This window comes from Clostridium sp. LIBA-8841, from assembly GCF_057782475.1.
Genome location: NZ_CM173488.1, coordinates 3,650,172 through 3,765,514 on the forward strand (window position 1 = coordinate 3,650,172; position 115,343 = coordinate 3,765,514).

Below are 115,343 nucleotides of genomic sequence, written 5' to 3' on the forward strand. Positions count from 1 at the left end.
AATCCCCTAGCTTATGTTCTATTCCTGCATATAAATCTTCAGTATTCTCTCTAACTATAACTAAATCGACATCTGAATACCTTGACTTTATTCCTTTAAAGCTTTTTACTGGTCTTAAATTAGCATAAAGATTTAATTCTTGTCTTAAAGTCACATTTACACTTTTAAATCCGTATCCTATAGGCGTTGTTATTGGGCCTTTTATAGCTACCTTATTTCTTTTTATTGATTCTATAACTTCTCTTGGAAGAACTTCTCCAGAGATTTCAATTTGCCCTTCGCCAGCTTGTACTTCTTCCCATTCTATTTCTGCACCACTAGCACTTACAACATTTTTCATAACCTCTACTATTTCTGGTCCTATTCCATCACCTGGTATTAAAGTTACTCTATTCATAAATTCTTCCTCCTTAAATTATCTTCTTCTCTTATGATAATTTATTTTTCCACCGGCTTTTATGATTTCTTTTTCTTCTTTCGATAAATTTATCTGAACAAGTATCTCCGTATTTTTAGTGATATTTTTAACTTGTAAAACACCATTTTCTAAATTATTAAAAATATCCTCAATAATAAACTCATCCATTAACTCTATAGAATCGTAATCTTCTTTACTACTAAACTCCATAGGGATTATTCCACTATTTATTAAGTTCGCCTTATGAATTCTAGAAAAGGATTTAGCAATAACTCCTTTTACTCCAAGATATAGAGGTGCTAATGCCGCATGTTCTCTACTTGACCCTTGTCCATAATTCTCCCCAGCTATTATAAAACCACCATTATTTTCTTTAGCTCTTTTAGGAAAATCTTCATCAATAGTATTAAAACAATACTCAGATAAGTATGGTATATTACTTCTAAAAGGAAGCAACTTAGAGTTTGAAGGCATTATGTGATCTGTAGTTATATTATCTTCAACCTTCAATAAAACTTTTCCACATATTTTCACTTCAAGCTTTGAGTTAACAGGAAAACTCTTTATATTAGGTCCCTTTATAATATTTTCACTCTTATCCATAGAAGGACTTAAAATCATACTATCATCTATCAAGAAATTGTACTCTTCTTTCTCTTCTAAGTTTATATTTAACTTTCTAGGATCTGTTAAAACTCCTTTTAAAGCTGAAACTGCCGCTACTTCTGGACTAACTAAATAAACCTTAGCTGATAAAGTTCCACTTCGTCCATAGAAATTTCTATTAAAAGTTCTAAGTGAAACTTCATTAGTTCCTGGAGATTGTCCCATTCCTATGCAAGGACCACAAGAATTTTCTAATATTCTAGCACCAGAACTTATGATATCTCCTAACGCTCCGTTTCTAGAAATCATCTCCATAACTTGTCTTGATCCTGGAGCAATAACTAAACTTATATCCTTGTTAATTTTTCTTCCTTTTAGTATTTTAGCTACCTTCATTAAATCTTCATAAGAAGAATTTGTGCAACTACCAATAGCAACCTGATCAATCTTTATTTCTCCAACATCTTTAACTTTTTTCACATTATCGGGACTATGTGGAATTGCAACTAAAGGCTCCAATTCACTTAAATTAATTGTCATTTCTTCATCATAAAAAGCATCTTCGTCTGCTTTTAATTCACGGTAGTCCTCTTCTCTTCCTTGTTTTCTTAAAAATTTTAATGTATTTTCATCACTTGGGAATATTGATGCGGTTGCTCCAAGTTCTGCTCCCATATTAGTTATAGTGGCTCTTTGAGGAACAGTAAGAGTATTCACACCATCACCAGCATACTCATATATTTTTCCCACTCCACCCTTAACAGTTTCTATCCTTAAAACTTCTAAGATTATGTCCTTTGCAGAAACCATGTTCTTAAGCTTTCCTGTTAAATTAACTTTACAAACCTTTGGAACAACTATTTTATATGGTTTTCCTGCCATAGCTAAAGCAACATCTAACCCTCCTGCTCCAATAGCTAACATTCCACATCCACCTGCTGTTGGCGTGTGACTATCCGACCCTATTAAGGTTTCTCCTGGACATGAAAATCTCTCTAAAAAAACTTGATGACATATTCCATTACCAGGCTTTGAAAAATGAATCCCATATCTATTAGCAACAGTTTTTATATACTTGTGATCATCTGCATTTTCAAACCCTTGTTGAAGCATATTATGATCAACAAAAGCTACACTTCTCTTCGTCTTTACTCTATCTATATCTAAAGCTTCTAATTGAAGATATGCCATAGTTCCTGTAGAATCCTGAGTTAAAGTTTGGTCTATTTTTATTCCAATAAAATTTCCTGTTTTAAGTTCGCCTTCTACAAGATGAGTTTTTAATATCTTATAAACTAAATTATCCCCCAAATTTATTCCTCCTCTTTATTTATTGCTCATTTTAAAATATTTTTATCTTTAAAAATATAAATATATTTTTTTACTGATGCCCCATTTATTTATCAATAAAAAAATTTTCTATTTAATACAATAATCTTTATAAAGTTGTACTATTTCTTTGTCAAATAAGCTTCTCTTCAGCATTACTGAAAGTTCTCTAACCTTTTCTAAAAGACAACTTGCCTCTCCTTCTTTTAGAATAATTCCATACTCTTTGAACTTATTTACCAAAGCTGCTTTTCCAGAATGTTTACCTATGACTATTTGTCTTTGTAACCCTACTTCATCTGGATTAAAAGCTTCATAAGTTTTAGGATTTTTAAGAGCCCCATCTGCGTGAATACCTGATTCATGTCTAAACATATTATCTCCAACAATAGCTTTCCATGCAGGTAATTGTCTTCCTGAAGCCTTAGATACATATTCTGATACCTCTTTAAACATTTCTGTTTTAACTCCAATATCATATCCATGAACATATTTTAAACCCATAAGCACCTCTTCTAAAGCCGCATTTCCAGCTCTTTCTCCAAGACCATTAACCGTAACTCCTATATGATTTGCTCCCCCTAAAATTCCAGCTATAGCATTTGCTGTGGCCATTCCAAAGTCATTATGAGTATGCATTTCTACATCAATATTAGTATTTTTCTTAATCATTTCGATCTTTTCTCTTATACTAAATGGATCCATAACTCCAACAGTATCACAATACCTAAATCTATCTGCTCCAGCCTTTTTAGCTTCCAATATAAATTGACAAAGGAAATCATCATCTGCCCTTGATGCATCTTCTCCATTTACAGAAACATATAAACCATTTTTCTTTGCAAACTCTACAGAATTAATCATATTTTCTAAAACCCATTCTCTAGAGCTCTTAAGCTTATGCTTTATATGGATATCAGATACAGAAATAGATATAGCAACTGCATCAACTCCACAATCAATAGATTCTTCTATATCCTTTTTATTTGCCCTATTCCAGGCCATTATGCTTGGTTTAAGATTTTTCTTACATATTTCCTTAATAGCCTTTTTTTCATCTCCTCCCATAGTTGGAATACCAACTTCTAATTGATCAACGCCTAGTTCACTTAACATACTTGCAATTGTAATTTTCTCGTGATTAGCAAAAACAACACCTGCAGTTTGTTCTCCATCTCTTAATGTAGTATCAACTATATAAATCTTTTCTCCAGTATTTTTATCTATAACCGCCAAATCAATTTCCCCCTTTCATTTTTAAAGAGTATCTTATCACAGTGATAAAGCTTTTTCTATATACTCTCATAATAAAAATATTTATATGTTTAAACTAAAAAAAGATGACTAAAAGTCATCTTTTTTAATTTCATATAATTATATAGCTAATTTTAATTGTTCTTTTAATTCATTTGTGCAGAAAGAAGCATCTACACTATCTAAATAAATCTTTTTATAGTCTTCAAAATCTATATTAAAAGCTTTATCTACATTTTCAAATTCTTCAGTAAGAGTTATATTAGAAACTGTTCTATTATCTGTACTTAAGTTAACTTTTATATCATCCTTATGATATTTATAGATAGGATGTTCTTCATATTTAGCTACACCCTTTGTATCTATATTACTCTTAGGACACATTTCTAATGTTACTCCCTTATTTTTAACTAAATTATACGCTTCCTCATCATTAAATATAAATAATCCATGACCTATTCTCTCGGCACCTAAAAGTTCAATGGCATCTCTAACATTTTTTCCGTAACCAGTCTCACCTGCATGTATTGTAACTCTAAATCCAGCTTCTCTAGCCACCTTCATTACTTCTTCATAAGGTTTAACGAAGTTTTCTAATTCACAACCAGCTAAGTCTATAGCAACAACACCTTTTCCTATGAATTTCTTACCAGCCTCAATAACTTCATAAACACTATCTACAGAGTGATGTCTTAAGCATGATAATATTACATTACCTCTTATATCATAAAGCTCCTCTGCTTTTCTTATTCCTTTTATTACACTAGATATTACCTCTTCTTGAGTCATGCCTTTTTCTAAGTGGAATAATGGAGCAAATCTTATTTCTATATACTTTACATTTTCTTTGTTTGCATCTTCCATTAACTCAAATGCTACTCTTTCTAGATTTTCTGGTCTTTGTAATATACTTACAGGAAGATCAAATCTCTTTAAGTAATCATCTAATGATTCGCACTCTTCTGGAATAACTAATAATTCTTTTACCTTATCATAATCATAGTTATCTAATTCAATTCCTTCTTTTTTAGCTAATTCAATTGCTGTTTCAACTCTTAATGATCCATCTAAGTGACAATGTAATTCTATCTTTGGTAAATTTAATAAATTCATTTAAATATCCTCCATTAACTTAATTATTTATCTTATTATTCAATCTATAATTTCATAACATAAAAGCTTAGCTTTAATTTTATTTAATATCAAAGAATTTAATATTTGAAACTAATTTAGATAAAAAATTCAAAAAAAAATTCTTGATTACGAAGAAAGCAAATAGGCTTTCTTCGTAATCAAGAATTCTCGGTTCTTGGTAGAAACCCCCAATCCATATCATTAGGGTTATACGAAGTAACGTTTATTTTTATTTATTTTACCACATAAAAATTTATAGTCAATAATATTTTGTTAAATTTAAGACAATTCCATTTTAAACATAAAAAAGAAAAATCTATACATATATTTTAAGATTTTCTTATTTTATAAAATTTATAATCCTATAACGGTTTTTAAACTAAATAATACATCTTCAAAATATAAATTATAGATTTTTCTATTTAAAACTTGCCTATATTCCTATTATAAAAGCATTAAACGCAATGGTAAGCTTTTTTATTACCTTCTAAGTGAGAACATCTATCTTCTCTTTCTTGGTATTTTCCTGGACCAAATCTTTCATCAAGACTTAGGTATCCAGTAACTCTTGATACTCCTTGAATATCTTGACTTCCACAATTAGTACATTTGCACTCATTGTTGTGAAGATATGTTCCACAGTTTTTACAGTATCTTATATGGAAGTTAATACCCATATAACTTATATTAGTTTCCTTATAAGCATAGTTAACTATTTTCATTATAGTTTCTGCATTTGGACAATCATCAACTTCTATATAACTAATATGTCCACCATTACATAATTTATGATATGGTGCTTCTATATCAATCTTATTTTTTATTGATATTGGACAATAAACTGGAACATGATAACTATTAGTGTAGTAATCTTTATCTGTTACCCCTTTAATAATTCCAAAAGCCTTTTGGTCTTGCTTTATAAATTTACCTGATAAACCTTCTGCTGGTGTAGCATAGCAACTCCAGTTAAGTTTAGTTTCCTCAGCTAATCTATCACAATATTCTCTTATTCTTTCAACTATCTTTAATCCTAGCTCTCTAGCTGCCTCATCTTCACCATGATGCTTTCCTGTTAAAGCTATTAAAGTTTCCGCAACTCCTATAAATCCAATTCCCCAAGTTCCTTGCTTTAAGATTGGTTCGATTGAATCATCTGGTCCTAAGTTTTCTGCACCTTTCATTAATCCTTGACCTGCTACGAAAGGTAGATCCTTAACTCTTAAGTTCTTAAGAACTCCATATCTATGCATTAAAGATTCTTTAGCTATTCTTAATCTATCATCTAATAGCTCAAAGAATTTATTAATGTCCTTCTTTGCTAATATTCCAAGTCTAGGAAGGTTTATAGTTGTAGGGGCTATATTCCCTCTTCCTTTACATCCTGGCTCACCATTAACATTTTTCATAAGATAAGTTCTACATCCCATAGTTGCTGGCATATATCCTTTATCATAATATTCCTTATTAAAGTCCGCATCGATATTCATGAAAGTTGGATTCATTCTTTTAGCTGCTACTCTACATGCTAATTCATATAAATAGAAGTATGGATCTTCAGTTTCTCTATTTACACCTTCTTTTACTCTAAAGATTATGTTAGGGAATATTGGTTGTTCTCCTCTTCCTAACCCTTTTTCGTATTCTAATAAGAATATTTCACAAACTAAAGCCGCATCTTCATTATATGGTATTCCTAAGTTTAATGAACTAAATGGAACTTGAGATCCAGCTCTTGAATGCATTGTATTTAAGTTATAAACAACACCTTGCATTGCTTGGTGTACTCTTTCTCTTAATTTCTTCTCTACTAATTCATCTAACTTAGCACCTTCTAAGCCTAAACCTATATACTCTTCTCTTATTTCTTGTCTTGTAGGCTCTACAAACACACTCATATCATTATCAAAGTCTGGGTGTGATTGACCTCCAAACATATCATTTTGAGTTGATTGTAATAAAATACATGATAATTCCGCTGCTGTCTCTATTCTTCTTGGTGCATTAATAGTTCCGTATCCAGTGTTAAATCCACTTTGTAATAACTCACCAGTTGGTATGTGTAAGCAGTTTGTAGTTAAGTTATAACTATCTAAATCATGATAATACACATCTCCATTTTCATGAGCTTTTGCTAATTCTTTAGGCATTGTAGCTAAGTTATACCATTTGTTAGATTCTGAAGCTATTCTTAAAAGTTTTGATGAGAAGTTATTTCCTACGTTAGCATTATCTCTATCTGTCTCTACTCCGATCTTACTTATAGCTTTCATTAAATCTGATTTAATCTCTCTAACTTTTGTTCTTTCAGTTCTATATGCCTTATATGCTGTTGCTACTTTATTAAACCCATTATCTCTTAAAGCTTTTTCTACTAATACTTGAATTTCTTCAACAGTAACATCTGTCTTACCAGACATCTCTATATAATTAATTACCTTCTGTATAGTATCTAAAACTTGACTTTCTCTTATTGTAATACCAACTTCATTGGCCGCTCTCTTTATAGCATTTGCTATTTTATCCGCATTAAATCTTGATTCTCTACCGTCCCTTTTCACAACATGTAGCATTCTTACTTCCTCCACTCCACTATATCTTGTACTCGAATCATTATACTCTACTATTAGTAGTTATGCTAATTTTTAAAAATCCTTATACTTAAAAAATTACTTATTATCTCCCTTTTTTCTTCTTTTTCTTAACCTATATTCAATTTTTCTTTAGTTGACATTAGTAAAAACTTATTCACTACTTCTCCATATGATGAATAATATTCCATATAATGTAACATAATAAATATATGAAATTTAATCCATAGGAGGTATTTAAATGAAAAAAATCACCTTAATTTCTTTTCAATTAATAATAAGTTTATTAATTGGATTATTTCTTGGGAATTTAATAATGCCCTTAAAAACTTCTGAAAAAATAGATACATTAAAAAAGATAGATTCAGTAAAACTTACATTTAACGAGGAAGATATAACTAATTATAATTCTGAAAATATATCTTTAGAAACTTTAAGTCCATATACAGGTAATATATTAGAATCAACCTCAATTGATAATATACCTTTTATATGTATAGTTGAAAATTCTAGAGAAGCTCGTCCACAAAGTGGACTTTCTGAAGCTGATATAGTTTATGAAACTATGGCTGAAGGTGGAATACCTAGATTCCTAGCTGTCTTTTATGAGAATTCTCCTGAAGTTATTGGTCCAGTTAGAAGTGTCCGTCCATACTTCTTAGATATATCTAAAGAATATGATTTACCTTTTGCTCATTGTGGTGGAAGTGCTCAGGCGTTAGCCACTATATCTAGTGATGATTCCTTAAACAGTATAAACGAGATAGCTAATGGAAGTGCTTTCTGGAGAGACAATACAAGAAAGGCACCTCATAACCTTTATACTTCTGCTAAAAATATAAGAAACTTTATTTCACAAAAAGATTATAATTATTCAAAAGATAATAACTTAGAATTCATAGATAATGCTCTTCTAGGTTCTTCAAATTATATATCTGAAATAGATCTTAACCTAAGTAATTATTATAATACATCCTATAACTATGTAGATGGATTTTATGAAAAGTATATGGATAAAGAGCTTTCTACTGATAAAAATACTGGAGAACCTTTAAAATTTAAAAATATAGTGATACAAATAACTGACATGAATGTTCAAGCTGATAATACTCATTTAGACATAGATTTAGTTGGTAGTGGAGAAGGCTATTTATTATCTAATGGTAGAATGGAGAAAATCCACTGGAAAAAAGAAGATTCTGATAGTAAAACTATATTAAAAACTGAAGATAATACTCCCGTATACCTATCAAGAGGTAATACTATTTGGCATATAGTAGACGAAAAATCTTCCATATCTTTTAAGTAATTTTATAATTAAGTTCATAAGTAAACCGTTTTCTCTATTAATAATCTGTTTTAATATATTATTAACAGATTATTTTCTCTTTGTACCATTATCAATATTGATAATGGTATCACTATTGATATATAATGCATTTAAAGAGAAAAATAAACTTAATTCTCACAGATTTAAATATCTGCTGGATTTTAGTAGAAATTATCTAAGGATACTAACTTGATATAAAGCCATTTATAAAATGAATTATTTTTAGGTTAGTAACTATACGATAAAATGATTGGGGGCATATAAAATGCAAAAAATCGCTATAATAACAGACAGTTCTTGTGACTTAACTATAAATGAAATAAAAGAATATAACATCAATATATTACCATTAAAAATAATATATAAAGACAGAGAATATAATGACATTTTTGATATAACACCAGATCAAGTTTATGAAAGTTTACATGTTGAAGTTCCAACAACTTCGCTATGCAGTCCTGATTATATAAACTCAGTATTAGATAAATTAGAAGCAGAAGGATATACTCATATAATAGGTATATTTATCTCTAGTGCATTATCAGGTACATTTAATGCTGCTAGATTAGTTATTGAGGAACGTACTTCTATCAAATCTTATTTATTTGATAGTAAGATAATAGGATATCCTTTAGGAGCTATAGTTTTAAAAGCTGCTGAGCTTGTTAAAGAAGGAAAAAGCTTTGAAGAAATAGTTGCAGCACTTCCAAGCATAAGAGAAGCTACAACAGGTTACTACACTCTTAATACATTAGAATATTTAAGACGTGGTGGAAGAATAGGTAAGGTTTCTGGAACAGTTGGAGACTTGCTTCACTTAAAACCAATAATATCAGTTGATGAACATGGTGCTTATTGTACTATTGCAAAGGCAAGAGGAAGAAAGCAATCATTAAAGAAGCTTACTAGCATAATTTTAGAACATCTTGATGAAAGTAAATGCGATATAGCAGTTCTTCATGGTATGGCAGAAGAAGAAGCTAACCAAATTCTTGCTTCAATAAAAGATCATCCTAATCTATTAAATTCTCAAGTAAGAGAAATAGGTGCTGCTATGGGTGTTCATGCTGGACCAGGAATGGTAGGAGTTTCAATTCAAAAGGAAATTTAATTATGTATAATGATGAATTTATAAAAGCTGAAGAAAAACGCCTTTATGATGAATATAAAAAACAGGTAGCTAATCTGAAAAAAGTACAAAAAGAAAAAGATGCAGTAGGACAAGTCTTTACTAAAGGACTTCTTCCTATATACGCCTTATATATACTTAGTATTAAGCCTACCAATGGAAATGATTTAGCTCAAAAAATTGGTGAACAGACTAATGGTCTTTGGATTCCTAGCACAGGAGGTATTTATCCTCTACTAAAAAAACTAGAAAAACAGGGTTTTGTAGTAGGTATGTGGGACGATCCCAAAAGAAAAATACAAAAAGTATATTCTTTAACACCAGAAGGTTTCAAGGAATTTGAAGAAAAAAAACATCTACTAAAACCTAAAATAAAAGAAGCTTTAGAAGTTTTCAAAATAATATATTCACATCTTTATAATGAAACGGAAAGATTCTAAAAGAGAAATCATCTCTTTTAGAATCTTTTGTTTTTAATAGTATTATTCAGCTTTAATAGCTGCTACTGGACAACTTTCTTCTGCTTCTTGTGCTGCATCTTTACTATTTTCTGGTACTTCATCAACAATTGCATGTGCTTTTCCATCATCATCCATATCAAAAACATCTGGAGCTATTGATGGACATAATCCACATCCAATACATGTATCTTTATCTACTACTGCTTTCATTTTTGTTTCCTCCTTAAAAATTTATTTTAACAATAATAGTATTCTCCAAATCAAATATTCTATTACTATTTACCATAATAGAATCTAAAATCTTTTTAAAAAAATAGAGATATAACTCTAGTGAGTTATATCTCTTATTTTTATTAATATAAACCTTCAAATATTAATGAATATAGTGAATTTTCAGCAACATAATCTTCTGCTTTTCCATTCTCTAAAGCTTCAGTTAAATCTACGTTTATTGGTAATTCTCCTATTAAAGGAAGACCTAAATACTCAGCATGCTCTTCTGAAGATTTTTTGCTAAATACTTTCATCTTCTTACCACAATCACACTCTATGTAAGCCATGTTTTCAACTACACCTCTTACATTGACATTCATTTTATGAGCCATAGTAACTAGTTTCTTAACTATCATTGATACCATGTCTTGAGGCGTTGAAACTATTATTAATTCCTTTATAGGGAATGTTTGCATTACTGTTAATGTTATGTCACTTGTTCCTGGTGGCATATCTATTAATAAATAATCTAACTCTTCCCAATCAGTATCTTTAAACATTTGATTTAATACCCCTGTAACCATTGGGCCTCTCCAAATTACAGGATCATCTTCAACTTCCATAAGCAAGTTCATTGAAATTACTTTTATACCTAAGTCAGTTTTTACAGGAACAAATTTAACTTGTTTTCCTTCACTGTCCATAGCAATTATATCTGCTCTTTTTTCATTTATACCAAAGAATCTTGGCATTGATGGACCAGTTATATCAGCATCTAAAACACCAACTTTATATCCCTTTTTAGCTAATTGAGTTGCTAATATTCCAGTAACAGTCGACTTACCAACTCCACCTTTACCACTTATAACTCCTATAACATTTTTAATGTTTCCATAGTTAGTTCCTAATTTTGCTGGTACTGATGAATTACATCCTCCATCTTTACTAGCTGAACTACATTTATCTTTATTTGCACAACTTGCACAACTTCCCATAAGAAAACTCCTCCATTCTTTTAGCTATCCCATTCCTTTTGAACATCTTGCCATTTGTCATAAACATTAATGTCCCAAGAGTTTTTATACACTCCATCTACATAGAATTTTTTCTCTGAATGAGTTTCTTTATTCTCAATCGTTATTATAGTTCTAAACATAGTAGAAGTGTAACCATAATTTCTTACAGTAACTATTATATCAAAATCATCCCTATTATGGTTCATTATTGAAGCATTTGGTACTATTTGTTTTATTTCTTTTTCAAAATTTTCAATATCTGCTGATAACATATACTTTGTACAATCTCTATCTCCAAGTATATCAATACCGACTTTAGCATTATCTTTATTTAATTCATCCTTATCTTTTTCTAAAACCTTAAGCACTGAATCATAATATATTTCATCAAAAGCTCTAGGCTTTCTTATTACTTGCATATTTTGCATTAAATAGTTATCTAATCTCTTAGATATTCTGTAAAAATGATCATCGTTATAGAAGTTACCTTCTCCATTATTTTTTACCCCTGTTACATAGTAAAAAGTTTTAACTTCATCTCCAACATGGATTTCAAAAATATAATCTGGAGGTAAGTCAGTCTTCTTGTTAACAACCTCAGCTTTAGATAACATACTATATATATTATCTATTACAGATTTTTCTTTAACCAAAAATCTGAATCCAGGGTCTCTTGTACTTTGAATAACTATTTTATCAACTTTATTTTCTTTTATATATTCAAAGTCATTATTTTTACTTCCCCAAAATTTGGTGGTCATTTCTTTAGCTGAACATCCAACAATGCCTAATCCTAGAATTAAACAAAGTACTATTAGAATCAATCTTTTATTTTTCACTTGTTTCTTTTCTCCCTTTTAATTTATTTATATTATATAGTGCTATCCCTCCTATTAATATAAATATTGATATAAATTGAGATGTTGATAATGCTCCTACATTTCCTCTAGGGTCATTACGTAAAAATTCTACAAAAAATCTTCCTATACTGTATATTATCATATACATACCAAGAGTTTTTCCCTTTTCCTTATTTCTATTACCATACCATAGTAAAAATAATGCTAATGCAAAATCAAAAATTGATGAAAAGATTTGTGTCGGATATAATGGCACTCCAGCTGGTGCTAATGAACCGTCTGGGAAAACTATACCTATAGCACTTGAAGTTTCAGCACCATAACAACATCCTGCGAGCAAACATCCTATCCTTCCAAACCCTTGAGCTAAGGCTAATCCAGGCACTATTAAATCTCCAAGTTCTAATATACTCCACTTATTTTTTATACAGTATATTGATATACCTAAAGCCCCTCCAAATATAGCTCCATAAATTACAAAGCCATTTCCAAAATCTTTAAATATCATGCTTGGATCTTTAATAACAAGTTGCCATTCAGTTATTATGTACAGTATCTTTCCTCCTAAAATACCTGAGATCACTGTTAATATGGTTGCATTGAATAATTTATCTTCGTTGTAACCTCTCTTAGTACCCAGCTTTAATAATAATAATACTGCACAGATTATGCCTATTCCTATCATAAATCCATAACTGTAAATCTTCAAGCCAAAGATTTCCCCTAAAACAATCCTCATAAATTCCTCCAATATTTATTTGTAAATTTAAAAGAGAAGCATATTAATATGCTTCTCTTTTAAATTTAATTATAATACTTATACAAAGCCAAATCAAATTTTCTATTGGCTATGCTTTAAACTATCAATTATAGCTTTATATATAATAGAATAATCTTCTTTATGCTTACTTTCACTTGCACTAAATAAGACCTTCACAACTTTATTCTCATCTAACTCTTTATAATAAATTGTATTTACGTAAATTATTCCTTTATCATTTTTTTCTTTAAAAACTACCTTTTTTACAAGCTCATTATCAATCTTTTCATCAGTTATTACATAATCGCTTACATTATCATTGTTTAGTTTTTTCTTATCATCTTCAATCATTTTTCCTAGATCTTCATTAGAATTTAATATTTGCACATATCCCCATAATCCCATACTATCACTTGTAAAATTATTATCATAAATAATATAATTGCCCGGATATTTCTTTTCTTCAACATCCCAACTATCAGGTAACTTATAAGTTAAAATACCATCAAGGGCGGTATATGTATTTAGCCCTTCAATATTGTTATTTATTAATGCAACCTTTTCTAAGTTTCCATTAAACATATTTTCTCCAGTAACTAATATTAACATAAGTAAAATTAGTATTAAGGTTATGCCTAATTGTTTTTTGTTCAAAAAAATCACCTCTTTTCCAATTTGACTAAAGTCTATATTTAAAATATATTCAATCCTTATATAAAAATTACTAAATAAAAGAATAATATTACATAAATAAAAAACTGTTTATATAGCTTTTTATTTCTACATAAACAGTTTCTAATCTAAATTATTTCATAGGAATTACTACAGATGAACTTTCAAAATCATAGAACATCATCCAATAGCCATTTTCTTTATCCTCATGTTCGTCCTCATATTTACCCCAACGTTTATCATCATATTTATCCCATGTAACAAATCCAGTTCTACCTCCATAAGGTTGATCCTCTCTATCCTTACTTCCTGGAATAGCATATAGCATATATTTTATCTTGCCATCTTTATCACACTTTATTCCGAAGAAGAAGTGCCCTGACCTACTTATATAAGGATAGTAATTTATCATAGGATAATACATCATGGTATATTTATTATAGTTTGACATATCGCACATATCATCAAAGCTATTCACATCCACTTTATACCATGCACACCTCTTGATATCCTCTGCAAATCCTGGAACCATTTTGCATCCTTCTAAGGCTCTCATTAATGCTTCTCCTATAGGACTATTGAAATCAACTTTATAGGTATCATCTTCTTTTTTCTTACACTCTCTAAATTTAATATTTTCTATTTCATTTTCATATTTTAAGAATCTTTGTTCCATTTCAGAGAATTTTCGCTCTCTTTCATAAGGTTCACCTTCATAAGATTCACATTCATGCTCTAAATCTACTTCACTTATAAATCCATCACAATCACACTTTTCTTTATCCTCGTGTTCTTTCTCTTTACATCTAAATTCATTATCTTTATCTCTCCACTTTTTCTCTTTATCTCTCCATTCCTTCTCTTTTTCTTGCCATTCTTTTTCTTTTTCTTCCCATTCTTTCTCTCTTTCTTGCCATTCTTTCTCTCTTTCTTCCCATTCCTTCTCTTTATCTCTCCATCCTAGCAATTTCTCTTTTTCCATTTCTTTTTGTTTTTTCATCTTCTTTTCTTTTTCCATTTCTTTCTGTTTTTTCATCTCTTCTTGTTTTTTCATTTCTTCCTGCTTTTTCATTTCTTCTTGCTTTTTCATTTCTTCCTGCTTTTTCATTTCTTCCTGCTTTTTCATTTCTTCCTGCTTTTTCATTTCTTCCTGCTTTTTCATTTCTTCCTGCTTTTTCATTTCTTCCTGCTTTTTCATTTCTTTTTGTTTTTGCATCTCTTTCTCTTTTTCCATTTCTTCACAGGATTTACTCTTATACTTATCTTCTTTCATGCTAGGATATTCTTTTTTAGTTTCTTCTTCCTTCTTATGTTTGTCATAATGGGCACATTCTTTACCTGCAACCATTTTAATCTCGTAATTCTTCCAATTATCCTTTGGCATTTGATTATTTAAAAATCCACACATAAAGAATACTGTTCTACCATTAATATCTTTTCCAATAGCTGCACCAACTATTTTGTCATAAGATATATTTAATCCCCCTATGTTGATAGAATCATATTCTAAACTCATTTCAGCCTTTCCCTGTTGACTTATGTTCATTGGACCAAGATTTATATTCTTTTTAAAATCTTTTTTGTTACAAATAAGCATCATGTAACAATCCTTGTATTCTTTCTTTAAATTCTGAGCATAAAAAGAAACCTTACATTTATCACTCTTAGTTTCTATCTTGGCATATCCAGTTAAAGGCTTGTCTGAAGCCATAGAATGTCCTTTTTCATCTTCTTGTAATATTATAAAACTTCTATATGATTTATTATGTGCCAATTCTCTGGTCCCTCCAATATAATTTTATTCTCTACAGTATATGAATAAATAAAAAAAAAGAGAATAAAAATTTAAAAATTCTTATTCTCTCATACTTACTAGTTATTCATATACTTGTCTATTGCATCTGAAAGAGCTCCAAATTCAGCTAAACTTAAAGTTTCTCCTCTTCTCTTAGAATCTATTCCTGCTTCTTCATATGCCTTTTCCATTAACTCTTTTGGAAGTTTTACATTCTTAGTAGCATTCCATAAAGTTTTTCTTCTCATATTAAACGCATGTCTAACAACTTCAAAGAATAGTTTTTCATTTTTAACCTTAACACTAGGTTCTTCTAATCTCTCTAGTCTTATTACTATTGAGTCAACCTTTGGTCTTGGTATAAAACATGAAGGTGGTACCTTTCTAACTATTTTAGTATTGCAATAATATTGAACTAAAATTGATAAAGCACCATAATCCTTACAATTTGGCTCTGCATTCATTCTTTCTGCAACTTCTTTTTGTATCATTATAGTTAATGATTTAAAGTTGTATCCACCTTTTAATAAATTTACTATTATAGGTGTTGTTACATAATAAGGTAAGTTAGCAACTAACTTAACACTCTTTTCATCACCTATAATTTCATTAAAATCAACCTTTAATGCATCCTTATGTATTAATTGGAACTTTGGATTATCTCCAAGTTCTGCTGTTAATATTGGAATCAGTGAACTGTCTAACTCAATAGCAACAACTCTTTTTGCCTTTTTAAGTAATTGTGCAGTAAGTGTTCCAACTCCCGGTCCAATTTCTATTACTAAATCATCTTCACAAACATCTGCCCCTGCAACTATATCTCTTGGAACAGAATCATCAATTAAGAAGTTTTGTCCTAAACTTTTTGAAAATCTAAAATTATACTTCTGAACAAGCTCTTTTGTCTTTATATCTTTTATATCATTTATATCCATTCACTATTCTCCTATAACATCTTTTCTATCTTTTCTATAGCTTTAACAAATTCCTCTTTTGTTATGCCATAGTTGTTTAGTCTAGAAAGAACTTGGTTTGCATTTCCATAGCCGATTCTTAACTCTTTACCAATTAATTCTCTTCTAACCTTAGCCTTTGGATCAGCTGACAATCCAAAATATATTAAATCTTGTATTGTAAATTCTTCTCTTTTTTCTTCTAAAGTTATTTTTGCACTTTCTAAAGCTCTTATTATAGCTTCTGGCGAAGCGTTTTCCACACCTATATTTCCATCTTTAGCTCTAGTTCCTTCCGCTCTACCTATGTAAGCATGCTTAACGCCTTTAACTCTTTTTGAAATTATTGCTCTTATTTTCTCACCAGCAAAATCAGGATCAGTAAGTACTATGACACCTTTTCTTTTTTGAGCTTCTTTTATTCTCTCTATAACCTTTGCATTTATTCCAAATCCACCCACAGCTATCATTTCAGCATCTACTGCTTTCTTTACTGCTGTTATATCATCTCTACCTTCAACTACGATAACTTCTTTAATCAAGGTCAAAACTCCCTTTCTTATTATATGTACTATATTTAATTTACCTATATCTTATTTAACTGTCAATAAAATACGCTTTAATTCAAGTATAGTTTCTTCTCGTATTAATAGTTTTTTTCCATACTATTACAAATATTATTATTAATAATATGATGTTATATATATCTATTAATTTTTAGATAGAAAAGAGGGAATCTAAAAGATTATTTCTTTTAGATTCCCTCTTTTAAGATTACCATTCACCAGGATAAGCTACTATATAAAGGTTAACATTTCTTCTTCCCCACTGTTTACATTCAGCTGAAGAATTTAAGAATAAATCTATTATGTTATTTTTTATAGCTCCACCTGTGTCTTCTGCTACTGCATAACCATACCCATCTATATAAACCTTAGTTCCTAAAGGTATTACTCTTGGGTCAACGGCTATTGTACTTAATCCATTAGGATCTCTTTTTGGTACTGTGCCTGTTGCTGTTATTCCATCACCAGCATAAGCAGTAGCTTCCACTACCATCATTTTTTTATAATCTATATTATCATTTCCTCTTGAAAGAACTAATTTTTCCATAGTTCCTTTTACCACTACTTCATCCACTGGTTCCTTAACAACTTTAGATTCTACTACTTCTCTAGATACTTCTTTACCATCTTCCATAACTAATTTCATAGTTATTTCTTTTTCTCCAGCAGAACCATCTTGAGTGGTCTTATTAACTCCACTCTCTAAGCTATTATCTTCTTTAACTACAGTTTCAAATTCTATTGGTTCCTTTTCAACTATGGTCTTCTCTTCAACTCTTGTAACCTGTATTTTCATATCCTTTGATAGTTCTGTTTCTAATGAAGGCTCTACTTTATCTAACTCATTTAGATCAATACCTTCTTCAACCAGCATTTTCTCTACTGAATCCTCTGCAGAATCTATCTTTATATTTTTTCCATCAACCATCACTTCCACTGGAACTGCCTTTTTGATTTTTATTACATCATTATGAGAAATCTCACTTGTTAAATCTGGCTCTATTTTATCTTTATCAGATAAATAAATTTCCTTTTGATTTAAAACTTCTTGTACATTTCCTTTAAATGTGGCAACCTCAATTTTTTCACCATCTAAATCAATGGTTATGTTCTTGTGTGCTGTAACTACTATTGCTATAAAACTTACTAAAACTATGCTAAATATACCTAATATAATCTTACCATTCTTCGAGGCAACCTTTTCCTTCAATGCCTTAATTATCTTTTTCATATAATTTCCCCCTTTTAGGCAAGAGTCATTTCGACATTATATATTACCTTTTCAAGTATGTCAAATTTACTGACTCCATAACTTTATACTTTTAATTGTAAATTATAATAAATAATTGACCTCTGCTTATACAGGGATTAGGTAAATAATGGTTAATTTATGTTTGAAAAAGTACACTATATTATATTAGTGCACTTTCCATATTATTACATTTATTTTCTTTAGTACTATCATCCGTTATTTAATTTTAAATAAGTTTCTTTTATTGTTTAATAAGATTTCATTCATCTCTTCTCCTGAAATTCCTCTTATTTCACTCATCTTATCTATTATATATTCTATATAATCTGATTTATTTCTTTTTCCTCTAAAAGGAACTGGAGCCATGAAAGGACAATCTGTTTCAACTAGTATTCTATCAGCTGGTATTTCTCTACAAACATCCACTATTTTTTTTGCATTTTTGAATGTTAAAACTCCCGTAAACCCTATATAATATCCTAGTTTAATACACTCCTTAGCAAATTCAACTGAACCTGAAAAACAGTGCACAACACCTATAACATTAGGAAATTCTTTCATAATTTCTAAAGTGTCTCCATGAGCATCTCTATCATGTATAATAACTGGTAAGTTTAATTCATCAGCTAATTTCATTTGTGCTCTAAAAACTTCCTTTTGAACTTCTTTAGGTGGGTTTTCATCCCAGTAATAGTCTAATCCTATTTCTCCTATAGCTTTAACTTTTTCATATTTAACATATTCTCTTATTTCTTTTACAACTTCTTCATTAAATTCGTCAGCATTTTCTGGATGTATTCCAACTGCTGCGTAAAACATATCAAAATCCTTTGCAAGTTCAACTGATTTTCTTAATCCATAAAGATCAGATCCGCAATTTAAAATTCCAATAACTCCATTTTCCTTTAGTTCTTTTATAACTGACTCTCTATCTTCATCAAAACTGTCTGAATCATAATGTGCATGTGTATCAAATATTTTATATTTCATAATTTTCTCCTTTGAATTTTACATATAAATTGTAGATAAAAGTGGTGAAAGTATGCCTAAAATTCCACCTAATAAAGCTCCAAGCCATGTTATTGCTTTAAGCTCTTTATTGGCTATTCCTATTATAATCTCTTCTGCATAATCCACTTCAAAAGCATTAATTTGCTCTTCTACAATTGAAGAAATATCTACAATTTCTAGTACTTTAGCTGATTTATTATCTACAAAGTCATTATATAAATTATCTAAAATACCCATAATGTTATCTTCTAGTTTTTGTCTATTATAACATATATCATTTAAAGAATTTTGTAAAAATTTATCAAATACCTTTTCAATTATTTCATTTATTTCTTTAGATAATTTTGAATCATTAACAAATTTTAAAATCATTAAATCTATATTATCAATTAAGATATTTTCATAATTATTAAATAACACTTTTATAATTTCTTCATAACTATTAAATGAAGAAATTTTACAATTTAATTTATCTATTAAAGTATTTATATTTTCTTCCTTAACTAACTTTCTTGAAACTTTCTCTCCTATAGACTCTGATATAATTTCAAGCTTTTCTTCTCCAATATTATTTACTATGTCACTAACTTTTTTCTTCATACTTTCATGTACAAAGGCTAAAGCAGCATCACATATGTATTCTTTATTTTCTTCTTCACTTAAAGCAACATCAACTAATGAAACTAGTTTTCCGTATATTATATCTCCACTTAAAAACATTGATACTATAGAAGGTATATTTTCATTTATAGCACCCTTTATTTTATTTGAAACCTCCTCATCTCTAAGAAGATTTTTAATTATATTTACAAGAGTATCCTTTTGAGATTTTACATATTCTTCTATACACGGTTTAATTTTTTCTGGAATAACTTCTTCAATAGTTCTATCCTCATTTTCTAAAGACTTTATTTCTTTAAGAATAATCTTTTCAATTGTCTTACTTGTTTTTTCCTCGGCTAAAGCATTTAATATAAGTTCTCTAAATTTTTCACTATTTATAAACTCAATTATTTTTTCAGGTTTCTTTTCTAATTGCTCTTTAATAGAGTCAACTATATATAATTTAATTTTATTTTTAAAAGATTCCTCCTGTACTGATCTTAAAATAGTTTTACTTATGTTCTTTATGGTTTCTTCCTTTAAGGAGTAATAACTTTCTCCTAAAACACTTTTTAAAGAATACTCTAAAGTAGCATGACTTTCCATAATTTGATTAATCTTTTCTTTAACTATCTCATTAAATTTTGACTTTATTTTTTCGTCTTTTAAAGCCTTATTTAAACTATCAGAATTTAATAAATGAGTACCTACAGTTTCTCCAACTTTATTAGCTATTCTGCTCTTCTCTTTAGGTATTAATCCTGGTGTAAAAGGAAGTTTCATACCCAAAATATATTTTGCTTTTCTAGGTCTAAATAACATCTTTATAGCTAACCAATTTGTTATATATCCTATTATTGCTCCAATTAAAGCTCCTATAAAATAAATCTTCACCTATTTTCACTCCTATCGATTAATTTTTTATTTAAATAGTGTAAAATATTATATATTTATATTAATATAATACTACTTATTTTATAAAGGTGGGCGATTAAATGAACTTAAAAAAACTACACAACATAAAAGATTGTAGCTTATTTTCTCACTTTAGTGATAATGATATCCAAGAACTATTTAATTCAGGTTTTGTTTCAATAAAATCTTATTCAAAAGACGATTTATTATTTTCTGAAGGAGAATATTGCAACTTTTTAAGCGTTATAATGAATGGAAAAATAGAAATTCAAAAATTAGATCCTAATGGGAATCTACTAGTTGTTGCCACATTAAATAAAGGAAATGTTTTTGGAGAGAACCTTCTTTTTGGTGATAGAAACTATTATCCAATGTCTGTTGTCTCTAAGGATAATACTGAAGTTTTTCACATAAAAAAAGAGTATATTTATAAACTCTGCTCCTCAAACGAATCATTTTTAAAAGAACTTCTTAGGATTCTTTCAAACAAAGCACTCAATCTTAGTTCTAAACTTAAACAAGTAACAATGAAATCTATCAGAGAAATGATTTGTCACTATTTATTAGAAAAATATAATGAAGAAAAATCTACTACTATAAAACTAAATTTCTCAAGAAAAGATTGGGCAGACAAACTAGGTGTTCAACGCCCTTCACTATCTAGAGAACTTATGAAAATGAGAGATTCAGGGCTAATAGAGTTCTCAAAAAACATCATAATAATAAAAGATTTAAATGGTTTAAAAGATAACTTATTTTAAATAAAATGTTAATATTTTTGTACACTTTTTGACACATAAATGCCACATAAGAGGCTTAATATAATAATTGTAACGTAGCTAAAACACTAATTTAATTTTACCCCTTAAATGGCCCTTGAATAGTTTGTCCCCCTTACGCAAATATCAAGGGCTATTAAGTTTAATCAATTAAAAAATTTCTATATAATAATTCCTAACCTTAAACCTTAAGATGTAAGATAAGCCTTGTTTCTAACGGATAGAAGCAAGGCTTATTTTATTTAAATCTTTTTATTTTTTAATCTATTTAATTCTTCTATAGCAACTCTTTTATCAATTCTATCAAATAAAAATTCAACTCTATTAACTTTTATATTATTTTTCTCTTCAAAATTCCATTTTGCATTATCTAGTTTTAAAAAGCTTCTTATTTTTTCACAAGTAAAAGGAATTATAGGATTCATTAAATCAGTTAATGCTATTACAATTTGAGCACAAATATATATTATCTCTTCGCATTTTTCTCTATCCTTATTAAGCAAAATCCACGGTTTATTTTTATCAAAGAAATCATTTCCTTGTCTCATAAACTCAAATACTTCCTTTATTCCAGATTTAAACTCTCCATTTTCAAATTTATTTCCTACAGAAGCATAAGTTCTTCTTATTAAATTCTTCCATTGAAGAGGAAGCTTATCACCATTAACATTTCCATTAAAATTTTTTCTTATAAAAACCAAAACTCTATTTACGAAATTACCTAATTCTCCTAGCAGTTCATTATTATTTGCATTTATAAAATCTCTCCAAGTAAAATCAGAATTCTTTTCTTCTGCTCCTCTACTTATTAAGTAATATCTTATAGAATCTATATTATACCTCTCTATAATATAAGGAACCCATACAGCCCAGTTTCTATTAGTAGAAAATGTCTTTCCTTCTAAAGTTAAGTATTGTGAAGACACTATTCTAATATTGCTTTTTTCTAATCCAATGCCAGCTAACATAGCAGGAAACATTGTAGTATGGAAAGGTATATTTTCTTTACCATGAACTAAATATATTCTACTTTCTTCATTATTCCAATAATCCTCTATCTTCTCGCCCCTATCTTCTATAAATTTCTTAGAAGCAGTGACATAGGCTAGTAAAGCATCTATCCAAACATAAACTCTTTTATCTTCGAAGCCCTCTATAGGCACCTCTATTCCCCAATCAATTTCTCTTGTTAATATTTTATCTCTAAGTCCACCCTCTAAATATCTACTGGTTATTTTAATAGCATTTTCTCTCCAACTCTCTTCCTTATTTAATATTTTCTGAATATGGTTTTGAAAATATGATAATTTAAAGAAAAGATTATTGGACTTTCTCACTTCAACCTCTGTTTTACATTCCTTACATGATCCATCTTTAACAGCAAATTCATCTAGAGTATCACAGCACTTTGGACAATAAAATTCCTCTGTCTCCTTCTCATATATAAATCCTTTATCATAAAGATTCTTTATAATCTTTTTAACATGCTCCTCATGATACTCAGTATCCGTTCTTGTAAATATATCAAAAGAAAATCCTAATTTATTAAAACATCTAATAAATTCTCTATGATACTTATTTATAAGATCCTCTGGAGACTCATTAAGCTCTTTTGCCCTATTTAAAATAGGTGATCCATGACAGTCAGATCCTGAAACAAAAACAACTTCATCACCTTTAGCCCTATGATACCTTGCTAAAACATCTCCAGCTAACCAAGAAGAAACTCTTCCTATATGAAGAGATCCATTGGCATAAGGCCATGCGTTACCTATAATTACTCTCAATTTACTAGCCCCCTTAAAATAATTCTATCCATAGCATATGCTATAAAAAAACTCTTATATTCCACAATATAGTATGAATATAAGAGTTTTAAAATTTTTACTATCTTACTTGGCTTCCAGTTAACATTTCACCTGGGTTAACTAATACAAGTTCTGAATCGTCAGCAGGTGCTGCTGCAAGTATCATACCTTGTGATAACTCACCTCTTAATTTAACTGGTTTTAAGTTAGCAACTAATACTACATATTTTCCAACTAATTCTTCTGGCTTATAGTATTGTGCTATTCCTGAAATAACCTGTCTTTCTTCTCCACCTAAATCAACTTTAAGTTTTAATAACTTCTTAGCCTTTTTAACTGGTTCACACTCTAAAACTTTAACTACTCTTAAATCAAGTTTGTCAAAGTCATCTATTGTTATTTCTTCTTTTATTGGGTTTTTAACTAACTCTTCGTTAGCTGGTTTAACTGGAGCTGGTTTTAAAGCTTCAAGCTCTGCTAATTTTTCCTCTACATCTATTCTTGGGAATATAACATCACCTTTAACAACTTTATCTCCTGGAACTGTTCCATTAAACGCTTTTAAACTTTCCCAAGTTGTAACTTTAGTGTTTAATTGAGTATTAATCTTAGCACTTGTTTCTGTTAAGAATGGTGAAATCATAACTGAAACAAATCTTAAAGTTTCTAATAAGTTATATAAAACTGTTCCTAATCTTTCTTTCTTTTCTTTATCCTTAGCAAGTATCCAAGGAGTTGTTTCATCTATATATTTATTAGCTCTGCTTATTAAAGTCCATATGCTTTCTAAAGCTTCTGGTATTTTTAATGCATCTATGCTAGCTTCAACTTTTCCTGGAGTAGCTAAAGCTAAGTTTATTAACTCATCATCAATAGCTTCCTTACATGTTGGTACTTGAATAACTCCATCAAAGTATTTTTCAACCATAGCTATTGTTCTTGATAATAAGTTACCTAAATCATTAGCTAAGTCTGTATTTACTTTCTTTATGAATATTTCATTATTGAATAATCCGTCTGAACCAAATGGTATTTCTCTTAATAAGTAATATCTTACAGCATCTGCTCCAAACATGTTAACTAAAACTACTGGGTCAACAACGTTACCTTTTGATTTTGACATTTTTCCTCCATCAACAAGTAACCATCCATGACCAAATACTTGCTTAGGTAATTCTAATCCTAGAGCCATTAGCATTATTGGCCAGTAAATTGTATGGAATCTTAAAATGTCTTTTCCTATTAAATGAACATCTGCAGGCCAGAACTTATTGTATAACTCTTGATTTTCTTGACCATATCCTAAAGCAGTAATGTAGTTTGATAATGCATCTATCCAAACATAGATAACATGTTTCTCATCAAAGCTTACAGGTATTCCCCAAGTAAAGCTTGTTCTTGAAACACAAAGATCTTGTAATCCTGGTCTTAAGAAGTTATTTAACATTTCATTTTTTCTTGATTCTGGTTGAATGAAATCTGGATGCTCTTCTATATATTGAATTAATCTATCAGCATATTTGCTCATTTTAAAGAAGTAAGCCTCTTCCTTAGCTTTTTCAACTGGTCTTCCACAATCAGGACAGTTTCCATTTACTAATTGAGTTTCTGTCCAGAATGATTCACATGGAGTACAGTAAAGACCTTCATAAGAATCTTTATATATATCTCCTTGATCATATAATTTTTTGAAGATCTCTTGAACAGCTTTTACATGATAATCATCAGTTGTTCTTATGAATTTATCGTAGCTTATGTTCATCATTTTCCAAAGATCTTTAATTCCAGCGACGATTTCGTCAACATGCTCCTTTGGAGTAATTCCCTTTTCGTTAGCTATTCTTTCTATTTTTTGACCATGCTCATCTGTTCCTGTTAAGAATATTACTTCATGACCTGTAAGTCTTTTAAATCTTGCTATAGCATCAGCTGCTACAGTTGTATAAGTATTACCTATATGAAGATTTGTTGATGGGTAATAAATAGGTGTTGTAATGTAATATGGTTTTTTACACATTATTTCTTCCTCCTTGTATTCTTAATTATTATTGTTTCCAATATTTCAAAAATATAAAAAACCCCTATGGGAAATCCCATAGAGGCGTTAATTACGCGATACCACTCTATTTTATATTTATGTCACCATAAATATCTCACTAAGTAACTCCTAAGTAAAAACTTATTTTATCACTTTGCAATATAACGGTTGCCACCGTACTCTTCTAAAATTAAAATTCTCAAAAAGTCTGCTCCAAGTCCATCTTCATAAAGTCTCCTGCATCTGGCTTTCACCTACCCCAGCTCTCTTTCATACATTCTTCTTTATTACTCTTCTCTTCATTGCATTTTCTTACTTAATTTAAATTATATGATTAGTTTTATATCAATGTCAATCGTTTTTATCTTTAATTTCTCTAATATTCTTCAATTATCATTATTTGTAATAATATAAAAATATTATATACTATCTATAATAGTATTTAAATTTATCAGGAGGTCTTGTTAAAATGAAAGGTTTAACCTTACCTAAAATAGGTGCGAGAAATTTAAAAACAGCTCTAGCTGTAACTCTATGTGTAGGCTTTTTTGAACTAATACATAGACAATACCCTTTCTATGCTTGTATAGCCGCAGTAATTTGTATGAAAGATACTGTTGAAAATTCATATAAAATGGGAAAAGACAGAATGATTGGTACAATTACTGGCGGTTTAGTAGGCTTATCATTCACTTTTTTAGCACTAACATTTAATCTAATAAAATTTCCAGGATTAATAACTGGTGCTGGAGTAGTGCTAACTATTTACTTACTTAATATATTTAACAAAAAAGGATCTGTTTCTATAGGATGTATAGTATTAATAGCTATCATGACAAACCTACATGGGAAAGCACCATATGCTTATGCTTTTGATAGAATTATAGATACCTTTATAGGTATAATAATAGCTCTATTAATAAATAAGTATATATATAAGTATGAAAATAAGGTAAAAAAGGATATAGAAAACATAGAAGAAAAAATTAATAGACTTGAGACAGAAATAAAGGATGATGTCAGAAAGTTAGAAAACAAGAAAAAAAGTTAATATGATTTAGGGGTGAAATATTTGTTTAACTTTAACCTGCAAACTATAGGGGCCAGAAATCTTAAAACATCTCTCTCGGTATTTCTATGCATCATAGTATTTGAGCTACTAGGACGTTCTAGTGCCTTCTTTGCTTGTATAGCAGCTATGATGTGTATGCAAGATACTGTTGAGAACTCTTATAAAATGGGAAAAAACAGAATGCTTGGAACTTCTATAGGTGCTGTTGTGGGACTAACTCTCACAGCAATATTTAATCTATTAGACTTACAACATTTTATTATTTATGCACTTTTAACAGCAATAGGTACTACTATAGCTATCTATCTATGTATCTTATTTAATTGTAAAGGTGCAGTAAATAGTGCTTGTATCGTTGTATTTGCTATAATGACCAGCTTAAAGGGAGTTGGCTCATATAATTATGCTTTTAATAGAATTCTAGATACATTTATTGGAGTTATAATTGGTATATTAGTTAATAGACTTGTATATCCTTATTCAAAGACAACAGAAGAGGATACCAATTAAAAATATGCTGCAATATAAAAAAGAGAAGGTTATAGCCTTCTCTTTTTTTATATTTAATTATTACTAGTAGTTTGTTCTACCTTCTTACCAAATATCATTGTTAATACGAATAAAGCTGTTAAAGCTATAGGTAAGACTATCCAGAAGCTTAATCCTAGACCAGCTGGTATATATCCAAATACTACAGTTATTATTCCAACAAAGATTGAATACCATATTTGTGTTCTAACGTGTTCTATATGGTCACAACCCGCTCCTGTTGAAGAAAGGATTGTTGTATCCGATATAGGTGAACAATGATCTCCAAAAATTGCTCCTGTTAATACAGCTGATGTACTAACTATTACAAACTGCCATTCTGGATTTATAGCAAAAGCTAGTGGAATTGCTAATGGCATTAGTATTCCCATGGTTCCATAAGCTGTACCTGTTGCAAAGGCTATTACTGAACCTAAAATAAATATTATAGCAGGTAATAAGAATGCTGGTATCGTATCTGATAAAACTCCAACTAAATAAGATGCTGTTCCTAACTCCTTAATTACAGAGCTTAATGACCAAGCTAATATAAGAATTACTCCTGTTATTAGAAGTCCCTTCATTCCTTCAACCCATATTCCTATACCTTCTGAAATAGTAAATATCTTTCTGCACACACCTAATGCAAGTGCAACTATAGTTGCTAACAATGCTGATTGGAATAAGACTACCGAAGCATCAGCATTTGAGAATGCTGCTTGTATTCCAGCAAAACTTAAAGGTGCGTTATTCATAAGTTCTATTATTGCTAAATCTTCTCCACCCATTACAGTGACCCATCCACTATAATAAAATCCTACTAAAGATGAACCTATTAAAACACCAATCGGTATTATAGCATTCCAAATGCTTAACTTGATTCCTTTTATAGGTTCTAAATCTTCACTATCTGATGAAGTTTCTGTTGTTGATAAAACTTCTCCTCTTCTAGCTCTTCTCTCAGCCTTAAGCATTGGTCCAAACTCTCTTAGAGTTATTGCTGATATTACAACAAAAGCTAAAATTAATATATTATAAAATCTATATGGTATTGTTTCTAAGAATACTCCAAAACCATCTGCTTGTATTCCAACACTTTTTAAAGCATCACCGATTAATCCAACCTCTAACCCTATCCAAGTTGATATTATAGCTAACCCTGCAATTGGAGCAGCTGTAGCATCTATAATGAAAGCTAATTTTTCTCTTGAAACTCCTAACTTATCAGTAACTGGTCTCATTATTGGTCCTACTATTAATGAGTTAGCATAGTCATCAAAGAAAACCGCTAATCCTAAAAGCCAAGTTGTAAGCTGTGCACTTTTAACAGTCTTAGCTTTTCTTGCTAAAGCCTCAGCTATGGCCTTTGCTCCACCCATTTTAGCTACTAAATGAATTACTCCACCAATGACTAAAACCTGAAGAATTATACCTGCATTCCAAGGATCTGCTAAAGAATTTAAAGCTCTATAAGTAAAATCAATAAATCCTTGTGTCAGAGCTGTAAGTATATTAAATCCATTCAATTGAAGCATTATACATCCCGTCATTGTTCCTATAAATAAAGAAACTATAACATTCTTAGTTATGAAAGCTAGAACAATTGAAACTAAAGGTGGCAATACTGTCCATAATCCAAATTTTGTTGAATTTACAGCTGCAACATCTTCTGTAGCGAAAACTAAAGTTGAACATAGCATTGTCATAACAAAAACTGCTAAAAACACTTGAAATCTTGTTCTGTTTCTCATTTTTAAATCCCCCTTAAATACTTAATGAATTAATTTAAAGAGGCATTCTTTTTAATTGCTATTTATCCCTAAATATAAAAAACCTTAGGCTTAATCAACCTAAGGTCTTAATAATTACGAAATTTATTTTATAAACAAATTAACCATTACTAAATGTATTACCCTAAGATGATAGCGCTTCACAATTTTTTTGTGACAGTGTTATATATATTTTATATAACCCCAGCATTTAGCATTAAAGCTTTAGCTAAAAACTTCGGCGATAATCCCTTTTCTAATACTTCTACGCTGCTTAACTCCATATTAGTACTCTTGATTTCTCGCGCCTCTACCTCTTTTAAAATTATTCACTTTTATAATTATTATATTGTATACATTTATACAATATAAATATATTTTTTTCAAGCATTTAAGAAGTTTATTAACTATTTGTTAAAAAAATCCCGATTTTATTATAGAAATCAATAACCATAAACCTAATATTCCTGCTACTACAAATCCTATTAACCCTAAAATAGGGACACCCTGAAAAGTTGGTCCTGTTTTAGCATTAACTATTAATGATGAGCCTATTATCATGCATCCTACAATAAGAGCGAATGCTATTCTATTCACCATTCTATTTAAATCTGTAAGAGGCTTATCTAAGCCTTTCATTTCGATTTGTAATTTAGCTCTTCCTTTAGTTAAACTATCTACAAGTTCTGAAAATTTAGTTGGAACCTCTAAACTTTTTGTGGCTAATTTATAAGCTCCTATGATGATTTTATCTTTATTTAAACTTTCTAATATTTCTTTTTTATTTTTTTCCTTTACATAAGGAAAAATACACTCCATAATTTCTAAATCAGGATCAATATTACTAACAACTCCTTCTAATATGACAGTTGATCTCACAAGAGTGGTCATTTCTTTCGGAAACTGGATATTATTTCTTCTAGATATTTCGAATACTTCTTTGAATAAATCTGATATTTTTATACTTTTCAAAGAAGCATTTATATATTTTAAAACCATATTATTTAAATCTTCATATAAAATTGAATATTCAACTGGTCCTTTTTTTATTCCTATAGCATTTACAAAATCAACTAAAGTATCAATATCTTCTAAAGCCACAGCTGTCATAGCTTTATTAAGCCAATTTTTTAGATTTGTATCCAATTCTCCGACTAATCCAAAATCTATAAAATATATCTTTTCGTCTTTAATAAGTAGATTTCCTGGATGAGGATCTCCATGGAAAAATCCATCTTCAAAAACCTGCTTGAAAAAAGAATTTGCAAGCTTATTAGCAATATCTTTACATTGATATCCCTCACTCTTTAAAACATCAAAATCAGTTATTTTATATCCTTCTATGTATTCCATAGTCAAAATTTTCTTTGAAGTAAGTCTATCTATGACTATTGGAACTCCTACGCAAGCTACGTTCTTATTTAATTCATGAAACTTTTCTGTATTCTTAGCCTCTTTCACAAAATTAAGTTCATTTAATGTATCATATTCAATCTCCTTAAAAGCCTCAAAAGGATTAATTAATGTATTTGATACATGAGAAGATGTAAATCTACTTAATCTTCTTAGTATGCTTAAATCTAACTTCATTTTTTCATCAATTTTATAGTGTTGAACTTTAACAACTACATCTTTCCCATTTATTAACTTAGCTTTATGAACCTGAGCAATTGAAGCTGAAGCTAATGGAGTTTCACTAAATTCTGAAAAATATGTATTTATATCAGTCCCAAAGGACTCGTAAAACATTTCTTTAACCTTACTGAAATCTGTTATTTCATTATTGTCTTGAAGCTTTTCTAATTCCTCAATGTAAGCCTTAGGAAGCAAATCTGGTCTTGTACTTAATATTTGTCCAATCTTAACAAAAGTTGCGCCTAACTCCTCAAGCGCTTCTCTAAAGGCTTGCGGTCTAGGCTCAACCTTTTTGCTATTAGGCAATTTTTTAGAAACTAAAAAGTCAAAACCATAGTAAGTAAAAACTCTCACAATTTCTCTTAGCCTTTGTACACCCTGTCGTTTACTCATGAACTCACCTCCCATATCTAAAACATTAAAATTATCTTTATTTATTAATAATATTAAAAAACTCTATAAAGTATATTAAGAGAATTCAGTATTTTCATTTAAGCTATTTTGCTATAGCTATAAACGTCTTTACTCCTAATCCTCTAAATACTTTATAGAGTTTTATTCTTTTATTTTATAGCCTAAATTTCTTCATCTTTCATTTTAGCTTCTAGCACGGCTACTCTTTCTCTCAATTTATTTATTTCTTCTAAAGTACCTTTATTAGCTTCATCAAACATAGCTTTAAAGTTATCTTTTGTGAAAGGCTTCATTTTTTCTAATTTACATGTTATTTCGTTAGTCGCTTCTGTAGTTTTTTCTTGGAAATTTCTTTTTAACTCTTCAGATAAAACTTTTCCATCTTCAACAGTCATCTTTCCTTTTGAAACCATATCTGCTATAAAACAATCTGCTTTTTCATAAGCAGTAGCAGCTGTTCCAACTCCAGCTAACATAACTTTTTTTAACTCATTAATCATGAAATCATCTCCTAAACCATAGTTTTCTCTATAAAAGTTTTATTTAATTCTACTCTTAATTTCTTCAAAATTAAAGCTTATTATTCTTAAAGTAATATTAATTCTAAATTATCTATTACTCATAAAATTTTCTATATCTTCTACAGATTTAATACAATCTTTTGTTAGAACTTCACAGCCATCTTTAGTTACCAGAACATCATCTTCTATTCTTATGCCTATACCTTCTTCTTCTATGTATAGACCTGGCTCTACAGTATAAACCATACCTTCTTCAAGTATTATATTTCTCTTACCAACATCATGTGTGTCAAGTCCTAAACTATGACCTATTGAATGGAAATAATATTTTCTATAATCTTTTTTATCTTCTATAAGACCTAATCTAACACAAGCCTCTGCTAAAAGATCATTTGCCTTATTGTTTATTTCAAAAAATCCTATTCCAGGTCTAATAGAATTTATTATTTCTTCGTTCACTTTTAAAACTTCTTCATAAACTTCTTTTTGTCTCTTTGTAAACTTACCATTAGCAGGGAATGTTCTAGAAATATCTCCATTATAATAATTTACTTGAGCACCTAAATCAAATAGAATTAAATCTCCATCTTTTATCTCACTATTATTATCTACATAGTGTAAAGTAGCCGCATTTACTCCAGCAGCTGCTATTGTTTTAAAAGCATAGTCCTTAACTCCATGTTGTTTTAAATAGAAATCAAAATATGCTTCTACCTCATATTCTTTCATTCCGGGTTTACATTCTTTCATTAAAAGTTCTACACCTTTTGCTGTTATATCTGCAGCTTTTTTTATTTCTTCTACTTCCTCTTTACATTTAATTTGTCTTAAAGCAGCTATATCACTATAAGCATCCTTTATTATTACTTGAGGATATTTTTCTCTAATATTCTTTGCAAATCTTTGACTTTTACTTATTTCTTCATCAAATGAAGCTCTTTCTAAATCTAAATAAAAAGTTTCTGCAATTCCATTAGTAAAAATCATATTTAAATCATTTTCAAAATCTTCTAAGAATTTTACATTTTCTATACCTGAGATTTCCTTAGCCTCATAGTCTCTTATAGTCTTTCCAGTCCATCTCTCTTGCTCTAAATTAGGCTTTAATATATAAAGAATCTCTTCAAATATTCCGTCTATTTTTTTAATCATTAATATATGCTTCTCTTCATCTACTCCTGTTAAGTAGTAAAAGTTTCTGTTAGGAGTAAATGGGAAATATTCATCTGCTGTTTTTCTTTTTGCTTCTCCTGCAAATAAAACTAATATTGAATTGTCATCTAGTTTTTTCAATAAATTCTCTCTATTTCTAGTAAAGACTAAGTTTTTCATTTTAATCCCTCCAATTCCTATTTATTAAATTTTATCATATATAAGATTTAAAATCTTACAATAAATTATACAGTTTCTTATTTTTTACTTAAACAAATAAAAAAATACTCACTAGATCAACTAGTGAGTACTTATTATTATCTTACTTCAAAGCTATTAAACTCTATCTTTTTTACCTTCGAAAGCATTGATGTACATTTGCTTAATTTCACTGATTAATGGGTATCTTGGGTTAGCACCTGTACATTGATCGTCGAATGCATCTTCGCTCATTTTTTCTAATGTAGCGTAGAATGCTTCTTTTGAAACTCCGCAATCAGCTATTGTTGCAGGGATTCCAACTTTCTTCTTAAGTTCATCTATAGCTTTGATTAAGTTATTAACTTTTTCTTCTTCGTTCTTTCCACCTAATCCTAAGTAGTCAGCTATTACTGCATATCTCCATTTAGCATTTGGATATTTGTATTGTGGGAATGCAGCTTGTTTTCTTGGGTTGTCAACAGCGTTGAATCTTATTACTTGGTCTATTAAGATTCCGTTAGCAACTCCGTGAGCTATATGGTGTTCTGATCCTAATTTGTGTGCCATTGAGTGACATACTCCTAAGAATGCGTTAGCGAATGCCATACCAGCCATTGTTGAAGCATGAGCCATTTTTTCTCTTGCTTTTATGTTTGTAGTTCCCTCATTGTATGCTTGAGGTAAGTATTTGAATATTAATCTTATAGCTTCTAAAGCTAATCCGTTAGTGTATTCTGATGCTAAAACTGAAACGTAAGCTTCTAAAGCATGAGTTAATGCGTCGATACCTGATGCAGCTGTTAAGCCTTTTGGCATGTTCATCATAAGCTCAGCATCTATTATAGCCATATCTGGAGTTAATTCGTAGTCAGCTAATGGATATTTTACTCCTGCTTCCTCGTCAGTTATAACTGCGAATGGAGTTACTTCTGAACCAGTACCAGCTGATGTTGGGATAGCTACCATAGTAGCTTTTTCACCCATAGTTGGGAATGGGTAAACTCTCTTTCTAATATCCATGAATCTCATTGCTAAATCTTCGAAAGCAACTTCTGGATGCTCATATAATACCCACATGATCTTAGCAGCATCCATTGGTGATCCTCCACCAAGAGATATGATTACATCTGGTTGGTAGCTCTTCATTGCTTCAGCACCTTTTCTAGCACAAGCTAAAGTTGGGTCTGGAGTAACTTCTGAGAATACTCTGAAATCTATACCTATTTCTTCTAAAACATTTGTTATTTTATCAACATATCCTAGGCTAGCTAGTACGTTGTCTGTTACGATAAATGCTTTCTTTTTCTTTAAATCTTTTAAGTCTTTAAGAGCAACTCCTAAAGCACCATATTTAAAGTAAACTTTTTCTGGAACTCTGAACCAAAGCATATTTTCTCTCCTTTCAGCTACACTCTTAATGTTTAATAAGTGTTTAGGACCAACGTTTTCTGAAACTGAGTTTCCACCCCATGATCCGCAACCTAAAGTTAATGATGGTGCTAGCTTAAAGTTATATATATCTCCGATGGCTCCTTGAGTTGATGGCATGTTGATTATTGTTCTACCAGTTTTCATAGTTGCACCGAATTTTTCAATTCTATCTTTTGATTTCATTTGATCAGTGTATAAAACTGAAGTATGACCAAATCCACCAAGTTCAACTAATCTTTCAGCTTTAACTAAAGCTTCTTCAAAGTTAGCAACTCTGTACATTCCTAATACTGGTGATAATTTTTCATGTGAGAATGCCTCTTCTAATTCAACTGATTCAACTTCACCTATTAAAACTTTAGTATCTTTTGGAACTTTAACACCAGCCATGTCAGCTATTTTCCATGCTGATTGACCAACTATATTAGCATTTAAGTTACCATTTATTAAAATTGTTTTTCTTACTTTATCTATTTCTTTATCTTTTAAGAAATAAGCTCCTCTATCAGCGAACTCTTTTCTTACTTCATCATAAACTTTATCAACAACTAATACTGTTTGCTCTGATGCACAGATAACTCCGTTATCGAAAGTTTTTGATAATAAGATTGAGTTTACAGCCATTTTTAAGTGAGCTGTTTCATCGATGATTGCTGGTGTATTACCTGCTCCAACTCCGATAGCTGGTTTTCCTGATGAGTAAGCTGCCTTAACCATTCCTGGACCACCAGTAGCTAATATGATGTCAGCTTCTGACATTAATATTTGTGACATCTCAACTGATGGTTCATCTATCCATCCGATTATGTCTTTTGGAGCTCCAGCTTTAACTGCTGCGTCTAAAACAACCTTAGCTGCTGCTATTGTTGAATTTTTAGATCTTGGATGTGGTGAGAAAAATACAGCGTTTCTAGTCTTTAATGATATTAAAGATTTGAATATTGCTGTTGATGTTGGGTTTGTAGTAGGAACGATTGCCGCTACAACCCCTATTGGCTCAGCCACTTTAGTGATACCAAATGATTCATCTTTTGATATAACTCCACAAGTTTTATCATCTTTATATTTGTTATATATGTATTCTGCTGCGAAATGGTTTTTTATAACCTTATCTTCAACGATTCCCATTCCTGATTCTTCAACTGCCATTTTAGCTAATCTTATTCTTTCATTGTTAGCTGCTACAGCTGCTTGTCTAAAGATTTCGTCTACTTGCTCTTGAGAGAATTTTGCGAACTCTTTTTGAGCTGCTCTTACTTTCTCTAATCTAAGCATTAATTCATCTACATTTGTTACTTTCATGATACCCACCTCATTATAGATTAGTTTCTGTTTTTCATAATATATGTAAAAATTAATTAAAAGCGTTTTAGTTAAGTTTTTAACTTTAATAATATTCCATTTAGTGATATTTTTTCATTCAATTTTGTATTTTTTTTCATTTGTAAGCTTTTCATACTTCCTTGTAAAGTTTTTTTCCAACCTTACGAGATTATAATATCACCTTTCAAATCTAAAATCCAGACTTTTTTTTACATTTCTTACATTTTATCGACAAAAATTCGTTATTTTTTTAACTATTTTGTGATTTTTTTATCAACTTTAAACATTTAAATTTTAGTTAAACGATTTCTGTAATATTTTGGATTATTTCTGTAGTATTTTCATATTTAAATTAAATTATCTTTTGTTTTTTTATATTCTAATATTATGTTGCTAAATTTTAATTATTTTATTCAACTAAAATCCAAAAAACATACTTACAATTAATACAGCCATTATTATAGCTGTTATATCAGCCATTAAAGCGGCCCAATAAGTATGTCTTATTTTTTTTATTCCAACAGCTCCAAAATAAACTGTTATAGTATAGAATATAGTTTCAGTTCCTCCCATTATTACAGAGGAAATTAATCCAGCTCTTGTATCTGGTCCCAATGTATTTATTAATTCGGTATATACTCCTAAAGCTCCACTTCCTGATAAGGGTTTAATTAACACTAAAGGAACAACTTCTTTAGGTAATCCGATTAACGAAACAATCGGCTCCATAAGATTATTTAATAAATTAAGTAAATTAGCATCCTTAAATATTCTTATAGCGATCATCATAGCTAATAAAGCCGGAAAAATCTTAAAACAAACCATTAATCCTTCTTTCGCACCTTCTAAAAACCACTCATAAACTTTTCTTCCTTTAAACATTCCATATACTATTATTAAAAGAAATATTATTGGAATTATGTTACTCGTAAACAAAACTATCCCTCCTAAAAATATCGTTGTAGTATTTTACAGCATATAATACCTACACAGCAGGCAGTAAAAGTACATATTATTGCTGGAATTATTATACTTGCAGGCTCACTTGATCCTGCCGCCGCTCTTATAGAAATAACCGTAGAAGGTACTAATTGAATACAGGCTGCATTTATAACTAAAAATAATGCCATATCATTTGATGCCTTGCCATCAGTTTCTTTATTAATCTTGTTTAATTCTGTCATTGCCTTTATACCAAGTGGAGTTGCTGCATTGGATAATCCAAACATATTGGCTGTTAAATTCATAACTATAGCACCCATAGCTTCATCACTATGAGAACTTTCCTTAAACAGTTTTCTTAGTATAGGATTTAGTAACTTTGCCACCTTAGATGTTAATCCACTTTTTTCTGCTATTTTCATAACACCACACCAAAAACACATGATACCAACTAATGAAATTATAAACTTTACAGCACCATCTGAAGATTCTGTTAAGCCTTTTGTAATCAACTCTCCCTGGCCTGTCATTATGCTAAAAATCAATCCTAAGGCTATAATTGCAAACCATATATAATTAATCATCTCTCCTCCTGAATCATAAGTAATTTCTGTATAATATATGCCTTGCATAGTTAGAATAGTAGTGTTACCATAAAACTACAAAGAACGAATTTACTTCAAAGGAGAATTTTTATATGAACGAAAAAAATTTAGAATTAGCTCAACAAGATATAGATGAAGTTTTAAAAACTGTTGAAGAGCTAGAAATCCAACTAGATTCAACTGATTTATCAAAGGATGATATAAAACAAAAATTCGTTACTCTAACAGAAAAAGTAAGAAAACTGGAAGATTTATTAAAAGATGAAGGTATTATATAAATAAAAAAGCTGAGTTTAGAAAATCTAAACTCAGCTTTTTTTAAATCGCTTCTTCGGCGTCTTCTATAACATCTTCTCTTTTGAATTCTTTAACTATAAACATTCCAGTTATTATTGTTGATAAGAAGTCTGATACTGGACCAGCTAACCAAACTCCTATTAATCCTAAACCTGCAATTTTAGGTAATATTAAAGTTAAAGGAATTAAAAGTATAACTTGTCTTAATAAACTTAAGAATGTAGCTAATTTAGCTTTACCTATAGATTGGAAGTAATTAGATCCAATTATAGATATTCCTATTATAGGCATCATGAATAAGTAAATTCTTAAACCTGGAACTCCTATTTCTAATAGTTTAGGATCCGCATTAAACATACTTATTGCAATCTCTGGGAATGTTTGAATGAAGATTCCTCCTAAAACAAGTATTATTGTAGCTGCAATAATTGCTAACTTCACTGTTTTTTGAGCTCTATCATACTTTTTAGCTCCATAATTATATCCAATTATAGGCTGTGAGCCTTGGTTAATACCGAATATAGGCATTAAGAATATCATTGATATTGAAGAAATTGCAGCCATAGCTCCTATAGCTAAATCTCCACCATAAGTCTTTAATGCATTGTTAGCTATTACTTGAACTACACTTGCAGCCATCTGCATTGAAAATGGTGCTACACCTATAGCTAAAATTATCTTAACTAATCTCCAGTCTAATTTAAGAGTTTCAAATTTTAATTTTAAATTTGATCCTCCTAATGTATAGTAGTAAAGCATTATTAATGTAGTAACTATTTGAGAAATTACAGTAGCCCAAGCAGCTCCTTTTATTCCTAAGTTAAATACAAATATAAATACTGCATCTAAAATTACATTTATAACACATCCAAGTACCATTACCGCCGCTGACATTTTAGGATTACCATCAGCTCTAATTGTACTATATAAAGAGAATGACATTAAATTAAATATAGTTCCTAAAAGAATTACATTTATATATTCTTTTGCATAAAAAATTGTAGCATCACTTGCTCCAAATAAATGTAAAATACTATTTGCAAAAGCAATTCCAACAATAGTTAAAACTAAAGATATTATTGTTATTAAAACTACAGAGTTTCCTAATATTTTCTCTGCATCTTTTCTATTATTTTGTCCAAATTTTATAGAGATGTTTGCAGTAGCACCTATCCCTATAAGCATTCCAAAACCAAGTAGTATAGACATAATTGGCATTGTTATTCCAACACCAGTAATAGCCATAGGACCAACACCAGGTATGTGTCCAATAAACATTCTATCAACAATATTATAAAGTGCATTTACAAGCATACCTATAATAGCCGGTACTGAATACTTAATCAAAAGCTTAATTTCTGATTCTTCCCCTAGTAATTTTTGATCTTTCATAAGCCTCTCCTCCTTTAATCCATATTTCTTAAATATATGTTAACCAATCTATTATACATTAATTTAAAATTTTTCGTCAGTAAAATTTTTTAAATAAAAAAAGCTATATATAAAACCTAACTATTTTAATCTACAAACTCTAAATATTTATAGATTTATAAGTCAGATTTTTATATAGCCTTTAAACTTTATATAGCTAATTCTTTGTATATTAAATTTCCTGATATTAAACTAAGAGCTGTAGCTATGTTTAATACTAATGAAAATATAATTATTGATGCTTGGCTTTGATTTAAAAACATTGCAAACATTGTTGTAGCAAGGTTAATTAAAATTACTAATAAAAATTGCTTTAAAAGAATATCTAAAAAATTATTTTTAACTAATGAAAAACTCTTTTTTATACTCTCTATAACATTTATATTTTCAAATATAGAACATTGCATAGCTATTATAAAAAATATTGATAATATTATTCCTGCTGGTGCAAATATACTTGATCCTAAAGAAATCGCAAAGTTTTGTATCATAAACACCCCTAAAGGAAATATAGGATTTTTAAATGATGATTTTATAGTCTCAATCCAAGATATCTTTTTCCCATTAATAAAATTATTAGCTAATTTTATTATAGCTATGGACGAAAATCCTAAGCTAAAAATACTTATTACAGAAAATATGGTATTTCCTCTTCCTATAAGAGCAGGAATTGCAAAAAGTACTGATATCATTGCTATATCTACTAAGTTTTTAATAAATATGTTAAATACAGATTTTAAAAATTGTCCAACTGATGATTTTTTATTCATATTTTGTTCCATAATAATCCTCCAAACAAAAATCTCATTAAATAATTAATATTAATCATATCAAAATTAATATTCTTTTTGTTTGTGTTCATTTTAATTTAACACTTTCTGTATATTTGATTTACATATTCCTTATACCCCTAAGTAGAATAGGTAAAAACCTACCAATATTATTATTACACCTAAAATATTTTTTAATATCTTTCCTGTTTTTTTCCCCTTTTCTGAATAAGCTATTTTTTCAACAAACCCAAAGGATGTTCCTGCAAGTATTATTAAAACGCTATGTCCTAATGAATACATAAGAAGCATTAATATTCCTAAGGCTAAGTTACCACTAGCTGCTATAAAAGCTATTATTGCCGCCATTATAGGTGTTGCACAAGGGGAAGCCAATACTCCACTTAATATTCCTAAGAAAAATGCATCTAAAATTCCCTCTCTTTTTTTAGGTATTTTACAAGAATCTTTTTTATCTCCAAATAAATTTATTACATCAAGAACTTGTAAGCCAGCTGCTATCATAATAAAAGCTAATACTATATACCAAAACTTTCCCGCTCCTAAAAAAGCTTTTCCTATTACAGCTGTAAATACTCCTATTAACGTGAAAGTTAATCCTAAGCCAATTGAAAATATTATGGAATATTTAAATGCCTTCTTATTATCTTTTACTCCACTACCTTGGACATAACCTATTAGAAGTGGAATAGAAGAAAGAGTACATGGGCTAAAGGAAGCCACAATACCTGCAAAAAATGATAGTATTAAGGCTAAAAAAATATTATCTGAAATCACACTATTAAAATATGATAAAAACTCCATAATTCTATTTAACCCCCAAAGAATTTAGAATAGTCTCTATACTACTAGCTCTCATAAGCCCTTGATGAGTGTAGAACTCTTTTCCATCTTTATCTAAAAACACTGTAGTTGGAACTACATTAGCTCCATATTTATAAGCTAAATCCATATTCTTATCTTCCTCTAATCTAGCATAATAAATATTGAAAGCTCCTTTTCTATCTTTTGCTACATTACTTAACTCCTTTTGCATTTCAACACAATAAGGACAAGTATCAGTTTTAAACATTATTATAGTTGGCACTCCGACTTTTGCATCTTCTAGGTTACTAATTACATTAATTTCTGAATCGCTTGTTTGTTTCTTTTTCTCAATATAGTTTTTTCCAAAATATATTCCTACTAACGAGAAAACGATTAGAAATAATATTATCACGTTTCTTTTATTTCTCATATAAATTTCTCCCCTACCAAATTAAATTTTTGTATAAAAAAAGGTAACATAACTTAATCTTATGTTACCTAATGATTATGCATTTTTTATGCATTAATTACTTACAACTATCTCTTTCTATTAAATCATGATCTAATACAAAGTGATCTTGGTCTAATGGTTTATTGTTTATTATTTTTATTAACATTCTCATAGCTATTGATCCCATATCATACATAGGTTGTGATACAGTAGTTAACTTTGGATAGAATACGTGTGCTAAATCTATATCATTAAATCCTATAACACTAACTTCTTCAGGAACTTTTATTCCTTTATCTCTTAAAGCGTTTATAGCACCCATAGCTATTTCATCAGAAGCACAAATTACTCCATCTATATTTTGATTGTTTTCAAGCATTGCTACAATAGCATCATATCCAGTCTTAACTTTTAAGTTTTTAAAGTAAGTTAATTCCTCTTTGAATTCTATTCCAGCATCCTCTATTGCAGCCTTATATCCTTTGAATCTTTTACCCCAAGCATTGTTTAAATCGCCTTCAACACCTATGAAAGCTATATTTTTCATGTCTTTATCAATTAAATGCTTAGTAGCTTCATATGTAGCTTTTTCATTGTCTATAGTTACACTTGGAAACTTACCATTTTGTTCATCGTTCTCAACTAAAACTGTTTTTAAATCTAATTCATTTATTAAATTTAAAGTTTCTTCTCCTAATGATGAACTCATGTAAAGAACACCATCAACCATTTTTTCCTTAAGAACTCTTAAGTATTCCTTTTCTTTTTCTAAATCTAAGTCTGAATTACATAACATAACATTATATTTATATATGTTAGCTACATCCTCAGCACCTCTAACTATTTCAGGATATATTTGATTTGATATATCTGGTACTAATATACCTACTGTTCTTGTTCTATGTGTTTTTAAACTTCTTGCAACTATATTAGGTCTATATCCTAATTTTTTTATAGCTTCTAAAACTTTTTTCTTAGTCTCTTCGTTTACAACGTCTATGTCATTTAATACTCTTGAAACTGTTGCTATTGATACTCCGGCTTCTCTAGCAACGTCTTTAATTGAAGCAGCCATCTAACTCAACTCCTATACTCTAACTTATTCCTATCTATTATCTTAGTACTTCAATATTATAATGATAACTTTACATTTATACAAGGAATTTGTGTATATTTGTGTAATTTGCTTAAATTCCTCTTAACTTTTTTAGTCGAAAAACGTTTTCTTATTAATAATTGTAATAAACTTCAAGTATTAATTCAATGTAAAAATTATTAGATACTATAATTTTTCTACAATAATTAAATTATGTTGTATAATCAAATATATTATTACTTATTGATATGTTAACCATACTTTTTAAAATTTATAATCACTAAAAGATAATTACTAGGAGGAAACTTTAATGTATAAAGACATAGATATAAAAGATTCTATAAAATTAATGAATGAGAATAAAGAATTATTAATTTTAGATGTGAGAACTGAAGAGGAATATAAGGAAGATGGGTTTATAAAAAATGCAAAGCTTATTCCTTTAGGTAGATTATTATTCTCTTTAGACGAACTTGATGGATATGAAGATTCACCAATACTAGTGTACTGTAGAAGAGGTTCTAGAAGTATGCAAGCTTGTGAAATATTAGAAGATAATGGATTTACCGAACTTTATAATATGATGGGTGGTTTTTCAAAATTAGTTAATGAAGGTCCTAAAGAACTTTACACTAAATAATTTAAATAAAAGGCTATGTTTTAAATTAATGTTGATTTTTAGCTAAAACATAGCCAAATAAAAAAGAGAGCAATTTAATTGCTCTCTTTTTTTATTTACTATGCTCTTTTTGCAACAGCCATCTTTAAGATTTCACCATTTATCTTAGCCTCTGAGTAATCAGCTTCTCCATTATAAATAACTTCTTCAGTTAAAGTTTCTTTCTTTATAACATCTTCAAACTTCTTGATTACATCTAAAAGCATATCATTGTCACCAACATAAAGAGTTATTTTATCAGCAACCTCAAATCCACTTTCTTTTCTCATGTTTTGGATTTTTGATATTATTTCTCTTACATGACCTTCTTCTCTTAGTTCATCAGTTATAGTTGTATCTAAAACAACCCCTACTGAACCTTCTCCAGCAAATGCGAATCCCTCTAATCCTTGCATTGTTACAAGTAAGCTTTCTGCATTTAATTCTATTTCATTTCCATCTATATTTATAACTTCTGTTCCGCCATTTTGGATTTTTTGAGCTAATTCCATTTGGTCTCTTGAAGCTATTTCTTTTCTTATAGCTGGTATTAACTTACCATAAGCTCTTCCTAAAACAGGTAGGTTAGGTTTGATTTCGAAGTTAACATACTTAGAAAGGTCAGCTCCTAACTCAACTTCCTTGATGTTTAACTCATCTTTAATTATGTCTCCATAATATTCAGGAAGCTCTGTAGTTGAAAGAAGCATCTTTGAAAGTGGCTGTCTATTCTTGATGTTAGCAGCATTTCTTGCACTTCTTCCAAGCTTAACTATCTTGTAAGCTAAATCCATTTTTTCTTCTAACTTCTTATCTATAGCCTTTTCATCAACTTCTGGCCATGCTCCTAAGTGAATACTTTCTAGAGCATTTTCATCTAAGTTAACTACTAAGTTTTGGTAGATTTCTTCTGTTATGAATGGTACAAATGGAGCAGCAACCTTACATAAAGTTACTAATACTCTGTATAAAGTAGTGTATGCACCAATCTTGTCATCAGTTAATTCTTCTGACCAGTATCTTGCTCTGTTTCTTCTTACATACCAGTTTGATAACTCATCTGTGAACTCTTCTATTTCTAAAGCAGCTTGAGTTATTCTGTAGTTATTTAAGTGATCATCTACATCTTTAACTAAAGTATTAAGTTTTGACATTATCCATTTATCCATCACGTTATCTGATACGAAATCTTTATACTCTAATGGATTGAATTTGTCTAACTCTGCATATAAAACATAGAATGAGTAAACATTCCATAATGTACTTAAGAATTTTCTTTGAGTTTCAGCAACGTCTTCTATTGAGAATCTAGTTGGTAACCATGGAGCACTAGCAGTGTAGAAATGCCATCTTGTAGCATCAGCACCTTGTGAATCAAGTACTTCAAATGGATCAACTACGTTACCCTTAGATTTTGACATTTTTAAGCCCTTCTTATCAAGAACGTGACCTAAAACTATACAGTTTTCAAATGGATTTCTATCAAATATAGCAGTTGATATTGCTAACATTGTGTAGAACCATCCTCTTGTTTGGTCAACAGCTTCTGATATGAATTGAGCTGGGTAGTTTTGATCAAATAACTCTTTGTTCTCAAATGGATAATGAAGTTGTGCAAATGGCATTGATCCTGAATCGAACCAACAGTCAATAACCTCAGCAGTTCTCTTCATCTCCTTATTACAATGAGGACAATTTAAGTGAACTTTATCAATGTATGGCTTATGAAGTTCTATATCTTCTGGAACATTTATTCCTTTAGTTTTTAGTTCTTCTATACTTCCTATACATTCTCTGTGTCCACACTCACATTCCCATATTGGAAGTGGAGTTCCCCAGTATCTATCTCTTGAGATACCCCAGTCTATAACATTCTCTAAGAACTTACCAAATCTTCCGTTCTTGATGTTATCTGGGTACCAGTTTATTTTTTCATTATTAGCTAAAAGTTTATCTCTTAAAGTTGTCATTGCAACAAACCAGCTATCTTTTGGATAGTAAAGAAGTGGAGTGTCACATCTCCAACAATGTGGATATGAGTGAGTATGCTTTTCAGCTTTAAATAATTTATTTTCTTCTTTTAAGTAATCAACGATTTGTTGGTCACATTTCTTAACGAATTTTCCAGCCCAAGGAGTTACTTCTTCTACAAAGTTACCACTTAAGTCAACTAAGTTTAAGAATGCTAATCCATTTTGCTTTCCTATTAAGTTATCATCTTCACCATACGCAGGAGCTATATGAACTATACCGGTACCATCTGATAAAGTTACGTAGTCACCGTGAACAACTACGAAAGCTTTTCCTTCAGTTGGAGTTACGAATGGTAATAATTGCTCATATTCCATTCCTAATAATTCTTCACCTTTGAATTCTCTAACTATTTCAAATCCTTCTCCTAAAACCTTAGGTGCTAAATCTTTAGCTAAGATGAATATTTCATCTCCTTCAACTTGCTTAGCTTCTACATAGTCATAAGCTTTATTTATACATAAAGCAACGTTTGAAGGTAAAGTCCAAGGAGTTGTTGTCCAAGCTAAGAAGTATTTGTTATCTTCTCCTTTAACTTTAAACTTAGCTATAGCAGTTAAGTCTTTAACATCCTTGTATCCTTGTGAAACCTCATGTGATGATAAACTTGTTCCACATCTTGGACAGTAAGGCATTGTTTTATAACCTTTATATAAAAGTTTTTTATCCCACATTTGCTTTAAAGCCCACCATACTGATTCTATGTATGGATTATGGTAAGTAACATATGGATTCTCCATATCTACCCAATAACCTATTTGCTCAGTCATTTTTTCCCACATGCTAACATATGTGAAAACACTATCTTTACATTCAGTTACGAATTTTTCAACACCGTAATCCTCTATTTGAGGTTTACCTGATATTCCTAACTTCTTCTCTATTTCAAGCTCAACTGGAAGCCCATGAGTATCCCAACCTGCTTTTCTTATAACTTTATAACCCTTCATAACTTTGTATCTTGGGATTATATCCTTCATAACTCTTGTTAATACGTGACCTACGTGTGGCTTACCATTAGCTGTTGGAGGACCATCATAGAATGTAAAGTATTCACCATCTTGGTTCATATCGAAGTTTTTTTGTATTACATTTTTTTCTTTCCAAAGGTTTGCAACTTCTTTTTCTACGCCTACAAAACCTTTAGGTAATTCAACTTTTTTGTACATATTGAAACTCCTTTCCTTCTCTTATTTAATATTTAAATTATTTACTTATAATTGCTTATCTAGACAAAACTTAGTGAAAAATAAAAAAACTCCATCCTAAAAGGACGAAGTTATATTCGCTATACCACCTAAAGTTCAAACCTATCTATATAATTCAATTATAAATATTAAAAGTTTACGTGTTTACGATAGGTAATTAAAAGCACTTACAATGCTCGCATCCTGTAACGTGGATATACGGGATAACTTAATCAGAATCTATTCCTTTCAGTCTCCAACTCCCAGGTGATTTTCCTTAGATATCCTTATAGTCTCGCACCAACCAACTACTCTCTGAATAAGGTTTTATATAAGTACTTGCCCTGTTCACAGTCTTTAAAAAAATTATATAATAGCACTTTTAAAAAGTCAACGAAACAAATCCATATATTTGAAAGCTTTGATTATTTATTTAATTTATTTCTTAATAAAAAATCTATTTTGGTACAACCTAATAATTATAAGTATCAACTTATATATTTAATAAATAAAATTAATTAATAATTTTTATTATTTAATGTTGACTTTTCTTATCAACTAACTTATAATTAAATCATCAAATACATTCCATTCCCTTTTGTTAATCGTGCTGTTTTACTTTGATGTATTAGGAGGAAAAATAGTATGACTGATAACAATAATTTAAATCAACAAGTAATTGATAAAATGACTAAAGTTTGTATCTGCAGAGCAATCTCAAGAGCAAAGATAAAAGAAGCTATCAAAAATGGTGCACACACAGTTGAAGCAGTAGCTGAGGTAACTGGTGCAACAAAAGGTTCTTGTAGAGGTTGTAGATGTAGAGACAAAATTGAAGAATTAATTGAAGACAACCAATAATTCTTTTAAGCAAAACTTATTTACTGTTTTAATTTTGTATCTCCCTAAAAAGAGTACCGAAAGGTACTCTTTTTTTTATTTTAACTTGCCCATAACTATTAACTTTTAAATAATATTTTAGCTTTATATAAGAATTAGCTTTAATTAAAAAAGCAAAAAAGTACGAGCAATAGGAGTATCATCACTACTGCTCGTACTTTTTTAAATTTCAAATTCGTTTAATGGTAAGTTTTTTGTCCAACCATTATAATGTCTAGGATATCCTTGATTTGTAAGTGCTCCTACAAAATAAAATTTCTTTACATCAAAGCAATTATTCTTAACCACTTTAAATCCTTTTAAAAGATAATGTAATCTATTTTCATATACTCTTCTAATATCTTTAGACGTTGGCTCTCCCCAAGCAAAGATTATATGAGTACTATTTATTAAACTTTCAAATATGATTAAATCATTTTTTAAGTACTCTCCATTCTCAATAAACCCATCATTTCCGCATAGGAATAGCTCGCCTTTGGTATTATAAACTTCTTCTAAAACATCTTTGCTGTATTCAATAACAGGAAATAGGAATACGAAATTTATTTCTTTTATTATTCCAAGTTCATCCTCATTGTTCATTAAATATTTTATAGCCTTATTTAATTCTTTTTTTAGATCCTCAATGTTATGTGATTTTGGAGCTCTAGTAATAACTAATATATTACTTTCACCCTCTTCATTAATAGGAAAAGTAACTTTAAACCCTCTTCCACTTTCATGATCTACTAAAACATTTATATTATTTGGATTTTTACAATACTTTTGCATAAGCGCTCCCCTTTTTACCAACTCTTGTTCCTCAAACTCAATATATTAGTATTAAGTATATTCTCACTTTAGTTTAGTATATAATCGAATCTTTAGAAATTCTACAAATTTATATAAATTTAATTTATTCACCTAAATAATGAACTATTTATTCTTCTTGTTTTCCTCTATTTGTGCAGCTAACTCATTAAGATATTCCCATCTCTCATACTTCTGAGCTAACTCCTCCTCAGTTTTTGCTTTATCTTCCATTAATTCTTGAAGTTTACCGTATTCTGATGCATGTTTTGCCATTAAAGAATCTAATTCCTCTATTTTTTCTTCAATAGCCATTATATCTTCATCTATAGTTTCAAATTCCCTTTGCTCTTTAAATGAGAATTTTAATACTTTATTTTTGTTTTTATTTTTATCCACAGATGACTCTTTTTTATTTTTATCCACAGCTACTTCTTTTTCTTTACTTTCAACAGCTTCTATCTCTTTACTTAGAAGATAATCCCCATAGTTACCAGTATAGATATCTATTTTTCCATCTCCTTCATAAGAGAATATCTTGTTACAAATTCTATCTAAGAAATATCTATCATGTGATACAGTAATAACAACTCCACCAAAATCATCTAGATAGTCTTCTAGTCTATTTAAAGTTTCAATATCTAAGTCATTTGTAGGCTCATCTAGTAAAAGAACATTTGGAGCTTCCATTAAAACTCTTAAAAGATGAAGTCTTCTTCTCTCCCCACCTGATAACATTCCTATCATTGTCCATTGAAGTGTACCATCAAATAAGAATTTTTCACACATTTGTGATGCTGTTATTCTTTCACCTGTAGCAGTCTGTAAATACTCTCCTGCTTCCTTTATGTAATCTATGGCTCTCATTTCTGGATGCATATGTGTATCCTCTTGTGAGAAACAAGCTATTTTTACAGTTTCACCTTTTATTATTTCACCATTATCTGGTGCTATCTTTCCTTCTATCATACCCATAAGTGTTGATTTTCCAGCTCCATTAGGTCCTACAATACCTATTCTATCACTTCTTAAGACTATGTAGTTAAAATCATCAACAATCTTTTTATCTCCAAAGCTTTTATTTAAATGTTCTATTTCTATTATTTTCTTACCTAATCTAGTTCCCATAACAGAGATTTCTATATTTTCATTTTCAATAAAACCTTCTTGATTTACTAATTCATCAAATCTTTGAAGTCTAGCTTTTTGTTTAGTAGTTCTAGCCTTTGCACCTCTTCTTACCCAAGCTAGTTCTTTTCTCATAAGGTTTTGTCTTTTTTCCTCACTTGCCTTTTCTATAGCTATTCTCTCCATCTTCTTTTCTAAGAAAACAGAATAGTTTCCATCATAGCTAAATAATCTACCTCTATCTAATTCTAATATTCTATTAGTTACTCTATCTAGGAAATATCTATCATGAGTAATCATTAAAAGAGCACCTTTTCTACCATTTAAGTAATCTTCTAACCAACTTATAGTCTCGTTATCTAAGTGGTTAGTAGGCTCATCTAATATTAATAGTTCACTAGGAGTTATTAATGCAGCTGCAAGCATTATTCTCTTCTTCTGTCCTCCAGAAAGATTTCCTACCTTTTCTTCAAAATTAGTTATTCCAAGCTTAGTTAAAACATTTTTTGCTTCACTTTCCATATCCCAAAGATTTAAAGCATCTATTTTTCCTTGAAGTTTTATTATCTTTTCTGAATCTATATCGCTATTTTCGCCTTTATTTATCTTTTCTAAAAGTTCTTCATAATCTCTTAGAATTCTCATTTCTTCTGAGTTACCTTTGAAAACTTGCTCTAAAACAGTAGCATTATCATCATAATCTGGTGTCTGAGAAAGGTATTCTATCCTTACTCTATTACCTTTTGTTATTGTCCCTTCATCAGGCTCTTCTACTCCTGCCACTATCTTTAAGAAAGAAGATTTTCCTGTTCCGTTAACTCCTATAAGCCCAATCTTCTCACCATCATTTATTCCTAATGATATATTATTAGCTAAAATTTTCTCTGAATAGCTCTTACTTATATTTTCAAGAGTTATTAAATTCATCAGTTATCCATCCTTTTCAAAACAAATCTTATTCTCATTATAATATAAAGTTAAAGTTCTTCCAAAAGTAAAATAAGGATTGTATCAAAAATAACTTAAAATAAAACTTATAAACATATTATGAGAATTACTGGATTTCATTAAGAATTCATAGCTATTCTCTTAATACTCTTTATAAATTTTATTTTAAGCTTTGATACAACCCTATACTAATTTAAATTATTCTATATTAATTTTCTAACTTGTTATATTTTAACTTGAAATTTTCCTTATCAAGTCTCCTAAATCCTCACAAAATTAATTCTACTACTCTTTCAAAATCTTTATAAAGCATATTTGCTTTCTAAATTCTATTAGACAAAGGTTTCATTCTCCTAGCTAACAATTGTATTGGCATTAAAGTTAATACTATGGTAGTCAGAAAACTTTCAACTCCTGCACTACTTACATTATAAATTATTGAATAAATCCATAAATTCATACCTGGAGGCGCATATTGGCCAAAGAAAACTACCCCTGAAACGACACTTATAAATGTACTTAAAGCGCCTGCCATAAATGATCCTAAGAATATTTTATACTTTTTATCTATTCCAAATGTTCCTGCTAATCCTAATGCCATATTAGCTAGTATGTAATCAAGAAAAAACTGTACTGGATGAACAATAAATGCTCCATTTAATGTTTTTAGAAGACCAAAGATTAATCCTCCTGTAACACCAACAGTTCTTCCATACACTAAGGAAAGAAGCATTATTGGTAGCATTGAAAAGAAAGTTATTCCTCCACCTTGTGGATATCTAACTAACGGAATAATATAAAGCACGTAGGAAATTGCTACATTTAATCCAATCATAACAATTTCTTTTGTTGTTATTTTATGCTTTCTTAAATCTAAAATATATAAAGCTAATAATACAAATTCTATTAAGGCTACTAAATAAACATCCATTACTCTTCACCTTCTTCATATGCCATATTCCAAAAGTCAAGTTCATATAAACTTGCCCTTTTAAATATCTCTATCAGTCTATTTTGTTTTTCCTCTGATAAATCTGAACAAGTTTTATCCACATATTCTAACCATCTATCAGTAAACTCAGCAAATCCATCTGAAGCATACTCTTCAATCCACGGTTTAAAAAAGTTTTTTTCTAGTTTATCAGCATATTTCTCAGCAATATATCTTCCTATATAGCTATAACTCCAAGTGCATGGTAATGTTGCTATAGCTATCTCATCTAAGTCACCTTTTAAAGCTATAGCTTGCATATAGCTTGTATAACTTATAGTAGTGCCTTTATATTCTCTTTTTTCAGCCTCTATTTCTGATATTCCAAAATCTTTTAAGTATTCTATATGGACTGCTGTTTCATCTTCCATTGTTCCTTTTGTAGAACTATAGAAAAATCTCATTTCTTCCATAGTTCTGGCCTTAACTACACCAATACAAAAAATCTTAGCATATTCTTTTAAATAAAGGTAATCTTGAACTAAATACTCTTTGAATTTATTCTTATCAAGAGTTCCTTCTCCAATTTCTTTTATAAATGGGTGTTCTAAATACTTGTCCCATATCGGCATAGCCTCTTTTAATAATTTTTCTGTAAATCTCATATTTGACATCTCCTTTAATCTTATGATTAAACTTAATAGCCCAAATAAGGATTACCTAAAAGTTTCATAAAAGCATATAAATCTTAAACTTTTTAAATAAAAACTCTACTTTAAACCATTATTAATTTTTAGGTAGAACTGTAAGTCATCTTAATGAGTAATACTTTACTAAATTATTTTAGTTTTGAAAGTCTAGCTAAAAATCAATATTTACTTAAAACATAGCTAAATAAAAAATAAAAGCTGCATCCATTGTAGGATGCAGCTTAATTTATAAAAAGTCATAATACTCTAAATATATAAAATACTATTATAAAACTTTCTACTGGCTTTCCTACGCTGGTATTACCCAGATCAGGTTTAAGGGTTAATAACAAAATGTTATCTCTCAGCCAAATGGCACCCCTAGCTATAAAGTCTATAATAATTATATATATTTTTTTTAATAAATTCTAGTTTTTTCTTTCTCAAGTAAAAATAAAGTCTAAAACCTCATATAAAAATTATTCCAATAATCTTTATTGCTCATCATCATCTTTCTGATTTCCTCATCATTACCATATTCATCATACCATCTTTCTAAAATTTCATAGGCAATACCATGGTATATTAAGCTTCCTATGACAAAAGGTTTAGCCGGCACATCACTTAAAGATATTACTGTTATACCAGTTCCTATAGTCCCATATATCATAGCTCTCTCTGGGGTTGCAAAGGTCTTTGCCTTCTTTTTAAAATCAGACTCTCTTATGTATTTTCTTAATCTTTTAGGTGTTGGAATAACGATAGCTTTTATCAATTTTATTCAATCCTTAAAATTACTCTTATTAAAAATATATATTCAGTATTTAATCTTTATTCTAAAAGTATTGTTTTTTAGCTGAATATATCTTTAAAAAATTTTTTAAAAATAAAACAGAAATAACCATGGTTAAACTTCATATTTATTTCCTACTCTTTAAATATATTTTTAACCTATTGAAAGACTTAATATGTGTTATAATCTTATAAGAATTATTTTGGAAGGAGCTATTTAAATGGCGAGTAAGTTTTATTTACACAAAGGGAAAAATAAAAAAGCTGAACAAGGTAGACCTTGGATTTACATTGATGAAATAAACGAATATGACGGAGATTACGAAAACGGAGATATAGTTGAAGTTTATAATCATAAAGGTTATTTCCTAGGAAAAGGTTACATAAATGATAGAAGTAAAATAACTATAAGATTAATGACTAAGAATATAGATGAAGAAATAGATGAAGACTTCTTCAAAAGAAGATTTAAAACTGCTTGGGAATACAGAAAGAGAGTTATAGACACATCTTCATGTAGATTTATCTTTGGAGAAGCTGATTTCCTTCCTGGTTTAACAGTTGATAAATTTGAAGATTATTACGTAATTCAAATATCAACTCTTGGAATGGATAAATATAGAGATTTAATAGTAAAAATCCTAGTTGATGAATACGGTGCTAAGGGTGTTTATGAAAGAAGTGATATAAAAACTAGGGAAATAGAAGGTTTAGAGCAAAGAAAAGGCTTCTTAACTGAGCCATTTGATACTGATATACAAATAGTTGAAAATGGTGTTAAATACATAGTTGATTTAGAAAATGGTCAAAAGACCGGTTTCTTCCTAGATCAAAAAGAAAATAGAGCTGCAATGCATAGAATATGTAAAGACATGGATGTTTTAGATTGCTTCACTCATACTGGTTCATTTGCTTTAAATGCTGGTATAGCCGGTGCTAAGTCAGTTTTAGGAATAGATGTATCTCAACACGCCGTTGATTGTGCTACAAGAAATGCTGAGCTTAATAATCTTCAAGATGTTGTTAAATTCGAAAAACACAATGCTTTTGATGTTTTAGGTGATTGGTCAAGAGAAGGAAAACAATTTGATGTTGTAATATTAGATCCACCAGCTTTTACAAAGTCAAGAAACACTGTTAAGCAAGCTATTAGAGGATATAAAGAAATAAACCTTAGAGGAATAAAGATGGTTAAAGAAGGTGGCTACTTCGCAACATGCTCTTGCTCTCATTATATGGATGAAGAACAATTAAAGAGAACTGTTGCTGAGGCTGCTCATGATGCTAGAAGAACTTTAAGACAAATAGAAGTTAGAACTCAAAGTTCAGATCATCCTATACTTTGGAACTCAGATGAGTCATACTACTTAAAATTCTTCATATTCCAAGTATTCTAAAAAAATTTTAAATTAAATGCATATTAAAAATAATACTGGTTAATATAATAGTGTAGCAAGAAAAGATTAAAAACTTAACCTTTTACTTATAAAAAAAGAGGTGCTTACAAAATGGCATACACTCAAAAATTTATATTTAAAATTTAAGTAATAATTAAATATTAAAATATATTATTACTATGAGGTGCTTTACAAAAATAGCATACACTCATTAAATAGTTATAAATATCTTTAGTATTTAACTATCTGTTTTAAGCTATGCACTAATTAGGAGTGCATTTTCTATCCTAATAATGTACATATAATATTAGATGTATTAAAAGGGAAAGGTATCTGAAATTCAGATACCTTTCTTCTTTTGTCTCTATATAATTATTTAAAAGGCTATGTTTTAACTAAATATAAAAATTTACCTAAAACATAACCTTATTAAAGCATTTATTTTCTATGAAACTGTTTTTGCAGAAACTATACTAACACCAGTTCCTAAAACATCCTCTATGATAACATCTCCAACTTTAATAGGAAGATTAATAGAAGCCTTATTAATCTCTTTCATAACATCAAATATCATTCCCTTTGGAATAGGTTCCTCTGTTTTAACTGGTATAACCATATTGTCACAGCCATCTATTTTAACAGTTGAGGTTACTATTCTTGTTGGATTTTTAACCTCATTTAATCCATAAATTTCTCCTCTTTTGCATGTATTTCCTGTAACTTTTTCTAAATCTGTATCTACTGTTAAATGACATCCTCTAGGACATACTATACAAATTAATTCTCTTACCATGATTATTCACCATCCTCTAATGAAATTGTTATTGATCCCTTAGCATCTTTAAGTTTATCTTTAAGTATTGTAATTCTCTCCATTTCTGCAGGTACAACATGAGGTTTTTTAAAGCTTTGAAGAACATTTCCTTCTTCATCTCTAACTATAATCTGTTTATTCTTAAATACATTTCTAACTCTCATAAACACATTCAAGTTTCCATCTAAAGATTCAATTTCAAATTTTTGAGGAACTGTATAACTTATATTTTCTCCATTTTTTATTTCAACAAAGTTATTTAATCTCTTTTTACCTTTAATATATTTTGCAGCATTCTTACCTGCATTTTTTGCTTCCTCAGTAACAAAATCAACTAGGTCATGAACATGAACTACATTACCACAAGCAAATATTCCCTCTCTATTTGTTTCCATACTTTCTGAAACCACAAGTCCATTAGTTCTAAAATCTAATTGAACTCCTGCATTTTTTGAAAGCTCATTTTCTGGAATTAACCCAACAGATAATAATAATGTATCAACATCAAACTCTATTTCTGTTCCTTTTATAGGTTCTCTATTTTCATTAACCTTAGCTATAATTACTTTTTCTAATCTTCCATTTCCTTTAACATCAACAACTGTATGAGATAGATATAATGGAATATCATAGTCCTCTAAACATTGAACAATATTTCTAGTTAAACCATTTGAATAAGGCATAAGTTCAACAACAGCCTTAACTTCAGCGCCTTCAAGAGTCATTCTTCTAGCCATTATAAGACCAATGTCTCCTGACCCTAAAATAACAACCTTCTTACCAACCATATATCCTTCCATGTTTATGAATCTTTGAGCCGCTCCTGCAGTAAATATTCCTGATGGTCTGTCTCCTGGGATACTTATTGCGCCTCTTGTTCTTTCACGACATCCCATAGCAAGTACTATAGCTTCCGCTTCTATTGTTAAATATCCTTTTTCAGTATTTATAGCATGTATTACTTTATCTTCAATTTCTAAAACCATTGTATCTAACATAACCTCTATGTTAGTTCCTTCTACCATATCAATAAATCTTCCAGCATATTCAGGTCCTGTAAGTTCTTCTTTAAAGGTATGAAGACCAAATCCGTTATGAATACATTGATTTAAGATTCCACCTAGTTCTTTATCTCTTTCTATAATTAATATTTTTTCTATTCCATTTTCATAAGCTTCATAAGCTGCTGCTAATCCTGCTGGACCTCCACCTACAACTACTAAATCATATTTCATAACCTTAATCCTCCTACTTTGTTTTTCCACTTATTATGTATGAACCATTTTTATCTAAAGTTACTTCATTTATCTTCATACCAGTTTCACGAGATATTATTTCTTGAACTCTAGGTCCACAGAAACCACCTTGACATCTACCACAACCTGGACGACATCTTCTCTTAACTCCATCAATAGTCCTTGCTCCTAAAGTTCTATTTATACTATCAACAATTTCTCCTTCTGTTATGTTTTCACATCTACAAATTATTCTTCCGTATCTACTATCTTCTTTAATTAAATTTGCTTTTTCTTCTGGAGAAAGTTCTATAAAATGTACTTGCTCTCTCTTCTCATTAAAGTTATCCTTCTTTTCTAAAGCTAGTCCACATTCTCCTAGCATTCTAACAACATCAACTGCAATAGCTGGTGCAGAACTTAATCCTGGTGATTTTATTCCTGCTACATCAAAGAATCCCTTTACGTCTTTAGCTTCTCCAATTATAAAATCAGGCTTATCAGCTATAGCACGAAGTCCTGCAAAGTTTCTTATATTTTCTCTAAAATTAATTGATCTAGTTGTTTTTAAAGAAACCTCCCTAACTTTAGCCAATCCTTCATACTCTGTGGAAACTGAATCTTTGTCATCAGTATCAATGGCATCTGGTCCTACTAATAAGTTTCCATGAACTGTAGGAGTAACTAAAACTCCTTTTCCAAGCTTAGTTGGACATTGGAAAATTGTCTTTTCAAATAGACTTCCTTGACTCTTATCTAAAACATAATATTCTCCTTTTCTAGGAGTTATTTTAAAGGCTTCTTCACAAACCATATTATGAATCTTATCAGCATAAATACCTGCTGCATTTACTATAAATCTAGCTTCTACTACATCTCCATTTTCAAGCTTTATTTTAAAATTTTCATCTTTTTCAATACTAACAACTTTAGAATTTAATCTTAATTCTCCTCCATTATCAATAGCATTTTCTGAAAGAGCTATTGTAAATTCATATGCTCCAACAATTCCTCCTGTTTGACAGAATAAAGCACTTTTTACCTCTTTATTTAAGTTTGGCTCCATTTCTAAAACTTCTTTTGAAGTTAAAAGTCTTATACCTTCTACTCCATTTTTAATTCCTCTATTATATAAAACCTCTAATTCTTTTTGGTCATCATCATCAAATCCTATAATTAGTGAACCATTTCTTTTAAAAGGAACGGATAAGTCCTCGCAAAGCTTATCAAACATCTTATTTCCTTCAACATTGTATTTTGCCATTAATGTTCCTGGCTCTGGATCATATCCTGAGTGAACAATTGCTGAATTTGCTTTAGATGCTCCCATAGCAACGTCATTTTCTTTTTCTAATTCTACAACTTTTAAATTATACTTTGTTAGTTCTCTAAATATTGCTCCACCTATTACTCCGGATCCTATAATTGCTACATCATAAATCATTAAATATCGCTCCCTCTTATAAAAATAAAAAAGAGCTGAACTCAAAAAAGACATACGAATATCCTTTTTGTGTTTAGCTCTATTCTCTCTTCTACACAAAATTAAAAATTTTCTATTAACTTCTCTTTAATTATATCACACTTTTGTAAATGTTTCCACACTTTTTTAATCATCAAGTGCCCAGTCTTTTGATTTTTCAATAGCTTTTTTCCATTTTTTATAGTATTTATTTCTCTTTTCCTCAGAAATAGTTGGCTCAAACTCTTCACTTGCAAACCAGAATTTAGCTATTTCCTCTTTATCTTTCCAATAACCAACAGCTAATCCAGCAAGATATGCAGCACCTAAAGCTGTTGTTTCTGTAATTATAGGTTTAATTACTTTCTTTCCAACTAAATCAGCTTGGAATTGCATTAAAAAATTATTTCTACTAGCTCCACCATCTACCTTTATACAGTTTATATCATAACCAACATCATTTATCATAGCTTCAAGAACATCTCTTGTTTGATATGCAATTGATTCTAGTGCAGCTCTTATTATATGATTTCTATTAGTTCCACGTGTTAACCCAACTATTGTTCCACGAGCATACATATCCCAATAAGGAGCGCCTAATCCTACGAATGCAGGTACAACATATACTCCTCCATTGTCTTCTACCTTAGTAGCAAAATACTCAGTATCGCTAGAATCACTTATAATTCTTAATTCATCTCTAAGCCATTGAATAACAGCACCGCCAACAAATACTGATCCTTCTAAAGCATATTGAACTTTTCCATCTAATCCAATAGCTATTGTTGTTAAAAGTCCAGATCTACTTTGAACAAGTTCCTCTCCTGTATTCATTAATAAGAAACAACCTGTTCCATAGGTATTCTTTACATCACCTTTATTAAAGGCCGCTTGTCCAAATAAAGCAGCTTGTTGATCACCAGCAATACCAGCAATAGGTACTCTTATACCGCCCTTTGACCCAAGGTTAGCATAGCCATAAATTTCAGATGAATTTCTTACCTCTGGTAGCATACTTCTAGGAATATCTAATTCCTTAAGCATTCTCTCATCCCAATCAAGATTCTTTATGTTGAATATCATAGTTCTAGATGCGTTAGTATAGTCAGTTACATGAACTTTACCATTTGTAAGTTTCCAAACAAGCCAAGTATCAACTGTACCAAATAAAAGCTCTCCATTTTTAGCTTTTTCTCTTGCACCTTCAACATTATCTAAAATCCATTTTATTTTTGTTCCTGAAAAATATGCATCAAGTACAAGTCCTGTGTTTTCTTTAATATAATCTACAAGTCCATCTCTTTCTTTTAATTCATCACAGATATTCGCAGTTCTTCTACATTGCCAAACTATAGCATTATATATTGGTACACCAGTATTTTTGTCCCAAACTATTGTAGTTTCTCTTTGATTTGTAATTCCAAGTGCAGCTATGTTTTCTTGAGTTATATTGCTCTTAGCCATAACTTCTTGAAGTACACTATATTGAGTTGCCCATATCTCCATTGGATCATGTTCAACCCATCCCTCTTTAGGATAAATTTGATTAAATTCTTTTTGACTTATTCCAATAATATTTTGATCCCTATCAAAAATTATTGCTCTAGAGCTTGTTGTTCCTTGATCTAATGCTACTATATATTTTTCCATAAACAATCACCTCTTAATTTTATATCTTCCATATAGCCTCTTTTGTTGTTGATATACACGTTGCTCCTGACTTTAAAGCTTCCATGACATCTTCTTTATCTGAAATTAAACCACCCACTATTAATGGTTTATTTATTGTTTTTGATAATTCCTTAATAACTTTAAATAATAATCCTGGCAACATTTCCACAGCATCACATTCATCAACTAAGTGATTCTTTGTGCTATGAAAAGAAAGACTATCTAAAATGAAAACCCTTTGAATAGCTATTAGCCCTAATTTTTTTGCATTTTTTACTGTTTGAGCCTTTGTACTTATTATTCCATCAAACTTAGTTTTTTCTTTCAAATATTCTAAAACAATCTCTCTATTTGTAAGTCCATCAACTAAGTCTATATGCAATATCCCAATCTTATTCTTCTCTGATATTTTATTTGAAATTTCTATAATATCTAAAACATTCCCGAATAAAACAAATATTACATCAACATCAGCTTCTAAAGCTTTATCCAATTGCTCCATATCCTTTACAGCTGCCACAATAGGGTTATCCTCAAGTATTCTTTTAAAATTAATCATTATAAATAGCCTCCTTAAAATTGTCTCAAATTAATATCTCCTTAAAATATACTTGTATATACAATTGCTCCTGCTATAGCTCCAACTATCGGTCCTACAACGGGAACCCAAGCGTAAGCCCAATCTGAGCCTCCTTTATTTTTTATAGGAAGCAGGAAATGTGCAAGTCTAGGTGAAAAATCTCTAGCTGGATTAATTGCATATCCAGTCGGTCCTCCTAAAGATACTCCTATAACTAAAATTAATAATCCAACAGCTATCGGCATCATTCCATCTACCATTTTTGCATCACCAAGTCCTAAAATTCCAAACATTAATACAAATGTTCCTATAAATTCTGCAAAAAAATTCCATTTATAATTTCTAATAGCTGGTATAGTACAGAATGTACCAAGCTTTGCTTCTTGATCATCAGTAGACTCAAAATGAGTATAATAAGTAAGATAAACAAGAACAGCACCTATAAAAGCACCTATCAATTGTGCTATACAAAATAAAACTACCTGATACCATGTTAACCCTCCGGTTATACCTAATGCAATAGTTACCGCCGGATTAAATACAGCTCCGCTAACCCTAGCAAAGATATATACTGGAATAGCAACTGCTATTGCCCATCCCACAGTAATAACAATAAGCCCGGCATTATTTCCTTTCGTTTTCTTAAGAACTACGTTTGCAACTACTCCATCCCCTAATAATATCAAAAGCGCAGTTCCAACAAGCTCAGCCAAGAATTGATTTACCATGACCATACACCACCTAGTAATTAATTATATTTAGTTTTAAAAAAGCATAAAATAAAAAAGAGCTAAACAAAAAAAACCTAAATTTTTCTCGTGTTTAACTCTAAATACTCTTACACAAGTTGAATATATACGTATATATTTTTATATTGTTCTTTCACAGTATTTATTTTAACACCTCGTGAAACTGTTTTCAATAAATTAAAAATTTAACAATCTTTCCATAAAATAAAAAAGGAGAGATTCTCTTAAATCGCTCCTTTTAATAAACTATTTATCAAATAATAACTGTTTTATTTGTGATTCTAAATCTTGAATTCCTGTTGGATCTGCTCCACTTCCATCTAGAGAATTTTGATATTTATCTATTAACTGTTCTATATCTGTTATTGCCTGATTTATATTTTTATCAGTTTCTGGAGTCATAGCTTTAATATCTTTTAAATCTTTTAAAGCTTCTGTTTTAGCCTCATTCCATTCATTCATCTCTTTGTTTTGAAGTACTTCTAAATATTCTTCCTTAACATCAAGATAAACCTCAGCAACATCATTAGTTAAGCTATCATTATCTACAACCTTACTTTTATTATCTGTAGTTGCTGCTGGCTTATTATTAGAAGCATTCGCATTTGATGAATCATTGGAATTTCCACATCCAACTAACTGTAATCCCATTATTGCAGAAATAAGAATTACTAAAAACTTTTTCTTCATTCAAAACATCCCCTTTATAAAATATCTCATCATATCATCATCATATATTCATGCCTAGCCATTAACAAACTTGTTTTTTTAACTATTTATTAACAATTTAAACAAAAAATATTAATATTTGAAAATGGATGTATATTTAGAAGTATTTTATTAAGATATCTCTTTTTGTTTTAAAAATATTATATTAAAATTAGTTTCTATTTATAAAATTCTCTTTCTGCAATTTATTCATTTTTTCTAAAAATAATTCATAAAAAAGCTTTATAGAGTTACTTTCACATTATTTTCTACGGTTTTTATTTCTCCATTTTTAAACTCAAAAACTGAATCAATTAAATTCTTAGTTGAACAGTATTTTAAATCTTCTTCTAACCCTAAATTTTTAAGAATATTATAGTGCTTTGCATCCTTTATAAATTCATCTATACTTTTGCTACTCTCATAAACATATTTAGCTGTTTTAGCTATATCAGTAAGTTCAAGTTCTTTATTTTTAGCTAATTCGCTTATAATATATCCTGCACACACGAAATCATCGCTCGAAAATTCACCATTTGTTCCAGAATTAACAAAGACTACTTCTTTTTCTTCATTTTCTAGATATTTAGCCACTGCTTGTCCATTTAAAACAGAAGCTACAACAACTTTATCTGCCTTGCTGCATAGATTTAAAGCCCTTGTTCCATTTGTAGTTGACATTATCACATTTTTTCCTTCTACAATATCTCTTTTATACTCTAATGGTGAATTAGAAAAATCAAACCCATCTATTTTTAATGCTTTTCTTTCTCCCCCAAGTAATACTTCTTCTCCTAGCGCTTTTAACTCTTCTGCCTTATTAAAGGCATCGTCCACGCTTACTACTGGAATAACTCTCTTAGCTCTATTAGAAAGGGCTGTAGTGATTACAGATGTTGCTCTTAACATATCTATAACCACAGCAATCTTTCCTTTAAGAGATTCACTATCTATATAATCGGCTGAAATTATAACATCAATTTTCATAAGTTTTCCCTCCACTTTACTTTTAATAATTATTCTTCAAAGTTCTTTCCTTGATAAATATCATTATCTTCAAGTGCTTTATCAATAGCATTTAAAACTTCCCACTTCTTTAAACTCCACATAGGACCTATTAATAGATTTCTTGGAGCATCCCCTGTCAATCTATGTATAACCATATTTTGAGGAATTCTACTTATAGCTTCACATATTAAATCTATGTACTCTTCTTGAGTTAAAAATTTTAATCTTCCTTCCTCATAGTCCTTAACCATTCTTGTTCCTTCCATTAGATGAAGTAAATGAAGTTTTATCCCTTGAGCTCCGCATCTAGCAACATAATCAACAGTTTCTATCATTTGCTCTTTAGTTTCTCCTGGAAGACCAAATATGCAATGAATAACGGTATCTATCCCTCTACTTTTTAATCCTTCCATTGCTTTATCAAATACTTCTAAATCATATCCTCTATTAAAACTTCTAGCCGTGTCATCGTGAATAGTTTGAAGTCCTAGTTCAACCCAAGTATAAACTTTTTTATTCATTTCTTCTAATAAATCTAAAACTTCTTCATTTATACAATCTGGTCTTGTTCCTATAGATAAAGCAACGACACCATCTTTACTTATAGCTTCCTCATACTTTCTTCTTAGTTCTTCTACAGGAGCATATGTATTAGTATATGCTTGGAAATAAGCTATATACTTTCCTTCTTTCCACTTCTTATTCATCATCTCTTTTACATTATCAAACTGAGTACCAATACTTAAAGTTCTCTGTCCTGCATAATCTCCAGATCCCTTTGAACTACAGAATGTACATCCGCCTTTAGCAACTTTTCCATCTCTATTAGGACATGTGAATCCACCATCTAAACTTATTTTAAATACTTTTTCCCCAAATTTTTCTCTTAAAAATCTATTTAAAGTATTATATCTCTTATCTCCCCATATTTTTCTTTTTTCCATGTATATCACCTTTTCATTAAAATCAAATTTCTTTAAAATAAAAAAAGTTAATCATAAAACTTCTAATATTTATGATTAACTTATCTTCTATTATACTATAGTTTTTGAAGTTTAAAATCTTTTAAGGATATTTTATATCTTCCAGTTAATTCATTTCTAGCCTCTCCTGAATTATTTGTAGGTGTAACATTCATAATAATATTATTATCTTTTATTTTTTCATAAATTAAATTATATTCATTTTCAGCAAATATATCATCTAACTCTAAGGCTACAATATCTCCTCTACTTTGATAAACCTTAAATCTTGTAGAATTTCCTTTTACATAGTTTGCAACCACATAGCCATCATCATCTGAAAAATTCAAACTAGAAATCTTACATCCACTTAATATGTCTAGGGTAGTAAGGTTTTTTCCTAATGGTTTGCCCTTATCCTTATCTTCTTTTTTCCCTTCATCCTCGCCCTCAGAAGCAGCTGTTTTTTTTGCATCATCAACATCAATGACTCCTATATACGAATCCTCTCCTTTATAGGTTGATATAGCCACCTTATCTCCAGAGAATGCTATTTCTACAGCTGAAAAAGCATCTTTTGGCACATCTACTTTAGTAATGTCTATAACATTTACCTTAGGATAAGCCTTATCTGGTATGCTTTTAATATCTATAAGTGTATTAACTTCGACTTCATCATCTTTCCTTAACTTTAACTTTTCCTTCTCTTCAAATACATTGTAAAGCTGAGTAGCTTTCAACTTAGAGACTTTATATTCCTCCTCTTGATTTTTTTGAACCTCTAAATAATATTCTTCTAATTCTGCTATAGGCTCACCTCTTTTAGCCCTAGTAACCTTAAACTTAAACATAGCTTTGTTTCCAAGCTGTGATAATCCAATTTGTTGTATTCCTGTAATTTCAGGCTCCTTGCTTGGTTCGATTATTATCTTCTTATCAATTTCTTTATTAGATAAACTTTTTATAGTATTTAAATCCTTACTTTTAAGAGCCTCCATATATTTTTCAGCTATAGATTTTGCTATTTGATTGTCAAAATATATACTCTCTACACTTTTTCTTAAATCTTCACTCTCCTTAATTGTAGTATTTACCTTATTACATCCTACTGAAAAAAACATTAATCCCATAATTAAAGTTGCAATAATTTTTCTTACCATTTATAATCACTCCTACTCTAAGAATAAGTCCTATTTTAGGTTTTCCAAATAGCTTAAAAGTATTAATAGAATAATCATTTTAAAACTAACTTTTCCTCTTCATTTAAGAATAAACCCTCTCTACATTTTATATATTTAGTTAGGGGAGGTGATTTAATGAAAAATATTATAAAAGTTTTTCAAGTAGCTTTTGTTTTTATTGGAACCATAGTAGGAGCTGGACTTGCTTCTGGTAAAGAAATAACAAACTTTTTTACCGTTTATGGCTATAAAAGTTTTTTTACTATTTTAATGACAGGCTTATTTTACATTGTGCTTTGTAACATAATTTCTAGAATAAGCATGAAAAATAATCTGAATTCTTATAATGAAGTTATAAACACTGTTAGTCCTAATATTTTAGGTAAACTTACTGGAATAATAACTACTTTTTACTTAATATCTAGTGCATCCATAATTCTTGCAGGTAGTGGTGCCTTATTAAATCAGTATTTTGGAATTCCTAAAATTATAGGCTCAATAATCATGGCCATCATTGCTTCATTAATACTTCTTAGAGAAACTAATGGTCTTGTAGAAATAAATTCAATTATAGTACCATCTTTAATTATTGTAACAACTACACTTATGATTCTTTATGTTTCCTTTGCCAATGATCCAATTACTATAAATTCATTAACTGCTTCTGAGCCAAAGCTATCTAGCGGATTTTTTACTTCTGGAGTTCTATATTGTGGATATAATATCCTTTGCTGTTGCGGTGTAATTGTTCCTTTAAGTAATGAAATAAAAAACAAAAAAATAATGACTTGGGGAATAATTTTAGGCTCTATTTTATTAACTATTATATGTATTTTTATAAACTCAATGCTTATGGTAAACCAACCTCAAATATTCCGGTATGAAATTCCATTACTTTATATTGCAGATAGATTTGGAAAGCCAATTCAAATAATGCTTTTAATGATAATATTAGCTGAAATGTTCTCAACAGAGGTTTCAGATGTTTATTCAATAAGCAAAACTATTAGTAAAAGTTTTAAATTAAAATATAAACATGCTATTTTTTTAGTACTAATAATCGCTCTTCCAATTTCACTAATAGGTTTCTCTAATCTAATAACTACCTTATACCCAATGTTTGGTGTTTTAAGCTTAGTATTTATTGTTCAATGTATTTACTTTTATTTTTTTAAATTTAAAAAGCAGGCTTAAATATTATAAAAATACATTTATTAAGTTAAAAGCTGTACTAAGCATATTTTATTGTTTTAAAATTATGCTTTGTACAGCTTTACTCTTTAATAAATTATTTTAGGAACATTACTTTTTCTATCCATTATTGTTGGAGGATAGAATATTTTTTTCTCTACACTTGATCTAAGTTCTGCTATTTTAGTTACTGCAACAAATACATTTGATAACTTGTACCATGTTGCATAATCAACCTCTCCTGTTTCTGGAAGGTTAAATATCTTTTGAAAAGTTTTAACTGCCTCTCTAGTTTTTTCACCATAATTTCCATCTAAAGCAACCTTAGGTATTAAAGGATAAGCCCTGGATACAGCATTTAACTGTTCTTGTATAACTCTAACAGGCTCTCCTGAAGAACCAATAGTTAATGTGAAGCCTGGAAAAGACTTTGGACTTCCTGTCACCTTTTTAGCAGTTACTAACTCTATATTATCACCATAAAAAGAAGTTAAAATTTCATAAGGTACCTTACCTTCATCTCCTAAATACTTACTTCCCCATTGAGTCATCCATCCTGGGCATTGAACATTTATACCATCGCAGTATTGAGTTAATAATGGTTGCTTAGCATTAAACCTTCTAATGTATGTTGCAAATATTTCATCTACGATTCTACTTATGTTGTCATAAAAGTTTCTTCCATAATTAAATGCATGATCAAAAGCTGTTGAGCTAGTTATATCAAAATTCTTACCTTTTCCTCTATACCATTCAGTATATATTCTATTTAAAGTAAATGATATTATGGCATATACGTTAGCCCTTATAGTATTTTCAGACCAAGTTGAAAATATTTCACAACAGGCAACATTTTTTATATACTCCCTATAATCAACTTTATAGTTAGCAGCTGAATTATCGTCTGGTCTCCCATTGTGAACCACTATATATTCAGGAACTACTGGTTCTGGTAAAACTACAGTTCCCTTTGGAGGTGGTAACTCTTTTTCATCTGCTTCTGGAATTTTAGGAGGAAAATTACCAACCAATCTATTAGCTTGTATGTCAATAGTTACTTCCTGTCTGTAACTGCCTCTACTCTCTCGCAACCGAGCTTGTTGTAAAGCAATCCTAGATGGAAAAATTTGAACACCATTTATCATAGTAGGTAAAAAGCCTTCTCTTTCAATAGTAACTTGTGCAAAACTATAAGGTAATCTCCCTGGTTCACTTGAATATTCTAAAGGAGGTGCATCAAGTTCTATAGTATCAGTACTTCCTGTTGCATCAGTGTACAATTCAGTAGGATTTCCTAAAGCTAATCCCTCTTCTGAAGTTGGTGTTATTGTAACTTTACTTTTATCAATAGGTATATATCTCTCTGTTTCACTAAAACATTGAACCTTTAATCCACCTAAAGCCATAAAATTTCTCCTAATTATAAATTAATACATTATAGTTTATGAAATCCAATCTATTTTTGTTAATAAATACTTATATATGAAATAACATCAAATATTTACTTTATATTAAAAAGCGTATTTGCCCTTAAGCTATCAAAAACCTTAATCATATTTATGGTTCCATATCCCCATTCTTCATTTGGATATATATCCCCCTTTCTCGTATTAACTCCTCTTATTAAATATGTTTGCAGCTTAGATACATATAATGTTGGGTCATTATTATAAACAATTCCCCATTGAAAAAGCATAGCACAGCATCCACTAACTATAGCAGCAGCTACACTTCCTCCACTAACGTAAACCTTCTCTCCTTTATTATTAACAGTTAAAGCATTTATTCCACCTGCTGCAATAAGAGGTTGAATAAATTGATTTCTTGGAAATCCTCTTCCGGACTCTGAAACTATAGCATTATTATTCTGATCATAAGAGGCTACAGTTATCATTTTTTCTGCGGCTCCTGGAATTGTTAAGGTAGTATACGGAGAAGAAGTTATAAACTTTGTTCCTTTAGCTAATAATTCCTTTTGCAATATATAAGCATCAAACTTACCAAAAGTTATATATTCACCTGTTAACCTAAATCTCCATATTCCTGGCTTTAAATTTTGTGCTCTTATAACAATTCTTTCCCCTCCAGTAAGTTCATCTGGAGAATCATAAAATATATCCATAATAGTACCCTCATATATAAAACTTATCTTATATCCATTTTGAATAGCTAATTTACTTCTCCCTGCATAGCTAGGTAATGGATTTGCATTTTGAATGATCTCTCCAGAAGGTGATATTATTGAAAGCCTGAACTTGTCTGGTTTATAACCTAAAATAATCATCATAAGACCATGCTGACCTTCTCCAACTTCTAATTCCATGGTTTTACTAAGTCCTACTTCTGTTATAATTCCATCAGCATGAGTATCAGTATTCCCCTGATTTCCAGAGGAAGCTACAACAGCAATTCCTCTTTTATTAGAAATTTCATCTATATACCGTTCTAAAATACTACTTCCATCGTGAGCTCCAAAATTGCTTCCTACAGGTACATATATAACCACTGGCTTATTATATTGAAATGATAAGTTATATAAATATTTTATTGCTAAAAGTATATCTATGTTTCTATACTTTGCAGTATCTCCCTTTGCAAAGAAATAATCTGTATACTTTTTAAATGCTTGGTCTAATCTAACTACCGCAATATCACATTCTGGGACTACACCAGTTAAACTTGTATCCTTTCCACTTCCAGCAATTATACAAGTCATTTCTGTGCCATGTCCAATATCATCTTTAGATGGAACTATAGTATAAGGATCTCCACCATTCCTTTTTAATTCTATAGCTGCATTAATTTCATCTTGACTATATTCAGTTCCATAAACCATTCCTTTAGGATGCCTACCTGTTTCTATTCCTTGATCCCATATGTTTAATATTCTAGTTTTTCCATCAATTTTCATAAATTCTTGGTTTAAATAATCTATTCCAGTATCAATTATTCCAACAATTACATCTTTACCCGTTAGTTGTAGATATGAATCTTTGTGAAAAACTTGAGCATTTGATGCCTCAATTGGCGTCGTATTACTTAAAGTATATATTCCTCCTAACTCTATATAAACTATACCTTCTATTTGTTGTATAACTTGATCATAATCAACATTTTTCATTGACAATATTGCATAAGTATCATCAATGAGAAAAACACCAACTCCCTCCATATCTTTAACTTCATTTTTTATATCCCCAGTATATTCAATAAGAAAGTTAATACTTTCTGGATCGTTTATTAAAAAATCTTTATTTGATGTACTCTCCATAACTACCTCCTATTAATCAATAGTTCCATAGTTTTATCTAAACAAACAAATCCATATCCTATATCTGGATTTGGATAAGCATTTCCAAAAGTTATTCTCTTAGCCCCCCTAACCAAATAATATTTAATCCTTTCTCCAAATAAAAATGGATCATTATTTTTTATTATTCCCCATTCAAAAAGCAAAGCACATATTCCTGCAACCTGTGGTGCTGCCATTGATGTTCCACTTTTAGTATCAAATCCCTGTTCCTGGGCAGTAGATACAATATTTTCTCCTGGTGCAGCCAAATCAGGTTTTATTATCCATTGAGGTCTAACAACTCCTCTACCAGAAAAAGGTGACAAATTATTATTTATATAATTATAACTTCCAACTGAAATTACTCCCTGTACCGTAGCTGGTATTCCTAATGTATTATAAACATCAGGTTGCAAAAATTTTGTTTTTTCATTTAACCCTTCTGATATAGGAAGCCAAATATCAAAATATCCTTCATAATCATTTAATTTTCTTAAAATAATTCTCCATTCACCAGGAGTTATTGTCGTATTTAAAGGTAAAATAGTTACGGTAGTTTCTCCTTGTATATCAAAAGGTTTAGGTCCAGTACTATAAATAACTACTTTTTCTCTTCCAACAAATCGTTCTTTATATGCTTCGGTCACAGGTACCTGGCCTGTGCTTATACCAGTTGGTGATATTACCTCAATTGATATATCAACAAGAACAGGTTTGAATAAATCAAGTATAATTCCTCTTTCCCCATCAGAAATATTTAAATCTATATTCTCTTCTTTTCTTATCATTCCACCAACATGATGAGCAGCATTTCCTTCATTTCCAGCAGCCACGACAATAGCAGCTCTTTGTAATTTAGTAAATGTTTGAATATATTGTTCTAACAAACTACTCCCATTATGAGAACCATCATTTGTACTTAAACTTATATTTACAACTAATGGTTTATTAAGTTCATTACTTCTATCTATTAAAAATTTTAATCCTCTCATGAGCTGAGTACTTAAAGCTGCTGTTAAACGTTTTTCTCCTGTTATTTTTACCATAGCAATACTGCTATTGTACGCAACTCCATAACGATCATAACTTATATTTCCACCAGCACAAGCAATTCCAGCAACATGGGTTCCATGTCCAGATAAATCCTGTACTGGAATAATACTATATGGATCTTCTGCTTTTAAAGCCTCATTTATCTTTGTTTTATCATATACAGTTTTATTCTCAAGGTCATATATATATTCTATTCTAGTGTTGCCATCTGTATCTTTAAATGCATTATGAGTGAAATCTATTCCCGTATCTAAAAATCCAACTAACACATCCCTACCAGTTAAACCATAATTACTCCAAACAGACGGTATGCAGGATGCTCTATTGCTATCGTAATCTGATGTATATAAAACTTTAGGTAATTCTATATATTGTAGACCTTCAAGTTCTTTTATCCTGTTTAAATCACTAATTTTTATAGTCAATATTCCATATCCATATCCTAAATCCTCTACCGTAGCTCCTATTTTTTCAACTGAATTTTTAAACCTCAAAAAATTACTTCCATATAAAACAACTAACTCTATTTCTCCTGTACTTAAGGTTCCAGGAGAGAAAACATTAACAATGTTATATAATACCTGTTCTGGTATAACATTTATAAAATCTATACCAATACTAGTTTTAGTTTCCATAATAAATCTCCCTTTATTTGTTTATTAAACTATTAAAAATTCCCTGTATATCTAAAATTCCATATCCCCACTGTCTATTTGGATAAATATCTCCAGCTCTTTTTCTTGCTCCCCTAATAATATATGATTGTAGTTTTACAGCATGCATTTCTGGATCATTTCCATCAGCAACAGCCCACTGAAGAATTAAAGCACAACTTCCAGCTAGAACGGCCCCAGCGACACTTGCTCCTGAAACACTCACAACTCCACCTCCTGGCTTAGTAGTTAAAGCATTTATTCCTCCAGCTGTAATTATAGGCTGTATGATATTATTCCTTGGATACCCTCTTCCAGATTCTGATATTGTTGCACCATTATTTTGGTTATAATATGAAGTATTAATAATAGTTGAAGCTGTTCCTGGTATAGTTAATGTGGTATATGGTGTTGGCCCTAAGAACCTTGTATCTTCTGAAAGCAATTCTCTCTGCAATATCCAAGCATTGTATATTCCCTCAACTATATAATCACCGGTTAATGTAAATTTCCAAATCCCCTCTTTAATATTATTCATTCTTATGGTAATTTTTTCATCACCTGTAAATTCATCTGGTGAATCATAAGCAACATATACACTAGTTCCTTCATAAATAAAAACCCAAGGTGGTGAATCACTTAAAAGTATATGTTTTGTTTTATAGGGATTAGTATTTTCAAAAGTTTCACCTGATGGTGAGGTTATTCCCAATTTTATTCTACTAGGTCGTTTAGCATATATTTGTAGGAATAATCCACTTTGTTCTTTTCCACAATAAAGCTCTATTGTTTTACTATCTCCAATTCTTTCTATTTCTCCTGATGTATGTGTATCAGAATTTCCTTCATTACCTGTTGATGTAACTGCAACCAATGCATTTTTATTTGATATCTTTGTATCAATATATCTTTCTATTACACTACCACCTGAGTGATCACCCATGTTGCTACCTAAAGGTAAGTATATTACCATAGGTTTATTTAAACTAAAAGATAACTCGTACAAATATTTAAGAGCCATAAGTATATCAGTGTTCCTATATTTAGGCTTATCCCCTTTTGCAAAATAAAAATCTACATATTCTTTAGCAGCCTCTTGTAATTTTATAATTATAAATTGACAATCAGGAGCTACGCCAATAATATCTCTGTTTATACCTCTTGCACCCACTATTCCAGCCATTTTAGTTCCATGACCATATTCATCTTTTGAAGGAACAATCTCATATGGGTTTAGTCCCTGCTTTTGAGCCATTATTGCCTTATTTATTTCTTCTTCTGAGTATTCACTACCATGAATAAATCCTTTAGGTACCTTTTCACTAGTTATTGTCTGGTCCCAAATCTTTAATATTCTAGTTGTGTCGTCTTCTCTCATAAACTCTTTATTTAAATAATCTATTCCTGTATCAACTATAGCTACAATAACACCGGTTCCTCTAAGATTTAAATGCGGGTTTTTATGAAATAGTGTAGCTTTCGAATCATCTACTGGACTTTCACTTAAAGTATATATTCCATTAATTTCTATATAAACTATACTTTTTATACTTTTAATTTGTTCCCTATAATCCTCAATTTTTACAGAAATAATAGCATAAGTATCATCGATTAAAAAAACACTAACATCATTTAAATTTTCAACTTCTTTTTCAATATCCCCATCATAAGCAACAACAAAATTTATATAATTTTTATCATTATAAAAACTTTTTTTATCTACCAAACTCTAATCCTCCATACCCACTATATTGCTTATAGCTATTTTATTCAGATTTTCTCTTTTTTGATAACCTTAGTAGAAACTATTTAAAACATAAAAAGGACAGTTCTAAAATTAGAACTGTCCTTTTTATTTAAGTATTATAAATCAAATTCTATTCTATAAAGTTTAGCTATAGCTTTGATTTCTTTTATATTAGCTGTTTCTGTTCTCATGCTACCGTTATTGCTTACTAATAAAGCTTTAACATTATCAAGTTTTTTAATCTGTCTAACAACTCTTTTACCATTAAATTCAACTAAACAGATAGCATTATTTTCTATCTCCTTTATTGAATAACATAAAGCTAAGTCATTTTCTTGAATTCTATATCCAGTCATATCATTATTTTCTATTTTAAGATAGAAAACTTTATTTGCTGTATGACCATCTATTTTATTAGAAGCAGTAGCAAGCTGTTTATATCCCTTAACTTGAGACAATGAGTAATCATAAATTGGAACATTTTTTAAAACTGATCCGAAAGCTTGATTCCAAACTTCATTAACTTCCGCTGGCTTACTTTGTCTTACTTGTTTTTCAGCCTTAAGCTCTTTTTGAAGTTCTTCATCTGTAACAACCATATTTATATCATTTAAATCAGTATTTAAAACCTTTGATATTTTTGATATAAGTGATTCGTTTATAATCTTTCTTCCAGTTTCAACTTCATTTATAAATTTTTCAGCTACGCCTAGCTTTTTAGCTAAAGCTTTTTGTGTCATTCCACTTTTACTTCTAGCCTCTTTTATTCTTTCCCCAACTCTACTCATTTTAAGCTCTTCCTCCTTGCATCTTTCTATGCCATTCTCTTTCTTCCATCAAATGCTCAACAAGGTAGTTAAATTGCCATTCTTTAGAGGTTTCTGTAACCACAGCCATTATAGGATTTTCTGCAATAACCTTAGCTATTGAAACCATCATTTGTAATTCTTCATCAGGGAAATTACTGAATATAACAACTTTTTCATCAAAGTTCTTGTTTGAAACAACTTCAAATTTTAAGCCTTCTAAAATATCATTAACCTTCATAGAAGTCATTTCATCACTTATATTAATAACTTTATGCCCTGTTGCTTGAAAGTCTTTTATTTCTTTTTCATTTAAACCATAAGTTAGAATAGCCTTGCTATTATTAAGCATACTCATGCTAATCTACCTCCCATACATTTATAAATTAAAGTATTTCTGGCTCTTCTATACCATCTGCATTTTCTACAGTTACCTTTGCCATAACTTGTGGCTCATCTGGCATATCATTATAGTCTGTTTTTACATTTGCTATCTTATCAACAATATCCATACCTTCTATAACTTTACCAAATGAAGCATATTGTCCATCTAGATGTGGTGAATTCTCATGCATTATGAAGAATTGGCTTCCTGCTGAATCAAAATTCATAGCTCTAGCCATTGATATAACGCCTCTTGAATGCTTTAAGTTATTTGGGAATTGATTTCTTGTAAATTCACCTTTTATTCTATATCCTGGGTTACCCATTCCTGTTCCTTCTGGGCATCCTCCTTGTATCATAAATCCAGGTATTATTCTATGGAATGTTAATCCATCATAAAAACCTTTCTTAACTAAACTAACAAAGTTTCTAACTGTATTTGGTGCAATTTCTGGATATAATTCTATTTTTATTTTTTCTCCATTTGCCATTTCTATTGTAACCATTGGATTCATATGAATAATTCTCCTTTCAAATTTAACTATTTAGTATTATTTACTTAAACTAAAATGTTAATCCTTCTTTGTATAAAATTATATATTATTTCCGTTAACAATGGAATATTGCTTAAATATTTAAATAAAAAAATAAGACAACATAAAGAATCCTCGTAAACAGATTCTATTATGTTGCCTCTTCAGAGTTCAACTTAATATAAAATTTTATCTTTTCTATATAATTCATATTCTTATTTATTATGCAAAAGTAGTTCCAGCTACAACTCTTGAATAATCAGTATAGTTTGATAAATTCTTAACATTGATTTTTGAAATAATATTATCTCTTCCAACTTTATTTATTATATCAGTAAATAAGCAAGTTAAAAAAGTTGTTGAAACTCTATCTATACCATTAAAATCTAACTCTACATTTCCATCTAAATTATTTTCAATATAATCTCTTAAGATTATAGCATCCTCAACGTTTATTTTATCTCCTAATAATTCTTTTACATTTATCTTCATAGTTAAATCCTCCCTTTTTAATAACTCCCATCAATCTTTGTTTAAATTTTCTGAAAATTCTCTTTTCATTTATTATAATATCAACCTCTAATTAATTTGTCAACATTTTAACAAAGTTTTTATAAAAAAATTTTGCTAAAATAAAAAAATCTAAAAACATAGTAAAGATAATACTATATAAAATAACTATTCTACTAGCAAAATAGTATATATCTTCATATGTTTATAGATTTTTTTAATTATTAAGGATTAATTATCTATTTAATTTCTATAAGTTTTTCACTTAATTCTAATATTTCCTTATCATCTAAAGAATTTATTATCTCTAATGTACCTTTTTCTTTTAACTCTGATTTAATATTATTTTCTTCTAGTCTTCTATTAAGCTCTTTTACTGTACCTTCACTTCCATCTATTATGTCTACTTTTTCTCCAACAATTTCTTGTATAACATCTTTAATAAATGGATAATGTGTACAACCTAGAACTATACTTGAGATTTCTCTATCCATATAAGGATTTAATTTTTCTCTTAAAAAATTCTTTACATCTTCTCCATTTAAATTTCCTGATTCTATGAATTCAACGAGTCCTGGACATGGAAGAGGTATAATATCTCTATGTTCTCCATAATTATCCATAAGTGTTTTGAATTTTTCTTGAGTTAAAGTTGCCTTTGTTGCCATTACTATAACCGCACCAGTTTCGTGTAGCTTTATTGCTGGCTTTAAGGCAGGTTCTATGCCTATTATAGGTATATCTTTATAATATTCTCTAAGATCTTTTGCTGCTGCTGAAGTTGCAGTATTACATGCTATGACAATTGCTTTAACGCCCTTTTGTATTAAAAATTCAATAGCATTAAATGAAAGTTCTGTTATCTCTTGTGGAGTTTTCTCTCCATAAGGTGCATGCTTAGAATCCCCATAATATATATAATTTTCATTTGGCATCATTTCTAAGGCTTTTCTTAAAACACTTAAGCCTCCTAAGCCAGAATCAAAAAAACATATAGGTGCATTCTTTAAATCATCTTGCATCGCTATCCCTCACTTCTAAGTACTTGATTTAATCTTAAGATAATTTTATAACTTTCTATTAAATAAATCTATAAAATTCATATTTTACACTTATATTAAAATATAAAATATATTGACAGTACTATACTATTGTAATAAAATCTTTTTAAGAATATCTACATAACGAATATTTTATTCTAAAATTCACATTATTATACGTGTGTAAACAAACAAAATAACTATTAAGTCATAAAAATGAAAGGATGTGAACAGGGGGCTATTACAATTATCCTAACTTTTTTATAATTGTAGTACTTCTAAATAATTATGAACAAAGATTTATTATTTACAATTCCTAAGAAATATCATAATAGAGAAAGCTTGATTTCGATCTTTGAAGATCACCCAGAAATAAAATTTGTATCTTTAGTTGGGGTTGACTTAGCAGGTAATGATACCGATGAAAAAATTCCTTCTAAGTTATTTTTAAAAGATATAGATTCTTTCCTACATGGCACCGCTGTACAAACAGACGGTTCATCAGTTGTCCTTCCAGGAATAGCGACTCTAAACAACGCTAAAGTAGATATGATTGCCGATTTAGATTGTAAATGGTTTATAGATTACAATTACGACTTCATAGACCCTTTGACTAATAGACCAGTAGGAACACTTAGAATACCTTGCTTCTTAATCCACGAAGATAAACCAGTCGACTCTAGACATATCTTAAAAAACTCAATTGACACATTCAAATCAAATTTATTCTCACTATTAAAAAAATATCCAGAAACACTAAATGATTTAAATATAACATTCGATGATATAGAAGATCTTTTATTAACATCTGCAACTGAATTAGAGTTTTGGGTTAAAACACCAAATGATAAAGCTTTAATTGAAGAACTTTCAACATCAGAAGTTTTACAAGAACAATATTGGACTAGAACTAAGGGAAATGTTAGAACTGCCTTAGAGAAGAGTTTATTATACATGGATGAGTATGGATTTGAACCTGAAATGGGACATAAAGAGGTTGGGGGAGTAAAAGCTAAACTTACTTCTTCAGGTCAATTTGATCACATAATGGAGCAATTAGAAATAGACTGGAAATTCTCAGATGCTATGCAAGCTTCTGATAATGAATTATTTATAAGAACTTTAGTTAAAGAAACATTTAGAAGAAACGGATTAGAAGTAACATTCCTTGCTAAACCAATAGATGGCGTTGCTGGTAATGGAGAGCATACTCATTTAAGTTTAAGCTTAAAATTAAAAGACGGAAGAATTATAAACTTATTTAATCCAACTAAGAATCATTTCTTAAGCAAAATAGGATATGGCTCTATAATGGGTATATTAAAGAACTACGAAATAATGAATCCATTTATATCAGCTACAACAGACTCTCTTAAGAGATTAAAACCAGGATTTGAGGCTCCTGTTTGTATAGTTACATCATTAGGACAAAGTCCTGAAATTCCATCTAGAAACAGAACTATATTAGCTGGATTAATAAGAGATCCTCATAATCCGCTAGCAACTAGATTTGAGCTTAGATCACCAAACCCATTCACAAATACTTATCTTTGTATAGCATCAAGCTATATGGCAATGCTAGATGGTATTAAGTATGCCTTAGAAAGCAATAAGACTGAAGATGATCTTTTAGCTGAGTTATCTAAAAAACCAGGCGAAGATGCAAATTACTTAGAAAAATCTAGAGCATATAGAAGTGAAGAAGATGTCTTTGAAGATTTTACAGATTCTCAAAGAAATGAATACTTTGGAATAGCTCCTGCTACTGTTTATGAAAACTTAAGTGCTTTTGATAAATATCCTGAAAAACTTGAGGTATTAAAAGTAAACTCAGTATTTACCGATAAACTTATAAACAGTTTCAAAATAGCTACTATAAAGAGATGGACTACAGAAATTACAGCTAGAATAATTCCTTCATATATAAAAGATATAAGAGCGGCTAAACAACTTCACTGTTGTGATAAAGCATTAGATCTTGATGTTTCAACTTGGATGACTATTAATGAGTTAAGACATATAACAATGAAAGACTCTTATCATAGAAGAAGTTTATTCACTCAATTAAAAAATGCTATAAATGAATCTGATTTTGAAAAAGCTTCAGATTTACAAATAAAAGTTGATAAAAATATGAGTGAATTAGAAGAACTTTACTCAACTTATAAGAGAAACTTATTAGATATATAGTAATTAAAATAAAAAGAAACCAATGGATCTCATTGGTTTCTTTATTTTATATTAATGATATGTATTTCCTAAACTTATTGAGTTTTTACTTAATATCTCAAATGAATAGTCTTCGTAAAAAACAAATGGATTATTATTTATAATATCTTCTGCTTCTTTAAAGTTATTAGCATGGAATATTATAGTTCCTCTATTTCTAAAGCATGATCCACCACATAATACATACTTGCTTACAGCCGTATCTTTATACATTTTTGCTTTATGCTCACTTTGGAACCTATTAGCTCCATTCATTTTATAATTTATTTTTACAAACATACCGCTGCTCTTAGTCATATAAATTAACCCCCTAAAATTTGTTATATGCTATTATATTATGTTAATGCCCTATATATTCCTAATCTATCTAAAAAAATATAAGAACTTATGTTCCCTTTTCCTTTTTTAATTCTACAAAACATATGTTCGCTTGTCAAGAAAAAAAAGGGATGTAAACATTCTTTTTACATCCTTTTTTCTATAAAATTCTTTATTTTTATGTATATTTCTCTATTTTTTTACTTATAACAAATTTTATTTTGTGTTTATTCAATCTCTTCTACTTCATCGACATCTCTTTCAGAAATACTATCTTTAATAAAGTAAGCGATTTTACAAATGAAGTAGGCAATAAATATTCCAACTAAGTTTATAAATATATCACCTAAGTCAAAATATCCTCTTTTAAATACATATTGAGCAAGCTCTATATTAAATTCTATAGATGCAGATAATATGAAAGCTAGTACAAAGTTATATTTTCTTAGTATATAGCCTATTGGCATAAAGAATAGAATATTACCTATTAAGTACAATTGACCTGTCTTATCGCCTCTTAGTCCGTGTAGAACGGCAAATGGATCTAATTGGAATCCTCTAGCCATTTTCGGTCTAGCAAATAGAAGTATAAACATAGTTCCTGCATACAACCCGAATAAAAACAGCTTAAATAATTTTGAAGTTTTCATTCTAGTTGTTGTTAAGAAAAGTTGATAAATAAGCATAACACTTGTTAATTTAAAAAAGTTATATATTATAAAACCTTTTTTACCACTCAAATCTATTTTTATAAAAACGCCTATACATTCTTTTACTATTAGCTTATAAAATATCATTGCTAAGAATACTGAAATTATAAGCAAAATACTTTTTATAAAAAAATTTTTTACCACGCTTTTAGCTGTTTCCATAAAAATCACCCCCAATAATTTATAAATTTGTATTGAATATTAATATTTTTATAGTATAATATCTAAGTGCTTTTTAAAACAAGCCTCTTATTCTTAAATTATAATTTAATCACATTTCTAAAATCAAAAATTTATCCACAGAATTATTCTTTAAAAATTATCCACAACAACTTAAAAATATTTTTATCCACAAAAGAAAAACATTTTATTTTTTCACATCTTTTTTGTTTCAAAATAAATTTTAATACATTTTATCCACAAAAATACTACAATTAGATTAACATTTAATTTTCTATTTGATTTATTCCTAGTTTTGCTTTTTCCAAAGCCTAAAAATCGAAGTTTTCAGCGCCAAAGGGCTCAGTTAGAATAAATCAATTACTTTTATTAAAATTATCCACAAAACAATTATCTTTTCTTCACATATTTTAAAAACTAACTGAGCCCTAACTAAAAGGAAAATTTTAAACAACATATAACTAAAAAGCATATTTAAAACAAAATAACTTTAATTTTAAACTCTGTTTTAAATGAATGTTGATGTTTAACTAACCCTTAAATTCCTAATTTTAAAGCATTAGTGACACAAACTAAATCAAAATAATTTATTAAAGTAAAAGTTCATATCAATAAAATGAAAAGTCCCATTAAACTTTAAATACCATAAAGTTCAATAGGACTAAATTTTTATATTATTAATTTTCTTATACTAAGTTAAATACCTCTAACTCTCTCTTATCTGCTCCTTCTTTTTGTAAATCTACTAGAGCCTTAAGAGTATCTAGTGAAGTCATAACTCCTATATTTCTTTCTATTGCTGCTCTTCTTATATGGAATCCATCTCTCTTAGAGTCATTAGCTTTAGTTGGTGTATTTACAACTAAGTCTATCTCTTTATTCTTGATTAAATCCATAATGTTTGGAGATTCTTCTCCTATTCTTCTAACTTCTTTAGCATCTATGCCAGCCTCTCTTAATTCTTTAGCTGTTCCTTCTGTTGCTACAAAGTTATATCCTAACTTATCTAAGCCTTTAGCAAGCTCCATAAACTCTGGTTTATCATGTTTTTTTACTGTAGCTAAGATTGTTTTACCATTAGCTCCAGTGTACATTCCAGCTGCCATGAAGCCTTTGTATAATGCTTCCCAAACGTTTCTTCCTACTCCTAAGACTTCTCCTGTTGATCTCATCTCTGGTCCTAAACTAACCTCAACATTAGGAAGTTTTTGAGTTGAGAATACTGGAACCTTTACTGATACTAATTCAGGTTCTTTGTAAACTCCTGTACCATATCCAAGGTCTTTTAATTTTTCTCCAAGCATTATTCTAGTGGCTATATCTACTATTGGAACTCCACTTACTTTTGATATATACGGAACTGTTCTTGAAGCTCTTGGATTAACTTCTATTACATAAAGCTTTCCTTCAAACTCGATGAACTGAATGTTTATCATTCCTTTTATTCCTATGCTTAAAGCTAATTTCTTAGTGTAATCTAGAACATCTGCTTTTATTTTTTCTGAAATATTTTGAGCCGGATACATAGTTATACTATCTCCTGAGTGAACTCCCGCTCTTTCTAAATGTTCCATTATTCCAGGTACAAGAACATCTTCTCCATCTGATATAGCATCAACTTCTATTTCTCTTCCCATTAAGTATTTATCTATAAGTATTGGATTTTTAGAATCTTTTTCAAAGGCATTTGTTAAGTAGTATGTTAACTCTTCTTCATCATGAGTTATTTCCATACCTTGTCCACCAAGAACGAATGAAGGTCTAACCAAGATTGGGAACCCTAATCTTCTAGCTTCCTCTAATCCTTCCTCTAAATTCCATACACCTTTTCCTTTTGGTCTTGCTATATCAAGTCTTTCTAATAAATCATCAAACTGCTCTCTATCCTCAGCTAGATCTATTTGATCTGAAGTAGTTCCTAATGTAGGAATGTTCTTTTCTTTTAAGAACTTAGCAAGTTTTATAGCTGTTTGTCCTCCAAATTGAAGTATAACTCCATCTGGATTTTCTTTATCTATTATATTTAAAACATCTTCTTCAGTTAATGGTTCAAAGTAAAGTTTGTCTGATATACTGAAGTCTGTACTTACTGTCTCTGGGTTATTGTTTATAACTATTGTTTCAATTCCTTGCTTTCTCAGTGCCATTACACAGTGAACTGATGCATAGTCAAACTCTATACCTTGACCTATTCTTATAGGACCTGATCCTATAACCACAACCTTCTTATTATCTGAAACAACTACCTCATCATATTGTTCATATGTTGAATAGTAGTATGGTGATATGGCTTCAAACTCTCCACCACAAGTATCAACCATCTTATAAGTAGGTTTTATATGCCATATATCTCTTAGTCTATAAATTTCATCTGGAGAAACTCTTAACATATCAGCTATTGCTTTGTCTGAGAATCCTCTTCTTTTTAATTTATATAACCAATCTCTATTTAAATCATCTATTGTGCTTTGCTTAAGCTTTTGTTCTTCTTCAACTAACCATCTGAATTTTTCTAAGAAGAATATATCTACACCAGTTATCTTTGAAACCATATCGATTCTGTATCCTCTTCTTAGCATTTCAGCTAAAGCAAATATTCTCTCATCATCTGGAGAAACTACCCTTTCTCTTAACTCATACATTGAAAGATTTTGGAACTTTTTATGCTCTAATGAGTATTTTCCTATTTCTAATGATCTTATCCCCTTTAAGAATGCTGCCTCGAAGTTACTTCCTATAGCCATTATCTCTCCAGTAGCCATCATCTTAGTTCCTAAAGCTCTATCTGCTCCATGGAATTTATCAAAAGGCCATTTAGGAATCTTAACAACTACGTAGTCTAATGAAGGCTCAAAGCAAGCATATGTCATTCCTGTAACTGCATTTTTTATTTCATCTAATCCATAACCTAAAGCTATTTTAGCTGCAACCTTTGCTATTGGATAACCTGTTGCCTTTGAAGCTAATGCAGAAGATCTTGAAACCCTTGGGTTAATCTCTATTACTGCATATTCAAATGAATGTGGGTTTAAAGCAAACTGAACGTTACATCCACCCTCAATTCCTACTGCATTTATTATATCTATTGATGCACTTCTAAGCATTTGATATTCTTTATCTGATAAAGTTTGACTTGGTGCAACAACTATTGAGTCACCAGTGTGTATTCCTACTGGGTCAATGTTTTCCATGTTACAAACTGTTATACAGTTACCAAAAGAGTCTCTCATTACTTCATACTCGATTTCTTTCCAACCCTTAACACTCTTCTCTAAAAGAACTTGTCCTATAGTACTTAACTGTAAACCTGATGATAATGTTTCTATTAACTCTTCCTCGTTATTAGCTATTCCACCACCAGTTCCTCCAAGTGTATAAGCTGGTCTAACTATTACTGGGTATCCTATTTTTCTTGCGAAAGCTATACCTGCATCTAAATCAGTTATAATCTCACTTTGTATAACAGGCTGATTGATTCTATTCATCATATCTCTGAATAGTTCTCTATCTTCACCCTCTTTAATAGATTCTACTGATGTTCCTATTACTTTTACGTTATATTTATCTAAAATTCCCTTTTCATAAAGTTCAACAGCAAGATTTAACCCTGTCTGTCCACCCATTCCTGCTAAAAGAGAATCTGGTTTTTCTTTTTTAATTACTTTTTCTACAAACTCAACTGTTAAAGGCTCAAGATAAACCTTATCTGCGATTTCCTTATCAGTCATTATTGTAGCTGGGTTTGAGTTTACAAGTACAACTTCAATCCCTTCTTCTTTAAGAGCTTGACAAGCTTGAGTACCTGAGTAATCAAACTCTGCTGCTTGTCCTATTATTATTGGACCTGATCCTATTACTAAAACTTTTTTTATATCTTTATTTAATGGCATATTATTTCCTCCTTATAATGCGTACTTCATAAACTCATCAAAGATGTATTCGCTATCCTTTGGTCCCGGACATGCTTCTGGATGGAATTGAACTGAGAATATTGGTAACTCTTTATGCTTCATTCCTTCAACTGTTCCATCATTCATACTTACATGAGTTATTTCCATATTTTCTGGTAAAGTAGCAACATAGTATCCATGGTTTTGTGATGTTATATGAACTCTATTTCTTATTAAATCTTTAACTGGATGGTTACATCCTCTGTGTCCGAACTTAAGCTTCTTAGTTTCTCCACCTAATGTTAAAGCTAATAATTGATGTCCTAAACAAATTCCTACTATTGGTTTCTTTCCAACTATCTTCTTAATCTCATTTACCGCAGTCCCCATATCTTCTGGGTCTCCAGGTCCATTTGATAAAAATACTAAGTCTGGGTTTATTGCTAAAACTTCTTCTGCCTTCACGTCATAAGGGAATACTGTAACATTACATCCTCTTTTAACAAAATTTCTAATAATGTTTTGTTTTATTCCGAAGTCGATTATAGCTACATTTTTTCCTTCTCCTGAGATTTCGTACTTTTTATCAGTTGAAACTATTGAAACTGCATCTCTGTTTGAGAAAGCCTCTAACTTGTCCTTAACATCTTCTAGGTTAGAGTTATCTAAGACTATAATTCCCTTCATTGTTCCGTTATTTCTTAAGATTTTAGTTAAGGCTCTTGTATCTATACCATCAAGTCCTAAAATCTTATTTTGAGCTAAGTAAGTTTCAAGCTCTAACTCACATCTAAAGTTATTTGGATACTGACATTTTTCTCTAACTATGAATCCTCTTACCTTCGGTTCCTTAGATTCTAAATCCTCTAAGTTAATTCCGTAGTTACCTATTAAAGGATATGTCATAGTTACTATTTGTCCATAATAAGAAGGGTCTGTTAAAACCTCTTGATATCCTGTCATTCCTGTGTTGAAAACTACCTCTCCAACACATTCCTTTAAATATCCAAAGGCTTTACCTTCAAATACCACGCCATTTTCTAATATAAGCTTTGCTTTCATTTCTAGACCTCCTAGTTAAAATCATATTTTAAAAACACACTTTAAAAGGTCTTAATTCCATTGCCATCGTCTAAATGTTATTTAATTAAAAGAAAGAGGTATTAGAGCGATTGCGTAAAAAAATCAATCACTCTACTACCTCTTTATCTCTCTTATATGGAATTGTATTAAAATACAAAGCTATTTCATTTTTTAATTCTATCTGTTTTTTTGTACAACAAAAAATTCTATTTAACATAATTATACCTCTTTCTGGCCTCACGGGACCAATTTAAAGTGTATTTTATCTTATTGATAAATTCTTATTATCAATTTTAGTTTATTAGATTTATATAGTCAAGCATATTTAATAATTTTAAAAAAGTTTTAATAAGAAAATTTATTTTCAAACAAAAAGTTAAGGTGCTAGATGTAAAACACCTAGCACCTTAACTTAATTTCAAACCTATACCTACTTCATTGTCCTATTGAAGCAATTATAATTATTATACATATAGAGCGTTTTGTCAATGGAATTCATTGAAATTCTACAATTATTTCGTCAATTCTCTACATTTTTTGTGATTATTAAATTTTCCTAAAAGCTCTATAAAATTCACCTTTATATAATAAAAAGCATAGTTTAATACTAAATAAAAATTTTATAGGAGATACTTATGGAAATAATCTATCCAAATGATTTTATTAGGTTTTTTAATGATAATGAAGAAATAGATGAAGTCGGTGAATTTGAAATTCTTCCAGAAGAAAGTCAGGATTTTTTTGAAAGATATTATAATGGTCCTGTAGACATAGGAGATATAAATAATAATTATATTGAAGATTATAACCCTGATTATAGATCTAATTATAATTATATTGAAGACTATAGCCCTTATTATGGATTAAATTATGATTATTATGATTATATTGAAGATTATAGCCCTGATTATAGATCTAATTATAACTATATTGAAGATTACAGCCCTGATTATTGGTTTAATTATAATTATATTGAAGATTATAGCCCTGATTATGAATCTAATTATAATTATATTGAAGATTATAGAGCTAGAGAAAGTGAATCAAATTCAAAATTTTCAATAATTCCTCCAGCTGTTAAGGATATACCAGACAATATTGCCAATATCCCTGCAGTAGTTCAGGATTTACCTTACGCAATAAAAGATATGGGACATGATTTTGTCCACAGTGCACCTGTAAGCTATGTAGCAAACATGTTACCTGCACCTACTAATTGGCAAAATCCTCAATCTCCTTCACCACTGGGACCACCACCATCTCATATACCATCTAAACAAGATGCTGGAGTTCAACACGCAACATTTAGTAGTGGAGGCGGAGCTACAAAAGCTGTTAGCCCAGGATCTATAAGAAATTGTCTATTTAGATTTACTTATATTTGGCAAAATAATGGTCGTAGTTACTGGGCTTATTTGACTAGAGTTGATAGAAGATCAGTTTCTGGTTGGAGATGGGCTGGATTCAGATGGGTCTTCTTTGGTGTTGATTTAAGGAGAATTGATTCTTTTGTTTGTTTCTAAATAAGATCTTAATAGAATTCATTCAAGTTATCTTTATTTTATTTCAAGCAATTAAATTTTATTATTCAAATTTTAAAAGCCTTTACTCACTAATTTTAAAACTAAAAGGATTTTATTTACTCTTACATCTTAAATATAAGAGTAAACTCCTTATAGTTATTAAAACTTATCTAAGTAAAGGCTTTTTTATTTTTAATATTTGCCTCAATTGTATTCTAATATTTTATTTGTTTTTTTCCAGATTTAAATCCTCAAACTTAATATCAGCTAATGTATCCTTTATTTTTTCAAAGGATGACAATTGACTATATTTATCTACTTCTTTACTATTTTTCATATCATGGTTTAAAGATCCTGGTCCATTTATACATCCACCTTTACAAGCCATTCCTTCAAGGAAATTCCCTTGTGCTCTCTTTAGTTTAGCAAGTCTAAGTTTCATATCACAATCCTTGATTCCATCACCTATTATTGGTCTAAAATTAATATCCATACCTTCACTATCTATAAGATGTTTAACTGACTCAGTAACACCTCCACTTCTAGCAAAAAGTCTCCCATAAAAAGAGCCATTTTTTGTTTCACTCTCCTCACACTCATCTATTTTTATATTTCTAGAATCAAGTAAAGCCAATAACTCTTCAAAAGTCAAAACATAATCTACATCTCCATCTACGTCTTTTCTAGTAGCTTCCATCTTTTTTGCAATACATGGCCCTATAAATACAGTTTTCGCATCTTTATTTTGTGATTTTACTAACCTTGCCATAGCAACCATGGGAGATACAGTTGTAGATATACATTCTTTAAGTTCTGGATAGTCTTTTTCTATATAAGACACAAATGCTGGACAACAACTAGTTGTCATAAATTCAACTTGCCCCTTTTCTTTAAACTCATTACATTCATTTACCGCTACCAAATCTGCTCCTAAGGCAGCTTCAAAAACATCATTAAATCCTAATTTCTTTATAGCCGTAATCACCTTACCAATTTTATTATGATTAAACTGAGATGATATAGCCGGTGCAACAATAGCATAAGTTTTTTCTTTGCTTTTCAATAATCTTATAACATCAACTAAATAAGATTTATCCATTATAGCACCAAAAGGACAGTCTACAACACAGGCGCCACACTGAATACACTTAGAATCGTCTATAACAGCCTTTTTACTATCAACATCGTATGATAAAGCTTTAGGAATACACGCCCTCATACATGGTCTTTTAACCTCTGCTATAGCATTATAAGGACAAACCTCCTTGCATTTTCCACATTCTTTACATTTTTCATAATCTATTTTACACCTTCTATTATCAAAGCTTATGGCTCCAAAGTTACAGTTATCTCTACATTTCTTTGCTAAACATCCTCTACATGCATCAGTTACTATAAATCTATTAACAGGACACTCATCACAAGCTATATCTATAACTTCAATCATATTTTCTCTATTCTTATGTCCACCAAGAGCAAGCTTCATTCTCTCCTCAACTATGGCTCTCTCTTTATATATACAACATCTTACATTAGGTTTTAAATCATCGACTATTTCCTTAGCTATATTAAGTTTTTCTTTTTCTAAAACACCATCAAATTCTTTTTCTGCTATCCTTTTTAAAACCTCATATTTAAGAACCTGAACAGAAGTATCAAATTTTATATATTGCTTATTAGCATCTTTTATCCCCATAAAAATTCCCCCATAAATATTTTAATATTATAGCGTAGATGCCTTTTTGTTAAAACTTAAATCAAAGATAAAAATCAAATTTAATTATTATTTCTTAGATATAAATTTATTATCCTTAATATAAAATCTCCATAAAAAATCTTTTGCCTCCTCAGCATAATCTATTCCTATTCTTTTAGATTCAACAATAGAAAATACTTCTTTATTTGAGGAATCTTCTTCAACATAAAGTTCTTCGCTACTAATAGTATTTATGCAGTTATCCCTCTTATCTATTCCTAAAGCCATACATAATTTTGATGGTCCATTAGAAAAATTCTTTTTTTCATAATTTGATAGTTCTTCATAAGTTTTTTTATATCTTAACTTACTCATTTCTTCAATTCCCTCTAAAGGCTCAATTCCTCTAATAAGAACCCCTGCTGCTACATCTTTTTCTTCACTTATTAAATTTAAGCAATAATACATACCATATATAGAATATACATAAGAAGTTCCAGGCTCCTCATAAAGTGTCTCTGTTCTATTAGTTCTCCTACCTCCATAAGCATGAGAAGCCTTGTCTATAGCTCCTATATAAGCCTCAGTTTCAACAATTTTCCCCTTTAATATAACTCCGTCAATCTTTCTAACTAAAATCTTTCCTAGTAATTCTTTTGCTACTATTAGTGTATCTCTATTAAAAAATTCTTTATTTAACCTCATAATTTGCCTCCAAAATTAATAATCGTAATTGATATTGAACTGATTTTTATTTTAAAATATCCTAAAAATCAAAACTTTTCTAAGAATCATTTTAAATTTAGTTTATCAAAAATATAATAGATTATTAAATATAAATAATACTCTTATTCTAAAAATAAAAAAGCACCTTGATTAAAATCAAAGTGCTTTTTCTTATATTTGAATTAGTTGTTTTGTGCTTGTTCTAATTTTAACTCTTCTCTTGTAGCAATCATTACAAATGGAATGTAAATTAATACTGCTACTGCTATACAAATAAGTGCTGTTAATGCACCCATTAATGAGTTAGTTGATAAGAATGCTCCAAATACTGGTGGCATTGTCCAGTTAGCCATGATTGTTACCTTAGGAACAAAACCTATAGCTGTTAAGAAGTAAGCAATTGAACCTGTAACCATTGGTGCAATTACGAATGGTATGAAGTATATTGGATTTAATACTAAAGGCATACCAAATATAACTGGTTCGTTGATGTTGAAGCATCCTGGTGCTGCACCAAGTTTTGCTATCATCATTTGAGTCTTACTCTTTCTACCTACTAAGAATATAGCTATTAATAATGCTATAGTTGTTCCTGATCCACCCATATTTACATATGAATCTAAGAATTGGCTGTTTACTATGAATTCTGGAGTTAAACCTTGAGCAGCAGCATGCATATTAGCCTCTGTTAAAGGTAATAATACAGCGTTTATAACTGGTGCTAAGATGTTTGAACCGTGTAATCCAAAGAACCATAATAATTGTTGGAAGAATACTAATATCATTAATCCTGGATAACTTGAAAGTGCTCCTTGTAAAGGTGCTTGTATTAGCATGAATAATGATTCATGAATGTTATTTATTCCAAATCCAACAAAGATATACTTAACAGCTGCAGCTATTACTAATACTATGATTGATGGGAATAAAGCTGCAAATGATTTAGCTACTGCTGGTGGAACACCATTTGGCATCTTAATAACTAGCTTTGGATTTCCAAGTAATCTAGTAAATATTTCAGTTGCAACGATTGCAACGATAATTGCTACGAATAATCCTGATCCACCTAAATAAGTCATTGGCATAGCGCCATCTGGATTAAATGTGTAAAGTATAATCAATGATCCTAAAGATACCATAGCTGAAGCCATACCATCTTTATCATATGATCTAGCTAAGTGATATGATATTGTACATACTACTAAAAGTGACATTATTCCGAATGATGCATTCCAAATTGATCCTCCGAAATCCTTCCAGTTAGCCGGTAAGAAAGAGTTCATAAAGTTTTGATACCATTCAAAACCTAAGTTGTTTATTAATACTGCGAATGATCCTGCTATAACTAGTGGAGTGATAGTTACGAAACCATCACGGATTGCAACTAAGTGTCTTTGACCACCTATTTTAGCGGCAACAGGAACAAAGTATTTTTCCATAAATTCAAAAAACTTCTTCATGTATAATTCCTCCTTTTTATTTAATCCAAGCCATCTACAAAAATTTATAATAATTTCTAAAATCCTAGATGGCTTAGAATATTACTTAATTACTTTTCAAAATGATCTTTAAATTGTGGTAAATAATCTTTATGAGCTTCTAATAACTCATCTACTAAAGTTTTTGCTAATTCATCAGATCTTACTAATGGATTAATTGTTAAAGCAAGTACAGCCTTTTCATAGTTTCCTTCTACAGCTGCTTCCACTGCTAATCTTTCGAAGCTCTTAATTTCTTGTACTAATCCATTTACGGCTACAGGTAATTTTCCAACTGCTAATGGCTTTGGACCATCTTTAGTTATTAAACATGAAACCTCTACTGCTGAATCATCATCAATTCCCTCTATAGCGCCATTATTTCTAATATCTACAGGTTGTATATCACATTTATCATTATAAATTGAATGTATTAATCTACAAGCTGCATCACTATAGTAAGCTCCTCCTCTTTTTTCTAATTGAGGTGGTTTAATATTTAATTCTGGATCTCTATAAAGAGCAAATAAATCGTCTTCAACTCTCTTAACAACTTCTGCTCTAGTTTCACCTTTTGAAAATTCTTTTAATTCATCTTCAAGCATTTTTGAACTTTGATAGTAGTATTTGTGATATGGACAAGGCATAACACCTAAACCTCTTATAAAATCTTGATTCCATGAGAAATCTGAAATGTTTTTAACTATTTGTCCTATTTCACCATTTGCTAATGCATCTATAAGCTTATCAGTAACTTTTTCTCCATCAACAAATACATCAGTTCCAAATACCATGTGATTAAGTCCTGCAAAGTTCATTCTTAATCTATCATGTTCTACACCTAAAACCTTTGCAGCTGCTTTTTCCATTCCTATTGGTACATTACATAAACCAATAACCTTTTTGTTTCTTCCATATCTTATTAAAGCTTCAGTTACCATTCCTGCTGGATTTGTGAAATTTATCATCCAAGCATTAGGACAAAGCTCTGCCATATCCTTATCTATATTTAAGATAACTGGGATAGTTCTTAGTGCTTTAAATAATCCACCAGCACCGTTAGTTTCTTGTCCAATAACTCCATGACTTAATGGAATTCTTTCATCTTTTATTCTTGCATCTAGTAATCCTACCCTCATTTGAGTAGTTACAAAATCTGCATCCTTTAACGCTTCTCTTCTATTTAAAGTTAAATGTATCTCCATTGGTACTCCAGCTTTTTCAACCATTCTCTTTGCTAAATTACCAACTGTCTCTAGCTTTTCCTTACCTTCTTCTATGTCAACTAACCATAATTCTCTTATAGGTAGTTCATCGTATCTTTTTATAAAACCTTCTACTAATTCAGGAGTGTAACTTGATCCACCGCCAATAGTTACAATTTTTAAACCATCCTTCATTTCTCCTAAACCTCCTTATTTTTCTCTTTTGACTACACTAATTATTAAAGCAATTATCGTGCCAAAACTGAAATAATTTAAAAATCACCTTAATCCTCATTTTTACTAGAATTTTTAATAGAAATTGATTACACACTAACTTTTTTCTGTGCAAAAAACCTTTACACACATAGTCATTTGTAGTAATTTCTTATATTCTGTGCATTAATTCTAGTATTTTTACACTAGTATTTGGAATTTAATCAATTTTAAGTAATAATAACTATAAAAATTAATTTAATTATTTAAAATTCATATATCTTAATTCAAATTTAAATAAACTTATATTCTAATTATTAATAAAACTTTCTATCTATATAGTTAAATTAAAAAGAAGTGTATTAAAAAACTTTAATACACTTCTCTATATTAGGAATAATACAATTATTGGGGAAACTATTTTTTTAATCTAAAACCAAATGTCATCCATGGTTTTATATAATCTAATAAGAATATCTCATCTTCTTTAATTCTACCTACTACATTAGTTTTTCCAGCATTCTTCATATCCTTAAGTGCCACTTGAAGTTCACCAGCATATCTAGTATATAAATCAGAATCAATTAAAATATCTCCTCTTCTTATATCTGGAGTGTTGAATGGTGGGAAACTATGAACTTTATATTTAACTCTACTTTGAGTTGACCTTATCATATAAGCAGAAACATCTCCTCTATTAAAATGAGGTTCCTCCAATACTATTTTTCTTTCTATTTCTGGTATATCTGAAACAAGTTCAACATCTAAAGTTATCATCTCTTTATTTATTTCGCTTAATGCTTTTAATTCTTCTTCTGATGCAAAAGCATTAGCTATTATTACATCATCAATTAATCCAGTTGCAAAAAGATGCTTAGCTTGAACTTCTATTGGAAGATTTCTATGTTCTTCTAAAGTACATAATCCTTCTGAAACTGGCCATGGACCATGGTCTGCACTTGGTGAATTAACAAAAGCTGCAGTCTTTAATCCAAACTCTTTAAACTGTTCTGAACATTTTATAAAATGATTGTATTCAAGTCCTGTATAAACATGAGGATAAAAATTATGACATCCATATAAGTTCTCCTTATTTGGCATGTATGACATTATATTATCTACATATTTAGTTCCATTACTCATGTTAAGCTCTATTTTTAAACCATACTTATTGTATGTCATTAAAGCTTCTTCTTGTCCACTGAATCCCATATCTAGTCTTATTCCACTTAATCCCATATCCTTAAATACTTTTAAATCATTTATTGAAGCATTTAAACTTTTAAATACTGTTGGATCTAAGTCAGCAATTACTTCCATACCCTCTTCATTGGCTGCCTTTAACATTATTTTAAACTCTTCTATAACTTCTTCAGTACTTTTATCACTTGCTGATATAAGACAAGTAAATATTCTCTTAAATCCATATTTTCCTGCTAAATGTATATAATCAACAATTTCATTTATTGGACTATGACTTGGGTAAACTGATATTCCTAATCTTCTCATTTTGACTCCTCCTCTATTATTTATTTCTTTCTTTTAAATTTATATAATAAGCGCCTTTTGCCGCTGAAACACTTTCATCTATAAAATCAATAACATTTATATGCTCCTTTAAGCATTTCTCAAATGTTTCTCTCATAATTTTGCTTTTTCTCACAACACCGCCAACTAGACCTATTGAACATTTTTCAAAACCTAGTTTTCCATAAACATTTTGTGTTGTTTTTGCTAAAGCAATAGCCTCTTTTTCTAATATTCCTATTGAGAATATATCTCCAGCTTCAGCAAACTTTGATACTATAGGAGCTACCTTAGCTATTTCATCCTTTGATGATGAATAAACAAACTCAACTATATCATCAACAGAATCCCAATTGAATTCCTTCATTATTGCAAGACTTAAATCTGACTTCTCAAGAGAATTATCTTCTTCAAAAAGAATATTCTTTAAAGCATCTATAGATATTTTATATCCACTACCTTCATCACCTAGTAGATGTCCGTATCCACCGCACCTAGCCACTTTCCCATTATTTATTCCAAAAACGATTGAGCCAGTACCTGCAATTACAAGTATTCCATCTTCACCTTTTAACATTGCTTTTAAAGCTAATTCACCATCATTCATAAGTGATGCCTCTATATCAAAAGCTTCTTTAACTGCATCCAATATGTATTTAGTGTTATCTCCAACTTCCATTCCTGCAATACCAAGATAAACACCCTTTAACTCATCTTTTCCTAATTCATCAATAAGCTCTTTTATAGAATCTACTATATTATTTAAAGCCTCATCCTTACCATTTAAAAGATTTGCAAATCCTTTTAATGATGTTTTTAGAACCTCTCCTTCTAAATCATAAGCAACAGCTTCTGTTTTGGTTCCGCCACCATCAACACCTATAATATAATCCATTGAAACTCCCTCCTTATGAATATATTTAATAAGCTCTAATGCTAAAACATTAGAGCTTATTTATGTGAGTAATAGAATTATTTTTCTTCTATTTTTTGATATAAATCAACTATCTCATTTGCTAAATCCTTTAATGTCATAGTAGTCATTAAGTGGTCTTGTGCATGAATTAATAGCATTGATATTTCTGCTTTTTCTCCACCAGCCTCACCTTGGATTAGAGCTGTTTGTGATTTATGAGCTTCACCTAATTGAACAGCTGATTTTTCTATTAGGTTTTTAGCACCCTCTATATCTCCAGTTTTAGCAAGTTGCATAGCCTCCATAGCATAGCTTCTAGCTTCTCCACTGTGTATTATTAAATTCATAATTATTTCTTCCATTTTCACACTTCCTTTTGCCTTAAATTCCCGTCTTTCTATTCATCAATAACCTAATATTTTATACGTTAATCTTTTTATACTATTTTGCGATTTCTAAAGCTCTGTTTAATACCTTTTCACCGTTCATAGTACCATAAGCTATTGTATCTATAACTTCTACTGGAACTCCTTTAGGAGCTAATAATCCTTGGAATTTTGATAATAAGAATCTAACTTGTGGTCCTAATAATAATACATCGATTTCATCAATTCTATTTTTAGCTTCTGCTTCTGCAACTGCATCTATTTCACATTCTATACCTTTAGCTTTTGCAGCTTCTTGCATTTTGCTTACTAATAAACTTGTTGACATACCTGCTGAACATACTAATAATATTTTTTTCATAATGAATTCCTCCTTGTAATAAACAACTTAATCTATTATTAATTATTTTTTTAATTTATTTTTATCTTATGCTATATATTAAAGCAATTATCATGCCAACTTTTCTGTGTTATTTTTAAATTAAAAAAATATTATAAAAGCTAGTATTTAAGCCATTTTTAGATAGTTTAACACATAAAAAAAAGTGTGTACACACTATACACACTTTTTTAAATTTAGCACACTAACTAAATTTTATACTCTATTATTTAAAATCATCTTAACTATATAAGCAATTTCATCGTCACCTATATTTATATTGTAATCAACTTCTATTATTTTTAATGCTCTCTTTACCATAATGAAATCTTTATTGTGTTTAGCTCTATATTCATTTAAACCATTAAACATTGTTTCTTTACCTTTATTTCTTAACTTATCAACTAAGAAAGAAACATGCATTAAAATTCCTATTTCTGCAGCTGGTTCAACTTTCATATCTAAACTATTCTCTACATTATTTATAAATGTTCTTATATCATTGACTAAATTATAGCAGTTAACTCCTTTAATTTGTGTTTTTAAAGATTCACATATTTTATTAAAATCGCTCTCTCTATCAACTATACCATCTAATCTTTCTATACCCTTTTCAGTAAATACTTCAGCCGCAGATATAAATGGAATATCTTCAACAAACATATTAACAGTTCCAACTATAGCTGCTACAATATAATCTCTTCTTACACTCTGTAACTTTTTGAAGAATTTTTCCTTATCTAAAATATCTAAAGAAATTATATTTACATTATCTATATTATGAAGTTTTTCACCTATTATTTTCTTTAACCTTTCAGCTGATCCTTCTCCTGTAAAACAAGTTGTAACTATAGCTATTTCTTTCTTATCCTCCTCTTCTTCTTTTCTATCGCTTCTTACACCATATTTATTTATATCTACACATGATTGATATATTGATTCTAAATCTCTTCCACTTAAGGCTTTTCTTCCTGCTTCTATTACAGAAAGTGTACTTACCATATCTACAGTTTTAATCTTAATATTTAATTCTTCTTTTAAAATTTCACCAAAATTAACCAAAGAACCCATATCAGCTAAAATTAAAACACCTTTACCTCTATCAATCTCTTTAGTCTTCTTTTTCACATTTTCAAACATATCCTCTGCTTTCATAGATAAAGGCATATCTAAAGCTTCAACATGCTGTTCTCCAATTAATGTATTAGCAACTTCCGCCATAGAACTAGCAGTACTTGCTCCATGCATTATTACTAAAACTCCAACTTTACGATTATCCTTTTTGTTAACAGTATCTGAATCAGCTGCTAAGAACATTGTTATATATCCTATTTCATCTAAAGATACTTGTACTCCAAATTCATCTTCAATCATTTTAACGGCATTCATAGCAATAATGAATTCTCTATTATATTCGGCTCTTATACTATTAAGTTTCGGGTGATAAATCTTATTTCCATTTATTATACGCTCTATACTTCCTTGAAGATGAAGTGCTAGTCCATAATAAACCTTATCATCATATTCTCTGCCTAACTTCTCTGAAGCATAAGCTAATATTTTTTCAACAATATCAACAATTCTGCTATCAACGATCTTTAGTATTTCATCTTTTCTGAAGTTTCCTTTTAGGTTTTTCATATATTTTCTGAAATACTCTTCTATATCAACATTTAAAATATCTGTTATTTCTTCTTCTTTAACACCTTTACCTTTTAAACTATCTATTTTATTTTCTATAGTTTCATAAAAAGATTCTCCGTCTTCCTTCTTTTCACCACTTAAATTTTTATTATTTAAATTCTCCTTATAGGAAAAGCGTAATACATCTTCAACACCATCAAAAAGTCTGTTTATTTCATCTCTATTTTCCTTAAGTTTCATTATTCCTTTTTTAACTATAGATTGAAGATCCGATTGCTCTATTATTATATATTTCTTCTTATTAAATTTATAATTTAAAAATGCTTTTGCACATGATAATTGAATATCACTCTTTAATTGTCCTATATTATTTGGACAATCATATAATAAGAAAGAAATTAATGCATTTTTATTTATATATATACTTTCCTTCAATCTTAGAGATTCTGACTTTATAAACTCTTCTAATAAATCGTATCTTTCCTCAATAGTTCTTTCTCTTAATGGTGGTAAAACTATTGTCATAGGAATTCTTCTAGTAAATGTCTGTAATAAGTATGATTTAGGATCTTCTGTAGTTGCCGCTATTATTTGAACTCTAACTTCTTCTTGCTTTTCTGTTTCACCTAAAGGTCTAAAAACACCTTTATCTATGAATGTAAATAACATCTCTTGCCCCTGTGGAGAAAGTCTGTGTATTTCATCTAAAAATAAAATACCGCCATCAGCCTTTTTTAGCAGTCCATCTTTATCCCTGTCGGCCCCAGTAAATGCACCTTTCTTAACACCAAATATCTGTGCTATAACTAACTGAGGATTATCTGCATAATCTGCACAGTTAAATCTTACAAATGGAGAATTCTCATTTAATACATGTGATTCCTTTGCAAAAAAATACATAGCTTCTGCAAACATAGATTTACCAACACCTGTTTCTCCTAAAATTAATGTGTGTAATCCTGAAGGTGGATAAAGTATAGCTGCCTTTGCTTGTTGTATAGGTATTTGTAATGATTGGTTTGCTCCGACTAAATTATCTAAGCTATTCTCAACTTCAATGCCTAATCTTTCTTCATGAGGCTCTTTGTCATTCTCGATAATCTTAATATCTTGCTCAATTTTTTCCTCTTCTTTTCCAACCTTATAAAGTACAGGTCTTCCTTCTATTTTTTTTATTTTATTTTCCTTGTATAACTTATTTAAATACCTACTTACATTTGCTCTATCTAAGTTTAGGTATTCTCCAACTTCACTTGCCGTTACTCCCTTATCTTCTTTTCCTTCGAGTAAAATAACCGCTTTTAAAACATCATCGATTTTTCTCATCTAAAGCCTCCAATTTAAAAAATTATAACTTTAAAATTTAAAAGCTTTTACACCATTAAATAATTATTATCATCGTATATTAATTTTTACAAAAAAATATTTATAAATATTATACAATATTTAAAAGTTAATTATTTAGTAAAAATTATTGATTTTATAAAACAAAAGGGCTTTAATTTAAAAAGCCCTTTTTTAACTTACCTAATTTGTCCATTTCCATAAATTATATACTTACTTGTTGTTAATTCCTTAAGTCCCATTGGTCCTCTAGCATGTAGCTTTTGTGTACTTATCCCAATTTCAGCCCCAAATCCAAATTCTCCACCATCCGTAAATCTTGTTGAAGCATTCACATATACCGCAGCCGCATCAACTCTTTGAAGGAATTTTTCTGAATTAAAATAGTTCTTAGTTACTATTGACTCTGAATGTTTTGTTCCATATTTATTTATATGATCAATAGCTTCATCTAAATTTTTAACAATCTTAACACCAAGAATATAATCTAGATATTCTTTTCCCCAATCCTCTTCAGTTGCCATGTTTATATCCTTAACGATTGCTTTAGTTTTCTCACAACCTCTTATTTCAACACCTTTTTCTCTTAAAGCTTTTATTGCTAATGGTAAGAATTTCCCTGCAATTTTTTCATTAACTAATAATTTTTCTGCAGCATTACATACAGCAGGTCTTGATGTTTTTGCGTTAATAATTATGTCTACTCCCATATCTATATCAGCTTCATCATCTATATATATATGACAGTTTCCAACTCCAGTTTCGATTACTGGAACAGTAGCATTATTTACTACAGCCTTTATAAGCCCTGCTCCTCCTCTTGGAATTAAAACATCTAAATAATCATTTAATCTCATGAAATCTGTAGCAGTTTCTCTTGAAGTATCTTCTAATATTTGTACAGCTCCTTCAGGAAGTCCAGCTTCCTTTAAAGCATCACTTATAATTTCAACTATCTTTAAATTAGAATTTATAGCCTCGCTACCCCCTCTTAAAATAACAGCATTCCCTGTTTTTAAGCATAAAGCAGCAGCATCAGCAGTTACATTAGGTCTTGCCTCATATATTATTCCAACTACTCCTAATGGCACCCTTTGAACTCCTATTCTAAGCCCATTAGGTCTCTTAAACATAGATGTAACCTCTCCTATTGGATCATCTAACTTAACAACATCTGCAACAGCATTAGCTATAGATTTAACTCTTTCCTCATCTAGTTTTAATCTATCTAGCATTGCATTAGATGTTCCCTTTTCAATAGCTTTTTGAAGATCTTTTTTATTTTCTTCTAATATTTCATCACATCTTTTTACTAATGCTTCACTTATTTTTAATAGCCCATTATTCTTTTCATTAGTAGATGCAAATGAAAGTTCATAAGAAGCCTCTTTTGCTTTCTTACCTTTTATGATAAGTTCATTATTCATTCTTTATTCCCCCTTTTTAGCAACAAACATAGTTCCTACATCTTCACCATTTAATATGTTTACTAATATTTCTGGATTTTCTCCATTAGCTAAAATCATATCTATTCCTTGGCTAGTTGCTACTTTAGCTGCTGAAAGCTTGGTTACCATTCCGCCTGTTCCTCTATTACTTCCAGCGCCTCCTGCACACTCTTCTATCTCTGGAGTTATCTCACAAACTTCTTTAAGCATTTTGCTATCTTTATTACTTCTTGGATCCGAATCGTAGAATCCATCTATATCAGATAATATTATTAATGTATCTGCTTTTACTAAAGTGGCAACTGTAGCAGAAAGACTATCATTATCTCCAAAATTTAATATATTCTCTATTTCATCAATTGAAATAGCATCATTTTCATTAACTATTGGTATTATTCCTTTTTCTAATAGAGTGTCAAAGGTATTACATACGTTATTTTTCATTCTTTCATTCTCTAATACATCTCTAGTTAAAAGAACTTGTGCCACAACGTGACTATACTCCCCAAAAAACTTATTATATATATGCATTAAAGCACATTGTCCAACAGCCGCAACAGCCTGTTTTTCTCTTATACTTTCTGGTTTTTTCTCAAGTCTAAGCTTTCCAACTCCAACCCCAATAGCTCCTGATGAAACAAGAACAACTTCTTTTCCCATGTTGCATATATCAGAAATTACCCTAGATAACTTCTCTATTCTCATTAAGTTTGTACTTCCATTCTCATAAGTTAATGTAGAAGTTCCAACCTTAACAACTATCCTCTTACTATCTTTCAATATTTTTCTCATTTGTAGGTTTCCCCCTTTTTATTTACAAATATATTTTCTTCCTTAAATTATAAGTATATTATATTCTAATATTTTAAATCGTGAAACTACCCATTTATAATTTCTCCACCATTTATATGTATTGTTATACCTGATATATATGATGATTCATTACAAGCTAAGAAAACATAAGCGCCTGCTAATTCTACTGGTTGCCCAGCTCTTCCCATAGGAGAATCACTTCCAAAGTTAGCAACCTTTCCTCCACCCATAGTTGAAGGTATAAGAGGTGTCCATATAGGTCCTGGGGCAACTGAATTTACCCTTATTCCTTTTGGAACAAGCATAGATGATAGAGTTCTTGTTAATGTTGTTAAAGCGCCTTTTGTACATGAATAATCAAGAAGAGTCTCATTTCCTCTATAAGCAACAATAGAAGTTGTGTTTATTATGCTAGCTCCACACTCCATATGTTTTAAAGCAGCTTTAGTCATATAAAAGGTTCCAAAAACATTTACTTTAAATGTATTTTCAAACTGCTCTGGTCCTATATCATCTAACGTTTTAGAATCATGTTGAACAGCAGCATTGTTAACTAATATATCTAGTTTTCCCCACTTATCAATAACCTTTTTAACACTTTCATTACAGAATTCAATTTTGGATATATCACCCTTTAAAACTAATACCTCAGCTCCTATATTTTCAATAAGCTCCTTAGTTTTGTTTGCATCTACATCCTCTTTATCTGTTAAATAAATAATACAAACCTTAGCACCTTCTCTAGCATAAGCTAAAGCTACTGCTCTTCCTATACCACTATCTCCTCCAGTGATTATAGCTACCTTATTTTTAAGCCTTTTTCCATCATTTATATATTCAGGCAACTCATATATAGGTAGAGGATTCATATCACTTTCTACTCCTGGATGAACACTTTGATTTTGAATTGGGAATTGTCTTGGGAATAAATTTTCATTACTCATAAATAATTTCCTCCTTAATATAACATTTAACTTTAACTCAATTATTTATAAGCTTATTATTCTCAATTATTTTTTACTTATAGCTTTACTTTGTATTTTCTTAACGATTTTTGCATTTAAAGTTATAGGTGAAACCTTAGATAAGAAAACTAATATTTTATTCATAAAACCTGGAATACATATAGCTTTATTTTTCATTAAAGCTTTATATCCTATTTCAGCAACTTCCTCGGCACTCATTGCCACATCTAAATCTCCTTTTCCTGCTCTCTTTGAAAAGCTAGTTTTTGTTGCTCCTGGACACAATGTAATCACATCAACACCTTTATCTTTAACTTCTTCTCTAAGAGCTTCTGAAAAGGATAAAACATATGCCTTACTTGCATAATAAACAGATATTAAAGGACCTGGTTGATATGCTCCTGTAGAGGCAACATTTAAGATTTTTCCACTTCCTTGATCTATCATATCCTTTAAAAACAATTTCGTTAATTTTGTTAAACTTATAATATTTACGTTTATTACATCTAATTGCTTTTGCCAATCTATTTCATTAAATTCTCCATTGAATCCTATACCAGCATTATTAATTAGTATATCCACTCTTCCTACATCATCTTTTATTTTTTTATATAAACTATCTATGCTCTCATTAAGACTAAGATCAGCCTTATATATGTAAGCACTTACAGATTTTTTCACTGAGAACTCTTGTAATTCTCTTAATTTTTCTAAATTTCTTCCTACTAAAATTGCATTATATCCATTTTCTATGAATATCTTAGAAAATTTATATCCAATTCCACTAGTTGCTCCTGTTATTAAAACTGTTTTTTTCATAAAAAATTCCCCTCTAAAAAATCCTTAATAAAACAATTATTATGTTTTTTACTAAATTGTCAAGTTTTTTCTGTAAACCTTTATTTTAAAAAACTTTATTAAACGTTTAACATATGATATAATAACACTTGCATCTATGATGTGGGAGGGTGAGGGCGCTATTTTTTTGAAAAGGAGAAAGGATGAAAAACTTTTTTAAACTTAAAGAACATGAAACAAATATAAGAACAGAATTACTTGCTGGTCTTACCTCATTTTTTGCTGCAGTTTATATAATTGTAGTAAATGCTAGCATACTTAGTGATGGAGGTGTCCCTGTTGAACCTCTTATAATAGCTACAGTTTTAGCAACATTAATTGGATGTGTACTAGTTGCACTACTAAGTAATGCTCCACTTATTATAATGCCTGGTATGGGGATTAATGCACTATTTACATATACCATAGTAACTACTATGGGTCTTACTTTCCAACAAGCTCTAGCATCTGTTATAGTAGCTGGATTATTGTTCATTGTGGTAGCGGTTACACCTTTAGCAGAAATTCTAACTAGCTCAATACCGAACTCATTGAAAGAAGCAATAACTGTTGGAATTGGTATTTTTATTACTTTCTTAGGATTACAAAAAGCTGGTCTAGTAGTAGGAAGCAGTTCAACACTTGTTGCATTAGGTGATATTTCATCTAAAGAAGTTATTGTTTTCTTCATAACTATGATAATAATGCTAATTTTATTTATAAAAAATGTACCAGGTTCATTCTTAATAGGAATTTTATCTGGAACTGTAATATCAATATTATTTGGAATCGTTGATTTATCAAGCTTCCAATTTTCACTACCTAATTTCAATGAATACAAAGAAGTCTTTATGTCAGCTGATTTTAGTGAAATATCTTCAGTTACATTCTGGGTTGCAACATTCTCACTAACTTTGGTTTTAGTATTTGAGAATATAGGATTACTTCATGGACAAATTGATGGTATGTTAAAACAACCTAGTAAAAGACAAAAGGCTCTTAATGCTGTTGCTTTTACCACTATAATTTGTGGTATTTGCGGTACTAGTCCTTCAGTTTCAACTGTAGAAGGTAGTGCTGGAATAGCTGCTGGTGGTAAAACAGGTTTAACTGCTATATTTGCAGGATTATTATTCTTAATATCAATCTTCTTTATACCAGTTATATCACTTATTCCAAACGCAGCAATAGCACCAGTATTAATAATAATCGGAGGATTAATGATTCAAAATATAGTTTCAATAAACTTTGAAGACTTTACAGAATCATTCCCTTCATTCATTACCTTAACTATAATACCTTTAACATTTAGTATAGTTGATGGTATTGCTTTTGGATTTATAGCTTATCCTATTTGTAAGTTAGCAACAAAGAAGTATAAAGACGTTTCAATCCCTATGTACGTTATATCAGCAATCTTTTTAATATATTTTATACTTCATGCAACTCAAATATAGCTTTAAACTATAAATTAAAATCCCTTATTGATATCAATAAGGGATTTTTTTTATATAATAGTTATATAGAAAAATTTAGGAGTATATTACATGGAACTCTTTAACTTATCTCCTGATCAACTTAATGCTCTTTGTATTCTAATAGCTAAAGATTTCTCTACTAAATATAATGCTGATCAACTCAATGTTTTAGGTAACTTTTTTATTGCTCTAGGTTCTAACATAGTAGTATATTCTGCTAGCTTTTCCTATTTTGATAGCTTAAAAGCTAAATCAAACAATAATTCAAATAATAATTCAAATAATAATTCAAACAATAATTCAAATAATAACTCAAGTAATAAAAATAAAGACTAGCATATGTATGTTAGTCTTTATTCTTTATTAATTTAACTAATGTTAAATATCAAATCTATATATTTTCTTCTTAACTATTCTCCTAGGAACATCTTCATATCATCTTCTACGTTTGTGATTCCACCAATACCAAAGTTTTCAACTAAAACTTTAGCTACATTTGGTGATAAGAATGCTGGTAGAGTTGGTCCTAAATGAATGTTTTTAACTCCTAAGTGTAATAATGATAGTAATACTATTACAGCTTTTTGTTCATACCATGCTATGTTGTAGCTTATTGGTAATTCATTTACACTACTTGTTCCAAATACTTCAGCAAGTTTTAAAGCTATTACAACTAATGAATATGAGTCATTACATTGTCCTGCATCTAAAACTCTTGGAATTCCATTTATATCTCCAAGTGGTAACTTATTATATTTATATTTAGCACATCCAGCTGTTAAGATAACAGTGTCTTTTGGTAATTTTTCAGCGAATTCTCTATAGTAATCTCTTGATTTAGCTCTTCCGTCACATCCAGCCATTACGAAGAATCTTCTTATTGCTCCTGATTTAACAGCATCTACTACTTGGTCTGCTAAAGCAAGAACTTGGTTATGAGCAAATCCCCCTACGATTTCTCCTGTTTCTATTTCTGTTGGAGCTTTGCAAGTTTTAGCTAACTCTATTATTTGTGAGAAATCTTTATGTCCATTTTCATCAGCTGTTATATGAGTACATCCTTCATATCCTACAGCCCCTGTTGTGAATATTCTTCCTCTATATGAATCTTGAACTGGTGTTATACAGTTTGTAGTCATTAATATAGGTCCATTGAATGATGCAAACTCTTTATTTTGTAACCACCATGCATTACCATAGTTTCCTGCAAAATGAGCATACTTTTTGAATTTTGGATAGTAGTGTCCTGGTAACATTTCACCATGAGTATAAACATCTACTCCAGTTCCTTCAGTTTGTTCTAATAACATTTCTAAGTCTTTTAAGTCATGTCCTGATATTAATATTCCTGGGTTATTTCTAACTCCTATATTAACTTTTGTTATTTCTGGATGACCATAAGTTGAAGTGTTAGCTTCATCTAATAATGCCATTCCATCAACACCAAATTTACCTGTTTCTAAAGCTAAAGCAGTTAATTCATCTGCACTTAATGAATCATCTAATATTTTAACTAAAGTTTCTGCCATGAATGCATGAACTTCTTCTTTATCATGTCCTAAGTTCATAGCGTGCTCCATATATGCAGCTAATCCTTTTAATCCATACATTATAAGCTCTCTTAAGCTTCTTATATCTTCGTTTTCTGTAGCTAATACTCCTACTTCTGAAGCTTTTGCTATCATTTCTTCGCTAGTTGTAGCTGTCCAAGTTGCACATCCTTTAAAGTCTGCTCCTACTGGATTTCCACCTTTAGCTTGCACTCTTTCTTTTAACTCTTCTCTTGCCGCTAAAGTATCTTTAACTCTTTTTTCTATTGCTTTAAAGTCAAAGTTTGCATTAGTAATAGTAATAAATAAGTTATCTATTATCATTCTATTTACTTTATTATCTACTATTCCTACTTTTCTTCCTTCATTAGCTACAGTAGCTAAACCTTTAGTAACAAAAATTAAAAGATCTTGTATTTTCGCTACATCTTCAGTTTTTCCACAAACACCTCTTACAGTACAACCTTTGCATCCTGCAGTTTCTTGACATTGAAAACAAAACATACTCATTATTCATTCCTCCATTTTTTTAATCTTTATATGTAAATTCTATTTTTAAGTTTCTTTTTATTAGGCAGCTCTCTTAGCTACCTTACATTTACGATTATACAATGTACATATCATGAACTCGGTAACTTATGTTACACCTTTAATAAATTTATTTAATAATAGAAATTTTTGTATAAAAACAGTTAGTTTCTGAATATTTATACATTATTCATTATTTTTATGCACATTTTTATTGATTTTATACATATTTTTATATATAATAAGCCTTGTACTAATTTATTTATTTAATAAAAGGGGGACTAATTTTGAAAACTAAATACAAATCGTCTGATTTACTAAAGTTTATAATTCCGTCGTTATTAGGAGTAATTCTTTTTATGGTTCCTATAAACGATGGTGGAAATATAACAATACCAGTAGCATTTTTCACAACTAGACTTAAGGATGTTATCGGAGATTATTTACCTACTTTATCAATGATAGTTGTTGTAATAGCTGCTTCATTAACAATAATAACTAAAGCATTTAAGCCAAAATTTATAATAGAGAATACTTTTTTAAACTCATTATTAAATGTTAACTGGATCTGGACAATCGGAAGATTATTAGGTGGATTATTTATAATATCAGCATTCACTGGAATAGGACCTGAAATAATAAAGTCTGACTCAACAGGTACATTCATATTAAATGATCTATTACCAACACTTATTGTTGTATTCTTCTTTGCAGGATTGTTCCTACCACTTCTTTTAAACTTCGGTTTATTAGAATTCTGTGGTGCTCTACTTACTAAAGTAATGAGACCATTATTTAAATTACCAGGTCGTTCATCAATTGACTGTATGACTTCTTGGTTAGGTGATGGAACTATTGGAGTATTACTTACTTCAAAGCAATATGAAGAAGGATTTTACACAGAAAGAGAAGCTTGTATAGTTAGTACAATGTTCTCAGTTGTTTCAATAACTTTTAGCTTTGTTGTTTTATCACAAGTTGGATTAGAGAATATGTTTATTCCATTCTACTTAACAGTTACTCTTGCTGGTGTAGTTGCTGCTATAATTCTTCCAAGAATTTGGCCTCTTAGTAAGAAACCAGATGCTTATTATAACAACTTAGAACCTAAGAATGCAGAAGATGTTCCAGAAGGATTTACTCCTTTTACTTTCGGACTTGCTAAGGCAGTTGAAAAAGCACAAAATGAAAGTAGCTTAAAGAAATTCTTCACTGATGGAATTAAAAATGTGCTTGAAATGTGGATAGGTGTTTTACCTGTAGTTATGGCAATGGGTACATTAGCTCTTATGGTAGCTGAATATACTCCTGTATTCCAATGGCTTGGAGTTCCTTTCATTCCTCTATTTAAGATTTTAGGAATTCCAGAAGCTGCTGCTGCATCTCAAACTGTTATAGTTGGATTTGCTGACATGTTCTTACCATCAGTTATAGCATCAAAAACTATTCTTAGTGATATGACTAAATTCGTAGTTGCTTGTGTTTCAGTAACTCAACTTATATATCTATCAGAGGTTGGAAGTGTTATTTTAGGATCAAAAATTCCACTAAACCTAAAAGAGTTATTTATGATTTTCTTAATGAGAACACTAGTTACTCTACCAGTTATAGCACTTGCAGCACACTTATTATTCTAAAAAGCAAAAGAGATTGTCATATGACAATCTCTTTTTTGTATTTAAAAATCCTCTATTCTTATAACATTATGAACTGTACAGATTTCTTCTAGTCTTTCTAACCCTTTGATTGCTTGCTTTATATTTTCTTCTTTTGTTTCATGGGTAGTTAATACTAACTTTATAAAATTATTTTTAACCTCCCTTTGAGCAATAGACTTAACATTCACATTACTCTTTCCAAATACATTAGTTACAGTTCCTAAAACTCCTATTTTATCTTCAACTGATATCATCATGTAATACTTGCTCTTTATTTCATCAAAACTTCTTGTTTCTCTAACCCAAAGATTATTCTTAGTTACTAATCCTTCTGCTTCTAAGCTTATATTATTTCTGATTATTGAAATTATATCACTTACTACAGCACTTCCTGTAGGTAAATCCCCTGCTCCCTTTCCATAAAACATTAAATCTCCCACAGCATTTCCCTTAACAAACACAGCATTAAATGAATCATGGACGTTAGCTAATGGATGTCTTTTAGGAATCATTGTTGGATGAACTCTAAGTTCTAATTCACCTTCTACCTCTTTAATAATTCCTAATAATTTTATTACATATCCAAATTGGTTTGCACACTCAATATCACTCTTTGTTATTCCTGTTATCCCCTCTCTATATACATTCTCTGTACTTATCTTTGTTCCAAAAGCCAGCGATGCTAATATTGATAGTTTGTATTGCGCATCATACCCCTCTATATCTGATGTTGGATCTGCTTCTGCATATCCTTTTTCTTGAGCCTCTTTTAATGCTTCATCAAAACTACTTCCCTCAAATTGCATCTTAGTCAAAATATAATTTGTGGTTCCATTTATTATTCCATAAAGACTTTCTATCTTATTGGCAGTTAAACTCTCATTTATTCCAGCTATTATTGGAATTCCCCCTGCAACACTAGCCTCGTAGTTTAGTCCTACACCCTCTTTATCAGCAATTTCATAGAGTTCATCTCCTTGAATTGCTAATAACATTTTGTTAGCAGTTACTATATGCTTTTTTCTTTTCATTGCATTAATTATATATTCTTTAGTTGGTTCTATTCCCCCCATAAGTTCAACAACAATCTTAATATCATCATCACTTAAAATATCATTATAGTCTGTAGTTAAAAGTTCCTTTGGAACATCAACACATCTCTTCTTATTGATATCTCTAACTAATATTTTGCTAATTTCAATATTATAACCAGAACGTTTTACAATCTCCTCTTTATTGGCATTGAATATCTTCCAAACTCCGCTGCCCACATTACCTAGCCCAAGTAATGCAATTTTTATACTCTTCATAAAATATTCCCCCTTAAAATATGCTTATTGCTTTAATTAAATGCTATACCCTGAATCCAATTCTTATATATTCTTTCAGCAGTCTTTTCCCAAGAAAATATTATATCCTTGCTTTCATCATTTCCTTGGAAATAATTTGTAGGAATCTCTATAAATTCTCCTTTAGCTTTATCTCTTAAGTACTCCTTTTTTAGCACGTCTTTACCATACTCTAAGTGTCCTAATATATAATAATCATTAGATTTTCCTTTTAAAAAAGTAAATTCCCCTAGTTCATTTTCAGCCAAAACCTGAAGATTTTTATTATTTAAAACATCTTCCTTACTTAAAGTTGAATGTCTTGAATGTGGTGCCTTAAATCCATTTTCTATTCCCTGCAAAATATCTCCTTTTTTAAGTATTTCATGCGAAAAAACTCCGAAGACCTTATTATCTAAAACAACTTTTCTAATTCCATAAAAATAATTTAAAGCTGCCTGTGCTCCCCAGCAAATATATAGAGCTTTCTTCTCATATTTTCTTAAGTAATCAAAAATTTCAATTAGCTCTTTAATGTATGAAACCTCACTAAACTCCAACTTCTCCAAAGGAGCTCCAGTTATAATCATTCCATCTAATCTATCCTTAATCTCATTAAAAGTTCTATAATTTTTCTCTAAATACTCTTTAGAGGTATGTTTTGATTTATGTGATTCTAATCTTATAAAATCAATATCTAAATCTTCTCCACATTTATATAGGATATTTAATATATGAACCTCAGTTTCTCCTTTAATTGGCATTAAATTTAAAACACCTATTCTTTTCCTTTTCTTTTTGCACTCCTTCTGAGAGAATATCTCATTAAGTCCTAATATTTTTATCCCCTCAAGTTCCAATGATTTAAAAAATAAACCCATTTATTCATCACCTAATTTACTAAAAGCTTGTTCAAAATCTTTTATTATATCTTCTATTCCTTCTATTCCTACAGAAACCCTAATTAAATCTTCAGTTACTCCAGCTTTTATTAAATCCTCTGAAGAAAGTTGTCTGTGTGTTGTACTAGCTGGATGTAAAAGAGTAGTTCTAACATCTCCTAAGTGAACTACCAACTGAGCTAACTGTAAGTTATCTATAAACTTCTTAGCAGCCTCTCTTCCTCCTCTTATTCCAAAAGATAAAAGTCCAGAAGCACCCTTTGTAAAGTATTCTCTAGCTAGCTCATAATCTTTATGAGATTCTAAAAGAGGATAGTCAACCCAAGTTACATTTTCATTTTTTTCTAAAAATCTAGCTAATGTTAAAGCATTTGAACTATGTCTTTCCATTCTAAGATGTAATGTTTCTAAACCTATATTAGTTAGATAAGCATTAAATGGACTTGTTGTGCATCCTAAATCTCTAAGCAAAGTAACTCTAAGCTTAGTTATATAAGCTGCCTCCCCAAAAGTTTCAACATACTTAAGTCCATGATAACTTTCATCTGGTTCAACTAAACATGAAAACTTTCCATTATCCCAATTAAAGTTCCCTCCATCAACAATTATTCCGCCAAGAGCTAATGAATGACCATCTGAATACTTACTAGTTGAATGAACAACTATATTAGCTCCATGTTCTAGTGGATTAAATAAGTATGGTGTCGCAACTGTATTATCTACTATTAATGGAATTCCATTTGATTTGGCAACCTTAGAGAATTTTTTCATGTCTAAAATCCTTAAAGATGGATTTCCTAAGCTTTCCCCAATTATAAGCTTAGTATTATCCTTTATGCTTTCTTCTAACTCACCTTCACTACAATCTGGAGATACGAAGGTAGTATCTATTCCTAATTTCTTTAATGTTGTTCCTAAAAGATTAAATGTTCCTCCATAAACCGTTGATAAAACTACTATATGTTCTCCTGCCTTACAAATATTCAAAACTGCTAATAATACTGCAGATTGTCCAGATGATACTGATACTGCACCTACACCAACTTCTAAAGCTAAAAACTTCTCTTCTAAATTGCTAACTGTTGGATTACTTATTCTAGTGTATATATGTCCATCTTCTTTTAAATCAAAAAGATTAGCTACCTGATCACAACTTTCAAACTTATATGATGTACTTTGTACTAATGGCTGAGTCACTGGCTCACCTGATTTAGGATTAAATCCTCCTCTTATACATAATGTGTCCTTACTAAAATTTTTACTCATTTTAAAGCCCCCTCTTTTATTAGCTAGCAATCTTTTATTAATTAAATATCTCCAAAAATAAAAGCTATTCCTCAGTCCTTAAGACAAAGAAATAGCTCTAAATGCATAATAAAAAATCACGCAAATATCTCTACAATCTCTTATCTCTCAGGATTTCTCCTTGCAGGATTTAGCACAATTCTGATCTATGATGATCAGCTGTTGCTAGGCTTCATAGGGCCAGTCCCTCCACCGTTCTTAATAAAAGATATATACTAGTTTTTTTAATTTTAAAACAATTATAATGTATTAAAATTCCATTTACAATATTATTATAAAATTTAAACATTAAATTTTATTTATCTAGGATTTTTAACGCTTATAGTTGTAACTTTATTAGGTGTTACTAAGAATTCAATTATAAGATTATTATATACTGGTTGCATTTCACCAACTTTAACTCCAACATAAATTTTATAATTAAATTCACACTCATTATCTGTTCTACCCTTAATTAGCTCTAGAACTTGTACATCCTTTAAACAATAATACATGTCCTTTTTATATAACTTTACAACCTCTTCCTTGATATATGGATTTAAAAGAGTAACTATAAATTGATTTGTTAGAGGATCTTTATCATTAAAAATACTCTCTTCCATATAAGTCTCTTCCTTATTGTTAGTAGATTCCATTCTAACATTATAATCATTAATGGATCCATAATTTTCAATCTTATTAAACTCTTCATAAGCAGATATGAATCTTACTAGTATTCTACTATTTAATAATTCCTTATGATCTTCTAAGAATTTTCTATCACCATATCTTATTGCTGATAAAGCTAAAGGCAACTCTTTTCTAAAAATCATATTTCTCTTTGCAGCTTCGTCTCTACCTCCCATTCCATCAACATAAACATATACCTTTAAAATAAATCTATCATCTATTCTCTTCCAGTCACCAAAAACCTCATCTCTTTTCATTGAATTTATTTTATCATATGCGTATGTTAATGCTGTTGTTAGAAACAATTCTCCTGTTTCATCACTATGAACTAATGTGTACTTTCTCCCCTCTATTGGTTCTTCATCTTTAATTCCATTCCTAAATTCTAAATTTAACATCTTAGGATTAAACATTATCTAACACCTCAAAAAAATAATATTAGCTATTCACTATATGAATTTTTAACTATATTTATGCCTAAATGGTGAAAAATAACTAGTTTATTGCTAAAATGAACTTGAGAATATACTATGGAGGAATTATATATGATTATGACAGAAAAAGAAAAAATGTTAGCGGGATTACCTTATGATCCTCAAGATAAAGAGTTAACTAAAGGTAGACTTAGAGCAAGAATTTTATTTCAAAAGTTTAACAACTTAGATCTTCCTAATAATGAAGAAGATGCTGATGAAGTATTTAAAGAGAGAAGTAATATTTTAAAAGAGCTATTTGGTTCAACTGGTGAAAGTATATATATAGAACCTAACTTTAAATGTGATTATGGATACAACATATCAGTAGGAGATAATTTCTATGCAAATTTTGATTGTGTTATGCTTGATGTTTGTAAAATTACAATAGGAGAAAACTGTTTCATTGCACCTGGTGTTCATATCTACACAGCAACTCATCCAATAGATCCTATTGAAAGACTAAAATCTGAATTTGGTAAACCTGTAACAATAGGTGATAATGTTTGGATAGGAGGACATGCTACAATAAATCCAGGAGTTACTATAGGAAATAATGTTGTTATAGCATCTGGAGCAGTTGTGACTAAAGATGTCCCTAATAACGTAGTTGTAGGTGGAAATCCAGCTAAAATAATAAAAGAAATTGAGGTTAGCCAAGCTTAAATAAAATAGGTTTTATCAAAATAACTTATTAGAAGTTTTGATACAACCTTTTTCTATTTTAAACCAACTTTGTTTATAACACTTTCTACAGGGTCTTTAACATTCTTTTCATAAGAGGTTTGATTTTCTTTTAACTAAAACTACTTGGTAAAAAGAAAACTCAATAACAGTGCATACTATTAAAATAATTAAAAATAATAAAAAAATGAATATTAATATTATATTATCCTCATATTCATTAACTTAATTTATAATAACATTAACAGGTTTTTACACATTATATAACGGTTATTACTCCTAATTTCAACGAATATTTTATAGAGGTGATTTATTATGAAAAAGATTGTATTAGCAGGTGGTTGTTTTTGGGGTGTTGAAGAGTTCTTATCAAGAATTAATGGCGTGATAGATACAGAAGTTGGTTATGCCAATGGTCGTACGCAAAATCCAACCTATGAAGAAATATGTACTAAAAATACTTATTTTGCTGAAGTTTGCCTTGTAACTTATGATGAAACTATAATATCTCTTAAAGAGTTATTAGACAACTTTTGGACAATAATAGATCCAACATCATTAAATAAACAAGGAAATGACGTTGGTAGCCAATATAGAACTGGTATTTACTATGTAGACCCTTCTGATTTAAAAGAAATTTTAGATAGTAAAGATGAAATTCAAAAATCTTATTCTAAAAAGGTAGTAACTGAAGTAAAACCATTAGAAAACTATTATAAGGCTGAAGAATATCATCAAAAATATTTAAAAAAGAATCCTAATGGTTACTGTCACATAAAACTAGACTAAACTAAGTAACTTCAACTAAATGCTTTTTAAATTCTAAAATAAACGCTTTAGACTCTTCTGATATTTTAGCAACATGATTAACTATTTTATCTATGGCATCTAATTCTGCTTCTATACTAAAGTTTTTTTTCCTAAGTTTATAGGATTTTTGAGCTAAATACATAAGTTTATCTTTTTCATCTTTAGTAAAGTTTAATAGCGGTATTCTAGATACATATCCTGAGGTTATCATGTTGCTTCTTATTAAAGCTCCTCTAACAAGATAAGTTACTAAAGATGAGTTTAGATAAGCTAATAACCACCAAACGTCCTCAGATTCACATATTATATTTGGATTAACTCCGAAAGTAGAATCTCTAGGTAATATACAGGCATTAAAAGAAACTCCCATAGATGAACATGTTATTCCACCCTTATACAACATATCTTTATTTCTAACATTAAAATTCGAAACTCTTTTTTCTATTTCTAAAAAATCTTCATGAAGATATATCTCTCTATCTGTATAAAACTTATCCTTTCCTGGATTTTTGTAAAAAGGAATATTAAATTTATTTTCCTTGTATTTAGATAAATACTCTTTATCATTACCTGTAGAAATTCCAGTTATACACTTAAACTTTTCTCCTAATCTAGTATTATTGAATAATTTCCTTATATCACTAGGACATTCTATTATAAACTCTAAATTATCCTTTTTATTATGAAGAATAATTTCTCCTAAGCTATAATACCGTTCCTTAACTTCTTTTCTAATATCCTTTATCAATAGTTCTTTAAACTCTTCCAAGGATTTTGACCTATTATTTACAATAATATCTTTTTGATACTTAGTTCCTTTTCTTAAAATAAGTATGCTTGTCCTAACATCAGCCCCCTGTGTATGAAAAAGCTCTCTAGGACACATAGTTATTTCATATATGGAACATTCCTTAAGTATCTTTTTTCTAAGTTCCTTATAATTTTTAGCCGAAAAAAAAGAATCATTAGTAATAAGACCAATAACAGCCCCTTCCTTAGCCTTATCTATTATTGCTGCCATAAACATGCTATACATGTTATGTACTCCCACCTCATGAAAGTACTCTTTTAACATATCCTTGTTATTCCTTATAAAATCTACCTCATGACAATTATATGGTGGATTAGCAATATAATAATCATAATCCCATTCACCATCATATTTATGAATACAATAATGCTTAATAAAGTTTTCTTTCCTAAATTCACACCTATAATTTTTCTTATATCTTATTAAGTCCATGCCAATTGTCTTTATCCCTAAATCACTAAAATAGTCTGTTAGCTCTTCTTTTCCACAACATGGATCAAATAATGTTTTTCCTTGATTGTTTACTTCCATAATTCTTTTTCCTATATATCTTGCAACGAATGCAGGTGTAGCATAATATCCTATTTCTCTAACATCAATAATATCCTTATACTCTATGCTAATTTGCTTATATAAGCATTTTTCTTTTCTTCCCATAAAAAAACCTCGCATTAACAAGAAATATTTTCCTATTTTATTTTACCACATTTTTCTTGTTAATTATCAATTTCCGATATCTTTACAAAATAAAAAGAGTAAAGATTAAATCTTTACTCTTTTCTTCCTATAATCCTGATTCTCTAAATTTATGATCTACAAATTCAGTTATTTTATGGAATGGTTTTTTAAGAACACATAAAACAAGGAATATTACAAAGAATACACCCAAGGCCTTTATATCTTTTACCACAGCATCCCATATTGGTCCTGCTATAGCCTCTCTAAATCCATCTATAGCATAAGTGAATGGCCATAATGGTTGTAGCACTTCAAATATTTTAGGATTTGTTTGTATTGGATAAATACCACCAGCCCCTGCTACTTGGAATACCATTATAACTATGGCTATCGCCTTCCCTATATTTCCAAACAGTGATACCAGTGTAAATATTATAACTGTAAACACTATAGAACTAATTATGGCAAAACCAAACATTAATGGCATATTCACTGGATTTACTCCTAGTATAAATATATCACCTAAAACTATTATTATTGATTGAATTAATGATATTAATAGGAATAATAACATCTTACCAAAATGTTTTTGAAGAAAATTAAGCTTTGTTCCATCTTCAAAATCTTCACATTCAGCTGTTAATAATGATGTAAGTAATAATGAACCAACCCAAATTGCTAAAACAGTATAGAAAGGTGTAAGTCCTACTCCAAATATTCCTGCATCATATACGTCTTCTTTTTTAACAGATACAGGAGCTGATATAAATGAAGCTATTTCATCAGGATTCTTACTCATAATATCAATTATATTATTTAAATTTTCCTCTGTTAAGCCTGAAGTTTTTTCTATTAATTGACTTATTGCATCTTGGAATTCACTAAGTTTGCTTGTTATTTGATCAGCCTGTTGGCTAGCAACATCACTACTAGCAATTCCAAATGTAGCTAAAGCATTTAACTGAGGAATAACAATCTTTGTTGTCTCTAATACTGAGTTTGCAGTATCTAATCCACCCTTTAATGAATCTCCTATAGTATTTAAAGCCGGCATACCATTACTATAAAAATTATTTGAAACAGTCACTAAAGATGAACTTATTTCATTACTTACATTTGAAATTGAATCTATTGCTTTAGCTATATTTTCCTTACTTTCATTATTTGATAAAGCTGTTTTTAAGGCAACTAATTGCTCTCTTTCATTTGTTACTAAATCTTTTGTTTTATTTAATTTATTTATTAAATCGCTTATTGCAGAATTTGGTTTTACTGCATTAATTTTTTCTAATGCTTCTATATTACTAGTTATAACTTTATTTAATGAATCTGTTGATGCTATTAATTTATCTATGGTCTCAATCATTTTTGAATTATCCATAGCTGCACTTAATTCTTTAAGCTTTGTAAGTAAGCTTTGTAATTCTTGATTCATTGATTGCATTGTTATAACATCACCGCTAAAGCTATTTGAAACTGAACTAACTGTTTGTTGAGTTGATGTTATTAAACTCTTACTTGCCTCAACAGTATTTTGTAGGTTATTTATTTGCTCAGTTACCTTTGGCAAATCACTTTTAACACTAGCTAAGTAAGTACTTAAATTCTTTGAATCACCATTAGCTTTTTGAACAAAATCTTGAATTTCTTTTAAACTACTATTAGCACTTTCTAAAGTATTTCTTATTTGTAGTATTTCCGGTTTATTAGTTTCTAGTTTTCCTCCTAATTGGTTTAAAAGATCAAAAGCTTCTTTGTTTACTGTATCAACGAAGTTAGATTTTATTTCTTTTGTAACTTCATCCTTAGCAACATCTGTTATTTTATTTGCTATGGCATTTGTTTTCTCGTTTACCTTATATATAATATCTGGCTTCTGAGGATTTCCTGTAGTTAAACTTGTTAATCCTTCTGAAAAGTTTGAAGGTATTTCAATCATTGCATAATACTTACCTTCATTTAATCCATAAT

The 115,343-nt window shown here is 29.7% G+C and carries 97 protein-coding genes, 4 riboswitches and 2 other annotated features (2 of these 103 cut by a window edge); of the genes, 18 read left to right on the top strand and 79 right to left on the bottom strand.

All coding sequences use genetic code 11. The features are described from left to right. From AC2A4K_RS16325 to AC2A4K_RS16345, 5 genes are all read right to left on the bottom strand, one after another. Positions 1 to 397: the 5' portion of an isocitrate/isopropylmalate dehydrogenase family protein gene (locus AC2A4K_RS16325; protein WP_322504751.1), read on the bottom strand. It extends 599 nt beyond the left edge of the window; the window shows 397 of its 996 coding nt (coding positions 1-397); the start codon lies at positions 395 to 397; its stop codon lies beyond the left edge, outside the window. A gap of 18 nt (positions 398 to 415) precedes the next feature. Next, positions 416 to 2,335 carry an aconitate hydratase gene (locus AC2A4K_RS16330; protein ID WP_322504752.1) on the bottom strand — a complete coding sequence of 640 codons (1,920 nt, stop codon included), beginning with the start codon at positions 2,333 to 2,335 and terminating at the stop codon, positions 416 to 418. Between the two features lie 108 nt (positions 2,336 to 2,443). After that, positions 2,444 to 3,589 carry a homocitrate synthase gene (gene nifV / locus AC2A4K_RS16335; protein WP_322504753.1) on the bottom strand — a complete coding sequence of 382 codons (1,146 nt, stop codon included), beginning with the start codon at positions 3,587 to 3,589 and terminating at the stop codon, positions 2,444 to 2,446. A 138-nt stretch (positions 3,590 to 3,727) separates the two neighbouring features. Continuing rightward, a complete protein-coding gene (gene add / locus AC2A4K_RS16340) occupies positions 3,728 to 4,720 on the bottom strand; it encodes an adenosine deaminase (RefSeq protein WP_322504754.1) in 993 nt (330 codons plus the stop codon). Between the two features lie 156 nt (positions 4,721 to 4,876). Then, positions 4,877 to 4,976: riboswitch (purine riboswitch) on the bottom strand. Positions 4,977 to 5,196: 220 nt separating this feature from the next. Further along, positions 5,197 to 7,314 carry an anaerobic ribonucleoside triphosphate reductase gene (locus AC2A4K_RS16345; RefSeq protein WP_322504755.1) on the bottom strand — a complete coding sequence of 706 codons (2,118 nt, stop codon included), beginning with the start codon at positions 7,312 to 7,314 and terminating at the stop codon, positions 5,197 to 5,199. A gap of 259 nt (positions 7,315 to 7,573) precedes the next feature. Between AC2A4K_RS16345 and AC2A4K_RS16350 the strand changes: the two genes are divergently transcribed. The 3 genes from AC2A4K_RS16350 to AC2A4K_RS16360 all read left to right on the top strand — a co-directional run bounded on the left by AC2A4K_RS16350 (position 7,574) and on the right by AC2A4K_RS16360 (position 10,231). Then, complete coding sequence (locus AC2A4K_RS16350; RefSeq protein WP_322504756.1) at positions 7,574 to 8,641, top strand: DUF3048 domain-containing protein; 1,068 nt, start codon at positions 7,574 to 7,576, stop codon at positions 8,639 to 8,641. 286 nt (positions 8,642 to 8,927) lie between these two features. Further along, positions 8,928 to 9,773, top strand: a complete 846-nt coding sequence (locus AC2A4K_RS16355; RefSeq protein ID WP_322504757.1) for a DegV family protein — start codon at positions 8,928 to 8,930, stop codon at positions 9,771 to 9,773. 2 nt (positions 9,774 to 9,775) lie between these two features. Further along, entirely contained in the window at positions 9,776 to 10,231 is a 456-nt protein-coding gene (locus tag AC2A4K_RS16360) for a PadR family transcriptional regulator (protein ID WP_322504758.1), read from the top strand. A gap of 42 nt (positions 10,232 to 10,273) precedes the next feature. Here the strand turns inward: AC2A4K_RS16360 and AC2A4K_RS16365 are convergent, their stop codons facing one another. The 11 genes from AC2A4K_RS16365 to AC2A4K_RS16415 form a co-directional block, all read right to left on the bottom strand. Beyond that, positions 10,274 to 10,462: a ferredoxin gene (locus tag AC2A4K_RS16365; protein WP_322504759.1), complete on the bottom strand. Its 189-nt coding sequence runs from the start codon at positions 10,460 to 10,462 to the stop codon at positions 10,274 to 10,276. 143 nt (positions 10,463 to 10,605) lie between these two features. After that, positions 10,606 to 11,460 carry an Mrp/NBP35 family ATP-binding protein gene (locus tag AC2A4K_RS16370; protein WP_322504760.1) on the bottom strand — a complete coding sequence of 285 codons (855 nt, stop codon included), beginning with the start codon at positions 11,458 to 11,460 and terminating at the stop codon, positions 10,606 to 10,608. Between the two features lie 20 nt (positions 11,461 to 11,480). Continuing rightward, a complete protein-coding gene (locus AC2A4K_RS16375; RefSeq protein ID WP_322504761.1) occupies positions 11,481 to 12,320 on the bottom strand; it encodes a YhfM domain-containing protein in 840 nt (279 codons plus the stop codon). Further along, positions 12,310 to 13,080: a prolipoprotein diacylglyceryl transferase gene (locus AC2A4K_RS16380; RefSeq protein ID WP_322504762.1), complete on the bottom strand. Its 771-nt coding sequence runs from the start codon at positions 13,078 to 13,080 to the stop codon at positions 12,310 to 12,312. The genes AC2A4K_RS16375 and AC2A4K_RS16380 overlap by 11 nt, the downstream gene beginning before the upstream one ends. Before the next feature lie 102 nt (positions 13,081 to 13,182). Continuing rightward, positions 13,183 to 13,764 (bottom strand): hypothetical protein, encoded by a 582-nt coding sequence (locus tag AC2A4K_RS16385; protein WP_416173362.1) that lies wholly within the window; start codon positions 13,762 to 13,764, stop codon positions 13,183 to 13,185. 142 nt (positions 13,765 to 13,906) lie between these two features. Then, positions 13,907 to 15,547, bottom strand: a complete 1,641-nt coding sequence (locus tag AC2A4K_RS16390; RefSeq protein WP_322504764.1) for a hypothetical protein — start codon at positions 15,545 to 15,547, stop codon at positions 13,907 to 13,909. 98 nt (positions 15,548 to 15,645) lie between these two features. Further along, positions 15,646 to 16,503, bottom strand: coding sequence for a 16S rRNA (adenine(1518)-N(6)/adenine(1519)-N(6))-dimethyltransferase RsmA (gene rsmA, locus AC2A4K_RS16395; protein ID WP_322504765.1), 858 nt, complete (start codon positions 16,501 to 16,503; stop codon positions 15,646 to 15,648). Positions 16,504 to 16,514: 11 nt separating this feature from the next. After that, positions 16,515 to 17,063: a ribonuclease M5 gene (rnmV, locus tag AC2A4K_RS16400; RefSeq protein ID WP_322504766.1), complete on the bottom strand. Its 549-nt coding sequence runs from the start codon at positions 17,061 to 17,063 to the stop codon at positions 16,515 to 16,517. A 232-nt stretch (positions 17,064 to 17,295) separates the two neighbouring features. Further along, the gene (locus AC2A4K_RS16405; RefSeq protein WP_322504767.1) at positions 17,296 to 18,318 is read right to left on the bottom strand and encodes a resuscitation-promoting factor; all 1,023 of its coding nucleotides are present in this window, start codon (positions 18,316 to 18,318) and stop codon (positions 17,296 to 17,298) included. A gap of 237 nt (positions 18,319 to 18,555) precedes the next feature. Beyond that, the gene (locus tag AC2A4K_RS16410; RefSeq protein WP_322504768.1) at positions 18,556 to 19,329 is read right to left on the bottom strand and encodes a TatD family hydrolase; all 774 of its coding nucleotides are present in this window, start codon (positions 19,327 to 19,329) and stop codon (positions 18,556 to 18,558) included. Between the two features lie 18 nt (positions 19,330 to 19,347). Then, on the bottom strand, positions 19,348 to 20,847 hold the full coding sequence (locus AC2A4K_RS16415) for a DUF445 family protein (protein ID WP_322504769.1): 1,500 nt from the start codon (positions 20,845 to 20,847) through the stop codon (positions 19,348 to 19,350). A gap of 101 nt (positions 20,848 to 20,948) precedes the next feature. On the opposite strand from AC2A4K_RS16415, the gene AC2A4K_RS16420 reads away from it, so the two are divergent. Continuing rightward, entirely contained in the window at positions 20,949 to 21,629 is a 681-nt protein-coding gene (locus tag AC2A4K_RS16420) for a Crp/Fnr family transcriptional regulator (RefSeq protein WP_322504770.1), read from the top strand. A gap of 260 nt (positions 21,630 to 21,889) precedes the next feature. Here the strand turns inward: AC2A4K_RS16420 and metG (AC2A4K_RS16425) are convergent, their stop codons facing one another. Next, on the bottom strand, positions 21,890 to 23,434 hold the full coding sequence (gene metG, locus AC2A4K_RS16425) for a methionine--tRNA ligase (RefSeq protein WP_322504771.1): 1,545 nt from the start codon (positions 23,432 to 23,434) through the stop codon (positions 21,890 to 21,892). Between the two features lie 100 nt (positions 23,435 to 23,534). Then, positions 23,535 to 25,472, bottom strand: a complete 1,938-nt coding sequence (metG, locus tag AC2A4K_RS16430) for a methionine--tRNA ligase (RefSeq protein WP_322504772.1) — start codon at positions 25,470 to 25,472, stop codon at positions 23,535 to 23,537. Positions 25,473 to 25,549: 77 nt separating this feature from the next. Beyond that, positions 25,550 to 25,805 (bottom strand) — a binding site (T-box leader). A gap of 157 nt (positions 25,806 to 25,962) precedes the next feature. Between metG (AC2A4K_RS16430) and AC2A4K_RS16435 the strand changes: the two genes are divergently transcribed. Continuing rightward, positions 25,963 to 26,544 (top strand): FUSC family protein, encoded by a 582-nt coding sequence (locus tag AC2A4K_RS16435; RefSeq protein WP_322504773.1) that lies wholly within the window; start codon positions 25,963 to 25,965, stop codon positions 26,542 to 26,544. A gap of 21 nt (positions 26,545 to 26,565) precedes the next feature. Then, entirely contained in the window at positions 26,566 to 27,075 is a 510-nt protein-coding gene (locus AC2A4K_RS16440) for an FUSC family protein (protein WP_322504774.1), read from the top strand. A 53-nt stretch (positions 27,076 to 27,128) separates the two neighbouring features. Here the strand turns inward: AC2A4K_RS16440 and AC2A4K_RS16445 are convergent, their stop codons facing one another. The 7 genes from AC2A4K_RS16445 to AC2A4K_RS16475 form a co-directional block, all read right to left on the bottom strand. Next, complete coding sequence (locus tag AC2A4K_RS16445) at positions 27,129 to 28,844, bottom strand: Na+/H+ antiporter NhaC family protein (protein ID WP_322504775.1); 1,716 nt, start codon at positions 28,842 to 28,844, stop codon at positions 27,129 to 27,131. Positions 28,845 to 29,008: 164 nt separating this feature from the next. Then, positions 29,009 to 29,183, bottom strand: a riboswitch (Lysine riboswitch). A 93-nt stretch (positions 29,184 to 29,276) separates the two neighbouring features. Beyond that, a complete protein-coding gene (locus AC2A4K_RS16450) occupies positions 29,277 to 30,890 on the bottom strand; it encodes an ABC1 kinase family protein (RefSeq protein ID WP_322504776.1) in 1,614 nt (537 codons plus the stop codon). A gap of 182 nt (positions 30,891 to 31,072) precedes the next feature. Beyond that, positions 31,073 to 31,411 carry a phasin family protein gene (locus tag AC2A4K_RS16455; RefSeq protein ID WP_322504777.1) on the bottom strand — a complete coding sequence of 113 codons (339 nt, stop codon included), beginning with the start codon at positions 31,409 to 31,411 and terminating at the stop codon, positions 31,073 to 31,075. Between the two features lie 108 nt (positions 31,412 to 31,519). Then, positions 31,520 to 32,764: an aminopeptidase P family protein gene (locus AC2A4K_RS16460; RefSeq protein ID WP_322504778.1), complete on the bottom strand. Its 1,245-nt coding sequence runs from the start codon at positions 32,762 to 32,764 to the stop codon at positions 31,520 to 31,522. 156 nt (positions 32,765 to 32,920) lie between these two features. Next, a complete protein-coding gene (gene adhE / locus AC2A4K_RS16465; protein ID WP_322504779.1) occupies positions 32,921 to 35,518 on the bottom strand; it encodes a bifunctional acetaldehyde-CoA/alcohol dehydrogenase in 2,598 nt (865 codons plus the stop codon). A gap of 438 nt (positions 35,519 to 35,956) precedes the next feature. Then, positions 35,957 to 36,475 (bottom strand): spore maturation protein, encoded by a 519-nt coding sequence (locus tag AC2A4K_RS16470; RefSeq protein WP_322504780.1) that lies wholly within the window; start codon positions 36,473 to 36,475, stop codon positions 35,957 to 35,959. An 11-nt stretch (positions 36,476 to 36,486) separates the two neighbouring features. Continuing rightward, complete coding sequence (locus tag AC2A4K_RS16475; RefSeq protein ID WP_322504781.1) at positions 36,487 to 37,065, bottom strand: nucleoside recognition domain-containing protein; 579 nt, start codon at positions 37,063 to 37,065, stop codon at positions 36,487 to 36,489. A gap of 113 nt (positions 37,066 to 37,178) precedes the next feature. On the opposite strand from AC2A4K_RS16475, the gene AC2A4K_RS16480 reads away from it, so the two are divergent. After that, a complete protein-coding gene (locus AC2A4K_RS16480) occupies positions 37,179 to 37,364 on the top strand; it encodes a hypothetical protein (protein WP_322504782.1) in 186 nt (61 codons plus the stop codon). 40 nt (positions 37,365 to 37,404) lie between these two features. Here AC2A4K_RS16480 and AC2A4K_RS16485 read toward each other — a convergent pair whose 3' ends face one another. The 5 genes from AC2A4K_RS16485 to AC2A4K_RS16505 all read right to left on the bottom strand — a co-directional run bounded on the left by AC2A4K_RS16485 (position 37,405) and on the right by AC2A4K_RS16505 (position 41,938). Then, positions 37,405 to 38,775 (bottom strand): MATE family efflux transporter, encoded by a 1,371-nt coding sequence (locus AC2A4K_RS16485; RefSeq protein WP_322504783.1) that lies wholly within the window; start codon positions 38,773 to 38,775, stop codon positions 37,405 to 37,407. Positions 38,776 to 38,963: 188 nt separating this feature from the next. Then, complete coding sequence (locus tag AC2A4K_RS16490; protein WP_322504784.1) at positions 38,964 to 39,596, bottom strand: hypothetical protein; 633 nt, start codon at positions 39,594 to 39,596, stop codon at positions 38,964 to 38,966. A 120-nt stretch (positions 39,597 to 39,716) separates the two neighbouring features. Then, positions 39,717 to 40,409, bottom strand: coding sequence for a cytochrome c biogenesis CcdA family protein (locus AC2A4K_RS16495; protein WP_322504785.1), 693 nt, complete (start codon positions 40,407 to 40,409; stop codon positions 39,717 to 39,719). A gap of 4 nt (positions 40,410 to 40,413) precedes the next feature. Beyond that, positions 40,414 to 40,842, bottom strand: coding sequence for a TlpA family protein disulfide reductase (locus AC2A4K_RS16500; RefSeq protein ID WP_322504786.1), 429 nt, complete (start codon positions 40,840 to 40,842; stop codon positions 40,414 to 40,416). Positions 40,843 to 40,939: 97 nt separating this feature from the next. Then, on the bottom strand, positions 40,940 to 41,938 hold the full coding sequence (locus AC2A4K_RS16505; RefSeq protein ID WP_322504787.1) for a LacI family DNA-binding transcriptional regulator: 999 nt from the start codon (positions 41,936 to 41,938) through the stop codon (positions 40,940 to 40,942). Between the two features lie 331 nt (positions 41,939 to 42,269). On the opposite strand from AC2A4K_RS16505, the gene AC2A4K_RS16510 reads away from it, so the two are divergent. Then, complete coding sequence (locus tag AC2A4K_RS16510; protein WP_322504788.1) at positions 42,270 to 42,599, top strand: rhodanese-like domain-containing protein; 330 nt, start codon at positions 42,270 to 42,272, stop codon at positions 42,597 to 42,599. Between the two features lie 98 nt (positions 42,600 to 42,697). On the opposite strand, the gene ileS is transcribed toward AC2A4K_RS16510, so the two are convergent. Then, positions 42,698 to 45,817, bottom strand: coding sequence for an isoleucine--tRNA ligase (gene ileS / locus AC2A4K_RS16515; protein WP_322504789.1), 3,120 nt, complete (start codon positions 45,815 to 45,817; stop codon positions 42,698 to 42,700). 97 nt (positions 45,818 to 45,914) lie between these two features. Beyond that, positions 45,915 to 46,196: a binding site (T-box leader), on the bottom strand. Positions 46,197 to 46,480: 284 nt separating this feature from the next. On the opposite strand from ileS, the gene AC2A4K_RS16520 reads away from it, so the two are divergent. Then, positions 46,481 to 46,696 carry a (2Fe-2S)-binding protein gene (locus AC2A4K_RS16520; RefSeq protein WP_322504790.1) on the top strand — a complete coding sequence of 72 codons (216 nt, stop codon included), beginning with the start codon at positions 46,481 to 46,483 and terminating at the stop codon, positions 46,694 to 46,696. A gap of 201 nt (positions 46,697 to 46,897) precedes the next feature. Here AC2A4K_RS16520 and AC2A4K_RS16525 read toward each other — a convergent pair whose 3' ends face one another. From AC2A4K_RS16525 to AC2A4K_RS16545, 5 genes are all read right to left on the bottom strand, one after another. Next, a complete protein-coding gene (locus AC2A4K_RS16525) occupies positions 46,898 to 47,506 on the bottom strand; it encodes a DUF1643 domain-containing protein (protein ID WP_322504791.1) in 609 nt (202 codons plus the stop codon). 144 nt (positions 47,507 to 47,650) lie between these two features. After that, positions 47,651 to 49,579 carry an ABC-F family ATP-binding cassette domain-containing protein gene (locus AC2A4K_RS16530; RefSeq protein ID WP_322504792.1) on the bottom strand — a complete coding sequence of 643 codons (1,929 nt, stop codon included), beginning with the start codon at positions 49,577 to 49,579 and terminating at the stop codon, positions 47,651 to 47,653. A 343-nt stretch (positions 49,580 to 49,922) separates the two neighbouring features. Then, positions 49,923 to 50,531, bottom strand: coding sequence for an energy-coupled thiamine transporter ThiT (thiT, locus tag AC2A4K_RS16535; protein ID WP_322504793.1), 609 nt, complete (start codon positions 50,529 to 50,531; stop codon positions 49,923 to 49,925). After that, entirely contained in the window at positions 50,531 to 51,196 is a 666-nt protein-coding gene (tenA, locus tag AC2A4K_RS16540; RefSeq protein WP_322504794.1) for a thiaminase II, read from the bottom strand. Before tenA ends, thiT begins: the two co-directional genes overlap by 1 nt. A gap of 314 nt (positions 51,197 to 51,510) precedes the next feature. Further along, positions 51,511 to 51,613: riboswitch (TPP riboswitch) on the bottom strand. 67 nt (positions 51,614 to 51,680) lie between these two features. Beyond that, positions 51,681 to 51,995: a hypothetical protein gene (locus AC2A4K_RS16545; protein WP_322504795.1), complete on the bottom strand. Its 315-nt coding sequence runs from the start codon at positions 51,993 to 51,995 to the stop codon at positions 51,681 to 51,683. Between the two features lie 238 nt (positions 51,996 to 52,233). On the opposite strand from AC2A4K_RS16545, the gene AC2A4K_RS16550 reads away from it, so the two are divergent. Next, on the top strand, positions 52,234 to 53,409 hold the full coding sequence (locus AC2A4K_RS16550; RefSeq protein ID WP_322504796.1) for a class I SAM-dependent rRNA methyltransferase: 1,176 nt from the start codon (positions 52,234 to 52,236) through the stop codon (positions 53,407 to 53,409). A gap of 445 nt (positions 53,410 to 53,854) precedes the next feature. On the opposite strand, the gene AC2A4K_RS16555 is transcribed toward AC2A4K_RS16550, so the two are convergent. The 10 genes from AC2A4K_RS16555 to AC2A4K_RS16600 all read right to left on the bottom strand — a co-directional run bounded on the left by AC2A4K_RS16555 (position 53,855) and on the right by AC2A4K_RS16600 (position 63,758). Further along, entirely contained in the window at positions 53,855 to 54,202 is a 348-nt protein-coding gene (locus AC2A4K_RS16555; protein WP_322504797.1) for a DUF1667 domain-containing protein, read from the bottom strand. A gap of 2 nt (positions 54,203 to 54,204) precedes the next feature. Beyond that, positions 54,205 to 55,458, bottom strand: a complete 1,254-nt coding sequence (locus AC2A4K_RS16560; RefSeq protein ID WP_322504798.1) for an FAD-dependent oxidoreductase — start codon at positions 55,456 to 55,458, stop codon at positions 54,205 to 54,207. Positions 55,459 to 55,471: 13 nt separating this feature from the next. Continuing rightward, positions 55,472 to 56,902 carry an NAD(P)/FAD-dependent oxidoreductase gene (locus AC2A4K_RS16565; protein ID WP_322504799.1) on the bottom strand — a complete coding sequence of 477 codons (1,431 nt, stop codon included), beginning with the start codon at positions 56,900 to 56,902 and terminating at the stop codon, positions 55,472 to 55,474. 165 nt (positions 56,903 to 57,067) lie between these two features. Continuing rightward, positions 57,068 to 58,570 (bottom strand): glycerol kinase GlpK, encoded by a 1,503-nt coding sequence (gene glpK / locus AC2A4K_RS16570; protein WP_322504800.1) that lies wholly within the window; start codon positions 58,568 to 58,570, stop codon positions 57,068 to 57,070. 19 nt (positions 58,571 to 58,589) lie between these two features. Further along, positions 58,590 to 59,150 carry a glycerol-3-phosphate responsive antiterminator gene (locus AC2A4K_RS16575; protein ID WP_322504801.1) on the bottom strand — a complete coding sequence of 187 codons (561 nt, stop codon included), beginning with the start codon at positions 59,148 to 59,150 and terminating at the stop codon, positions 58,590 to 58,592. Between the two features lie 41 nt (positions 59,151 to 59,191). Then, the gene (locus AC2A4K_RS16580) at positions 59,192 to 59,899 is read right to left on the bottom strand and encodes an MIP/aquaporin family protein (protein WP_322504802.1); all 708 of its coding nucleotides are present in this window, start codon (positions 59,897 to 59,899) and stop codon (positions 59,192 to 59,194) included. 267 nt (positions 59,900 to 60,166) lie between these two features. Next, positions 60,167 to 60,610, bottom strand: a complete 444-nt coding sequence (locus AC2A4K_RS16585) for a hypothetical protein (RefSeq protein ID WP_322504803.1) — start codon at positions 60,608 to 60,610, stop codon at positions 60,167 to 60,169. Between the two features lie 261 nt (positions 60,611 to 60,871). Continuing rightward, a complete protein-coding gene (locus AC2A4K_RS16590; protein ID WP_322504804.1) occupies positions 60,872 to 61,615 on the bottom strand; it encodes a 2-phosphosulfolactate phosphatase family protein in 744 nt (247 codons plus the stop codon). Between the two features lie 29 nt (positions 61,616 to 61,644). Next, positions 61,645 to 62,580 carry a tRNA modification radical SAM protein MnmL/YtqA gene (gene mnmL, locus AC2A4K_RS16595; protein WP_322504805.1) on the bottom strand — a complete coding sequence of 312 codons (936 nt, stop codon included), beginning with the start codon at positions 62,578 to 62,580 and terminating at the stop codon, positions 61,645 to 61,647. 95 nt (positions 62,581 to 62,675) lie between these two features. Further along, on the bottom strand, positions 62,676 to 63,758 hold the full coding sequence (locus AC2A4K_RS16600; RefSeq protein WP_322504806.1) for a hypothetical protein: 1,083 nt from the start codon (positions 63,756 to 63,758) through the stop codon (positions 62,676 to 62,678). A gap of 156 nt (positions 63,759 to 63,914) precedes the next feature. Between AC2A4K_RS16600 and AC2A4K_RS16605 the strand changes: the two genes are divergently transcribed. After that, the gene (locus AC2A4K_RS16605) at positions 63,915 to 64,973 is read left to right on the top strand and encodes a YkvI family membrane protein (RefSeq protein WP_322504807.1); all 1,059 of its coding nucleotides are present in this window, start codon (positions 63,915 to 63,917) and stop codon (positions 64,971 to 64,973) included. A gap of 86 nt (positions 64,974 to 65,059) precedes the next feature. Here AC2A4K_RS16605 and AC2A4K_RS16610 read toward each other — a convergent pair whose 3' ends face one another. The 9 genes from AC2A4K_RS16610 to murI all read right to left on the bottom strand — a co-directional run bounded on the left by AC2A4K_RS16610 (position 65,060) and on the right by murI (position 74,970). Next, the gene (locus AC2A4K_RS16610; protein ID WP_322504808.1) at positions 65,060 to 66,376 is read right to left on the bottom strand and encodes a peptidoglycan-binding domain-containing protein; all 1,317 of its coding nucleotides are present in this window, start codon (positions 66,374 to 66,376) and stop codon (positions 65,060 to 65,062) included. A 95-nt stretch (positions 66,377 to 66,471) separates the two neighbouring features. Then, positions 66,472 to 68,241, bottom strand: coding sequence for a S8 family peptidase (locus AC2A4K_RS16615; RefSeq protein WP_322504809.1), 1,770 nt, complete (start codon positions 68,239 to 68,241; stop codon positions 66,472 to 66,474). A 2-nt stretch (positions 68,242 to 68,243) separates the two neighbouring features. Next, complete coding sequence (locus AC2A4K_RS16620; protein WP_322504810.1) at positions 68,244 to 69,950, bottom strand: S8 family peptidase; 1,707 nt, start codon at positions 69,948 to 69,950, stop codon at positions 68,244 to 68,246. 13 nt (positions 69,951 to 69,963) lie between these two features. Continuing rightward, entirely contained in the window at positions 69,964 to 71,694 is a 1,731-nt protein-coding gene (locus tag AC2A4K_RS16625; protein ID WP_322504811.1) for a S8 family peptidase, read from the bottom strand. A 137-nt stretch (positions 71,695 to 71,831) separates the two neighbouring features. Continuing rightward, positions 71,832 to 72,503: an XRE family transcriptional regulator gene (locus AC2A4K_RS16630; protein ID WP_322504812.1), complete on the bottom strand. Its 672-nt coding sequence runs from the start codon at positions 72,501 to 72,503 to the stop codon at positions 71,832 to 71,834. Between the two features lies 1 nt (position 72,504). Next, the gene (locus tag AC2A4K_RS16635; protein ID WP_322504813.1) at positions 72,505 to 72,879 is read right to left on the bottom strand and encodes a DUF3783 domain-containing protein; all 375 of its coding nucleotides are present in this window, start codon (positions 72,877 to 72,879) and stop codon (positions 72,505 to 72,507) included. A 28-nt stretch (positions 72,880 to 72,907) separates the two neighbouring features. Beyond that, entirely contained in the window at positions 72,908 to 73,420 is a 513-nt protein-coding gene (locus AC2A4K_RS16640; RefSeq protein ID WP_322504814.1) for a peptidylprolyl isomerase, read from the bottom strand. 240 nt (positions 73,421 to 73,660) lie between these two features. Beyond that, positions 73,661 to 73,930 (bottom strand): STAS-like domain-containing protein, encoded by a 270-nt coding sequence (locus AC2A4K_RS16645; RefSeq protein ID WP_322504815.1) that lies wholly within the window; start codon positions 73,928 to 73,930, stop codon positions 73,661 to 73,663. Positions 73,931 to 74,187: 257 nt separating this feature from the next. Further along, positions 74,188 to 74,970, bottom strand: coding sequence for a glutamate racemase (murI, locus tag AC2A4K_RS16650; protein ID WP_488458832.1), 783 nt, complete (start codon positions 74,968 to 74,970; stop codon positions 74,188 to 74,190). Positions 74,971 to 75,276: 306 nt separating this feature from the next. On the opposite strand from murI, the gene AC2A4K_RS16655 reads away from it, so the two are divergent. Continuing rightward, the gene (locus AC2A4K_RS16655) at positions 75,277 to 77,178 is read left to right on the top strand and encodes a type I glutamate--ammonia ligase (protein ID WP_322504817.1); all 1,902 of its coding nucleotides are present in this window, start codon (positions 75,277 to 75,279) and stop codon (positions 77,176 to 77,178) included. A 51-nt stretch (positions 77,179 to 77,229) separates the two neighbouring features. On the opposite strand, the gene AC2A4K_RS16660 is transcribed toward AC2A4K_RS16655, so the two are convergent. The 4 genes from AC2A4K_RS16660 to AC2A4K_RS16675 form a co-directional block, all read right to left on the bottom strand. Then, on the bottom strand, positions 77,230 to 77,514 hold the full coding sequence (locus tag AC2A4K_RS16660) for a hypothetical protein (protein ID WP_322504818.1): 285 nt from the start codon (positions 77,512 to 77,514) through the stop codon (positions 77,230 to 77,232). 248 nt (positions 77,515 to 77,762) lie between these two features. Further along, entirely contained in the window at positions 77,763 to 78,407 is a 645-nt protein-coding gene (locus AC2A4K_RS16665) for a VanZ family protein (protein ID WP_322504819.1), read from the bottom strand. 704 nt (positions 78,408 to 79,111) lie between these two features. Then, complete coding sequence (gene carB, locus AC2A4K_RS16670; protein ID WP_322504820.1) at positions 79,112 to 82,315, bottom strand: carbamoyl-phosphate synthase large subunit; 3,204 nt, start codon at positions 82,313 to 82,315, stop codon at positions 79,112 to 79,114. 12 nt (positions 82,316 to 82,327) lie between these two features. After that, positions 82,328 to 83,377, bottom strand: a complete 1,050-nt coding sequence (locus AC2A4K_RS16675; RefSeq protein WP_322504821.1) for a carbamoyl phosphate synthase small subunit — start codon at positions 83,375 to 83,377, stop codon at positions 82,328 to 82,330. 656 nt (positions 83,378 to 84,033) lie between these two features. Between AC2A4K_RS16675 and AC2A4K_RS16680 the strand changes: the two genes are divergently transcribed. Then, positions 84,034 to 84,921: a hypothetical protein gene (locus AC2A4K_RS16680; protein WP_322504822.1), complete on the top strand. Its 888-nt coding sequence runs from the start codon at positions 84,034 to 84,036 to the stop codon at positions 84,919 to 84,921. A 223-nt stretch (positions 84,922 to 85,144) separates the two neighbouring features. On the opposite strand, the gene AC2A4K_RS16685 is transcribed toward AC2A4K_RS16680, so the two are convergent. From AC2A4K_RS16685 to AC2A4K_RS16745, 13 genes are all read right to left on the bottom strand, one after another. Next, a complete protein-coding gene (locus AC2A4K_RS16685) occupies positions 85,145 to 86,617 on the bottom strand; it encodes a 4Fe-4S dicluster domain-containing protein (RefSeq protein WP_322504823.1) in 1,473 nt (490 codons plus the stop codon). Between the two features lie 87 nt (positions 86,618 to 86,704). Next, the gene (locus tag AC2A4K_RS16690) at positions 86,705 to 87,322 is read right to left on the bottom strand and encodes a DNA-3-methyladenine glycosylase (protein WP_322504824.1); all 618 of its coding nucleotides are present in this window, start codon (positions 87,320 to 87,322) and stop codon (positions 86,705 to 86,707) included. 203 nt (positions 87,323 to 87,525) lie between these two features. Then, entirely contained in the window at positions 87,526 to 88,803 is a 1,278-nt protein-coding gene (locus AC2A4K_RS16695) for a PTS sugar transporter subunit IIC (protein WP_322504825.1), read from the bottom strand. 89 nt (positions 88,804 to 88,892) lie between these two features. After that, positions 88,893 to 90,221: a 6-phospho-beta-glucosidase gene (locus AC2A4K_RS16700; protein WP_322504826.1), complete on the bottom strand. Its 1,329-nt coding sequence runs from the start codon at positions 90,219 to 90,221 to the stop codon at positions 88,893 to 88,895. A gap of 435 nt (positions 90,222 to 90,656) precedes the next feature. After that, positions 90,657 to 91,748: a DUF871 domain-containing protein gene (locus tag AC2A4K_RS16705; RefSeq protein ID WP_322504827.1), complete on the bottom strand. Its 1,092-nt coding sequence runs from the start codon at positions 91,746 to 91,748 to the stop codon at positions 90,657 to 90,659. A gap of 16 nt (positions 91,749 to 91,764) precedes the next feature. Next, on the bottom strand, positions 91,765 to 92,661 hold the full coding sequence (locus AC2A4K_RS16710; protein WP_322504828.1) for an N-acetylglucosamine kinase: 897 nt from the start codon (positions 92,659 to 92,661) through the stop codon (positions 91,765 to 91,767). A gap of 77 nt (positions 92,662 to 92,738) precedes the next feature. Continuing rightward, positions 92,739 to 93,044 (bottom strand): PTS lactose/cellobiose transporter subunit IIA, encoded by a 306-nt coding sequence (locus AC2A4K_RS16715; protein WP_322504829.1) that lies wholly within the window; start codon positions 93,042 to 93,044, stop codon positions 92,739 to 92,741. Positions 93,045 to 93,123: 79 nt separating this feature from the next. Continuing rightward, on the bottom strand, positions 93,124 to 93,429 hold the full coding sequence (locus AC2A4K_RS16720; protein ID WP_322504830.1) for a PTS sugar transporter subunit IIB: 306 nt from the start codon (positions 93,427 to 93,429) through the stop codon (positions 93,124 to 93,126). Positions 93,430 to 93,663: 234 nt separating this feature from the next. Next, the gene (locus tag AC2A4K_RS16725) at positions 93,664 to 96,417 is read right to left on the bottom strand and encodes a sigma-54-dependent transcriptional regulator (RefSeq protein WP_322504831.1); all 2,754 of its coding nucleotides are present in this window, start codon (positions 96,415 to 96,417) and stop codon (positions 93,664 to 93,666) included. A 197-nt stretch (positions 96,418 to 96,614) separates the two neighbouring features. After that, the gene (locus tag AC2A4K_RS16730; protein WP_322504832.1) at positions 96,615 to 97,862 is read right to left on the bottom strand and encodes a glutamate-5-semialdehyde dehydrogenase; all 1,248 of its coding nucleotides are present in this window, start codon (positions 97,860 to 97,862) and stop codon (positions 96,615 to 96,617) included. A 3-nt stretch (positions 97,863 to 97,865) separates the two neighbouring features. Beyond that, positions 97,866 to 98,675 carry a glutamate 5-kinase gene (gene proB, locus AC2A4K_RS16735; protein WP_322504833.1) on the bottom strand — a complete coding sequence of 270 codons (810 nt, stop codon included), beginning with the start codon at positions 98,673 to 98,675 and terminating at the stop codon, positions 97,866 to 97,868. An 86-nt stretch (positions 98,676 to 98,761) separates the two neighbouring features. Continuing rightward, entirely contained in the window at positions 98,762 to 99,640 is an 879-nt protein-coding gene (locus AC2A4K_RS16740) for an SDR family oxidoreductase (protein WP_322504834.1), read from the bottom strand. A gap of 66 nt (positions 99,641 to 99,706) precedes the next feature. Continuing rightward, positions 99,707 to 100,480 (bottom strand): SDR family NAD(P)-dependent oxidoreductase, encoded by a 774-nt coding sequence (locus tag AC2A4K_RS16745; RefSeq protein WP_322504835.1) that lies wholly within the window; start codon positions 100,478 to 100,480, stop codon positions 99,707 to 99,709. Positions 100,481 to 100,662: 182 nt separating this feature from the next. On the opposite strand from AC2A4K_RS16745, the gene AC2A4K_RS16750 reads away from it, so the two are divergent. Together AC2A4K_RS16750 and AC2A4K_RS16755 are read left to right on the top strand one after the other, a co-directional pair. Beyond that, positions 100,663 to 101,955 (top strand): NCS2 family permease, encoded by a 1,293-nt coding sequence (locus AC2A4K_RS16750; RefSeq protein WP_322504836.1) that lies wholly within the window; start codon positions 100,663 to 100,665, stop codon positions 101,953 to 101,955. Positions 101,956 to 102,045: 90 nt separating this feature from the next. Further along, entirely contained in the window at positions 102,046 to 102,312 is a 267-nt protein-coding gene (locus AC2A4K_RS16755) for a hypothetical protein (RefSeq protein WP_322504837.1), read from the top strand. 74 nt (positions 102,313 to 102,386) lie between these two features. Here AC2A4K_RS16755 and hcp read toward each other — a convergent pair whose 3' ends face one another. Beyond that, a complete protein-coding gene (gene hcp, locus AC2A4K_RS16760; protein WP_322504838.1) occupies positions 102,387 to 104,036 on the bottom strand; it encodes a hydroxylamine reductase in 1,650 nt (549 codons plus the stop codon). A 305-nt stretch (positions 104,037 to 104,341) separates the two neighbouring features. Here hcp and AC2A4K_RS16765 point away from each other — a divergent pair, with 305 nt between their 5' ends. Then, on the top strand, positions 104,342 to 105,691 hold the full coding sequence (locus AC2A4K_RS16765) for a YjiH family protein (RefSeq protein ID WP_322504839.1): 1,350 nt from the start codon (positions 104,342 to 104,344) through the stop codon (positions 105,689 to 105,691). Positions 105,692 to 105,732: 41 nt separating this feature from the next. Here the strand turns inward: AC2A4K_RS16765 and AC2A4K_RS16770 are convergent, their stop codons facing one another. From AC2A4K_RS16770 to AC2A4K_RS16785, 4 genes are all read right to left on the bottom strand, one after another. Next, positions 105,733 to 107,022: a homoserine dehydrogenase gene (locus AC2A4K_RS16770; RefSeq protein ID WP_322504840.1), complete on the bottom strand. Its 1,290-nt coding sequence runs from the start codon at positions 107,020 to 107,022 to the stop codon at positions 105,733 to 105,735. Positions 107,023 to 107,054: 32 nt separating this feature from the next. Beyond that, positions 107,055 to 107,921: a homoserine O-acetyltransferase/O-succinyltransferase family protein gene (locus AC2A4K_RS16775; RefSeq protein ID WP_322504841.1), complete on the bottom strand. Its 867-nt coding sequence runs from the start codon at positions 107,919 to 107,921 to the stop codon at positions 107,055 to 107,057. Continuing rightward, on the bottom strand, positions 107,922 to 109,208 hold the full coding sequence (locus tag AC2A4K_RS16780) for an O-acetylhomoserine aminocarboxypropyltransferase/cysteine synthase family protein (RefSeq protein ID WP_322504842.1): 1,287 nt from the start codon (positions 109,206 to 109,208) through the stop codon (positions 107,922 to 107,924). A 137-nt stretch (positions 109,209 to 109,345) separates the two neighbouring features. Next, positions 109,346 to 109,455: riboswitch (SAM riboswitch) on the bottom strand. A gap of 91 nt (positions 109,456 to 109,546) precedes the next feature. After that, positions 109,547 to 110,329 (bottom strand): staygreen family protein, encoded by a 783-nt coding sequence (locus tag AC2A4K_RS16785; protein WP_322504843.1) that lies wholly within the window; start codon positions 110,327 to 110,329, stop codon positions 109,547 to 109,549. A gap of 132 nt (positions 110,330 to 110,461) precedes the next feature. Between AC2A4K_RS16785 and AC2A4K_RS16790 the strand changes: the two genes are divergently transcribed. Together AC2A4K_RS16790 and msrA are read left to right on the top strand one after the other, a co-directional pair. Continuing rightward, positions 110,462 to 111,055, top strand: coding sequence for a sugar O-acetyltransferase (locus AC2A4K_RS16790; protein WP_322504844.1), 594 nt, complete (start codon positions 110,462 to 110,464; stop codon positions 111,053 to 111,055). Positions 111,056 to 111,388: 333 nt separating this feature from the next. Then, positions 111,389 to 111,862 carry a peptide-methionine (S)-S-oxide reductase MsrA gene (gene msrA, locus AC2A4K_RS16795; protein WP_322504845.1) on the top strand — a complete coding sequence of 158 codons (474 nt, stop codon included), beginning with the start codon at positions 111,389 to 111,391 and terminating at the stop codon, positions 111,860 to 111,862. A gap of 1 nt (position 111,863) precedes the next feature. Here the strand turns inward: msrA and AC2A4K_RS16800 are convergent, their stop codons facing one another. Both AC2A4K_RS16800 and AC2A4K_RS16805 read right to left on the bottom strand, forming a co-directional pair. After that, on the bottom strand, positions 111,864 to 113,351 hold the full coding sequence (locus AC2A4K_RS16800; RefSeq protein WP_322504846.1) for an N-6 DNA methylase: 1,488 nt from the start codon (positions 113,349 to 113,351) through the stop codon (positions 111,864 to 111,866). A gap of 127 nt (positions 113,352 to 113,478) precedes the next feature. Further along, on the bottom strand, positions 113,479 to 115,343 hold the 3' portion of the coding sequence (locus AC2A4K_RS16805; RefSeq protein ID WP_322504847.1) for a YhgE/Pip domain-containing protein. The gene runs 292 nt beyond the window's last position; only the last 1,865 of its 2,157 coding nucleotides appear in the window; its start codon lies beyond the right edge, outside the window; it ends in the stop codon at positions 113,479 to 113,481.

Excerpts from the sequence above, each read along its gene's own strand:
- add (WP_322504754.1), bottom strand. The coding sequence starts at position 4,720 with ATGAATTTATTAAATTTACCAAAGATAGAATTACATTGTCACTTAGAT.
- AC2A4K_RS16345 (WP_322504755.1), bottom strand. The coding sequence starts at position 7,314 with ATGCTACATGTTGTGAAAAGGGACGGTAGAGAATCAAGATTTAATGCG.
- AC2A4K_RS16350 (WP_322504756.1), top strand. The coding sequence starts at position 7,574 with ATGAAAAAAATCACCTTAATTTCTTTTCAATTAATAATAAGTTTATTA.
- AC2A4K_RS16355 (WP_322504757.1), top strand. The coding sequence starts at position 8,928 with ATGCAAAAAATCGCTATAATAACAGACAGTTCTTGTGACTTAACTATA.
- AC2A4K_RS16360 (WP_322504758.1), top strand. The coding sequence starts at position 9,776 with ATGTATAATGATGAATTTATAAAAGCTGAAGAAAAACGCCTTTATGAT.
- AC2A4K_RS16365 (WP_322504759.1), bottom strand. The coding sequence starts at position 10,462 with ATGAAAGCAGTAGTAGATAAAGATACATGTATTGGATGTGGATTATGT.
- AC2A4K_RS16370 (WP_322504760.1), bottom strand. The coding sequence starts at position 11,460 with ATGGGAAGTTGTGCAAGTTGTGCAAATAAAGATAAATGTAGTTCAGCT.
- AC2A4K_RS16380 (WP_322504762.1), bottom strand. The coding sequence starts at position 13,080 with ATGAGGATTGTTTTAGGGGAAATCTTTGGCTTGAAGATTTACAGTTAT.
- rsmA (WP_322504765.1), bottom strand. The coding sequence starts at position 16,503 with ATGGATATAAATGATATAAAAGATATAAAGACAAAAGAGCTTGTTCAG.
- AC2A4K_RS16405 (WP_322504767.1), bottom strand. The coding sequence starts at position 18,318 with ATGAAAAAGATAATTAAGGCATTGAAGGAAAAGGTTGCCTCGAAGAAT.
- AC2A4K_RS16410 (WP_322504768.1), bottom strand. The coding sequence starts at position 19,329 with ATGAAATATAAAATATTTGATACACATGCACATTATGATTCAGACAGT.
- AC2A4K_RS16420 (WP_322504770.1), top strand. The coding sequence starts at position 20,949 with ATGAACTTAAAAAAACTACACAACATAAAAGATTGTAGCTTATTTTCT.
- metG (WP_322504772.1), bottom strand. The coding sequence starts at position 25,472 with ATGTGTAAAAAACCATATTACATTACAACACCTATTTATTACCCATCA.
- AC2A4K_RS16435 (WP_322504773.1), top strand. The coding sequence starts at position 25,963 with ATGAAAGGTTTAACCTTACCTAAAATAGGTGCGAGAAATTTAAAAACA.
- AC2A4K_RS16445 (WP_322504775.1), bottom strand. The coding sequence starts at position 28,844 with ATGAGAAACAGAACAAGATTTCAAGTGTTTTTAGCAGTTTTTGTTATG.
- AC2A4K_RS16450 (WP_322504776.1), bottom strand. The coding sequence starts at position 30,890 with ATGAGTAAACGACAGGGTGTACAAAGGCTAAGAGAAATTGTGAGAGTT.
- AC2A4K_RS16455 (WP_322504777.1), bottom strand. The coding sequence starts at position 31,411 with ATGATTAATGAGTTAAAAAAAGTTATGTTAGCTGGAGTTGGAACAGCT.
- AC2A4K_RS16460 (WP_322504778.1), bottom strand. The coding sequence starts at position 32,764 with ATGAAAAACTTAGTCTTTACTAGAAATAGAGAGAATTTATTGAAAAAA.
- adhE (WP_322504779.1), bottom strand. The coding sequence starts at position 35,518 with ATGAAAGTAACAAATGTAGATGAATTAATGCTTAGATTAGAGAAAGTA.
- AC2A4K_RS16475 (WP_322504781.1), bottom strand. The coding sequence starts at position 37,065 with ATGATTAATTATATATGGTTTGCAATTATAGCCTTAGGATTGATTTTT.
- AC2A4K_RS16480 (WP_322504782.1), top strand. The coding sequence starts at position 37,179 with ATGAACGAAAAAAATTTAGAATTAGCTCAACAAGATATAGATGAAGTT.
- AC2A4K_RS16485 (WP_322504783.1), bottom strand. The coding sequence starts at position 38,775 with ATGAAAGATCAAAAATTACTAGGGGAAGAATCAGAAATTAAGCTTTTG.
- AC2A4K_RS16490 (WP_322504784.1), bottom strand. The coding sequence starts at position 39,596 with ATGGAACAAAATATGAATAAAAAATCATCAGTTGGACAATTTTTAAAA.
- AC2A4K_RS16495 (WP_322504785.1), bottom strand. The coding sequence starts at position 40,409 with ATGGAGTTTTTATCATATTTTAATAGTGTGATTTCAGATAATATTTTT.
- AC2A4K_RS16500 (WP_322504786.1), bottom strand. The coding sequence starts at position 40,842 with ATGAGAAATAAAAGAAACGTGATAATATTATTTCTAATCGTTTTCTCG.
- AC2A4K_RS16505 (WP_322504787.1), bottom strand. The coding sequence starts at position 41,938 with ATGGCTGCTTCAATTAAAGACGTTGCTAGAGAAGCCGGAGTATCAATA.
- AC2A4K_RS16510 (WP_322504788.1), top strand. The coding sequence starts at position 42,270 with ATGTATAAAGACATAGATATAAAAGATTCTATAAAATTAATGAATGAG.
- ileS (WP_322504789.1), bottom strand. The coding sequence starts at position 45,817 with ATGTACAAAAAAGTTGAATTACCTAAAGGTTTTGTAGGCGTAGAAAAA.
- AC2A4K_RS16520 (WP_322504790.1), top strand. The coding sequence starts at position 46,481 with ATGACTGATAACAATAATTTAAATCAACAAGTAATTGATAAAATGACT.
- AC2A4K_RS16525 (WP_322504791.1), bottom strand. The coding sequence starts at position 47,506 with ATGCAAAAGTATTGTAAAAATCCAAATAATATAAATGTTTTAGTAGAT.
- AC2A4K_RS16530 (WP_322504792.1), bottom strand. The coding sequence starts at position 49,579 with ATGAATTTAATAACTCTTGAAAATATAAGTAAGAGCTATTCAGAGAAA.
- thiT (WP_322504793.1), bottom strand. The coding sequence starts at position 50,531 with ATGGATGTTTATTTAGTAGCCTTAATAGAATTTGTATTATTAGCTTTA.
- tenA (WP_322504794.1), bottom strand. The coding sequence starts at position 51,196 with ATGAGATTTACAGAAAAATTATTAAAAGAGGCTATGCCGATATGGGAC.
- AC2A4K_RS16550 (WP_322504796.1), top strand. The coding sequence starts at position 52,234 with ATGGCGAGTAAGTTTTATTTACACAAAGGGAAAAATAAAAAAGCTGAA.
- AC2A4K_RS16555 (WP_322504797.1), bottom strand. The coding sequence starts at position 54,202 with ATGGTAAGAGAATTAATTTGTATAGTATGTCCTAGAGGATGTCATTTA.
- AC2A4K_RS16560 (WP_322504798.1), bottom strand. The coding sequence starts at position 55,458 with ATGAAATATGATTTAGTAGTTGTAGGTGGAGGTCCAGCAGGATTAGCA.
- AC2A4K_RS16565 (WP_322504799.1), bottom strand. The coding sequence starts at position 56,902 with ATGATTTATGATGTAGCAATTATAGGATCCGGAGTAATAGGTGGAGCA.
- glpK (WP_322504800.1), bottom strand. The coding sequence starts at position 58,570 with ATGGAAAAATATATAGTAGCATTAGATCAAGGAACAACAAGCTCTAGA.
- AC2A4K_RS16575 (WP_322504801.1), bottom strand. The coding sequence starts at position 59,150 with ATGATTAATTTTAAAAGAATACTTGAGGATAACCCTATTGTGGCAGCT.
- AC2A4K_RS16580 (WP_322504802.1), bottom strand. The coding sequence starts at position 59,899 with ATGGTAAATCAATTCTTGGCTGAGCTTGTTGGAACTGCGCTTTTGATA.
- AC2A4K_RS16585 (WP_322504803.1), bottom strand. The coding sequence starts at position 60,610 with ATGAAGAAAAAGTTTTTAGTAATTCTTATTTCTGCAATAATGGGATTA.
- AC2A4K_RS16590 (WP_322504804.1), bottom strand. The coding sequence starts at position 61,615 with ATGAAAATTGATGTTATAATTTCAGCCGATTATATAGATAGTGAATCT.
- mnmL (WP_322504805.1), bottom strand. The coding sequence starts at position 62,580 with ATGGAAAAAAGAAAAATATGGGGAGATAAGAGATATAATACTTTAAAT.
- AC2A4K_RS16600 (WP_322504806.1), bottom strand. The coding sequence starts at position 63,758 with ATGGTAAGAAAAATTATTGCAACTTTAATTATGGGATTAATGTTTTTT.
- AC2A4K_RS16605 (WP_322504807.1), top strand. The coding sequence starts at position 63,915 with ATGAAAAATATTATAAAAGTTTTTCAAGTAGCTTTTGTTTTTATTGGA.
- AC2A4K_RS16610 (WP_322504808.1), bottom strand. The coding sequence starts at position 66,376 with ATGGCTTTAGGTGGATTAAAGGTTCAATGTTTTAGTGAAACAGAGAGA.
- AC2A4K_RS16615 (WP_322504809.1), bottom strand. The coding sequence starts at position 68,241 with ATGGAGAGTACATCAAATAAAGATTTTTTAATAAACGATCCAGAAAGT.
- AC2A4K_RS16620 (WP_322504810.1), bottom strand. The coding sequence starts at position 69,950 with ATGGAAACTAAAACTAGTATTGGTATAGATTTTATAAATGTTATACCA.
- AC2A4K_RS16630 (WP_322504812.1), bottom strand. The coding sequence starts at position 72,503 with ATGAGTAGAGTTGGGGAAAGAATAAAAGAGGCTAGAAGTAAAAGTGGA.
- AC2A4K_RS16635 (WP_322504813.1), bottom strand. The coding sequence starts at position 72,879 with ATGAGTATGCTTAATAATAGCAAGGCTATTCTAACTTATGGTTTAAAT.
- AC2A4K_RS16640 (WP_322504814.1), bottom strand. The coding sequence starts at position 73,420 with ATGAATCCAATGGTTACAATAGAAATGGCAAATGGAGAAAAAATAAAA.
- AC2A4K_RS16645 (WP_322504815.1), bottom strand. The coding sequence starts at position 73,930 with ATGAAGATAAATGTAAAAGAATTATTAGGAGATAAAATAAACGTTGAG.
- murI (WP_488458832.1), bottom strand. The coding sequence starts at position 74,970 with ATGCAAGATGATTTAAAGAATGCACCTATATGTTTTTTTGATTCTGGC.
- AC2A4K_RS16655 (WP_322504817.1), top strand. The coding sequence starts at position 75,277 with ATGAACAAAGATTTATTATTTACAATTCCTAAGAAATATCATAATAGA.
- AC2A4K_RS16660 (WP_322504818.1), bottom strand. The coding sequence starts at position 77,514 with ATGACTAAGAGCAGCGGTATGTTTGTAAAAATAAATTATAAAATGAAT.
- AC2A4K_RS16665 (WP_322504819.1), bottom strand. The coding sequence starts at position 78,407 with ATGGAAACAGCTAAAAGCGTGGTAAAAAATTTTTTTATAAAAAGTATT.
- carB (WP_322504820.1), bottom strand. The coding sequence starts at position 82,315 with ATGCCATTAAATAAAGATATAAAAAAAGTTTTAGTAATAGGATCAGGT.
- AC2A4K_RS16675 (WP_322504821.1), bottom strand. The coding sequence starts at position 83,377 with ATGAAAGCAAAGCTTATATTAGAAAATGGCGTGGTATTTGAAGGTAAA.
- AC2A4K_RS16680 (WP_322504822.1), top strand. The coding sequence starts at position 84,034 with ATGGAAATAATCTATCCAAATGATTTTATTAGGTTTTTTAATGATAAT.
- AC2A4K_RS16685 (WP_322504823.1), bottom strand. The coding sequence starts at position 86,617 with ATGGGGATAAAAGATGCTAATAAGCAATATATAAAATTTGATACTTCT.
- AC2A4K_RS16690 (WP_322504824.1), bottom strand. The coding sequence starts at position 87,322 with ATGAGGTTAAATAAAGAATTTTTTAATAGAGATACACTAATAGTAGCA.
- AC2A4K_RS16695 (WP_322504825.1), bottom strand. The coding sequence starts at position 88,803 with ATGAAGAAGTTTTTTGAATTTATGGAAAAATACTTTGTTCCTGTTGCC.
- AC2A4K_RS16700 (WP_322504826.1), bottom strand. The coding sequence starts at position 90,221 with ATGAAGGATGGTTTAAAAATTGTAACTATTGGCGGTGGATCAAGTTAC.
- AC2A4K_RS16705 (WP_322504827.1), bottom strand. The coding sequence starts at position 91,748 with ATGAGAAGATTAGGAATATCAGTTTACCCAAGTCATAGTCCAATAAAT.
- AC2A4K_RS16710 (WP_322504828.1), bottom strand. The coding sequence starts at position 92,661 with ATGGATTATATTATAGGTGTTGATGGTGGCGGAACCAAAACAGAAGCT.
- AC2A4K_RS16715 (WP_322504829.1), bottom strand. The coding sequence starts at position 93,044 with ATGGAAGAAATAATTATGAATTTAATAATACACAGTGGAGAAGCTAGA.
- AC2A4K_RS16720 (WP_322504830.1), bottom strand. The coding sequence starts at position 93,429 with ATGAAAAAAATATTATTAGTATGTTCAGCAGGTATGTCAACAAGTTTA.
- AC2A4K_RS16725 (WP_322504831.1), bottom strand. The coding sequence starts at position 96,417 with ATGAGAAAAATCGATGATGTTTTAAAAGCGGTTATTTTACTCGAAGGA.
- AC2A4K_RS16730 (WP_322504832.1), bottom strand. The coding sequence starts at position 97,862 with ATGAATAATGAACTTATCATAAAAGGTAAGAAAGCAAAAGAGGCTTCT.
- proB (WP_322504833.1), bottom strand. The coding sequence starts at position 98,675 with ATGAGAAAAATATTGAAAGATAGTAAGAGGATAGTTGTTAAGGTTGGA.
- AC2A4K_RS16740 (WP_322504834.1), bottom strand. The coding sequence starts at position 99,640 with ATGAGTAATGAAAATTTATTCCCAAGACAATTCCCAATTCAAAATCAA.
- AC2A4K_RS16745 (WP_322504835.1), bottom strand. The coding sequence starts at position 100,480 with ATGAAAAAAACAGTTTTAATAACAGGAGCAACTAGTGGAATTGGATAT.
- AC2A4K_RS16750 (WP_322504836.1), top strand. The coding sequence starts at position 100,663 with ATGAAAAACTTTTTTAAACTTAAAGAACATGAAACAAATATAAGAACA.
- AC2A4K_RS16755 (WP_322504837.1), top strand. The coding sequence starts at position 102,046 with ATGGAACTCTTTAACTTATCTCCTGATCAACTTAATGCTCTTTGTATT.
- hcp (WP_322504838.1), bottom strand. The coding sequence starts at position 104,036 with ATGAGTATGTTTTGTTTTCAATGTCAAGAAACTGCAGGATGCAAAGGT.
- AC2A4K_RS16770 (WP_322504840.1), bottom strand. The coding sequence starts at position 107,022 with ATGAAGAGTATAAAAATTGCATTACTTGGGCTAGGTAATGTGGGCAGC.
- AC2A4K_RS16775 (WP_322504841.1), bottom strand. The coding sequence starts at position 107,921 with ATGGGTTTATTTTTTAAATCATTGGAACTTGAGGGGATAAAAATATTA.
- AC2A4K_RS16780 (WP_322504842.1), bottom strand. The coding sequence starts at position 109,208 with ATGAGTAAAAATTTTAGTAAGGACACATTATGTATAAGAGGAGGATTT.
- AC2A4K_RS16785 (WP_322504843.1), bottom strand. The coding sequence starts at position 110,329 with ATGTTTAATCCTAAGATGTTAAATTTAGAATTTAGGAATGGAATTAAA.
- AC2A4K_RS16790 (WP_322504844.1), top strand. The coding sequence starts at position 110,462 with ATGATTATGACAGAAAAAGAAAAAATGTTAGCGGGATTACCTTATGAT.
- msrA (WP_322504845.1), top strand. The coding sequence starts at position 111,389 with ATGAAAAAGATTGTATTAGCAGGTGGTTGTTTTTGGGGTGTTGAAGAG.
- AC2A4K_RS16800 (WP_322504846.1), bottom strand. The coding sequence starts at position 113,351 with ATGGGAAGAAAAGAAAAATGCTTATATAAGCAAATTAGCATAGAGTAT.